The sequence below is a fragment of the Enterococcus sp. DIV0691 genome, from assembly GCF_051711145.1.
GTDB classification, from domain to species: domain Bacteria; phylum Bacillota; class Bacilli; order Lactobacillales; family Enterococcaceae; genus Enterococcus_B; species Enterococcus_B hirae.
Map to the genome: position 1 here is coordinate 1,649,556 of NZ_JBIOLY010000001.1, position 115,343 is coordinate 1,764,898.

Annotated in this window: 86 protein-coding genes and 1 other annotated feature (2 of these 87 cut by a window edge); of the genes, 12 read left to right on the forward strand and 74 right to left on the reverse strand. The window is 36.8% G+C overall.

Annotated features, from left to right (window positions below; genetic code table 11):
- From gatA to pcrA, 4 genes are all read right to left on the reverse strand, one after another.
- A protein-coding gene (gene gatA, locus IGJ11_RS07405) for an Asp-tRNA(Asn)/Glu-tRNA(Gln) amidotransferase subunit GatA (protein ID WP_207431998.1) crosses the window boundary here: on the reverse strand, nt 1-556 show its 5' end (the start). The gene continues 917 nt to the left of window position 1, outside the view; the window shows 556 of its 1,473 coding nt (coding positions 1-556); the start codon lies at nt 554-556; the stop codon falls past the left edge of the window.
- Entirely contained in the window at nt 556-861 is a 306-nt protein-coding gene (gatC, locus tag IGJ11_RS07410; RefSeq protein WP_010718983.1) for an Asp-tRNA(Asn)/Glu-tRNA(Gln) amidotransferase subunit GatC, read from the reverse strand. The genes gatA and gatC overlap by 1 nt, the downstream gene beginning before the upstream one ends.
- 108 nt (nt 862-969) lie before the next feature.
- The gene (gene ligA, locus IGJ11_RS07415) at nt 970-3,000 is read right to left on the reverse strand and encodes an NAD-dependent DNA ligase LigA (protein WP_207431997.1); all 2,031 of its coding nucleotides are present in this window, start codon (nt 2,998-3,000) and stop codon (nt 970-972) included.
- Between the two features lie 16 nt (nt 3,001-3,016).
- Nucleotides 3,017-5,254, reverse strand: coding sequence for a DNA helicase PcrA (gene pcrA, locus IGJ11_RS07420; RefSeq protein WP_207431995.1), 2,238 nt, complete (start codon nt 5,252-5,254; stop codon nt 3,017-3,019).
- 230 nt (nt 5,255-5,484) lie between these two features.
- On the opposite strand from pcrA, the gene IGJ11_RS07425 reads away from it, so the two are divergent.
- The gene (locus tag IGJ11_RS07425; protein ID WP_207431993.1) at nt 5,485-7,044 is read left to right on the forward strand and encodes a ClC family H(+)/Cl(-) exchange transporter; all 1,560 of its coding nucleotides are present in this window, start codon (nt 5,485-5,487) and stop codon (nt 7,042-7,044) included.
- Between the two features lie 109 nt (nt 7,045-7,153).
- Here the strand turns inward: IGJ11_RS07425 and IGJ11_RS07430 are convergent, their stop codons facing one another.
- The 8 genes from IGJ11_RS07430 to IGJ11_RS07465 form a co-directional block, all read right to left on the reverse strand.
- On the reverse strand, nt 7,154-7,393 hold the full coding sequence (locus IGJ11_RS07430) for a hypothetical protein (RefSeq protein ID WP_010718979.1): 240 nt from the start codon (nt 7,391-7,393) through the stop codon (nt 7,154-7,156).
- 28 nt (nt 7,394-7,421) lie between these two features.
- Entirely contained in the window at nt 7,422-8,030 is a 609-nt protein-coding gene (locus IGJ11_RS07435; RefSeq protein ID WP_010718978.1) for a hypothetical protein, read from the reverse strand.
- Between the two features lie 22 nt (nt 8,031-8,052).
- Nucleotides 8,053-8,577 (reverse strand): hypothetical protein, encoded by a 525-nt coding sequence (locus IGJ11_RS07440; RefSeq protein WP_010718977.1) that lies wholly within the window; start codon nt 8,575-8,577, stop codon nt 8,053-8,055.
- Nucleotides 8,578-8,589: 12 nt separating this feature from the next.
- Nucleotides 8,590-10,785 carry a hypothetical protein gene (locus IGJ11_RS07445; RefSeq protein WP_207431991.1) on the reverse strand — a complete coding sequence of 732 codons (2,196 nt, stop codon included), beginning with the start codon at nt 10,783-10,785 and terminating at the stop codon, nt 8,590-8,592.
- Nucleotides 10,786-11,050: 265 nt separating this feature from the next.
- The gene (locus IGJ11_RS07450) at nt 11,051-12,982 is read right to left on the reverse strand and encodes a PTS fructose transporter subunit IIABC (RefSeq protein WP_010737724.1); all 1,932 of its coding nucleotides are present in this window, start codon (nt 12,980-12,982) and stop codon (nt 11,051-11,053) included.
- Nucleotides 12,979-13,914: a 1-phosphofructokinase gene (pfkB, locus tag IGJ11_RS07455; RefSeq protein ID WP_010718974.1), complete on the reverse strand. Its 936-nt coding sequence runs from the start codon at nt 13,912-13,914 to the stop codon at nt 12,979-12,981. The genes IGJ11_RS07450 and pfkB overlap by 4 nt, the downstream gene beginning before the upstream one ends.
- The gene (locus IGJ11_RS07460; protein ID WP_207431989.1) at nt 13,911-14,666 is read right to left on the reverse strand and encodes a DeoR/GlpR family DNA-binding transcription regulator; all 756 of its coding nucleotides are present in this window, start codon (nt 14,664-14,666) and stop codon (nt 13,911-13,913) included. Before IGJ11_RS07460 ends, pfkB begins: the two co-directional genes overlap by 4 nt.
- A gap of 360 nt (nt 14,667-15,026) precedes the next feature.
- Nucleotides 15,027-16,331, reverse strand: a complete 1,305-nt coding sequence (locus tag IGJ11_RS07465; RefSeq protein WP_251849229.1) for a hypothetical protein — start codon at nt 16,329-16,331, stop codon at nt 15,027-15,029.
- A 159-nt stretch (nt 16,332-16,490) separates the two neighbouring features.
- Between IGJ11_RS07465 and IGJ11_RS07470 the strand changes: the two genes are divergently transcribed.
- Complete coding sequence (locus IGJ11_RS07470; protein WP_010737727.1) at nt 16,491-16,640, forward strand: SPJ_0845 family protein; 150 nt, start codon at nt 16,491-16,493, stop codon at nt 16,638-16,640.
- Between the two features lie 60 nt (nt 16,641-16,700).
- Here IGJ11_RS07470 and yihA read toward each other — a convergent pair whose 3' ends face one another.
- The 7 genes from yihA to IGJ11_RS07505 form a co-directional block, all read right to left on the reverse strand.
- On the reverse strand, nt 16,701-17,288 hold the full coding sequence (yihA, locus tag IGJ11_RS07475; RefSeq protein WP_010718969.1) for a ribosome biogenesis GTP-binding protein YihA/YsxC: 588 nt from the start codon (nt 17,286-17,288) through the stop codon (nt 16,701-16,703).
- Between the two features lie 436 nt (nt 17,289-17,724).
- A complete protein-coding gene (gene clpX, locus IGJ11_RS07480; RefSeq protein WP_010718968.1) occupies nt 17,725-18,975 on the reverse strand; it encodes an ATP-dependent Clp protease ATP-binding subunit ClpX in 1,251 nt (416 codons plus the stop codon).
- 179 nt (nt 18,976-19,154) lie between these two features.
- Nucleotides 19,155-20,441, reverse strand: coding sequence for a trigger factor (gene tig, locus IGJ11_RS07485; protein ID WP_010718967.1), 1,287 nt, complete (start codon nt 20,439-20,441; stop codon nt 19,155-19,157).
- A gap of 146 nt (nt 20,442-20,587) precedes the next feature.
- Nucleotides 20,588-21,529, reverse strand: a complete 942-nt coding sequence (locus IGJ11_RS07490; protein WP_010718966.1) for a hypothetical protein — start codon at nt 21,527-21,529, stop codon at nt 20,588-20,590.
- A 114-nt stretch (nt 21,530-21,643) separates the two neighbouring features.
- Complete coding sequence (locus tag IGJ11_RS07495; RefSeq protein ID WP_207431985.1) at nt 21,644-22,297, reverse strand: RDD family protein; 654 nt, start codon at nt 22,295-22,297, stop codon at nt 21,644-21,646.
- A gap of 2 nt (nt 22,298-22,299) precedes the next feature.
- Nucleotides 22,300-23,328, reverse strand: a complete 1,029-nt coding sequence (gene sppA / locus IGJ11_RS07500) for a signal peptide peptidase SppA (protein WP_010718964.1) — start codon at nt 23,326-23,328, stop codon at nt 22,300-22,302.
- A 12-nt stretch (nt 23,329-23,340) separates the two neighbouring features.
- Nucleotides 23,341-23,631 carry a hypothetical protein gene (locus IGJ11_RS07505; protein ID WP_010737730.1) on the reverse strand — a complete coding sequence of 97 codons (291 nt, stop codon included), beginning with the start codon at nt 23,629-23,631 and terminating at the stop codon, nt 23,341-23,343.
- A gap of 398 nt (nt 23,632-24,029) precedes the next feature.
- Between IGJ11_RS07505 and glmS the strand changes: the two genes are divergently transcribed.
- Nucleotides 24,030-25,838, forward strand: coding sequence for a glutamine--fructose-6-phosphate transaminase (isomerizing) (gene glmS, locus IGJ11_RS07510; protein ID WP_207431983.1), 1,809 nt, complete (start codon nt 24,030-24,032; stop codon nt 25,836-25,838).
- Between the two features lie 170 nt (nt 25,839-26,008).
- On the opposite strand, the gene IGJ11_RS07515 is transcribed toward glmS, so the two are convergent.
- The 5 genes from IGJ11_RS07515 to nifJ form a co-directional block, all read right to left on the reverse strand.
- The gene (locus IGJ11_RS07515; protein ID WP_207431981.1) at nt 26,009-28,246 is read right to left on the reverse strand and encodes a fibronectin type III domain-containing protein; all 2,238 of its coding nucleotides are present in this window, start codon (nt 28,244-28,246) and stop codon (nt 26,009-26,011) included.
- Nucleotides 28,247-28,539: 293 nt separating this feature from the next.
- Nucleotides 28,540-29,898, reverse strand: coding sequence for a phosphoglucosamine mutase (gene glmM / locus IGJ11_RS07520; RefSeq protein WP_010718960.1), 1,359 nt, complete (start codon nt 29,896-29,898; stop codon nt 28,540-28,542).
- Nucleotides 29,899-29,921: 23 nt separating this feature from the next.
- Nucleotides 29,922-31,079 (reverse strand): CdaR family protein, encoded by a 1,158-nt coding sequence (locus IGJ11_RS07525; protein ID WP_010718959.1) that lies wholly within the window; start codon nt 31,077-31,079, stop codon nt 29,922-29,924.
- A complete protein-coding gene (gene cdaA / locus IGJ11_RS07530; RefSeq protein ID WP_010737735.1) occupies nt 31,076-31,963 on the reverse strand; it encodes a diadenylate cyclase CdaA in 888 nt (295 codons plus the stop codon). The genes IGJ11_RS07525 and cdaA overlap by 4 nt, the downstream gene beginning before the upstream one ends.
- Nucleotides 31,964-32,150: 187 nt before the next feature.
- Nucleotides 32,151-35,819 (reverse strand): pyruvate:ferredoxin (flavodoxin) oxidoreductase, encoded by a 3,669-nt coding sequence (gene nifJ / locus IGJ11_RS07535; protein ID WP_207431979.1) that lies wholly within the window; start codon nt 35,817-35,819, stop codon nt 32,151-32,153.
- 175 nt (nt 35,820-35,994) lie between these two features.
- On the opposite strand from nifJ, the gene IGJ11_RS07540 reads away from it, so the two are divergent.
- Nucleotides 35,995-36,513, forward strand: coding sequence for a thioredoxin domain-containing protein (locus tag IGJ11_RS07540; RefSeq protein WP_034698266.1), 519 nt, complete (start codon nt 35,995-35,997; stop codon nt 36,511-36,513).
- A gap of 197 nt (nt 36,514-36,710) precedes the next feature.
- Here the strand turns inward: IGJ11_RS07540 and IGJ11_RS07545 are convergent, their stop codons facing one another.
- From IGJ11_RS07545 to uvrB, 9 genes are all read right to left on the reverse strand, one after another.
- The gene (locus IGJ11_RS07545; protein ID WP_063627222.1) at nt 36,711-38,630 is read right to left on the reverse strand and encodes a hypothetical protein; all 1,920 of its coding nucleotides are present in this window, start codon (nt 38,628-38,630) and stop codon (nt 36,711-36,713) included.
- A gap of 301 nt (nt 38,631-38,931) precedes the next feature.
- Complete coding sequence (locus IGJ11_RS07550) at nt 38,932-42,120, reverse strand: hypothetical protein (RefSeq protein WP_207431978.1); 3,189 nt, start codon at nt 42,118-42,120, stop codon at nt 38,932-38,934.
- Between the two features lie 178 nt (nt 42,121-42,298).
- Nucleotides 42,299-43,234 carry a DNA-binding protein WhiA gene (gene whiA / locus IGJ11_RS07555; RefSeq protein ID WP_010718951.1) on the reverse strand — a complete coding sequence of 312 codons (936 nt, stop codon included), beginning with the start codon at nt 43,232-43,234 and terminating at the stop codon, nt 42,299-42,301.
- Between the two features lie 34 nt (nt 43,235-43,268).
- Complete coding sequence (locus IGJ11_RS07560; RefSeq protein WP_010718950.1) at nt 43,269-44,267, reverse strand: gluconeogenesis factor YvcK family protein; 999 nt, start codon at nt 44,265-44,267, stop codon at nt 43,269-43,271.
- On the reverse strand, nt 44,264-45,148 hold the full coding sequence (gene rapZ, locus IGJ11_RS07565) for an RNase adapter RapZ (protein ID WP_010718949.1): 885 nt from the start codon (nt 45,146-45,148) through the stop codon (nt 44,264-44,266). Before rapZ ends, IGJ11_RS07560 begins: the two co-directional genes overlap by 4 nt.
- Nucleotides 45,149-45,301: 153 nt before the next feature.
- A complete protein-coding gene (locus tag IGJ11_RS07570; RefSeq protein ID WP_010718948.1) occupies nt 45,302-46,021 on the reverse strand; it encodes an amino acid racemase in 720 nt (239 codons plus the stop codon).
- Nucleotides 46,022-46,024: 3 nt separating this feature from the next.
- Complete coding sequence (locus IGJ11_RS07575) at nt 46,025-47,290, reverse strand: D-aspartate ligase (RefSeq protein WP_010718947.1); 1,266 nt, start codon at nt 47,288-47,290, stop codon at nt 46,025-46,027.
- Nucleotides 47,291-47,527: 237 nt separating this feature from the next.
- Complete coding sequence (gene uvrA / locus IGJ11_RS07580; RefSeq protein ID WP_081127457.1) at nt 47,528-50,365, reverse strand: excinuclease ABC subunit UvrA; 2,838 nt, start codon at nt 50,363-50,365, stop codon at nt 47,528-47,530.
- Between the two features lie 9 nt (nt 50,366-50,374).
- Complete coding sequence (gene uvrB, locus IGJ11_RS07585; RefSeq protein ID WP_034698271.1) at nt 50,375-52,369, reverse strand: excinuclease ABC subunit UvrB; 1,995 nt, start codon at nt 52,367-52,369, stop codon at nt 50,375-50,377.
- A gap of 393 nt (nt 52,370-52,762) precedes the next feature.
- On the opposite strand from uvrB, the gene IGJ11_RS07590 reads away from it, so the two are divergent.
- Together IGJ11_RS07590 and IGJ11_RS07595 are read left to right on the forward strand one after the other, a co-directional pair.
- Nucleotides 52,763-54,259 carry an amino acid ABC transporter substrate-binding protein/permease gene (locus tag IGJ11_RS07590; RefSeq protein ID WP_207431974.1) on the forward strand — a complete coding sequence of 499 codons (1,497 nt, stop codon included), beginning with the start codon at nt 52,763-52,765 and terminating at the stop codon, nt 54,257-54,259.
- Between the two features lies 1 nt (nt 54,260).
- Nucleotides 54,261-54,998: an amino acid ABC transporter ATP-binding protein gene (locus IGJ11_RS07595; protein WP_010718943.1), complete on the forward strand. Its 738-nt coding sequence runs from the start codon at nt 54,261-54,263 to the stop codon at nt 54,996-54,998.
- A 269-nt stretch (nt 54,999-55,267) separates the two neighbouring features.
- On the opposite strand, the gene dnaJ is transcribed toward IGJ11_RS07595, so the two are convergent.
- From dnaJ to IGJ11_RS07630, 7 genes are all read right to left on the reverse strand, one after another.
- Nucleotides 55,268-56,434, reverse strand: a complete 1,167-nt coding sequence (gene dnaJ / locus IGJ11_RS07600) for a molecular chaperone DnaJ (RefSeq protein ID WP_010718942.1) — start codon at nt 56,432-56,434, stop codon at nt 55,268-55,270.
- Nucleotides 56,435-57,096: 662 nt separating this feature from the next.
- The gene (gene dnaK, locus IGJ11_RS07605; protein ID WP_010718941.1) at nt 57,097-58,929 is read right to left on the reverse strand and encodes a molecular chaperone DnaK; all 1,833 of its coding nucleotides are present in this window, start codon (nt 58,927-58,929) and stop codon (nt 57,097-57,099) included.
- 41 nt (nt 58,930-58,970) lie between these two features.
- On the reverse strand, nt 58,971-59,534 hold the full coding sequence (grpE, locus tag IGJ11_RS07610; protein WP_010718940.1) for a nucleotide exchange factor GrpE: 564 nt from the start codon (nt 59,532-59,534) through the stop codon (nt 58,971-58,973).
- Between the two features lie 45 nt (nt 59,535-59,579).
- Nucleotides 59,580-60,623 (reverse strand): heat-inducible transcriptional repressor HrcA, encoded by a 1,044-nt coding sequence (gene hrcA, locus IGJ11_RS07615; protein ID WP_010718939.1) that lies wholly within the window; start codon nt 60,621-60,623, stop codon nt 59,580-59,582.
- 246 nt (nt 60,624-60,869) lie between these two features.
- Complete coding sequence (gene hemW, locus IGJ11_RS07620; RefSeq protein ID WP_207431970.1) at nt 60,870-62,036, reverse strand: radical SAM family heme chaperone HemW; 1,167 nt, start codon at nt 62,034-62,036, stop codon at nt 60,870-60,872.
- 89 nt (nt 62,037-62,125) lie between these two features.
- Nucleotides 62,126-62,269 carry a tyrosine-type recombinase/integrase gene (locus IGJ11_RS07625; RefSeq protein ID WP_242697152.1) on the reverse strand — a complete coding sequence of 48 codons (144 nt, stop codon included), beginning with the start codon at nt 62,267-62,269 and terminating at the stop codon, nt 62,126-62,128.
- 251 nt (nt 62,270-62,520) lie between these two features.
- Nucleotides 62,521-64,014: a hypothetical protein gene (locus tag IGJ11_RS07630; protein ID WP_251849158.1), complete on the reverse strand. Its 1,494-nt coding sequence runs from the start codon at nt 64,012-64,014 to the stop codon at nt 62,521-62,523.
- A gap of 2,128 nt (nt 64,015-66,142) precedes the next feature.
- Between IGJ11_RS07630 and IGJ11_RS07635 the strand changes: the two genes are divergently transcribed.
- Nucleotides 66,143-66,289: a putative holin-like toxin gene (locus IGJ11_RS07635; protein WP_081186522.1), complete on the forward strand. Its 147-nt coding sequence runs from the start codon at nt 66,143-66,145 to the stop codon at nt 66,287-66,289.
- A gap of 236 nt (nt 66,290-66,525) precedes the next feature.
- On the opposite strand, the gene IGJ11_RS07640 is transcribed toward IGJ11_RS07635, so the two are convergent.
- From IGJ11_RS07640 to IGJ11_RS07660, 5 genes are all read right to left on the reverse strand, one after another.
- Nucleotides 66,526-66,717: a hypothetical protein gene (locus IGJ11_RS07640; RefSeq protein ID WP_010718919.1), complete on the reverse strand. Its 192-nt coding sequence runs from the start codon at nt 66,715-66,717 to the stop codon at nt 66,526-66,528.
- A gap of 595 nt (nt 66,718-67,312) precedes the next feature.
- Complete coding sequence (locus IGJ11_RS07645; protein ID WP_237558412.1) at nt 67,313-68,008, reverse strand: hypothetical protein; 696 nt, start codon at nt 68,006-68,008, stop codon at nt 67,313-67,315.
- 227 nt (nt 68,009-68,235) lie between these two features.
- Nucleotides 68,236-68,988, reverse strand: a complete 753-nt coding sequence (locus IGJ11_RS07650) for a restriction endonuclease (RefSeq protein WP_207431964.1) — start codon at nt 68,986-68,988, stop codon at nt 68,236-68,238.
- Nucleotides 68,989-69,746: 758 nt separating this feature from the next.
- Nucleotides 69,747-71,117: an MFS transporter gene (locus tag IGJ11_RS07655; protein WP_207431962.1), complete on the reverse strand. Its 1,371-nt coding sequence runs from the start codon at nt 71,115-71,117 to the stop codon at nt 69,747-69,749.
- Between the two features lie 167 nt (nt 71,118-71,284).
- The gene (locus tag IGJ11_RS07660) at nt 71,285-71,815 is read right to left on the reverse strand and encodes a PadR family transcriptional regulator (protein WP_063627230.1); all 531 of its coding nucleotides are present in this window, start codon (nt 71,813-71,815) and stop codon (nt 71,285-71,287) included.
- A gap of 274 nt (nt 71,816-72,089) precedes the next feature.
- Between IGJ11_RS07660 and IGJ11_RS07665 the strand changes: the two genes are divergently transcribed.
- Nucleotides 72,090-72,467 (forward strand): YccF domain-containing protein, encoded by a 378-nt coding sequence (locus IGJ11_RS07665; protein ID WP_010718913.1) that lies wholly within the window; start codon nt 72,090-72,092, stop codon nt 72,465-72,467.
- A gap of 175 nt (nt 72,468-72,642) precedes the next feature.
- On the opposite strand, the gene IGJ11_RS07670 is transcribed toward IGJ11_RS07665, so the two are convergent.
- The 10 genes from IGJ11_RS07670 to IGJ11_RS07715 form a co-directional block, all read right to left on the reverse strand.
- Nucleotides 72,643-73,701 (reverse strand): family 20 glycosylhydrolase, encoded by a 1,059-nt coding sequence (locus tag IGJ11_RS07670; protein ID WP_251849160.1) that lies wholly within the window; start codon nt 73,699-73,701, stop codon nt 72,643-72,645.
- Between the two features lie 17 nt (nt 73,702-73,718).
- Nucleotides 73,719-75,071: an alpha-L-fucosidase gene (locus IGJ11_RS07675; protein ID WP_207431958.1), complete on the reverse strand. Its 1,353-nt coding sequence runs from the start codon at nt 75,069-75,071 to the stop codon at nt 73,719-73,721.
- On the reverse strand, nt 75,040-77,277 hold the full coding sequence (locus IGJ11_RS07680; RefSeq protein ID WP_207431957.1) for a glycoside hydrolase family 3 N-terminal domain-containing protein: 2,238 nt from the start codon (nt 77,275-77,277) through the stop codon (nt 75,040-75,042). Before IGJ11_RS07680 ends, IGJ11_RS07675 begins: the two co-directional genes overlap by 32 nt.
- Entirely contained in the window at nt 77,270-80,344 is a 3,075-nt protein-coding gene (locus IGJ11_RS07685; protein ID WP_438772474.1) for an alpha-mannosidase, read from the reverse strand. Before IGJ11_RS07685 ends, IGJ11_RS07680 begins: the two co-directional genes overlap by 8 nt.
- A gap of 72 nt (nt 80,345-80,416) precedes the next feature.
- Nucleotides 80,417-81,856 (reverse strand): ABC transporter substrate-binding protein, encoded by a 1,440-nt coding sequence (locus IGJ11_RS07690; RefSeq protein ID WP_207431953.1) that lies wholly within the window; start codon nt 81,854-81,856, stop codon nt 80,417-80,419.
- Between the two features lie 16 nt (nt 81,857-81,872).
- Nucleotides 81,873-82,790 (reverse strand): carbohydrate ABC transporter permease, encoded by a 918-nt coding sequence (locus tag IGJ11_RS07695; RefSeq protein ID WP_010737756.1) that lies wholly within the window; start codon nt 82,788-82,790, stop codon nt 81,873-81,875.
- 13 nt (nt 82,791-82,803) lie between these two features.
- Complete coding sequence (locus IGJ11_RS07700; RefSeq protein ID WP_063627236.1) at nt 82,804-83,772, reverse strand: ABC transporter permease; 969 nt, start codon at nt 83,770-83,772, stop codon at nt 82,804-82,806.
- A 226-nt stretch (nt 83,773-83,998) separates the two neighbouring features.
- Nucleotides 83,999-85,516: a response regulator transcription factor gene (locus IGJ11_RS07705; RefSeq protein ID WP_010737757.1), complete on the reverse strand. Its 1,518-nt coding sequence runs from the start codon at nt 85,514-85,516 to the stop codon at nt 83,999-84,001.
- The gene (locus tag IGJ11_RS07710) at nt 85,513-87,165 is read right to left on the reverse strand and encodes a sensor histidine kinase (protein ID WP_438772476.1); all 1,653 of its coding nucleotides are present in this window, start codon (nt 87,163-87,165) and stop codon (nt 85,513-85,515) included. Before IGJ11_RS07710 ends, IGJ11_RS07705 begins: the two co-directional genes overlap by 4 nt.
- 61 nt (nt 87,166-87,226) lie before the next feature.
- Nucleotides 87,227-87,910, reverse strand: coding sequence for a hypothetical protein (locus IGJ11_RS07715; RefSeq protein WP_207431948.1), 684 nt, complete (start codon nt 87,908-87,910; stop codon nt 87,227-87,229).
- A 409-nt stretch (nt 87,911-88,319) separates the two neighbouring features.
- Here IGJ11_RS07715 and IGJ11_RS07720 point away from each other — a divergent pair, with 409 nt between their 5' ends.
- A complete protein-coding gene (locus tag IGJ11_RS07720; protein WP_192924244.1) occupies nt 88,320-89,084 on the forward strand; it encodes a LytTR family transcriptional regulator DNA-binding domain-containing protein in 765 nt (254 codons plus the stop codon).
- A 59-nt stretch (nt 89,085-89,143) separates the two neighbouring features.
- Here IGJ11_RS07720 and IGJ11_RS07725 read toward each other — a convergent pair whose 3' ends face one another.
- The 6 genes from IGJ11_RS07725 to IGJ11_RS07750 form a co-directional block, all read right to left on the reverse strand.
- Nucleotides 89,144-90,406, reverse strand: coding sequence for a sensor histidine kinase (locus tag IGJ11_RS07725; protein WP_063627240.1), 1,263 nt, complete (start codon nt 90,404-90,406; stop codon nt 89,144-89,146).
- A 504-nt stretch (nt 90,407-90,910) separates the two neighbouring features.
- Nucleotides 90,911-92,668, reverse strand: a complete 1,758-nt coding sequence (locus IGJ11_RS07730; protein WP_207431946.1) for a hypothetical protein — start codon at nt 92,666-92,668, stop codon at nt 90,911-90,913.
- Between the two features lie 8 nt (nt 92,669-92,676).
- On the reverse strand, nt 92,677-93,717 hold the full coding sequence (locus tag IGJ11_RS07735) for a DUF916 and DUF3324 domain-containing protein (protein ID WP_096708956.1): 1,041 nt from the start codon (nt 93,715-93,717) through the stop codon (nt 92,677-92,679).
- A complete protein-coding gene (locus IGJ11_RS07740) occupies nt 93,714-94,424 on the reverse strand; it encodes a WxL domain-containing protein (protein ID WP_010737764.1) in 711 nt (236 codons plus the stop codon). Before IGJ11_RS07740 ends, IGJ11_RS07735 begins: the two co-directional genes overlap by 4 nt.
- Before the next feature lie 17 nt (nt 94,425-94,441).
- Nucleotides 94,442-95,110, reverse strand: a complete 669-nt coding sequence (locus tag IGJ11_RS07745) for a WxL domain-containing protein (RefSeq protein ID WP_010718897.1) — start codon at nt 95,108-95,110, stop codon at nt 94,442-94,444.
- Entirely contained in the window at nt 95,076-95,417 is a 342-nt protein-coding gene (locus tag IGJ11_RS07750) for an LPXTG cell wall anchor domain-containing protein (protein WP_010737766.1), read from the reverse strand. Before IGJ11_RS07750 ends, IGJ11_RS07745 begins: the two co-directional genes overlap by 35 nt.
- Nucleotides 95,418-95,925: 508 nt before the next feature.
- Nucleotides 95,926-96,164 (forward strand) — a binding site (T-box leader).
- A gap of 133 nt (nt 96,165-96,297) precedes the next feature.
- On the opposite strand from IGJ11_RS07750, the gene brnQ reads away from it, so the two are divergent.
- A complete protein-coding gene (gene brnQ / locus IGJ11_RS07755; RefSeq protein ID WP_207431944.1) occupies nt 96,298-97,656 on the forward strand; it encodes a branched-chain amino acid transport system II carrier protein in 1,359 nt (452 codons plus the stop codon).
- A gap of 135 nt (nt 97,657-97,791) precedes the next feature.
- Here the strand turns inward: brnQ and IGJ11_RS07760 are convergent, their stop codons facing one another.
- Entirely contained in the window at nt 97,792-98,067 is a 276-nt protein-coding gene (locus tag IGJ11_RS07760) for a hypothetical protein (protein WP_010737768.1), read from the reverse strand.
- Between the two features lie 14 nt (nt 98,068-98,081).
- Nucleotides 98,082-99,299, reverse strand: coding sequence for a radical SAM/SPASM domain-containing protein (locus tag IGJ11_RS07765; RefSeq protein WP_207431942.1), 1,218 nt, complete (start codon nt 99,297-99,299; stop codon nt 98,082-98,084).
- A 788-nt stretch (nt 99,300-100,087) separates the two neighbouring features.
- Here IGJ11_RS07765 and IGJ11_RS07770 point away from each other — a divergent pair.
- The gene (locus tag IGJ11_RS07770; protein WP_010718891.1) at nt 100,088-100,543 is read left to right on the forward strand and encodes a helix-turn-helix domain-containing protein; all 456 of its coding nucleotides are present in this window, start codon (nt 100,088-100,090) and stop codon (nt 100,541-100,543) included.
- Between the two features lie 362 nt (nt 100,544-100,905).
- On the opposite strand, the gene IGJ11_RS07775 is transcribed toward IGJ11_RS07770, so the two are convergent.
- The 11 genes from IGJ11_RS07775 to IGJ11_RS07825 form a co-directional block, all read right to left on the reverse strand.
- The gene (locus IGJ11_RS07775) at nt 100,906-101,691 is read right to left on the reverse strand and encodes a glucose-1-dehydrogenase (RefSeq protein WP_010737770.1); all 786 of its coding nucleotides are present in this window, start codon (nt 101,689-101,691) and stop codon (nt 100,906-100,908) included.
- A 199-nt stretch (nt 101,692-101,890) separates the two neighbouring features.
- Nucleotides 101,891-102,826 (reverse strand): riboflavin biosynthesis protein RibF, encoded by a 936-nt coding sequence (gene ribF, locus IGJ11_RS07780; protein WP_096710217.1) that lies wholly within the window; start codon nt 102,824-102,826, stop codon nt 101,891-101,893.
- 2 nt (nt 102,827-102,828) lie between these two features.
- Nucleotides 102,829-103,752 carry a tRNA pseudouridine(55) synthase TruB gene (gene truB, locus IGJ11_RS07785; RefSeq protein WP_010718888.1) on the reverse strand — a complete coding sequence of 308 codons (924 nt, stop codon included), beginning with the start codon at nt 103,750-103,752 and terminating at the stop codon, nt 102,829-102,831.
- Nucleotides 103,753-104,414: 662 nt separating this feature from the next.
- Nucleotides 104,415-104,762, reverse strand: coding sequence for a 30S ribosome-binding factor RbfA (gene rbfA, locus IGJ11_RS07790; RefSeq protein WP_010718887.1), 348 nt, complete (start codon nt 104,760-104,762; stop codon nt 104,415-104,417).
- 19 nt (nt 104,763-104,781) lie between these two features.
- Nucleotides 104,782-107,136 (reverse strand): translation initiation factor IF-2, encoded by a 2,355-nt coding sequence (gene infB, locus IGJ11_RS07795; protein WP_207431940.1) that lies wholly within the window; start codon nt 107,134-107,136, stop codon nt 104,782-104,784.
- A 12-nt stretch (nt 107,137-107,148) separates the two neighbouring features.
- Nucleotides 107,149-107,460, reverse strand: coding sequence for a YlxQ-related RNA-binding protein (locus IGJ11_RS07800; RefSeq protein WP_010718885.1), 312 nt, complete (start codon nt 107,458-107,460; stop codon nt 107,149-107,151).
- Nucleotides 107,457-107,750 carry an RNase P modulator RnpM gene (rnpM, locus tag IGJ11_RS07805; RefSeq protein ID WP_010718884.1) on the reverse strand — a complete coding sequence of 98 codons (294 nt, stop codon included), beginning with the start codon at nt 107,748-107,750 and terminating at the stop codon, nt 107,457-107,459. The genes IGJ11_RS07800 and rnpM overlap by 4 nt, the downstream gene beginning before the upstream one ends.
- Before the next feature lie 23 nt (nt 107,751-107,773).
- Nucleotides 107,774-108,961 (reverse strand): transcription termination factor NusA, encoded by a 1,188-nt coding sequence (nusA, locus tag IGJ11_RS07810; RefSeq protein ID WP_096708951.1) that lies wholly within the window; start codon nt 108,959-108,961, stop codon nt 107,774-107,776.
- A gap of 21 nt (nt 108,962-108,982) precedes the next feature.
- Entirely contained in the window at nt 108,983-109,456 is a 474-nt protein-coding gene (rimP, locus tag IGJ11_RS07815; RefSeq protein ID WP_010718882.1) for a ribosome maturation factor RimP, read from the reverse strand.
- Between the two features lie 143 nt (nt 109,457-109,599).
- Complete coding sequence (locus tag IGJ11_RS07820; RefSeq protein WP_207431938.1) at nt 109,600-113,952, reverse strand: PolC-type DNA polymerase III; 4,353 nt, start codon at nt 113,950-113,952, stop codon at nt 109,600-109,602.
- Nucleotides 113,953-114,102: 150 nt separating this feature from the next.
- Nucleotides 114,103-114,468 (reverse strand): winged helix-turn-helix transcriptional regulator, encoded by a 366-nt coding sequence (locus IGJ11_RS07825; RefSeq protein ID WP_010737776.1) that lies wholly within the window; start codon nt 114,466-114,468, stop codon nt 114,103-114,105.
- Nucleotides 114,469-114,599: 131 nt separating this feature from the next.
- Here IGJ11_RS07825 and IGJ11_RS07830 point away from each other — a divergent pair, with 131 nt between their 5' ends.
- A protein-coding gene (locus tag IGJ11_RS07830) for an aldo/keto reductase (RefSeq protein ID WP_438772478.1) crosses the window boundary here: on the forward strand, nt 114,600-115,343 show its 5' portion. It continues 99 nt past the right edge of the window; the window shows 744 of its 843 coding nt (coding positions 1-744); it begins with the start codon at nt 114,600-114,602; its stop codon lies beyond the right edge, outside the window.

Here is a 115,343-nt window from a genome sequence, read left to right on the forward strand (position 1 = left end):
CATTAAATGAAGCTGGTTGGCGAATACTTCCGCCTGTATCACTACCTAAGGAAACTGGGATTTGTCCAGCAGCGACTGCAGCAGCCGAACCACCAGAAGAACCACCAGGAACTTTCGAATGGTCCCAAGCATTTTTTGTTTTCTTAAAGTAAGAAGTTTCTGTACTTCCTCCCATCGCAAACTCATCCATGTTCAATTTACCAACTGGAATCATATCTGCTTGATACACTTTGTCCATGACAGTAGCATCATAGATAGGATCAAAATTATAAAGAATTTTGGAAGCTGCAGTCGTCAACAGATCTTTGGTAACGATATTGTCTTTGATCCCAATTGGAATCCCAGCTAAGACATTATTTTCGTCAATTCCTTTTTCATCTAACGCTTTGGCTTGTGCCAGAGCTTTTTCTTCATTCAATGTAATAAAAGCTTCAATCTCTGGCTCAGTTTCTTTGATTCGCTCAAAGGTTGCTCTTGTTAAATCTTGTGCAGTGATTTCTTTAGAAACCAGTAATGCGTGCAATTCTTCTAAAGAAAGATCATATAGTTTTGTCATTATGCGCCAGCCTCCCCATTGTCAATAATTGCTGGCACTTTGATAAAGCCATCTTCTTTTTCTGGTACATTTCTCAATAATTCATCACGATCCCAACCAGCACTTGCTCGGTCTTGTCGCATAACGTTCACTGTTTCAACCACATTTGATGTAAATGGAACACCTTCTGTATCAACTTCCTCAAGCATTTCCACCATATCAATGATTTTCCCTAATTGATCAGTAAAACTTGCAAGTTCTTCATCTGCGAACGCAAGTTTTGCTAATTTGGCAACGTGTTTTACTTGTTCTTCACTGATCGCCATACTACCCCTTCTTTCTAAACGAGTTAAAAACTTTGCTCTCTATTTTAACATAAGTGATTCCCATCTGAAATTGTTTCTTGAAATTTGTCTGAAAAAAATCAGATTTTCTTAATTAAAATGACTGTCAGCTAATGCTTCTGCCATTTTTTCTTCTGACCATACGTCGATTCCTAGTTCTTGTGCTTTGGTCAGCTTACTACCAGCGTCTTCGCCTGCAACCACGATATCGGTTTTCTTAGACACACTGCCAGTAACCTTACCTCCAAGATTTTCAATGGTTTCTTTTGCTTCTTCACGCGTAAAACGAGTCAATTTCCCTGTTAAAACCACTGTTTTTTCTTTAAAAGGTGATTCGATCGTTTCGATCTGTGAAGAACGAATCCCTTTATACTCAAAGTTGACACCTGCTTGTTTTAGTTCGGACATCAAGTCATGGACCTCTTCATTACTGAAATAAGTCACTACGCTATCAGCAATTGTATCGCCGATCGTGTCTAGCGCAATGATCGATTCAAAGTCACTTTTACTTAATGTTTCCAGATCGCCAAAATGCTCTGCTAATATCTTCGCTGCCTTGGAGCCGACGTGGCGAATCCCTAAGCCAAATATCAATCTTTCGACCGAATTATCCTTACTATCGTGGATCGCTGTCAGTATATTATTGGCTGATTTTTCTTTGATTTTATCTAACGTCAGCAATTCCTCTTCCGTTAGCTTGTAAAGATCAGCCACATCTGTAACTAGTTGTTTATCATACATCTGTGCCAATACTCTTGGTCCTAGGCCATCGATATTCATGGCGTTACGTGAAACAAAATGATTCAATCCTTCTTTGATTTGTGCTGGACACTTCGGATTGATACAACGAAGTGCAACCTCTTCATCAAGATGAACTAATTCACTATGACAGATCGGACAATGTGTTGGTAAAACATAAGGTTCGCTATCAGCAGGTCGTTGATCCAACACGACTTGTGCTACTTCAGGGATAATATCTCCTGCTTTGTAGATACGAACAATATCGTGCAACCTTATATCTTTTAACTTGATGTAATCACCGTTATGCAGACTTGCTCGACTAACTGTCGTCCCAGCCACTCGTACCGGAGTCATAATCGCTGTAGGTGTCACAACACCAGTCCGCCCAACCGTCCATTCGATTTCTGCGATCTTCGTTTCTACTTCTTCCGGTGGGAATTTATACGCTGTTGCCCAACGAGGTGCTTTGACAGTAAAACCTAATTGGTCCTGTAAAGAAAATTCATTCACTTTGATGACGATTCCATCAATTTCATAGGTTAAGTCCATTCGTTTTTCATGGTATTCTTCAATAAATGACCAAACTTCATCAATCGAATGACACAAACGCTTTTCGTGATTCGTATGGAAACCGATCTGTTCTAATTCTTCTAAAGCATCATATTGGGTTGTCGCTTTCATCGGTCCAAAATCCGCTACCGTATATAAAAAAGTATCCAAATTACGTTTTGCAGTAATTTTAGAGTCCAGTTGTCTCAGTGATCCTGCAGCTGCATTTCGAGGATTTGCAAAAATATCTTTTCCTTCTGCTTCTCTTGCTTGATTTAATTGCACAAATGATTTTTTGGGCATAAAACATTCGCCGCGGACTTCGATACTGATAGCATCTTTCAACTTCAATGGGACAGAACGAACTGTTTTTAGATTTTCTGTGATATTTTCGCCAACCGTCCCATCTCCTCTTGTTGCACCACGAACAAATTCGCCATTTTCATAGCGCAAGGAAACCGATAAACCATCAATTTTTAACTCACAGCAGTAATCAACAGGGCGACCAATCGCTTTTTGGACACGTTGATCAAAGGCAAAGAGTTCGTCTTTGCTAAATACGTCATTCAAACTATAAAGCGGAATATCATGAGTCACTTTTTCAAACCCACTGAGAACTTTCCCCCCTACTCGCTGAGTTGGTGAATCCGAAGTGATTAAATCAGGATATTGCTCTTCAATTGCTACTAATTCAGCATATTCTTGATCATAAACATAATCTTCGACAGTTGGTTTATCTTCAACATAATATTCTCTGGACCAACGATTTAACCGAGATCGTAGTTCTTCTGCTCGTTTTGCAGCTTCATCAATTGTCATTTCATGTTCCATCGTTTATCCCCCCTGTTTAAACTTTTTCAATTGGCGCAAATGCTGCTAACAACCGTTTCACACCTTGACTAGGAAATGCCACGTCCAATTCTAAATCTTTGGCAGTACCATTTACCCTTACCACTGTTCCGATCCCCCATTTTTTATGGTTGACTTTATCGCCTGCTTTCCAGCTATTGCTTTCTCCACCAGTTGCTGTTTTTGAAGAAACAACAGTTGTTACTGGTTGTTTGTAGGCTGGTTTAGCTGCTCTGCTCGTAAAAGGACTCGTTTGTTTTGGCGTTGGCCGCATGCCTTGGACTTCTAATAATTCTTGATCGATTTCTTCTACAAAGCGAGAAGGTCGATTATATTGTGTCCTGCCATATAAGGTACGGGAAAAAGCATTGGTCAGGTAGAGTGCTTCTTCTGCTCTCGTGATCCCGACATAAGCAAGTCTTCGTTCTTCTTCCAATTCGCTTTCTTCCATCAAGGCTCGTGACAATGGGAAAACTCCTTCTTCCAAACCAATCAGAAAGACGACTGGAAATTCAAGACCTTTTGCGGCATGCAAAGTCATCAATGTCACTTGGGTAGTTTCTTCTTCTAAATTATCGATGTCAGAAACTAAGGCCAAGTCATTTAAAAATACAGTTAATTTTTCTTCTGGTGCATCCGCATTTTCTTCATTTTGTTTTTCAAATTGTTTATCAAATTCTTGAGTAACGGTTAAAAATTCTTCCAAGTTTTCGATTCTTGCTTGTGATTCTAAAGTATTTTGAATTTTTAAGTCCTCTAGATACCCACTACGTTCTAAGATTTCTTTTGTCAGTTCGGTCACTGTTAGATAGGGAACCATTTGTGTGACGTCATTGATCATATCGCCAAAAACTGCTAATTGTTGACCGGCTTTTCCACCAATGTTAGTTAAATCAACATTTTGCGCCGCTTCAAGGAGTGGCCATTGGTGGATCGTCGCAAAACTTCTTAATTTCTCGATTGAGCCAGGTCCGATCCCGCGTTTAGGCGAATTAACGATCCGTTCAAAACTGATTGAGTCTTGAGGATTCGCAATCACATTCAAATACGCTAAAATATCCTTAATTTCTTTACGGTCGTAGAACTTATGTCCGCCCACCATTTTATAAGGAATATTCGCTTTTAGTAAGGTTTCTTCCATCACACGAGACTGAGCATTAGTTCGATACAAAATCGCAAAGTCGCCATAATTCCGTTGATTTTCACGAATTTGCTCTTGCATACGATCCACAATGAAACGTGTTTCATCTCGCTCGTTATCTGCACGGTAGTAAGTGATTTTATTTCCTTCCCGGTTTTCTGTCCAAAGATTTTTCGGCTTTCGATTGCTATTATTTTCGATCACTTGGTTGGCAGCACTTAAAATTGTTTTAGTCGAACGGTAGTTTTGCTCTAATAAAATGACTGTGGCATTCGGATAATCTTTTTCAAAATCCAAAATATTTTGCATATCAGCGCCACGCCAACCGTAAATACTTTGATCAGCATCCCCCACAACACATAAATTTTGGAATCTTTGGGCGAGTAGATTAACTAAAGTATATTGTGCATGGTTCGTGTCTTGGTATTCATCCACATGGATGTAATGGAATTTATTTTGATAATAAGTCAAAGAATCAGGATGCTCTTCAAATAACCGAATGGTATTCATAATCAAGTCATCAAAATCCATACATTGGTTATATTGTAATTCTTTTTGATAAGCTACATAACACTTAGCTGCAATTTCTTCATAGTAACTTCCTTGCAATTTGGCAAACTCCTGAGGGTTTTGCAAGTTGTTTTTTGCTTGTGAAATCGTTCCAAGTATACTTCTGGGATCGTATTTTTTCGGATCAATATTCAATTCTTTTAAGATACGTTTCATTAAAGACAACTGTTCAGAAGAATCGATAATAGTAAAATTTCGGTTGTAACCGATAAAATCGACATCTCTTCTTAAGATACGCACACACATGGAATGGAAAGTCGACACCCAAACATCTTCGCCACCATATTCTAAAATGGCATTTACCCGCTCCTTCATCTCTTTAGCGGCTTTATTGGTAAAAGTAATCGCTAGGATGTTCCACGGATTTACTTCCTTTTCTTCAATCAAATAAGCAATTCGGTGGGTCAAGACCCTCGTTTTCCCACTACCTGCACCGGCCATCAATAATAGTGGTCCCTCGGTATGAAGAACCGCTTCTTTTTGTCGAGGATTCATCCCATTCAATAATTCACTTTTGGATGACATTTACAACATCCTTTCTTTTATCAATCCGTTTAATTATAGCATTTCCCCAGCTTTCATTAAAGCATATATTATCTATGAATAGGGTAGTAATAACCGCAATCTGATCACTGCAAGCGAAATGAAAATTTGTTTGCAAAGCGATAAATTTGCAATGAAAAAAAATTTCTTTTCTTTTCCTCTTGTAAAAAAGAAAAAATCACGCTAAATTAAATTGAAACGAGGGATTAGCAATGAAAGCAAAAACATTATTTAAACATGTCGACAAAACGCAACTATATTATATTTTAAAAGGGGTCTTAGTTGGGTTGCTCACTGGCGGTATCGTTAGCATTTTTCGCCTGGCGATTGAGAAATTTGGTGAATTGACCGAACAAGTTTACCTTCATAGTCAACAAGAACCTTTATATTTAGCATTTATCTTAGCAGCTTCAATTATTATTGCTATTTTTGTGGGATTTCTTATCAAAAGCGATCCCGATATTAAAGGAAGCGGCATTCCCCAAGTTGAAGGACAATTACAAGGAGAATTAACAGTCTCATGGTTTTCTGTTCTATGGAAAAAATTTATTGGAGGCGTGTTATCGGTTGGTTCCGGTTTATTCTTAGGTCGAGAAGGTCCATCAATCCAGTTAGGCGCAGTGGTGGGTGAAGGAACAAGCCAATTATTAAACAGCTCTTCAGCTGAAAAGAAAATTCTTATCTCTAGCGGAGCGAGTGCGGGATTAGCAGCAGCATTTAATGCACCGATTGCTGGGTTATTATTTGTTTTAGAAGAAATCCATCATTCTTTCTCTCCATTAGTTTGGCTGACATCCTTTACATCAGCGATCACTGCTAATTTTGTGTCACTTTATTTTTTCGGTTTGAAACCTGTATTGTCTCTAGGAAAAATTCCGTCTTTACCGTTAAAATATTATGGTTTTTTAATTATTCTAGGTATTATTCTCGGTGTGCTAGGGTATATTTATCAGATCGTTTTGCTTAGCTTACCAAAATTTTATCGAAAGCTGCCAATTCCTGCACACTTTCACGGAATCGTTCCTTTTCTTTTAGTTTTGCCGATTGGCTATTTTTGGCCAACAATCCTAGGGGGCGGAAACCAGATCATCATCACTTCAGGACATGCCTTTTACCCATTAAAATTGATTGCAGGTCTATTTATCTTACGGTTTTTCTTTTCTATGGTTTCATATGGCGCCAGTTTACCGGGCGGGATTTTTTTACCAATCCTAACTTTAGGTGCGCTGATTGGAGCATTTTATGGAGGGGCTTTAGTGAACTTAGTTGGTATGAATCCGATTTATGTCAAAGACTTTCTCGTGATTGCGATGGCAGGTTACTTTACAGCAATCGGAAAAGCCCCGTTGACTGCAATTATCTTAGTAACGGAGATGGTCGGTTCTTTGAATCATTTGATGCCTTTAGGTGTCGTTTCACTCTTCGCTTACGTTAGCAATGATTTATTAGGAGGCAATCCGATTTACGAATCTTTACTCGAGCGATTGATTCAACAAGAAAAACAACCAATATTAGTCGGCAAAACAACCTTTGATTTTCCAATCACTGCGGAAAGTACATTGGATGGACGAATGGTCAGAGATTTCAATTGGCCAAAACATATGTTACTCGTTTCCATTATTAGAGGAAATAAAGAGATTTTAACTCATGGGGATACAATCATGAATGTTGGCGACATTTTAGTCATCTTAACCGATGAACGTCATCTTTCAAGCGTACGGAAAACGATTGTTGCTCGCTCTTCGATTTTAACGACGAAACAAGCCTTTTAGACAATAAAAATTTGCTCTTACGATTAGCCAGTATGCTAGTGGTAAGAGCAAATTTTTATTTTATAGGGAAATACAACCAGTATCTTTATCTTTAAATAAACTTTTCATCTTATTCTCTTTCTTTATTTCCCCAAAAATACTTCACTGTAATTGTTACTCCTACAAGGAATATTCCCAAGAAACTAATCATTAAACTGTCTGTGTCCGTTGTTTTGGGGAAGGTACTCATCGTTTTTACTTCTGTTTTAATCACATAACCTGGTTTTTGAGCCCCTGCACTTTCTTGCTGGTCATTTGGCAGTTCGGCATCAATTCCAAGTGATCCTTTTACGTCAAGTGTTGCCTTCATATTATCCCTTCTAACTTTTTTAATCAGTTTAAGGCGCTGCTGTCCAAGATACAGCATCTAATTGCAACGTCAAATTGAACGTTGGTGTACTCTTGGTTGCTGTGGTAGAAGATACTGTTCCAGCATAGTTGAAGGTGGTCGAAAAAGCATTATTTGCGGTACCATTTGCAGTTAGTTTTCCTTCATTGTTTGCTAATGTAAAGAGTTTGACTGGTGTCGTCGCAAAATCTGTGAGTGTTCCTGCGGCGATCAAGGAAGTGTTCGTTGCTGCTGGAGAAACAAGATTTAGACTAGAAATTTCTGTGATACTTTCGGCATTTGTTTGCGCGAAATCTGCAATGGATACATCAACTGGACGTCCCGATTTATTTTCAATATTATAGGTTGGAGATTCAATATCATTTCGCCCGCTTACGTTATAGAATATGGTCGCTGTATCTAATGTCACATTGATCCAATTGTCATGACTTTCCTCAATCGCTTCTTCTGGATCTGTGTTATCTAATCCAATCGTACCATTGATTTGAATATCGGCTTGGTCAACACCAATCACGTCTTCCGCTTGAACCATTGCAGGCGCAACAAATCCAACAAAACTCCCACTAAACAACATACTTACAAGTACTTTTTTCATCATATCAATAAACCCCTTTTATTTTTTATTCAACTGTTAATGTAACTCCTGCAGCCACTTGACCTTTTTTTTCGTTGGTGTCTGGGTCATACAAACTAAATAAAGCAACTGATGGATACTCCCCCTTTTCTAATGCCTGTTCCAACGTGACATTTTTTATTTCATACCCGGGCTGAATCGCACCGGAAGTATAAACAAGTTGATTGTTCTTTTTTTCTCTAATTTCTACATTGATCGGATAGCCATTTTCACTGGGATTTTTTATCATCAATTCGCCGCTCCCTGTTTGTCGATCGATTTTCGCTTCAGGTGAGATAACTAAATTGAATTTGCTTTTATCTACTGCAACCTGCGCGATTTTTTTCTTTTCAGAGTCAGAGATTTTTTGGGCATCTTTCCCAGCGGGTAAAAATTCGCCACTAACAATAGTAACGGGCTCTGGTTTTGCTTGAAGATAATAGCGGTACACTAGCCAGCCACTTAGCAACAACAATAATCCTAGTAGAATGAGTAGTACCTGTTTTTGTTTTTTCCGTTTTGTTTCTTCCATTGCTTTTCTCCTTTATTCTTTAGCTGATAGTTGATAAGTAAAGGCATAACTAGGATAATATTTTTGTAAAATGTTTCCTGAAAATTCTCCAGCTAAATAAAGTTCAATTGGTTCTGTTAAAAAAGGGGCAATTTCCAATCTGTCCACATTATTTTGCCCGACAACCAACGGTCCCATCGTTGTCCCATCAGTGGCAACAAGATTAAGAATCAACTCGTTATGATTTCCGCCAGAAAATTGATTGACTAGCACAACTGATGAATCAGCTGTAAGATCTTGAACCGTGCCAATCGTAAAATCAATGGGATAGTTACTCGAACTAATGATTGGTTTGGTCGAAGATGCCGTGTCGAATGCACCTTCTGTTTTCGATTCAAATATCATTTCTAAAGGTACTTCCACACTTAATGGACTTTTGACTACTTCCACCTGTTGTTCTACCCAAAGGCTTTCAGTTAAATAGGCTTGAAGTTCGGGATCATCGTTGACGGCACCAGCTATTTTTGTATAGACAAAATAAGTTCCAGCTGGTAGTTTTTCTTTTGTCCATGTCATTCCCGCGGTTTCTTCGACTGCGATCATCCCATCTGTATTTTCATCAGCAAGCTCAACTTGTTGTTGTGCTTCCTCAGTCGTTAAATCGGTTTCACTCCAAAGTTGTTTCGTACTTAATTTAAACGTCGTTGCCTTTCCTATCCGACTGGCTGGCTCATAAGCATTGATCGTAGTGTCTAATTGACTTTGTCCGACCGCTACACTCGGCTGTGCTTTCCAATCGGTAATATTGATTTTTTTTTGATAGATTGCTTGTTTTAGAGCTGTATTTGTAAAGTAACTGTCATTTAATGTAGCTGTACCAGCTCCTACTACTTCCTTTTTTTGTAAACTTTGATCAGTTGCTAAATAGCTAAATTGATAGCCTCCTATTTCTCCTGCTACTCCATCGATCCGGTTAAATGTCATATTTCTAGCAAACAAGCCGTTGGTATTAGAAGTATTTTGAAAACGAACAAAATCGGGCTCATCCGCATTCATTACAACATTTCCATTTGAATTGAATCTGCCTTGGCTGATCATTGAAGTTTGTGAATTAGCGCCAAAATTGATTTCTGCTGCTTGACCATTCGTAAAATTCATTGGCTTGTTACCTGTTTGTTCATACAAAAATTCAGCATTTTGACCAATCGTAAAAATTAATCCTGTCCCATCATAAGAAAAATAATCTTTGCTTGATGTCAATTGCACATTCGCATTTTCTTCAAGAGTGACTCGTATTTTCCGATCACCCGATCCGCCAGAAGCTGAACCATAAAACAAAGCGAGATTCGTACTCGTTTGGTGGTTGATAATCGTCGTCGAATCTTTCGCAAATGTAATGTTGTTTCCTTCCATGAACTCTTCGCTGTTTGCTCCTGCTTCACTGACAAATTCATTTTTCCCCTCAAAGGTGAAGGTGGATTCTGTATGCCAAGCTAGAAGTGGTTGCGCCCCGGTCTTGCCATAATAATTGACGTTTTCAAAAACCGCGTCAAATGAGAGGACAGATAAACTTCCAGCCCCTAAGATCCCGTAGTAAGATTGGTTGCCATAGATAACGCCATTTTCATCAGTTAGTGTCGCGCTTCCAAAATTCATGTTTTTCAATTTGATTCTTAATCCACTAATCTTCACTCGATAGCCAGTATTCGAAGCGGTTGAGTTGGAAGCGTTGGTATATAGCATATGATGATTTTGACCATCGATCTCGACATTTTTATAAAACTCAAAAACATCCGCATCTGTATACACGATGTCTGCTGTCAAAGCAACATAATAGGTTCCCGAACCTGAATCATTATTGATCTCACTCATTACCCTAATTAATTCATCTGCTGTTGCTGCAGTATAAGGACTTTCTAATGTTCCTTCTCCAACCAAAGGACTAATTGCACCAATTTCGTCGGACAGTTCAGCGTTTTCTGCTAACACTTGTTTTGTTTCTTCGCTGCTTGTTGATGCTTCGGTGACTTGATTATTGACATCTTCATGGGATTCTTCCGTAGTTGTCTCAAAGGAAACGGAGTACTCATCACTTGTGCTCGTTTGCACATTGTCATGGAGATTTACACTATTCTCAGAATTTTCTTGTGCATCAAAGTCATTGACTGGGACAATACTAGCACAAAGAATAAAGAGCGATAAAACAACCCATTTTGTACTTTTTTTCATATTCCCCTCCTCTATAACCATTCTTTTTTTATATAAAAGCGCTTTTGATTAACATTAGATTACAAAAAAATGATACTATACACATTTATATCCGTCAATAAATAACTAATTTCTAATCACAAATCCTATATTTATGCATCTATTGATCAATTTCGCTTTCCATTTTTTAATTTTCAAAAAATTTGCATTTAATCTCACAAAAAAAACTTCTTACGAAAATTATTGTTAAATTCCGTAAGAAGGTCTCATATTTATAAATTGAAAATTATGCTGTTGTTACTGTTGGTGATTTTCTTAGTAAACCATAAATCACACCAGAAACGATTGCACCAATAGCGATGAATGCTAAGTACAAGACTGGATGACTTAACAAGAATACAACGAAAATCCCACCATGAGGAGCAAGTAATTTGATACCGAAAGCACCAACTAAACCACCTGTTAAAGCAGAGCCAATAATGAAACTTGGAATGGCGCGGATCGGATCAGCTGCTGCAAATGGGATCGATCCTTCTGTTACAAAGGACAAGCCCATCACAATATTCGTTAGACCAGCATCTTGATCTGTTTTACTAAATTTATTTTTGAATAAACGAGTAGCAACAAAAATTGCTAATGGTGGAACCATCCCACCAGCCATAACAGAAGCCATCACGACACTACCGCCAGTCGCAACAGTTGTTGCTAGCGTAGCTGTACCGAAAACATAAGCCGCTTTATTAATTGGTCCACCTAAGTCAGCAGCCATCATTCCTGCAAGTAAAGCTCCAAGTAACGCAGCGTTTGAACCGCTCATGCTTGTTAAAAATCCGTTTAATGCATCATTGATTGCTTTCATCGGTACATTAACCAACAACATCAAGAAACCGGTAATCAACAACCCAAACACGGGATAAAAGAGAATCGTTTTGATTCCGTCTAATGATTTAGGTAATTTCTTGAAGAGTTTACGCAAGAACACAATGACATATCCAGCTAAGAAACCGCCGATCAAAGCCCCTAAGAAGCCTGCACCGCCAGTATTAGCTAATGCACCAGCAGCAAAACCAACAATCAAACCAGGGCGATCCCCGATACTTGAAGCAATAAATCCAGCAAGAACTGGTAACATGAAACCAAAAGCAGCTTGACCGATTTGGTTGAACCAGCTGGCAATTTGATTATAATTCCCAAGGTTTGCAAGCTGATCTTGTGGTACACCCATAAATTGGTCTACCATGAAAGAAAGAGCAATCGCAATCCCACCGCCAATAACAAACGGCAGCATATGAGAAACACCATTCATCAAATCTTTATAGATTCGTTGACCGACGGTTCCTTCTGCATTTCCTTCATCAGAACCAGTATCTTTCCCTTGTCCATGATAAACTGGTGCAGTACCGCTTAAAGCAAGATTGATCAGTTCTTCTGGTTTACGAATCCCGTCGCTCACCGGACGATTGACAAGTTCTTTCCCATCAAAACGATCCATGGCAACTTTTTTATCTGCTGCTACGATTACACCATCTGCACGAGCGATGTCTTCAGCTGTCAATAAGTTTTTAACGCCTTCTGATCCGTTTGTTTCAACTTTGATCTCTACGCCCATTTCTTTCGCTTTTTTCTTCAAAGCATCTTCCGCCATATAAGTGTGGGCAATTCCTGTTGGACAAGCGGTTACTGCAATAACAAACTTGCTCTTAGGATCAACGGTTGCAGCTTCAGCTTGTTTTGCCTGTTCTGCTTTTTCTTCCGCAGCTTTTTGATCTTCCGCTGTTTGGAATAATTCTTGTACAGCTTCTGGTGAATCTGCTTCTTTTAATTTTGCAACAAAATCTGGATCCACTAAAAGGCGGGATAAGGCAGCTAACGCTTGTAAGTGTGTATCATTTGCGCCTTCTGGAGCTGCGATCATAAAGAATAGGTAAGTCGGCTGACCATCTAATGCCTCATAATCGACCCCTTTGTTACTTTTAGCAAATAGTACGGTTGCTTCTTTTACTGCTGCATTTTTTGCATGAGGCATCGCAATGCCGTCACCTAGTCCGGTAGAAGTTTGCGCTTCTCGTGCTAAAATCCCCTCTTTATAGGTTTCAATATCTGAGATTCTTCCGGCAGCAAACATTTTTTGGACCATTTCATCAATTGCGCCTTTTTTATCAGTTGCTTGTAGGTCCATGATCATTGCATCTTTGATCATTAAATCTTTGATATTCATGATAATCCTCCTGAAAACGAATCTATTTTTGTTATCTCAACTTCTGGTAACAGTTCATCAATCAATGCTCTAGAAGCTAAATCATCAGAAAATGCTGTCGCACTTCCACAAGCGACTCCCCATTTAAATGCTTCCACTGGATCTTGATTTTTGCTATAAGCACCAATAAATCCTGCAATCATCGAATCTCCTGCACCAACCGAGTTTTTTAACGGGCGAACTAATACGTTTGATCGGTAAGCACCTTCATTAGTAAATAACAAGGCACCATCTCCCGCCATTGATATCAAGACATTTTGTGCCCCTTCAGCTAATAGTTTCTTACCATATGGCAAAATCTCTTCCACACGATCAAAGTGTGTCTGATATAATTCGGCTAATTCATGGTTATTAGGTTTGATCAACAATGGTCTTTTAGCAAGAGAATTTTTTAGATCATCCCCAGTTGTATCAATCACAAAGTCTGCTTCTTTTTCACGAATGATCTCAATCAATTCTTGATAGAACCCTTTTCTTAAGCTGGCAGGAGTACTACCAGATAAGACAACGATGTCCCCTTTGTTCACAACACTTAGCGCTTGCTTGAATGATTGGATTTCTTCATCTGAGATCGTTGGGCCTAAACCATTGATCTCCGTTTCAGAATCAGATTTTAATTTGATATTGATCCGAGTATCTGATTGAACTGTTGTAAAAGAAGTTTGGATTGTTTCTTTTTCCAACCACTCTGCGATAAAGTTTCCTGTAAAGCCTCCTAAAAAACCAAGGGCTGTCGAATCAGAGTCAATTCTTTTCAAAATTCGAGAAACATTGATCCCTTTTCCGCCAGGAACTTTAAAGTCTTCTTTCATTCGATTCAATTCCCCGATTTTTAACCCATCGACACGTACGATAAAGTCAATCGACGGATTTAATGTTACTGTATAAATCATTGTATAGCTGCCTCCTTGATAGTTGTCCGTTCCCGATAATCGGTAACAAATTCCAATGGACAACGTTCGGTTACGATCGTGGCTGCTTCTAAAGGTGCCACAGAAGTGAAACTAAGCTTGTTGAACTTAGAATGATCAATCAGGACGAAACTTTCTTCCGCATTTGCCATTGCTAGACGTTTCACGGCTGCTTCTTCCGGATCTGGCGTTGTAAATCCACGGTTCAAGTCAACACCGTTCATTCCCATAAACACTTTATTAAAATAGAAATTTTTTAACTGGCTGATTGTACTATTTCCTAGTACAGCATTTGTTGATAATTTAACTTGTCCACCTAATATGATGGTGGGAAGTTGCAAATCAACCAAACTAGCTGCATGTTTCACTGAATTAGTTACTACCGTTACCTTTTTCTCTTGCAAATATGGGATCATTTCTAACGTCGTGGACCCAGCATCTAAATAAATAACGTCATCGTCATTGATTAATTGAGCTGCTAATCGAGCAATTGTTTGCTTTTCATGAACGTTTTTGAGCGTTTTTTCACTCATATTCTGTTCAAACCCTAAAAGTTGCCCTTTTTTCGCGCCACCATGGATTCTTTCTAACAGACCATCATTCTCCAGCTCTTGCAAATCACGTCTAATCGTTGATTCAGAAGCGTTTAGAAGTGTTACTAAATCTTGAGATTTCACTATTTTATTTTGTTCTAACAAGTGTAGTATTTTTTGTCTGCGCTCTTCTGTAAGCATTTCCACGATCACCTCACGACATATAGTAGCATAATTCTTTTTATTAATCAATAAAAATCATTCAAAAACATTCACAGACAATCTAAAACATTCAAAAAAAGAGTCTGAACTTTCAACTGGTCCAGACTCTTGATTGGTTGTAAAGAAGTACGAACGGTATTCGCTGTACGATTCTTCCACAACCTTTTATATGCTTTATTTTCTATGCACTAAATAATAGTACCTTCCTAATCCAATGAACATAATGATAAAGCCCAAAATTGATCGTACAGGGATGTTGGGAAGAAAGAACATCAAAAAAGCTACAAATGCTGTAGGTAACATGACCCGATAATATAAGTGTTTATCCATGTGATCACCTCAAATTTTTTGTAATGTCGCAAATTTGTTTAACTTTGGATAATCATAGATTTCTACTCTAAGATGATTTACACCTTTTTTCACGTCAAAGCTTAAACGTCCTCGTCTTTTTCTTATTCGCTTAAACTGAATATCTGATAGTTTTTCGCGAATTTCATTCAATGGGAGCTGTGTCAAATTTTCAGTAGGTACGTATAATCGTAAAGTAACTAAATATTCTTGATATTTTTCATCGTCAACTGCGATCTCTAAGTATTCTCTTATATAGTAGCAATAAGCTTCGATCCCATCATCTAAAGAAATACGGGGATCAATCACTTTGTAAAACATCATCTGCGCCCGCTGCTCATCTACCCAAGGAAAATAAGCTTGTGTATTCAACCGCCCTCTTACTCGCTTTTCGTGGTATTCATCATTGACAAAATTATAACTTCGAGTAACGAAGAACGTCGCATCCTTTTTCTGAGTCGGTTGCATTCTTTCATTTTGGTATTGAACAGATTGAATACTTTGATCGGTATAAGCATACTCAATGTATGGAGGTTTCAAAAGCCCAACGCCATTGTCCCAAGAAAGATGATCAAATCCCAATTGGTCGCGATAATAGGTCTGAAAATGTCGATTCGTTTCCTCGGCCCATTTGAAAGGGTCACGATATAATTGAATACAGATCACACCATTTTGTTTCTCTTTTACAAATTCCACTTGTTGGACATCTAAAAATACTTGTTTCGGAATGATGCGATAGTAGTAAGAGCTGTAATACATTTCCCAACAAGAAGTAAAGCATAATCCCTCATGAGATAGATCGTAACCAGGCAATTGATTACAATCAATCACAACCGCTCCCGATCGTTCTCTCATCTTTGGCAACTTATCAATAGCTTCTTGTGTTTCAAACTTCAACCGTTCTTCAATTTCTTTAATATTATGATACTTAAATTCATTGTATGAACGTAAGTAAGCAAATACGCCATTTTTATCCATTTTAAGCTGGATATAATCTCTGATCACCGATTCATGTTGTAAGAAAATATTCTTCTCCAAAATATTCTTAATGATCAATTGTTGACCATCAAAATGAAAACGACACTCATTCGTTTCATTTTTTACAGTCAGCCAACCAAATGCGAACTGAGATTCCTGCATTGCTTCCTTTTTAAAGGTTGTCCATTCAAATATTCGTGCTGTCTGACGAGAAGTCTGAAAAAATGAGGGACTAAACATCATCCGAATAAAAAAGAACCAATCTTCCAATTCATTTTCTCTTTGACTTTGATTCAAATCGGTTAATTGAATCGTCATTAATAATTGTTGTTCTTCCACTCTGCTCTCACTCCTTTCAAAGTGTTTTATAATTAAATTATAACCAAGCATAAGAAAAAACTAAAATTTAACGACTTCCAATTATTTTAGTAACTATCCATGGTAGAATAGAAACAAATAATCAAAGAGGTGAATAATTTGGGGCTTAAATTTGAACGTACAGATAATCTTGATAAATTATTTGAATCCTTTGCTGTTGATCCAGAAAAAACAGTTGCTTCAAAAGAAGAAATCGATCGCTTTTTGAAACCAAAAAATGACGAAAAAAAAGAACAGACAAAAAAATAGAAAAAAACTAGTAGCAAGCGAATGTTCTCCTCTTTGAGTCCTTCGTCTGCTACTAGTTTTTTATTCTGAAATTGCTTCTTCAATTGCCTGCCAAGCTTCTTCTTTTCCTTGCTTTGTGACAGAAGAAAATAAAATAAACTGATCATTATTATCAAAATCCAACGCTTTTTTGATTTCACTTTCATGCTTGTTCCATTTTCCTCGTGGTATCTTATCCGCTTTAGTCGCTACGACAATCACTGGAATATCGTAATATTTCAAAAATTCATACATCTGGATATCTTCTTGGGAAGGTTTGTGACGTAAATCGACTAAAGAAACGACTGCTCGCAACTGCTCTCTGGTCGTAATATATGTTTCGATCATTTTACCCCATTTTGCACGTTCAGTCTTTGATACTTTGGCATAACCATAACCAGGGACATCGACAAAGTGTAACGCATTTTCAATCAAATAAAAATTCAATGTTTGGGTCTTACCTGGTTTTCCCGAAGTGCGAGCTAAATTCTTTCGGTCAATCAACGTATTGATAAAAGAAGACTTTCCGACATTTGAACGCCCTGCTAAAGCAATTTCTGGTAAATCAGATTCTGGGTATTGTTTTGGTGCAACTGCACTAATCACTATTTCTGCTTGATGTACTTTCATAAAATCTCTCCTAAAAAAGGTCGTTGAAGAAGAAATGAACTCTATCGAGATGAGAGAAGATTGTTTAATATCACTTTATTAAACAATCTCTGATAAACGAAGAGTCGCTTCTTAAACGCCGTGTAACAGGTTGCGAGAAGCATGAATTGATTCGTTCTTTAAAGAAAAAAATCTCGAAACAGCTTCTCATGTTTTGAGGTTTTTTGATTTCATTCTAAGATTCAACGATCGAAAAACTGCAGTTGATTGCGGAAAGTACGTTTTTACATAAACGAAAGTCATCTTCCCTATTTGTCGATTTTGAGTAATCACAACGTTGAATCGCCTGCTGTCAATAGAATGCCTTAATCATTAATCAATAGTTTCGATAAAAAGACAAAGCTGCCGCAAAAGCAATAACTAACTTTCACGACAGCACTCCAGCTTCTATCTGCTTTTATCCCGCTTTTTTCTCAGAATCTTTATAAACGACAGTCGGTTCTCCTGTTAATTCAGCAGCTTCTTTCGTAATGATCACTTTTTCGATATTCTCATTAGATGGGATGTCAAACATAATATCCATCATGATTTCTTCGATGATCGAACGTAGTCCACGTGCCCCAGTATTTCGGGCAATTGCTTTTTCAGCGATTGCTGTTAATGCCTCTGGTTCAAATTCTAATTCCGTATTATCCAAAGCAAGTAATTTTTGGTATTGTTTGACCAAAGCATTCTTTGGCTCTGTCAAAATACGCACAAGATCTTCTGTCGTTAATTTTTCAAGTGCTGCCATTACTGGTAAACGACCAATAAATTCAGGAATCAAACCAAATTTCAATAGATCTTCTGGAATGATTTCTTGCATGACACTTTCGCCATCTGCTAATTTTTGATTTTTAGTCCCGAAACCGATTGTCTTTTCTCCTAGACGATTTTTAACAATTGTTTCAATCCCATCAAACGCACCACCTACAATAAACAAAACATTTGTCGTATCGATTTGGATAAATTCTTGATGAGGATGTTTCCGACCGCCTTGAGGGGGAACGCTGGCAACTGTCCCTTCTAAAATCTTCAATAAGGCTTGTTGGACACCTTCACCTGAAACATCTCGAGTAATTGAAACATTCTCGCTTTTACGAGCAATTTTATCGATTTCGTCAATGTAGATGATCCCTTTTTCAGCTCGTTCCACATTGTAATCAGCTGATTGCAATAATTTCAATAGGATGTTTTCGACGTCTTCCCCAACATAACCAGCTTCAGTTAAACTGGTTGCATCAGCGATCGCAAAAGGTACATTTAACGTTTTAGCTAATGTTTGTGCCAAGAAAGTTTTCCCTGATCCAGTAGGACCGATCAGACAGATATTACTTTTTTGCAGTTCAACATCATCTGCATCTTCTTGGGATTGTTGATTAACACGCTTATAGTGATTGTATACTGCTACAGCTAATGAACGTTTTGCACGATCTTGACCAATCACATAATTATTTAAGACTTCCAAAATTTCTAATGGTTTTGGTACTTCTGTGAATTCACGTACCGCTTCTTCATAAAATTCTTCATCAATGATTTCTTTGCATAGGTCAATACATTCATTACAGATGTAGACCCCTGGACCAGCCACGATTTTTTTTACTTCTTCTTGTGTTTTCCCGCAAAAAGAACAACGTACGGTCTCATTGCCACTTGGATTATCATACATGGTCTTCACCCCTTAACTTGCATCATAAATGCAAGAAACTATCACAGACTTTACAGTCTTTTACTATCATACCATAATTCAAAAAAAAGCAAAAGCACTAAACAAGAACCAAAAATCGAAAATATGCAAAAAGAGGAAACCTCTCAGTTTCCTCTTTGATAAAATGCAATAAAAGATGATTATTTTGCTTCAGTAGCAGTTCCAGTAATCAAATCGATTGCTTTTTTCATTGTCACATCATGTTCCAACATATCTTCTGTTAACACTCGTTTGATTTGTTCGATTGGCATGTTGTATGTCTCAGATAATTCTTGGATTTCAGCGTTGATTTCTTCTTCTGTTGCTGCTAGTCCTTCTGCTTTAGCGATAGCTTCGATTACAAGATTTGTTTTTGTGCGTACTTCTGCTTCGCCTTCAAATTGTTTGTGCAAGTCTTCTTCTGTAGAACCAGTTAATTGGTAGTACATGTCAGGAGAGATTCCTTGACGTTGCATGTTGTTCAAAAATTCATCCATTGAACGGTGTACTTCATCGTGAACCATCACGTGTGGTAGATCAACGATTTCTGCATTTTCAACAGCTAAGCGGATTGCAGCTTCATCTTTTGCGTCTTCTGCTTCTTTTTCTTTTGCTTCTGTCAATTCTTTTAGATATTTTTCTTTCAATTCTGCTAATGTAGAAACTTCATCATCTACATCTTTTGCAAATTCGTCATCTAATTCAGGTACTTCTTTAGCTTTTACTTCATGAACCGTTACTTTGAACACTGCTTCTTTACCAGCAAGGTCTTCTGCTTGATAGTCTTCTGGGAAAGTAACTGTTACATCTAAGCTTTCACCTGATTTTTTACCGATCAATTGATCTTCAAAGCCAGGAATGAATGAACCAGAGCCTAGTTCTAGTGAATAGTTTTCACCTTTTCCGCCATCGAATGCTTCGCCATCAACAAAGCCTTCAAAGTCAATCACTACAGTATCGCCATTTTCTGCTGGAGCATCTTCTTTGATTACTAATTCTGCTTGAGCTTCTTGTTCACGTTTGATACGTTCTTCCACATCCGCTTCAGTAACTTCACGGTCTTGTTTTTCAACAACTAAATCTTTATATTGACCTAATTTCACTTCAGGTTTAACTGTTACTTCAGCAGTGATCACCCAATCTTGCCCTTTTTCCATGCTTTCAACATCGATTTGAGGTTGTGATACAGGTTCGATACCTGCTTCTTTAACTGCTGCTTCATAGCTTTCAGGTAAGACAGCATTCAATGCGTCTTCATAAAGAGCTTCTTCTCCGTACATACGGTTGAATACTTGGCGTGAAACTTTCCCTTTACGGAACCCTGGTACGTTCAAGTTTCCTTTAACTTTATTAAACGCAGCTGTCAATCCTTTTTGAATTTCATCTTGCGCAATCGTAAATTTTAAAACACCATCGTTTGTGCCTTTTTTTTCAAATGTTGCAGTCATTTAGTTCCCTCCGAGTTTAGAAAATTCATTTTATACATCAAAAACGTTTCATGCATACCCTTAAATAGTACACTAACCCTTTCAAATTGTAAACATATTGAATGGTTAGAATCCACGTTTTTCATGACTTTTTTATCTGATAAGTGTCAACGGTCACTTTGAAAGAGTAGCATTTCCCTTAAAATATTTCCCCTTTTTTCTAGGAAATCTGCTTCCTCTGCTTCTGTTTGTCTATTATTATAGTTTGGATCATACATGCTAAGTGTATCAGCAAACCATTTTTTAGGATCACCGACATATGTATCATAAACAGGATAAAGAAGAGCGGATTGCATCATAAATTCTTCTTTTAGCACTGTACTAAGATAGGCATCTTGATCTTCATAAGCTTCTGCTAATCGCATTAACTGTTCATAAGCCTTTTGCTTTTCTGGTTTTGGTAATGTTGCAGGTATGACTTCTATAAACGTCTGATCCATCGTTAAATAAACAACTGGCTGGTGTTTCTTCACTTGCACGAGTGACTCTAACATTTTTGCTCGCACTAATAAGTGGATCTCTGGTAAGATAATCATTTTTTTGATTGTTTGTACCAATTCATGATAAGGCAACTCTTCAATCTCAGACACAACCAAAAGTTGTTCTGCAGGTGGCATTGTCGGCATTTTTTCAACACTAAGATGAATCTTACGTATTTTTTGACGGTCATTTTGACTCGTGAAATTTTCTGCTTGTTGGATCTTCTCTACCATGAGTTGCTCAAATAAATCAGAAAAATCATAGCTGGCAATTAACTTGCGAGCATAAAGATAATCTTTTGTTTGGATCAGCAGATCAAAATAAAAAGCTGCCACTTTTTCATCTGTCAGGTAGTCATTTTCATAAGGAAACGCCTGATTCAGCGCTTCTTTTTTTTCATCTAGCTCAACTAAGCAAAGGACAAGTAGACGATTCGCCTCAAATGTTCCTTTAAGCTCCAATGCTCGTTGTAAAAATGTCTTTGCTTGTAAATATTGATGATCAGCTAATGCTTGTTGCGCTAGACGCATAAGATTTTCGTATTTATCAGGAAAATCAATCGGCTCCAATGTTCGTTCTCCCTTCGACTCTTTGCCAGTAAAATCATGAATAAAACTATAGTATCAAACATAAAAAAACATGACAATCTTTTTTAGATTGCCATGTTGAAAAAATAAAATGAATCAAGCATTAATTTCTCGATTAAAGGCTTTGACTAGATTTAGCGTGACTACACTCGTATTTGAAAAATAATCACCAATATGCTGTTTTCTTTGATTAAAGATTGTCGGTAAATAGCCAACAAAAAGTAATGGGAATTTCAAAATGAACCGACAAGCGCCTTCTCTCACCAGCACTGTTGTCCAACTCAAATCTGATTCATTAAAGCAAATCACACGAATCCCAAAAATCATTTTTCCTATTGTTTGTCCATGGTTTAATTTCGTGAATAAAATAAAATAACTAAGGTAAATCAGCAAAGCAGCAAAACCATAAATACTTAAATAAGAATCGGATACTTTTAACCAGTCTAAATTAGCCGCTAATCCAATGGTCAAACGTGTGATTGAACCAATACATATAAGATCCACTATAAAAGCAAGAAATCTTATCCAAAACCCTGCATAAAAATATTTAGGAAAGTCATTTACTTTAATAGTTTCCTCTTTTTCTTTGGTATACTGTTGCCATTGTTGTTGCTTTACTTTAATTTCACTTTCAGATAGTGGTTTTTCTTTAAAAGATTGCAGTACTTTTTGAGAAAAGCTCGGATCTGGCCCTACAGCAGGACGATCTGCCTTGTTATGTGAAGTTAAATCTTCTGGTTGCTTCGTCATGCTTACTCACCTCCGTAATAATACATTGCCTTTGGTGATTGAACGGTTCCTTGATTTTCTAAGAAAGACAAGATTTGACTTGTTTCAGAAGCTTTTAGGCCTTGAAGCTGAGCAAGTTTCGAACCGAACCATGTGTTTGCAAAACCAGTAGTATTCGTTTCATATTCTACTAACTGAGCGTTTTCTAAATGTTGCTCACTTCTCATTGCTTTTAACGCGTCTTGTGGATACCCAATTTCATCCACTAATCCGACTGCTTTCGCCTGTTCTCCATCATAAATACGACCATCCGCAATTTTTCGGACTTCTTCTTCTGATTGATTTCGTCCAGTACTGACTACTTTGACAAATCGATTGTAGGCATTATCGATATAAGTTTGTAAGACTTTTTGATCTTCTGGCGTTTGTGGTCTAGTACTTGAACCCATATCTTTCAATGCACCACTTTTTACCGTCGTATCCTCGATCCCTAATTTTTCTAAAAGTCCAGAATAATTAAGACCTGACATGATGACACCAATGGACCCAGTGACTGTTTCCTCTGTTGCATAGATTTTATCTGCTTGGGCTGAGATATAATATCCGCCACTAGCAGCTGTATTTTTCATACTGACATACATTGGAATATTTCGTTCATTTCGGATATCACTGATTGTCTTAGCTATTTCTGCACTTTCATAAACACCACCACCAGGAGAATTGACTTCTAACATCATCCCTTTGATCGTTTTATCTTCTTTTATAGCATTTAATTGCTCCATAAACTTAGCGTGATTGTATCCTTCTGTTGCAAACAAACCTGATGTTCCATCACTAGTGATCGTCCCATCAACAGTCAATTTTACGATTTTTTCTGAACTATCTCCTTCTTCCAGAACCGTGGGCGATAACTCATTAGTGCCATATAATAAGCTATTCAAACCACTCATTTGCTTTTCTTCTTTTGAATTTGACGTCAGGCTAGATGATACCAACGAAACAACCAATAAGCCTGCCGCAATCAACACTGCTATCCAACGCTTTTTATTCATACTCTCCCTCGCTTAATATAAATTTTTGATAACGATCACTGTTTCTTTTTCTCCAGTTGCATTCATTTTTTCTGCTTTTTCGACTAATGTAAATCCATTGAACTTCTCTTTTGTCCACTCATCTTCTACTACGAATTGTTGCGCTTCTCCAATAGTCAACGCATCAGGCGCAATTTCTTGGATACTATCCCAACCAGTATCTAAAAAGATTTTGGTTTCATCATCCACTGTATTTACTTTTTCAAGTTCGGCCAACTGTTTTTTTAGCATGCCTAATGTCAAGACTGCGATATTTGATGCCATTTTTCATCCTCCTTCTTTTACTTACTCTCATATTGTACCGAAGTCTGCAAAAAGATGATAGTCAAAACTTCATTTCGACCCTCCCGCCACAACCATATAGACCAATTTTATTTCTTCTCTTTTTTATTGACAAACGTCACACAACAACGTTATCATTTAAGAAGTTTCCAGAAAAATACAAAAAGGAGTTTATATATACCATTCTCATTTTAAGGAATAGCGCCTGGTCTGTAGTTACAGATGACGAGGAAAGGGTTTATCGAAATATTCGGCGGATGACCCTAGGGACTGCACTCTATAGGATCGATCAAAACCTATCTGTGAAGATAGAACAAAAATCGATTCCAGCAGCTGGAAACTTTCATAATGATTATATTATAGAAAGTAGGATGTTTTTTATGTGTGGAATTGTCGGAATGATTGGATTAGAAAACGTAACACCAGGATTGATCAATGGTTTAGAAAAATTAGAATATCGGGGATACGATTCGGCTGGAATCTTTGTTGCGAATCATGAAAATGATTTTTTGGTCAAAGCACAAGGTAGAATTCAGAACCTAAAGGATAAGCTAACAAACGAAACAGCGGGAACAATCGGAATCGGTCACACTCGTTGGGCAACTCATGGCGAACCTTCTCAAAAAAATGCGCACCCTCACACTTCTCAAAGCGGACGTTTTGTTCTTGTCCATAACGGTGTAATTGAAAACTTTGCTGAACTAAAAAATGATTATTTAGAAACGGATCAATTTTCAGGGGAAACGGATACTGAGATCATTGCTCATCTTATTGAATTTTTTGCAAATGAAGGACTGGATACAAAATCTGCCTTTGTCAAAACACTTCAATTAATCAAAGGTTCTTATGCTTTCGCATTAATTGATCGTACTCTGCCAGATCAAATTTTTGTCGCTAAAAACAAAAGCCCTCTCTTAATTGGTCTGGGAGACGGATTCAATGTTATCGCCAGCGATGCAATGGCTATGCTGGCTTATACGAAAGAATTTGTTGAAATTGAAGATGGCGAATTAGTGATCGTCACTAAAAATGAGATTTCAATCGAAACGATCTCAGGTCAACCAGTTGAACGAAATTCTTTTGAAGCACAAATTGATGCAGCTGATATTGAAAAGGGCACTTATCCTTACTACATGTTGAAAGAAATCGATGAACAACCGATCGTTATGCGAAAGATTGCCCAAACTTACGTGAACCATGAGAATGAAGTACTGATGGACAAACAACTTTTAGAAACAGCTAAAAACAGTGACCGTATCTACATTGTTGCTTGTGGAACGAGTTACCATGCTGGCTTAGTTGGAAAACCTATTTTAGAACAATTAACCCGTATTCCTGTGGAAGTCCACCTTGCAAGTGAATTTGGTTATAATTTGCCTTTACTTTCAGAGAAACCATTTTTTATTTTCTTAAGCCAAAGTGGAGAAACAGCAGACAGTCGACAAGTACTCGTGAAAATGAATGAATTGAATTACCCATCATTGACAATCACTAATGTACCTGGCTCTACTTTATCAAGGGAAGCTTCTTACACTCTTTTACTACATGCTGGACCTGAAATCGCCGTGGCTTCAACAAAAGCTTATACTGCTCAAATCGCTGTTTTAGCTGCACTTGCTAAAGGAATTGGTCATGAAAAAAATCTTTCTTCAGCTAGAGAATTCGATCTAACGCACGAGCTTAGTATCGTAGCGAATGGCATGGAAGAACTAATTTCTCAAAAGGACTACTTACAGGAGTTAGCAGCTGACTATCTAATGGATGCAAGAAACGCTTTTTATATTGGACGTGGAACAGATTATGCTGTCTCTTTAGAGGCTGCATTGAAGTTAAAAGAAATCAGTTATATCCAAGCAGAAGGTTTCGCAGCTGGGGAATTAAAACATGGTACGATCGCGCTGATTGAAACGAACACACCGGTTATCGGGATGATCAGCGAAGAGATAACAGGTGCACACACGAGAGGAAATCTAAAAGAAGTGGAAAGTCGTGGAGCAAAAACATTGGTCATGGCTACAAAAGGCTTAGATCGATCAGATGACCAATTAGTATTGCCTGTTGTTCATCCTTTACTTACTTCATTAATCACAGTGATCCCTACACAATTGATTGCCTACTATGCGACCTTGCTAAGAGGTCTTGATGTTGATAAACCGAGAAATTTGGCAAAATCTGTGACTGTTGAATAGAACAATTGCCTCAAAAATAAATCTAATATGAATTATCATGAAAAAAGCCAAAAAACAATGAAATTTAATTTTCATTGCCTTTTTGGCTTTTTTGTGTAGTCATCAATCAGTTCGAAAATGACTTTTTATTGTTTTAACCTATTTTGCATCGAGTCCCCCATCTAAAGGAGCTAAGCATTAGTTCCGGGCTGTTTTGCTTGATGGCTCTTTTTTTGTCTCCTGTAAGATAACAGGATTGTTACACTCACTATGGTTAGCCCCAGTAGTTGTAGCAATGGACTAACTTTATTACCCGTAGCTGGTAACTGTTTACTCACCTTTTTAGCAGTATTCTTATTCACTTTTGCTTCCTCTTTTCCTTTATTAATTGCTCCATTATTTATTGTTTCGGTTTCTTTTGCCACAGGTGGTTTTTCCGTTGATTCTTTTACTATCTCTTCCTCTAAAGGAGGAACCGTCTCATGTTTTTTGCTTGTCTGCACAATAATTTTATTACTTTCTTCCGAGAGATTCCCTTCTTTGTTTTTCGATTTAACTACATAAGAATATTTCGTATTTTCCTGTAAATCTTTATCAGTATATAGTGAGGTTTCCCTCGCTACTTCTCCTACCAATACATTGTTTCGATAAACTTGATAGCTCATGATTTCCTTCGATTCATTAGGTGCGTCCCACATTAAAGCCACTTCATGTTCTGTGACACGGGCTGATCTCAGTTTAGTAGGGGGCAACGGGCGACTCACCTCAATTGTCATTTTCGTTCTTGCTTTCACTGCATTACTTGCTTCTGATAGATTACCAGCTTGATCAACCGCTCTGATTTTATAGGTATAAGTGGTAGCCTCCATCAATCCTGTGTCTATGTAAGTTAAGTCCGTACCAGAAAGTGTTTGGACTAACTGATCGTCTCGATAGACATGATAACCAGTGACACCCACATCATCGATTGCTGCTTCCCACGACAAGCTGACACTGTTAGTTGTTACATCATCGATTCGTAAATTCAAAGGTGGCGTAGGAGGAGTCAGATCTTCTGCTGATTTTGTCCTAGCCGTTACCGCATTACTTGCTTCTGATAGATTCCCTGATTGATCAACAGCTTTGACTATATAGGTATAGGTGGTATCTTCCATCAAGCCTGTATCTATGTAGGTTAAATCCATACCAGTTAGCGTTTGGACCAACTGATCATCTCGATAAACGTTATAACTAGCTACATCAACATTATCGATTGCTTCTTGCCATGACAAGCTGACACTGTTAGTTGTTACATCATCGATTCGCAAGTTCAAAGGAGCTGCAGGAGGAAGAATTTCTTCTGTTTGTTTTGTCTTAGCTGTTACTGTATTACTCATTTCTGATATGTTTCCTGCCTGATCAACTGCTCTCACTTGATATGTATACATCGTATCTTCCATTAATCCTATATCCGTGTATGCTACTTCCTCCGCACCAATCACTCCTTGAATTAACTGATTGTCTCGATAAATGATATAACCGATTACGTCAATGCTATCTGTCGCTGATTCCCACGATAAGCTGACACTATCAGTTGTTACACTAGTGACTTTTAAATTCAAAGGCACTGCAGGTGGGCTGCTACTCGCCAATTTTGTCCTAGCCGTCACTGCATTACTCGCTACTGATACATTCCCCGCTTGATCAACTGCTCTTACTTCATACGTATAGGTAGTATCTTCCGTTAATCCATTGTCGGTATAGGCGAGGTCTGCACCGGTGACTGTTTGAATCAGTTGGTTGTCTCGATAAACCAAATAACCCATTACGCCTACGTTGTCTGTTGCAGCTTCCCAAGACAAGCTAACACTATCACTTGAAACGTCGTTGACTTTCAGATTTTTAGGATTGGTAGGAGCTTCCAAATCTAATGCAGTGGCTTGAACGTTATCAAAATATGCTGTCCCGTTTCCACTAGACGCAAAACGGATAATATATGTATTTTCACCTTCCGGAGTCGTAAAGCTAAATTCATGTTGTTTCCAAGCATCATTATAATGTCTCTCATCCTTCAACGAAATAAACCCTTCCCCATGATTAAGCGTGCCAAATTCCACAATTGCTGGAAACGAAGGGTCTCCGATCACATAATAAGTGAATTGATAGGTCGTTTTCGGTTTTAACTGAACATATTGCAGGATATTCTCTCCATTTGATGCCATTACATAATGATTGCCACTTTCATCTGTCACAAGTGCAGGATTGTTACTTCCAGGATTGGAAACGATCCAGTGATTCAACCCATCATTAAATTCACCATTTTTTATAATCACCTCTTCTGCTAGTTGATAAGAGGGTGCATAAGATGGATCAACCGCTACTACAATGACCGGTTTTACAAATAGAAAAACAATCATCATCAATCGAATCAGTTTTTTGAAAATTTTCATATTTACCTCCTCTAAATTAGTTGTTTCGCAAGTTAGTTTAATCTATTCAGAGATAAAAAAAGCCCTTTTTTTTCGTATAATTAGAAATTAAAGTTCTATCTTAACAACTTTTAACGGAGAATATTCTAAACCCAACGCTAATTTTATACAAAAAAGTAGTTATCTTGGAACAAGCATTTGACAGCAACCCAAATTTGTTTTCCTACGGACAAAAAAACTGTTATTCACAAAAACAAGAAAACATTTTTGTAAATAACAGTCGATTACTATTAAAATGAGAAAAATTTTAGTTCTTATTCTTCAAGTCCGATCTCTTCTCGAACAACTGCAGCAATCTTATCCACGTAATATGCTACTTTTTCATCCGTTGGCGCTTCAGCCATGACACGTAATAATGGTTCAGTTCCAGAAGGACGAACTAAAATTCTTCCTTCACCAGCCATCTCAGCCTCAGTTTCTTCAATCACTTTTTTGATCGCTGGAACTTCCATTGCACCATTTTTGTTGCTTACTCGGATATTTACTAATTTTTGTGGGTAGATCGTCACTTCGCTCGCTAACTCGGATAATTTCTTCCCAGTTTGCTTCATGATATTCAGTAATTGGATTCCTGATAGCATTCCATCACCTGTAGTATTAAAGTCAAGGAAGACCATATGACCAGATTGTTCTCCACCAAAATTATAATCATTTTTTCGCATTTCTTCTACAACATAGCGGTCACCAACCTGAGTAACTACGTCCTTCAAGCCAATTTCTTCCACCGCTTTATGGAATCCTAGATTACTCATGACCGTTGTAACGATCGTATCTTTTTTCAAACGATTTTTCTTTGAAAGGTATTTCGCACAAATGAACATGATTTTATCACCATCAACGATGTTCCCAAGTTCGTCCACTGCAATAATTCGATCCCCATCACCATCAAATGCTAAACCGGCATCGGCGCCTTTTTCAACAACCATTTCAGCTAACTTTTCAGGGTGTGTTGAACCAACACCATCGTTAATATTTAAGCCATTAGGGCTGGTACCCATCGTATAAAAATCTGTTTCTAAGTCTGCGAATAAACGGTTGACAGAAGTTGCTGTCGCCCCATTTGCCGCATCGACACAAACGGTTAGGCCTGATAGATCCCCATTGATCGTTTGCACTAAGAATTGAGAATATTTTAATAAGCCTTCTGGAAATTCTTCTACTGTTCCTAATCCCTCTGCTGAAGGACGTGGCAATTCGTCCACTTCGGCATCAAGCAATGCTTCAATTTCTAATTCTTGTTCATCCACTAATTTAAACCCATCAGCACCAAAAAATTTGATTCCATTATCTTGTGCAGGATTATGTGAAGCAGAAATCATCACGCCGGCATTGGCTTTTTGCAATCTTGTTAAATAAGCAACTCCTGGTGTGGAAATGACGCCAAGTTGAAATACTTCAATACCAACTGATAACAAACCAGAAATTAAGGCTTCTTCTAGCATTTGCCCAGAGATTCTGGTATCACGCCCAACTAAAACCCGTGGACGTTTCCCTTCTGTTTCATGTTGGCTTAATACATATCCGCCACATCTACCTAACTTAAACGCTAATTCTGGTGTCAATTCTTTATTGGCTTCGCCACGGACACCATCCGTTCCAAAATATTTACCCATAATTGTAAATTTGCTCCTTTAACTTAATTTTCCGAAGAATACGTTTGACTCTCTTGTGTACTTTGCATAGTGGATTCACTCGAATCTGTACTTTCAGAAGTTTGCTTGCTTTCTGTCTGGACACTAGAAAGTGACGTGCTCGATGTAGTCGACTTTGTCGTTGACGTTGTTGAGTCATTCCTTTTAGTCGAACTTTGATTTTTATCGACTGAAGAATCACTAGTTGTCGATTCCAGCACTGGTGTTATCTCAACTTTAACCGATTTAGGCGAGACGCTCATTCCTTGTTCAACAGGAATCTGAATCGTCCTAGTCGTTCGATGAGTAATTCCTGATATGTCGATTGGCACAGCGATACTATCCCCTATTTGAGCAAGTTGTTCCGTCGTCCCTGTGACTTCAGCCTCTAATTCGGAAAACTTGAAATTATAGTTCTTAATTCCTTCGCCTTTTGTCCCTTGTTGAATACCATATAGGCTAACCGTTTTTTTCGGTTTGATTGCATCTGACGTGACGTTGACTTGCACTGGATCAGAAACAATACTCAACGGCTCACCAGCTGAATTTAACGCTTGTACAGATACATTACTATTCACACCATCGTCCGTTATCATTGACGGGTTGACTTTTGCAACCACTTGATGAATTTCCGCTAAAGTCTTATCTCCAGTGGTGATCGTGACCTTCGTCGGATCGACGGTTGTTTCAGTTAAATTATAACCAGAAGGCGTCGTCTCTGTTGGCAGAATAGCCTTAACTTCAAAGTCTTTGGTCACTTTCTTTTCAATTGTAACCGTGATCGTTTCCGGTTGCAACTTAGCGGTGACAGCGCTGCTTAGATTTTTGATTTTCAATGGCACTTCGTGGGTTCCTTCACCTAGATGTGCTAAGTCTGCGGTGACCCTAAAGGTACGGGTGTCTTCATTTGCCTCAGCCATCAACTGGATACGATTCGCACTAGCCAATTTGACAGTAGTAGTGTTTTCGTAACCATGGATATAATACTTATCGGTATCATATAAAAGTTGGATCGAAACATCAGAAGCTGTCTGCGAATAGGACTCGTTTCCAGATAATGTGTTTTGCATCGTTTGACCATTCGCATTGAAATAAAGAATGATACTAAACAATAACGCAACAAACCCATACAGAATACTCGTACGCTTTTCTTTTGAGATCATTTCCGATCCCCTCCCTTAGTCATTGCGTCCAAGAAAGATTGAAGCCCATTCTTTTTGTTTTTATTTTTTTCTTCTACAATTAGTTGTTTTCGTAAGATCGATAAATACTCTTCTTGCGATAACCCTGGTATCAATTGATTGTCTAAAGTGATACTTACATCTCCTGTTTCTTCCGAGACCACGATAGTTATTGCATCGCTGACCTCACTGATACCGACAGCAGCTCGGTGACGTGTTCCAAATTCTTTTGGAATCAACATACTTTCTGATAAAGGTAAATAGGCACTGGCAACTGCAATTTTTCCATTTTTGACAATAACTGCCCCGTCATGCAGCGGCGTATTGGGGATAAAGATATTAATGAGTAACTCACCAGTAATATCTGCATCCAATGCGATGCCTGTCTCAATATACTCATCTAAACCAGTATGACGCTCGATCGTAATCAGAGCACCAATCTTACGTTTCGACATATATTGAATAGCTTTATCAAAGGATAGGATCATCTTCTCGTCTTCTTGTTGCTCGCTTTTCGTTTGTTTGAATAACGAACTTCTTCCCAGATGTTCTAACCCACGACGAATCTCTGGTTGGAAGATGACGATTGCTGCAATCACACCATAAGTTATGACTTGATTCATCAGCCATGACAGCGTGTGTAGCCCAATCAACTCAGCCGCAATTCGAATCACGATAAAGATGGCAACGCCTTTGAGCAATTGGATCGCTTTCGTCCCTCTTAGTAGCTGGATCAGTTTGTAAACCAAATACCATACGACTAAAATATCCAGTATGTTTACCAAAAAATTCAGAGAAAATAAGTCACCGGAAAACATTTGTTGCCAATACTCTAAATTAAAAAGTTCCCCGATTTGAAATGACATAAAAAGCCTCTCTTCTCTTTTGAGATTTCCCTTTAAGTATATCATATGTTTGGAAATATGAGACGATTCTGGCTACTTTTTTCAAGAAAATTACATAAATTATTCGATCGATTTTTCCGCCCTTTAAATTGTTTGCTTATCATTTACCGAATGAGATAGTTGGATCAATGAACAAAACATCAAAACATCATTTTCGACGTGCTGCACGTTCTGCTCTTTTAGCAGCTCTTCTGGCTGCTGCTTCATCATCGATCTTACGTTCTTTTTTTCTCTTTTTCGTTTCGACTTCCTCTTCTTTTACAATCGGATCAGACGGTTCTAGTTTTTCTTTAATTTTATCAAGCTGTCCAGTGAGTGAAGCATAATTGTAAAAACGAGTTTTTGCATCTAGAACCGTTTTTTCAAACAATTTTTCAGCTAATTGAGGGTTGGCACTTTCTAGTGAAGAAAACCGGACTTGCTTACGCATAAAATCGCCCATTGTTGAAAAGTCTGGTTTTTTGTAATCCAAAATCATCGGAACCTTCCCTTTTTCAATTAAACTTGGATTATAACGATAGAGGGACCAATAGCCTGATGAAACAGCTTCTTTGGCTTCTTTAATCGATTCTTTCATGCCCCCCAACAGACCATGGGTGATACAAGGCGTATACGCAATGATTAGTGATGGCCCTGGGTATTTCTCTGCTTCTTCAAACGCCTTGATTGTTTGCATTTGATTGGCACCAGAAGCAATTTGAGCGACATAGACGTTCCCATAAGTCATTGCCATCATTCCTAAATCTTTCTTCGACGCATATTTCCCACTTGCGGAGAATTTTGCAATAGCTGACGTTGGCGTTGCTTTAGAGGTTTGCCCCCCAGTATTAGAATAAACTTCATTATCCAATACTAGGATATTCACATCTGCCCCACTAGCCAATACATGATCGATACCACCAAAGCCAATATCATAAGCCCAACCATCTCCGCCAATAATCCATTGACTGTTTTTGACAAAAATATCTTTGTGCTCAAGAATGGATTCCAATTCTGGGACTTGCTGTACTTCCGCTACCATCGCAGCCTGAAGTTTAGCTGCTCGTTGTTGTGTTCCTTCGCTATCGAATAAATGGTTGAGCCAATCCTCCATCAACAGTCGAAGCGCACTCGATACTTTTGGCATGATTTCACGAACAGATTGCGCCAAAGCTTCACGACGGGTTTGAGCAGCTAGTAACATACCATAGCCAAATTCAGCATTATCTTCTAATAAGGAATTAGACCAAGCTGGACCTTGCCCACAAGCATTCGTTGTGAACGGTGATGCTGGCGAAGCTCCTCCCCATATTGAAGAACAGCCGGTTGCATTAGCGATCATCATTCGGTCTCCGAACATTTGGGTCAAAAGTTTCACATATGGCGTTTCACCGCAACCAGAGCAAGCACCTGAAAATTCAAGCAACGGTTGGTTAAATTGGGTAGCCATTACCGTATTTTTTCCTTTCATAGGGTTTTCTTTCTGTCTCAATGTCATTGCAAACGCCCAATTGACCGCTTGTTCTTTTTGTTCCTCGTAAGGTTTCATCACTAACGCTTTTCCTTTGGCTGGACAAGCCTCCACACATAATCCACATCCTGTACAGTCCTCCACGGAAACTTGGATACGATATTTTAACCCGTCAGGTCCTCTCATATCACGAACGATAAATCCTTCAGGCGCTTCAGTCAGCTCTTCTTCATCAGCTAAGAATGGGCGGATGGCTGCGTGCGGACATACAAATGCGCACTCATTGCACATCGTACAACGGTCACTGATCCATTCAGGGACTTCTAGGGCTACACCTCGTTTTTCCAGCGCTGCTGTTCCTAATGGCATCTCGCCAGTTGTCATCTGGTTGGCTACTAAAGTACCTACTGACAGTTGATTTCCTTCTTGAGCATTGATCGGCGTAAAAATCTCTTTTACGTAACGTGATGTTGTCTCTTCTTTTTTGCTAGGTAGTTCTAATGATCGCCAATGTTTGGGGATTTCAACTCTATGGAGAAGTTCAAGGGTATGATCAATCGCTTGGTTATTTTTTTCTACGATTTTCATTGATTTATGACCATAGCTTTTAAGCACTTCTTCTTTCAAGAGCGGAATCACTTCTTCAATAGGAATAATGTTTGCTAATTTGAAAAAAGCCGTTTGCATGGCAGTGTTAATACGACGACCTAATCCAACTTCTTGAGCAATTTTCATCGCATTGATCGTATAAAATTGAATCTCATTTTCTGCCAAATATTTTTTTAGACGAAGAGGCAGATGCGTTTCTAACTGCTCATCTGTCCATAAAGTATTCAATAAAAATGTGCCACCTTTTTTCAACCCTTTAACTAAATCATAGCTGTGCAAGTAAGCAGGCGTATGACAAGCGACAAAATCAGCATGTTCAACTAAATAAGTAGAACGAATTGGCGTGTTTCCAAAACGGAGATGGGAAATCGTCAATCCACCTGATTTTTTTGAATCATAGTAAAAATAGCCTTGGGCGTATTTGTCTGTATGATCACCAATGATTTTAATAGCAGATTTATTTGCACCGACTGTCCCGTCAGAACCAAAACCCCAAAACTTAGCTTGGTAAGTTTCAGCATCCGTTAAATCCAATGTTGGTCTTGGTGCCAAAGAATGATAGGTAACATCATCCACTATCCCGATTGTAAATCGTTTTTTCATTTGTTCATCTTTTTGCAACTCGTCAAAAACGCTGATGATTTGATCTGGTGTCACATCTTTTGATCCTAATCCATACCGCCCACCAATTATTTTAGGACAGATTGTTGCATCATAAAGTGCACTTTGAACATCTAGCAGTAATGGTTCCCCACCAGCTCCTGGTTCTTTGCTTCGATCTAATACGGCAATTGACTGTGTAGTTTTAGGAAGTTTTTGCAACAATGTTTCAATTGGGAATGGGCGATAAAGATGGATATTTAAGAAACCGACTTTCCGGCCATTTCTATTCAAATAATCGACTGTCTGCTCAATCGTTTGCGCTACCGACCCCATCGAAATGATGACTTCTGTCGCGTCGGCAGCACCATGATAAGTGACTAAATCATAGGAAGTTCCACGTAATTCATTGATTGCTTGCATGTATTTTTGTACGATGCGAGGTAATTGTTCGTAATACGAATTGATCGTTTCTCTTTGCTGAAAATGAATATCTGGATTTTGATTCGTTCCACTAACAGTTGGGTGGTTAGGGTTCATCGCTCTGTTTCTAAACGCAGCAAGTTTCTCTTGATTGATTAACGATGCTAACTCGTCATATTCTAGTACTTCAATTTTTTGGATTTCATGGCTCGTACGAAAACCATCAAAAAAATTCAAGAATGGCAGCTCTGCTTCAATCGAAGCCAAATGTGCTACGGGTGCTAAGTCCATAACTTCTTGCACACTACTTTCTGCAAACATCGCAAATCCAGTCGATCGAGCAGCCATGACATCCCCATGATCCCCAAAGATATTTAACGCATTCGTCGTGACTGCACGACTTGCGACATGAAATACGCTTGGTAGTAATTCACCAGCGATTTTATACATATTGGGTATCATCAACAACAATCCTTGAGAAGCTGTATAAGTCGTTGTCAGCGCTCCTGTTTTGAGCGAACCATGCACAACACCAGCCGCTCCTGCTTCAGATTGCATTTCAACCACTTTAACTGGTTGTCCAAAAAGATTTTTCTTCCCACTAGCAGACCATTGATCCACTAATTCTGCCATCGTTGAGCTGGGCGTAATGGGATAGATTGCAGCTAATTCTGTAAAAGCATAAGAAATATAAGCGGCAGCTGTATTTCCGTCCATTGTTTTCATTTTTCGCATTTGTCATCATCCTTGTTCAAATTCTCTCAAATATCCCACCTATTATAACGCAAAAGCTCCTGAAAACCTACCTATTCTGTAAAAGTACTCACATGAGAAGATACATGCTTTATTAAACAAAAAACTAGTCTTTTTCCTGAAAAATGCTTAAAATGAATCTAAGAGGTGATTATACATGGATATATCTATCATTAAAGCAGATAAAACAAATACCGAAACTGGCATTCATTATGGAAACTTAGATGCTCCTAAGAAAATGGCAGAGTTTATCAATCTGGCTTGCCCTTATTGCCGTCAATGGTTCAACGAATCTTATGAATTACTCGAAGAAGCTGTAAGTAAAGGTCGTTTGCAACGGGTGATCAAACTTTTTGATAAAGAAAAAGAAAGTTTGCAACGTGGGAATGTGATGCATCATCATATTGATACGTCAGACGGTCAAGTAGCTTTACGAGAAATCAAAAAAGTATTTGATTCGCAGGATGATTGGAAAAATCTTAGTCTAGCAGAAGTAGCAGATTATGCTCAAAATAAGTTAGGTCTAACTTACCAAGAAGAATCTCCTGCCTCTCAAGCAATTATAGCTGAGGCGAATGCTGCCAATATCCGTTTTGTTCCAACTGTTATTTTGGAAGAGCATATTTTTGATGAATCGATCAAAAAAGAAGAGCTAATTGACTACATTAACGAGTAATAATCCTGACTATCACATGTACTTGTAATCATTATTGATCAGGATTGACACTATCGTTCCGACCCTAACAAGACCCAAAGAACCTCAAAATAGCCTAGCCTATTTTTAAGGTCCTTGGGTCATTTTTGATTGAGCGACTATCCAGATCTTAATTTAGAAAAAGATAAAAAAACGGATTGATACACCATCTATCTATCCTAAGACCTTTCGTTGACAAAGCTTCGTAAACTAGCTTGGACACGTGGGTTATTTAGATGCTGTTGCCATTTCTGTTCGATGACATTTTGTACTTTTTCAACGGCACGAGTTGTAGTCGATGAAAAACTTTTTGGCTGTGACAATATGGGTGAGTCTACCCGTGCTTTTTTCAGACTTAGGTCCAGGGCGCCAGGATCCGATTCTGAATTTCTTCTCTTCCTCTCTCCTTCTGATTTCATTTCTTGACTCTTTTCATATTTTCCTTTCACTTGGTCTGAGCTATTTGATCTAAGCTCGATTTGATCAAAACGGCTGGTTAATTCATCCATAGATATTGGTTGTAGTGGTTGGTGACTCGTGCTTTGGTACAACGAATTGTTTTTAACTAGAGATAACACTTCATCTTTATGGATAAACCGCAGTTTTCCATCGGAATTAGGAACGGAATAATAAGAAAATTCTGTCGCAATCTCGTTAACTGTCCTCCCTTTCTTTTCTTCATTTCGGATGTAATCACATATTATTTCTTGGACCTCTTCTGGTGATAAATTATATTGATATGAAATTACTCCTATATTTTGATTCTCCTTATACTCACTAACAATGATTTCACGCAATGGATCTAATCTATTCGTTTTAGTGTAGATTTGATGAAACTGGTTTGTTGATTCAGCCATAGATATTGGTTTTGGTGGTTGGATCGTGCCTTCTTGTATCAGATTTTTCTTAACTTCAGAGATTGCTTTCTCAATGATAGGTGGTTCTGGGGTGTTTAATTCTGGTTGAGATTCGTTCTGAATTTTATTCACTATCTCTTGAACGGCTTCTTCGTTTATCTTTAGCGTACATGCAATTTCATTAATGGATACATTTTTTTCAATTGCTCCCTCTACATATATCTTATAAATTTGAGCCAACGTGCAGCCATTTCTTTCCGCAATTCCTTGAATTTTTTGGTTCTTTAATATATTGTTTTTAATATACTGATATGGAAATGTTTTTATTTCAGTTTGAGTTAAACAAAGCTGGTTACTTATTTCTTGTCTAGATATTCCCCTAATTGAATGATCTATAATAAATTTAGCCATTCGATGTTTCACCATTGATAGATCCGTTTCCTGTTCAGTTGCAATCTTCCCAATTTTCATACCTATTTTTCTTTTCTTGACAAGATCATCGAAACTTAATCTTTCCCTCTTTTTTGTTTTTTTTCTTAACAACACGGTATTTGTTTTTTTAATGCTTTTTTTTGCATCTCCCACTAATTTGTTATTTTTTTCAACTTTTTGGAAAACCTCAAGTATCCTTGGATATCCATCTAAACTCACAGGTAATATTCTATTTAATTCTTCCCTTGTATACCCTTGATCATGAATTTTTCTTATTGCATAATCCTCTATTATCGTTTTAGTTTTTTCTACAGAAATATCCAAGCTTTCAGAGATCTTCATTATATTTTCCTTTTTTTTAAGCTTGTGAACGACTAATTTTTCTATCACGTAATCTTCTGAACAACCAATCATCTCAGGAATGAGTCGGATATTACCATTCCTTCGAAAATTATTTATGATGAATGCATGTTTTTTTCCCATTATACTATTTGAACTTTTATGTAGTCTTTCAGCTATCTGAGGTACCGAAAAACCTTGGTATATGCTACGTGCGATTTCTAAATTAAGTATCCTATAAGCAGTTGGTCTACTAATCTTTAATCGCTTAGTAAGTTCTTTTACACTTACTTTATTTTCAAGTCCATGAATGAACTCTCTATGGATTTTATTCATTTGCTCCTTATTGCGGCGTTTCCGAAACGTTAGTTTTTTCGGGCTAACCTTAGGAAGGCGTTTCATATGAATCTCTTGTTTCTCTGTATCTTTTTTTTGTTTTTTCTTTCTTTTATTATTAACCTTATTTTCCATAGTAATTATTCTCCTTTGTTTTTAGTAGCAATAACCGTTATCAATGGGACTTGCTACTTACTTTTTAACATATTAAAGGACACTGATTAGAACTTTTTTTAGAAATATAATAAAAAAAGATTCTGAAACGAATACTTGTCCCAAAATCTTCCGATCTCTATACTTTTGATGTTAGCGAAACTTATCGATAACTGTATGAGTTACTTCTGATCAAATCATTATTGAACTGTTAAGAGTGACTCAAAAACATCACTCGCCCGTGCGCCATTTTTCTTTAAGTTTTTTCATTAATAAAACTTCATCAACGAGCTTGAACATGGGAATTAACAAGATGCTGTTGTCTTCTCTCATTATTGATATCTTGCGCTTGTTTAGTGACATGAGAAATAGTCGATGAAAAATTTTTCAATTGTGGCCACTGTTTATTTAATGGACTTGGCTGTGAAACCATGGACGAGTCCAACCGTACTTTTTTCAGACTTAGGTCCAGGGCGCCAGGATTCGATTCTGAATTCCTTCTCTTCCGCTCTCCTTCTGATTTCATTTCTTGACTCTTTTCATATTTTCCTTTCACTTGATCTGAGCTATTTGATCTAAGCTCGATTTGATCAAAACGTCTGGTTAATTCATCCATAGATATTGGTTGTAGTGGTTGGTGACTCGTGCTTTGGTACAACGGATTGTTTTTAACTAGAGATAACACTTCATCTTTATGGATAAACCGTAGTTTTCCATCGGAATTAGGAACGGAATAAAAAGAAAATTCTGTCGCAATCTCGTTAACTGTCCTCCCTTTCTTTTCTTCATTTCGGATGTAATCACATATTATTTCTTGGACCTCTTCTGGTGATAAATTATATTGATATGAAATTACTCCTATATTTTGATTCTCCTTATATTCACTAACAATGATTTCACGCAATGGATCTATTCTATTCGATTTAGTGTAGATTTGATGAAACTGGTTTGTTGATTCAGCCATAGATATTGGTTTTGGTGGTTGGATCGTGCCTTCTTGTATCAGATTTTTCTTAACTTCAGAGACCTTTCCAGATTGATGGATAAATAACACTTGTCCATCGCCTGTATGAATGGTAGAAAAATATAACTCTGCCGCAACCTCATTAATCCGTCTCCCCTTCTTTCCTTTATTTACTATGTATTCGCTTATTATATTTTGTACCACTTCTAGCGGTACATTATATTTAGCTGAAATCATTTTTATATTTTTTTTCTTTTTATACTCACTAATAATAGATTTACCCAATAGATCTAAGCTATTTGGTTCAGGGTCGGTTTGATGAAACTGGTTTGTTGATTCAGCTATAGATATTGGTTTTGGTGGTTGGATCGTGCCTTCTTGTATCAGATTTTTCTTAACTTCAGAGATTGCTTTCTCAATGATAGGTGGTTCTGGGGTGTTTAATTCTGGTTGAGATTCGTTCTGAATTTTATTCACTATCTCTTGAACGGCTTCTTCGTTTATCTTTAGCGTACATGCAATTTCATTAATGGATACTCCTTTTGCAACTCCCCCCTCTACATATATCTTATAAATTTGAGCCAACGTGCAGCCATTTCTTTCCGCAATTCTTTGAATTTGATGGTACATTGCTATATAATCTCTAATATATTGATATGGAAGTACTTTTATGTCAGTTTGAGTTAAACAAAGCTGGTTACCTATTTCTTCTTTAGACATTCCCTTAATTGAATGTTGTATAATAAATTCAGCCATTCGATGTCTCACCATTTCCGAAGTCCAGTCCAATTCGGTTGCAATATCACCAATTTTTATCCCTTTTCTTAGTTTCTTGACAAGCTCTTCGAAGCTTAGTTGTTCAAGTACCCTTTCTGGTTGTGTTTTTAATAATAAGGTATTTGTGTTTTTACTTTCTCCCTCTAACTTATTATTTTTTTCAACTTTTTTGAAAGTCTCAAGTATCCTCGGATATCCATCTAAACTCACAGGTAATATACTATTTAATTCTTTCCGTGTATATCCTTGATGAATCTTTTTTATTGCATAATCCTCTATTATCGTTTTAGTTTTTTCTACCGAAATATTCAAGCTTTCAGAGATATTCTTTATGTTTTCCTTTATTTTTAGCTTGTGAACGACTAATTTTTCCATCACATAATCTTCTGAACAACCAATATTCTCAGCAATGAGAGGGATATCACTATGCCTTTTAAAACTATTTTGGATAAATGCATGTTTTTTTCCCATTATACTACTTGAACTTTTATGTAGTCTTTCAGCTATCTGAGGTACCGAAAAACCTTGGTATATGCTACGTGCGATTTCTAAATTAAGTATCCTATAAGCAGTTGGTCTACTAATCTTTAGTTGCTCGATAAGTTCTTCATGACTTATTTTATTTTCAAGTCCTTGAATGAACTCTACTCGTATTTTCTTCATTTCCTCCTTATTGTGGCGTTTTAGAAACGCTAATTTTTTTGAACTATCTTTATTGGGGCGCATCTTATGAATGGATTTTTTCATTTCAAGTGCGCCTTCGATATACATTAATTGAATCTGATCGAACGTAGAACTGTTTAACCAAGCAATATGTTGCATTGTATTAGCCTTTAACTCTACTGTAAGATAGTTGTATACATTTTTTTTCATTTGAGCTGTTGTTAACCAAAGATAGGTAGAAATGTGTTGTTTAGGGGTTCCCTTACTCGATTCACTGATAATAAATTGCGCTATTATCATTCGAATTGTTTTATGACTTCTATTCAACTCTTGTGCAATTTCCTCAATATTTTTATCTTTCTTTCTTTGGATAGCAATATAATTAATTAGATATTTATTTAATTCATTTGATGTTATTTCTTCTAACTTGTCTTTTCTATTTTCTTTGTAAAAATTAATTATTTCATTTTGTCTCCTACTTTCTACTCCTTTTTCTCCTGATTCGTTTTCCTTTTTAACTTCAAGGTAGATATTATGGACTCGTGGATTCTCAGCCAAATTAAGATACAACATTTTATTCAATTCTTCCAGTGTGTATTCTTCCTCACAGATTTTTCGTATTGCATAATTTTCTATTATCTTTTTAGTTTCTCCTAATGAAATAGAAACACTCTTAGTAATATCCTCGATATTTTCCATTTTTTTCAGCTTTTGAATAATTATTTTTTCAAGAACATACGCCTTCGTACCACCTATCTGCTGAGAAATGGAGTCAATCCTAGAGGAAGGTGGAATCTCAGAAATGGAATTATTACTAGAGGAATCCGAAAAACGTCTTAGAATATAGTTGTGTTTGTTTCTGTGAATTTCCTCAACGGGCTTGTGAAATCGTTCAGCTATTTCAAGTTCCGTAAATCCTTGACTTAGTTTACATGCGATTTCAAGCAATTTGATTTCAACCACTGTTTTACGGGATATCTTCAAGCTATCTGCAATTTCTTCATCTGTTTTTCCTTGTTCATAACCTTGAACAACCTTGGCTCTCAGTATTTTATTCAGATATTTCATGACACTATTCTCCTTTGTTTTTAGTAGCAATAACCGTTATCAATGGGACTTGCTACTTACTTTTTAACATATTAAAGGACACTGATTAGAACTTTTTTTGGAAATATAATAAAAAAGATTCTGAGACAAATACTTGTCCCAAAATCTTCATTAATTAAAAAATTAAAAATTTTTTCACTTAACTTGCTTCTTCGCGCAACTTTTCTGCAAATTCATTAATCTTTCTGATTCGATGATTGATTCCGGATTTAGAGATCGCTCCTGATGGAATCATTTCTCCTAGCTCTTTTAAACTGACTTCTGGGTGCTTTAATCTCAATTCTGCAATTTCTTGCAATTTTTCTGGTAGTGCAGTTAATCCAACTCTACTTTCAATCAATTCAATATTTTCGATTTGTTTTGCTGCAGCATCAATCGTTTTATTCAGATTAGCTGTCTCACAATTGACAAGTCGGTTGACTGAGTTTCGCATATCACGTACGATACGGACATCTTCAAAGCGCAACATCGAATTCGTCGCACCAATTAAGGTTAAAAAGTCAGCAATTTTCTCTGCGCCTTTTAAATATGAAATATAGCCGTTTCGACGTTCCAATGTTCGAGCATGAAGACCATAATAATTTAACATATCACAAATGTCTTGATTATGTTGTTCATAAATGGAAAAAATTTCTAAATGGTAACGACTAGTTTCAGGGTTATTGACTGAACCAGACGCCATGAATGCTCCTCTTAGATAGGATCGCATTTTTTGTGCATTTCCTAAAATTTCATCAGATACATGCCCATTGAACATCATTCCGTCCATGATATCTAGATCCATCAGTACATTTTTCGTTCCTTGTTTCAAACGAACGATATAGACATTATTCTTTTTCAATTTCATTTTTTTTCGAACGAGTAACTCGCTTCGGACATTATAATGATCTTTTAAAAGAGAATAGATCCGTCTAGCGATAGCTGCATTTTCTGTTTGAACGTTTAGGATAAATTGTTGATTCACAATCCCTAAAGATCCATTCATTCGCAAAAGTGCAGCTAATTCCGCCTTTGCATGTTCGCGGTGAACTTCAAGTCCAGTAAGTTCTTTTTTGACATCTGCCGCAAATGACACCCTATTCTCCTCCTTTCTTTTAGTAACCTACCGTTTAATATTTGGAACCAAAAACCAAACGAAATAGCTCTTCCACAACTTTTTCACCATCATGGAAGACACCTCCATTTTTTAATTCTAAAAAGTCAGTCGAAATCACTCGACAACCTTCATTCCGTAATCCATGAAAATCATGGGTTACTTGTACGAGGTATTCATCGTAAATTTCGGGATCCATATAACCTGCTGGTACTTTTTCTGTGTTAACTAAAACAGTATCAATAAATGGTCGTTTCAAATGTTCATGCAACACCCGAATATGATCAGCATCTGTAAAATGTTCTGTTTCACCTTTTTGTGTCATGATATTACAAATATACACCACTTCGGCTTCTGTTTTAGCTACTGCTTCTCCAATTTCTTGGATGACCAAATTAGGTAAAATGCTAGTAAACAAACTACCCGGTCCTAAAACGACCATATCTGCCTCCATAATGGCAGAAACAACTTTTCGTGCTGGTTTGGCTTCGCTATCATCCGTGGTATTTCGCACATAGACATGATCAATCGTTTTTCGATCGACCGCAATTTTTGATTCCCCCACCGCAGTAGTACCATCTTTAAAAACTGCATGGAGTGTTAATGGTGTTTCAGAAGAAGGATAGATATGACCGTCCACATGCATCATCTTAGATAGGAGTTGTACTGCTTCGTATGTACTTCCTCTCATTTCTGCGACAGCGGCAATGATCAAATTACCGATCGTATGATTGGCTAAAAATTGATCTTCTTTTTTAAAACGATACTGAAAGATATCTTCATAAAATTGTGGCATATCCGACAATGAAACCAACACATTCCTCAAATCGCCAGGGGGCGCCATCGCAATTGATTCTCTGATTGCACCGCTACTGCCCCCGTCATCTGCGACAGTTACGATCGCTGTAATATCAGCCCCTTGGTTACGCAAGCTTTTTAAAATAACCGGTAAGCCTGTGCCACCCCCAACGACAACGATTTTGGGCTTTCTTATACGGTAAGTTTTCATCTTCACGAGCGATTCACCGTCTCTTTCCGTTTATCTTTGTCACGGTGAGTCACATTGACTTTATAATTTTCTTTCAAAGCACCTGATAAACGTTCTGTTAACGCAACTGAACGGTGTTGCCCTCCGGTACAGCCAATAGCAATCGTCAAGCTGCTTTTACCTTCTTTGATATATCCTGGTAAAACCGTCTGTAATAAATCTAAAAACTTATTATAAAACAGCTCAGTTTCATCAAATGACATCACATAGTCATAAACTGGTTGATCTTTTCCTGTCAAAGGTCTTAATTCAGGAATATAGTGGGGATTTGGTAAAAAGCGTACATCCATCACGATATCTGAATCAATTGGCAAGCCATATTTGAATCCAAAGGAAACAAATTCGATTCGAAAGCCTTGATCGCCTTTGGTCTTAAACGTTTGATTGATTTTTTCCCTTAACTGACGTGGTGTTAAAGTCGTCGTGTCTATAATGACCGAGGCCTGCATCTTTAGATCATTCAATATCGCACGTTCTTTACGAATTCCTTCCGTGACTAAACCGTTCATTGCCATTGGATGGGTACGTCTTGTTTCCTTGTATCGTGCGACTAATTCTTCATCGGATGCATCTAAAAATAAAATCGACGTATCGATAAAATCCGTATTCTCAATTTCGACTAACATATTTTGGATTTCTTCAAAAAACGAGCGTGAACGCAAGTCTACCACTAATGCCATTTTCGTCACTTTACCCGATTCTTTGATCAATTCCCAAAACTTTGGAATTAGATTTGGTGGCATATTATCAATACAGAAATACCCCATATCTTCAAAACTTTGAATAGCGACCGTCTTCCCAGCGCCACTCATCCCTGTGATGATTACTAGTTGTAAATTATCAGCCATATCAAACGGCCCCCTCTCATATCTCTTCCTAAAATTATATCACTTCCGGGCGTATCATTACCAGTTAAACATTCTTAAAAATGAAGTTGTCGATAAAAATAGGGACAAATACCACTGTAGGTATCCGCCCCTAATCTTTGCTCATAAAAGTTTTCAACTTGATATGGTAGCTTGTCGGTGTTGTAAGGCACGGGCGATCGTTTGATCAGCTAAGATTGACTGTGCGTCAATGACGGGATATTCATTTTCCCCTACATACTCTTGCATCAACGATAATTCTGTACAGCCTAAAATAATTTTTTCGCAATCAAATCGCGCCACCGCTTCTGCCAAAATTTCGTAGTATAGTTCTTTGTTTAAATAATCTGATTCTTTGATATCATGATAAATCAAATGGTTGATTTTCGCCTGAAGTTGAGCATCAGGAATGACAGCCTCAAAGCCTAGCTGTCTCACTTCCTTTTCATAAATTCCAGCTTTCATGCTACCTTCCGTACCCAGGATGGCTACTTTACCAGTTGTATTTTGTCTGACAAGCTCATTTGCCGCTTCTCGTGGCATATGAAGAATCGGAATCTCAGTGGCTGCTTGAAGTTCATCAAAGAAATAATGAGCTGTATTACACGTTAAAACGATAAAATTTGGTTTGAGTAAATTTTGTTTTTCAACATCATCTAGTAGGTAAGGCATTGGGCTTTCTTGTTCCCTATCTAAAATATAAGCCGTTCGATCAGGAACTGTCGCATGATTAAATAATACATAATTTAAATATTCCTGATCTTTTGAGGCTTTGGTTCGATGATTGATTAGACGGACAAAACTCTCTGTGGCCATCGTTCCCATTCCGCCCAAAATACTAAAAAAGTTTTCCATGAATCAACCTTCTTTCACATGAAAGTATTTTTTAAATCGAGGAATGTAATTTCTAAACATATACTTCATCAATAACCAGCGTTTGAGCGAACGATCTTTCTCATAAAAAACAGTCGTTCCATAACGATTTTCTTTAATCATTTTTTCTGCAACTTTTTTGTCTTCATTTGCTTTTGCATAAGTTAAAAAGACCTTGTTAGGTACACCCATCCATAATTTTGCTTGATCCGATTGGCTCGTCCCATAGGTAGTCCCTGTGAATGGAACTTCAAATACACGGTCTTCTGTCACAAATTTTGCTAAATTCAAGCCATTAAGAGTGACAAAGAAACTGCTTCTTCCCTGACGAAGGTTGATTTCAAAAAGTTTGTATTCACCATCTCTTGGATCGTATTTCATATCAAAATTCGCAAAACCAGTATAGGAAATATCTTCTAAAAATCGTTTAATCGTTTGATAGATCTTTTCATTATAATCTGGCATGATCACCACATAATTACCAATCGAAGCTGGTGTTGGATCTTCTAGTAACGGGTGACCTAAACACATCATTCTTACTTGATGGTTTTCATCGACATAAGCATTTAACACACGCATATTACTATCATCCCCAGGAATGAAATCTTGGACGATCATTTCACTTGTATAACCTGCTTCGTAAATACGACCTAAGATCAAGTCAAATTCTTCACGATTATCGATAATAAACGCTTTTTTTCGACCTTCAAATTGGACAGATAAGTATTCCACGCTGTTTGCCGGCTTTAATGCCACTGGAAAGTCAAATGGTAACTCTTGATTCAAATGCCCATCAACTAACATTTCTTTTCTAACAATCAACGTTTTGGGATAAGGTAACTGGTATTCCTCGCAAACTTCATAAAAACTAACCTTATTAATCAGACGTTTAAATAACGAATAATCGATGTAAGGACAAATAAAATACTTTGAGAGTTCTTCTTTATGCTGTGAAATCAGTTCTGCATAGCCATCTCCACATGCGATCAAGAGATACTTCTTCGTTTGATCTGAATATTTCTCTCTTGCTAAACGTAACATGGACTCAATAAAGACCGGATCTTTATCAAAGCCAGGAATTACGTCAACTTTGACGATTTTGCTATAGCGAGTTGGTGCCAACTGATTTGATGCATACGCCTGGCAAACTTTGCCATACGCTTCATGAAATGAACGTGCCATTCCATAGACATTCATGTCGCTACCCAATAAAATAGGAATAAATTCTTCGTTTACATTACTGTTCATCATTATCTCTCACTTACTCATAATCTCTAGTTTTCTTTTTCAACTACACAAGGAATATCATACCATAAAGAAAAAAGCAATCAAAGGAATCTCCTCCGATTGCTCAATTCTTTTTTGAACGGATTGAACTTATAGGAAGTTTTTATCTATACCAATTAGTGTAGAAAGAACTACCATGTTTCGTATTTTAGTCTATACTAGTCAATAAAACAAGAATAGATACTTGATTTTAATTTTTTTTTAACTATCCAGTTGGTTTTCACCATTCATGATTTTTTTTAAGTATCGACCAGTATAACTCTCTTTCACCTCAATGATTTCTTCAGGTGTACCAGTGGCTAAAATCGTACCGCCACCTTCCCCGCCTTCTGGTCCAAGATCAATAATATGATCAGCGGTTTTAATAACATCAAGGTTATGCTCGATCACTAATACCGTATTCCCTGCATCTACTAAACGTTGCAAGACATCAAGTAGCCGGGCAATATCATCTGTATGCAAACCAGTCGTTGGTTCATCCAAAATATAAAAGTTCTTACCATTCGCTATTTTGTGTAATTCACTAGCGAGTTTCATCCGCTGTGCTTCCCCACCAGATAATGTTGTAGCTGGTTGCCCCATCGTAACGTAGCCTAGACCAACATCGACAATGGTTTGAAGTTTTCGATGAATCTTAGGGATTGGTTGGAAAAATTCAACGGCATCTTCAACCGTCATTTCTAAAATATCTGCAATACTTTTTCCTTTATAATGAACTTCTAGCGTTTCAGAATTATATCGCTTCCCATGACAAACTTCACAAGGAACGTAAACATCAGGTAGAAAGTGCATTTCAATCTTAATAATTCCATCGCCTCGGCAGGCTTCACAACGTCCACCTTTAACGTTGAAACTAAAACGGCCTTTTTTATACCCACGCATTTTAGCTTCATTTGTTTGTGCAAATAAATCTCTAATATCATCAAATACACTAGTATATGTCGCAGGATTGCTTCGTGGTGTGCGCCCAATCGGACTTTGATCGATATCAATGATTTTTTCAATACTTTCATATCCGGAAATTGATTTGAATTTACCAGGTTTTGCTGAATTACGGTTGATTTTTTGTGCAAGAGCTCGTTTTAGGATACTATTGACCAATGTACTCTTACCTGAACCAGACACACCAGTTACCGCAACAAATTCTCCTAAAGGAAATTCCACTGAAATATTTTTCAAATTATTTTCCGTTGCCCCAGTGATTTTGATGGCTTTTCCATTCCCTTTTCGGCGTTCAGTTGGAACTGGGATACTCTTTTTACCGGATAGATATTGTCCAGTCAAAGAATCTTCATCAGCAGCAACTTCCGCTGGCGTGCCAGCTGAAACGATTTCTCCTCCTTGATGCCCCGCACCAGGGCCCACATCAATCAAATAATCTGCCGCACGCATCGTATCTTCATCATGCTCGACCACGACTAATGTATTCCCTAGATCACGCATTTTCTTCAATGAACCGATCAACCGATCGTTATCTCGTTGGTGGAGTCCGATAGAAGGCTCATCTAAAATATAAAGAACCCCTGAGAGATTCGAACCAATTTGAGTGGCCAAACGGATCCGCTGTGCTTCTCCTCCTGAAAGAGTTCCTGATGCACGACTCAGCGTTAAATAATCGAGACCAACATTTTCTAAAAATGAAAGTCGATCATTCACTTCTTTTAAAATCGGTTTAGCTATTACTTTTTCTTGGTCTGAAAGGGTCAAATTTGAAAAGAAGTTGACCGCTTTTTGGATAGACAACTCGTTCGTTTGTCCAATATTCGTCCCATTGATTTGAACGGATAAAGCTTGAGGATTCAAACGATACCCATGACAAGTTTGACAAGTCAATTCAGTCATATATTGTCTCATTTGCTCTCTTGTGAAATCACTGTTTGTATCATGGTACCGACGCTTAATGTTTTTCAATACCCCTTCAAAAGTTGTTTCAACATCACGAACACCACCGAAATCATTCTCATAGTGGAAATGGAACAGCTCGTCTGTCCCATTGAGCACGATTTCTTGATGTTCAAGTGGCAACTCTTCAAAAGGCGTCTCCATATCAATCCCATAACTTTCACAGGCTTGAGCCAGCATCTGTGGATAGTATTGTGAACTGATTGGATTCCAAGGGACGATAGCTCCTTGACTCAACGTCTTCGTACGATCAGGTATCACTAAATCTTGGTCCACTTCTAATTTGACACCAAGACCATCACAATCAGGACAAGCACCAAATGGCGCATTGAAAGAAAACAGTCTTGGTTCCAATTCACCAACAGTAAAGCCACAATAAGGACAAGCGTAATGCTCGCTAAACAGCATTTCCTCTTCTCCTATGACATCAATCAAAACATAGCCTTCTGCTAAACGCAAGGCAGCTTCGATTGAATCAAACAAACGTGAACGGATTCCTTCTTTTATGATGACACGGTCTATAACAATTGCGATATCGTGCTTTTTATTTTTTTCTAATTCTGGTACTTCACTTAAGTCATAGATTTCTCCATCCACTCGAACACGTACGTATCCTTCTTTTTGAATACGTTCAAAAACTTTTTTATGTTGGCCTTTTTTCTTGACAATGATCGGCGCAAGAACTTGAATTTTAGTTCGTTCAGGTAATTCTAAAACTTTATCAGCCATTTGATCAATAGATTGGCTGGTGATCTCAATGTGATCATTCGGACAGATAGGATGCCCCACACGTGCAAACAGCAATCGGAGATAATCATTGATTTCTGTGACAGTTCCTACTGTTGAACGAGGGTTTTTACTAGTTGTTTTTTGATCAATTGAAATTGCTGGACTTAGCCCATCAATACTATCAACATCTGGTTTATCCATTTGCCCTAAAAATTGCCGTGCATAAGCAGAAAGACTTTCGACATATCTTCTTTGTCCTTCTGCATATAATGTATCGAATGCTAACGAACTTTTCCCAGAACCAGATAATCCAGTGACCACCACAAATTTATCTCGCGGAATTGTCACATTGATGTTTTTTAAATTGTGGGCTCTTGCACCATGGATAATTATTTTATCATTTGCCATATAATCCCCCTACTCTGACGCCTTTAATTCAAGAATCATATCCCGTACATTTGCGGCTGTCTCGAAATCTAATGCTTTAGCAGCATCTTTCATTTCTTTTTCTAATTTCATTAATAATGTAGCTTTTTCTTCTCTTGTCATTTCTTCATAGGATACTTGAACCGTTTCTTTTGCATCATCTTCGGATTCTTTCGTGATGGAAATCAAATCACGGATCTCTTTGATGATCGTTTTCGGCACGATACCATGCTCTTGATTATATTGTTCTTGGATACTACGTCGTCTAGCAGTTTCATCGATAGCCTTGCGCATCGAATCAGTCACTTTGTCCGCATACATAATCACTTTTCCTTCTGCATTCCGTGCTGCACGTCCAATCGTCTGTACTAAAGAACGTTCGCTCCGTAAAAAGCCTTCTTTATCTGCATCCAAAATCGCTACTAGCGAAACTTCCGGTACATCAAGTCCTTCACGTAACAAGTTGATTCCTACAAGTACATCGAATTCACCTAAACGAAGATCACGAATGATTTCGGTACGCTCTAATGTTTTGATATCACTATGCAGATATTTTACTTTGATTCCTAATTCTTTAAAATAATCAGTCAAATCTTCAGACATTTTCTTTGTCAATGTAGTTACAAACACGCGCTGATCTTTTTCAACTCGTTCATTGATTTCTCCTACCAGATCATCAATTTGCCCCATGATCGGCCGCACTTCGATGATTGGATCTAGTAACCCAGTTGGTCGGATGATCTGTTGAATCACTGTATCCGTTTGTTCATACTCATATGGACCAGGCGTAGCAGATACATAAACGATTTGATTCACGTGCTTTTCAAACTCTTCTAATCGTAACGGACGATTGTCTAATGCCGATGGTAAACGAAAACCATAATCGACTAACATCTGTTTTCTTGCGCGGTCACCATTGTACATTCCCCGAATTTGCGGCATTGTCACATGCGATTCATCAATAATCATTAATGAATCTTCGGGAAAGAAATCAAGTAACGTGTATGGTGGCTCGCCTTCTTTTCGTCCATCCATGTGTCGCGAATAATTTTCGATCCCAGATGTATAACCCATTTCTAACATCATTTCAATATCATAGTTCGTTCGTTGTTCTAGCCGTTGAGCCTCTAACAATTTATTCTCATTCCGCAAAACTGTCAAACGTTGTTCCAGTTCCGCTTTGATATTTGCAACCGCATGTTCCATGTGTTCATCATTTGTAACAAAGTGAGTCGCTGGAAATATCGCCACATGCTCAGTTTCTCCCAAGACCTCACCAGTCAACGCATTGACTTCACGAATCCTTTCGACCTCATCACCAAAAAATTCAACACGCAACGCACGTTCATCCCGACTGGCTGGGAAAATCTCCACAACGTCCCCACGTACTCGAAAACGACCACGTTGAAAATCAATATCGTTGCGCTCAAATTGGATACTAACTAAATCACGAATCAATTGATTACGATCAAGCTCAGCTCCTTGTCTAATTGAAACGACTTGTTTTTGATACTCAAAAGGTGAACCTAAACCAAAGATGCAAGAAACAGAAGCAATCACGATCACGTCATTTCGTTCTAATAACGAACTGGTTGCCGAATGTCGTAATTTATCAATTTCATCATTGACACTAGAATCCTTTTCAATATAAGTATCACTTGAAGGGACATAAGCTTCAGGTTGATAATAATCGTAATAAGATACAAAATATTCAACTGCATTATTGGGGAAAAATTCTTTGAACTCCCCATATAATTGTCCAGCTAATGTTTTATTGTGGGCAATAATCAATGTTGGCTTATTCACTTTTTCAATCAAATTCGAAACGGTGTACGTCTTCCCTGTACCAGTTGCTCCTAAAAGTATCTGAGCTTTTTTTCCACCAACTACCCCATCAACTAACTGTGTAATGGCTTCGGGTTGATCTCCTGCTGGTTGATATTTTGACACCAACTCAAAGTGTCGGGAGGTATCTCTTTCTATCATATTTCATCCTCCTTTTCATTCTTTCCTCTTCATTTTACGACCACAAAAAAGAAAAGGAAAGCAAAGGCATTCCTTGTTGATTTATTATACCACACCGAACATACTTTCGCTACTTTTGAGTTTTTTCTTTTCTACTATATTATAATTATATAAATTCATACATGTATTAAGTAGTAAATTAGGCAGCAAAATTATATATCAATAATGTCCCTTAAGTAATTATTTATCTTACGGCAGATTCCTCTCTACATTCATTATGTTACATTTTATAACATAGATTGTTACAAAATGACATTTTTTTTATTTTTTTCAGCAACTCAGCTTGTATCTATTATTAGTTTTCGCATATAATAGGAAAATATGAAAAGTTATTGAAATTTTAGGAGGTTAATTATGAAAAAAAAGCATTTGCTTCATACGATTATTTTCATAATGACAGGACTTGTCACATTTGCGCTTAGCAATCCTGTACAAGCTGACGATAAAACTACTGCTGACTCAAGTACGAGCGAGACGATGCAAAAAATAGAACCTAAGAAAGAGACGTATGTCATTGCCAGCGATTCAGCTTTTGCACCTTTCGAGTTTCAAAACGCTGAAGGCAAATACGAGGGAATTGATGTTGGATTAATGGAGGCAATCTCCAAACTGCAAGGATTTAACCTACGTATGGATTATCGTGGTTTCTCTGCTGCGCTACAAGCGTTAGAATCTGGTCAAGCAGATGGAATGATCGCAGGAATGACTGTGACCGATGAACGAAAAAAAAGCTATGATTTCTCAGATCCTTATTTTGAAAGCGGGATTCAAATCGCTGTCAAAAAAGGAGACAATTCAATCAAGTCCTATGAAGACCTAAAAGGAAAAACAGTAGGTGCCAAAGTTGGAACTGAAAGTGCTGATTTTTTAAATGCCCACGAAGACCAGTACGGCTATACCATCAAGTACTTCGATTCTGCAGATCAGTTATATGACGGATTGAGAGTTGGCGCAATTGACGCCATGATGGACGACTACCCTGTTATCGGCTATGCAATTAAAAACAATCAACAATTAGAAACACCGATTGCTAAAGAATCTGGTGGTAAATACGCTTTTGCTGTGAAAAAAGGCCAAAATCCTGAACTATTACAAATGTTCAACGAAGGTCTAAAAGAATTAAAACGAACTGGCGAATACGATAAAATCATCAACAAATATATCTCAACAGATAATACGCCTACTAAAGACAGCAAAGATGAATCTACACTAACTGGTCTATTACAAAACAACTACAAAGTTTTACTAAAAGGTTTATGGCAAACGATCTTATTAACTTTAATTTCATTCGCCTTGGCATTAGTTGTTGGTGTTATCTTTGGTTTATTCAGCGTAGCGCCAATCAGAGCCCTACGAACAATTGCAAGTATTTATGTCGATGTCATCCGCGGTATTCCAATGATGGTTCTTGCATTCTTCATCTTCTTTGGATTACCAGGTATCGTCGGATTTACTATTCCCGACTTCATTGCCGGGATTATCACACTAACTTTGAACGCCAGCGCTTATATCGCAGAAATCGTTCGTGGTGGGATCAAAGCTGTGCCAGTTGGTCAAATGGAAGCTTCTCGCAGTTTAGGACTTTCATATAATCGAACCATGCAAAAAATCATCTTACCACAAGCAATCAAGATCATGTTGCCATCTTTCGTGAACCAATTCGTTATCTCATTGAAAGATACAACAATCATCTCAGCGATCGGTGTGGTAGAGTTACTGCAAACTGGTAAAATTATCGTTGCACGTACGACACAAAGTACGTACGTCTATCTAATTATTGCTATCATGTATTTGATCCTCATTACTATTCTGACAAAATTAGCAAAAGTTTTAGAAAAGAAGGTGAAATAAGATGGCTGAAAAAATTCTAGTTGAACATCTTGTAAAAAAATACGGTGAAAATACCGTTTTAAATGATATCAATGTTTCAATCAACGAAGGTGACGTTGTTTGTATCATCGGTCCTTCCGGTTCAGGAAAAAGTACCTTCCTACGTTGTTTAAACCGTTTAGAAGAGCCTTCAGACGGCGAAATCATCATTGATGGGGCCCACTTAATGGACAAAAACACCGATATCAATTTGGTAAGACAACACATTGGAATGGTATTCCAACATTTTAATCTATTCCCACATCTTTCAGTGCTAGAAAACATTACATTAGCACCTATGGATTTGAAAAAAGAATCAAAAGAAGCCGCTGAAAAGAAAGCAATCAAATTGCTACAAACCGTCGGCCTTGAAGATAAAAAAGACATGTATCCAGAAATGCTTTCTGGTGGACAAAAACAACGGGTCGCTATCGCTCGTGCTCTAGCGATGAATCCTGATATCATGCTCTTCGACGAACCAACTTCTGCACTAGACCCGGAAATGGTCGGAGATGTCTTGAACGTCATGAAAAAATTAGCTAAGCAAGGGATGACGATGGTTATCGTTACACACGAAATGGGCTTTGCTAAAGAAGTTGCCAATCGTGTCATGTTTATTGATGGAGGGAATTTCCTAGAAGATGGCACACCACAACAAATCTTTGAAAATCCACAAAATGAACGAACAAAAGATTTTCTAGATAAAGTACTAGATATTTAACCTTAAGATGATGAAATTGTTAAAGACCGTTGCAAAAGGATGCCTATCCCTTGCAACGGTCTTTATTTTAAAAACATTTATAAAATTGACAAAAAAAACACTTACTTCCTTTTTGTCCTCTTCTTTCGTCCCTGCTTTAATTATTTGTTTGCCACTTTCTCCTGTCTAAATAAAAAAAGCAAATCAATAAGAGGCTGGCGATTCTCCAGCAATTAGATGTTGGTCTAACTGCCAGAGACACTAACTGAATTTATTGATTTGCTTTTCTTTTATTTTCTTTTCTTACCGCCAAAGGCATCTTTCACTTTATCAAAGAAGCCATCTTCTTGTTGTTCCTCTACTTTGATGCCGCCAGCTTCAGCAAAAGCACGCAATGCTTCACGTTGCTGTTCATTTAAGTTCTTCGGCGTGATCAACTTCACTTTCACATGTTGATCCCCAGTAGCTCCACCACGAAGTTTAGGCGCTCCTTTGCCACGTAAACGGAAATTCGTTCCTGTTTGCGTACCTGCCGGAATTTTAAGTTTGACATCTCCATGAACGGTTGGCACTTTTACTTCATCACCTAAAGCAGCTTGTACAAAACTCAATGGCAATTCGTAATAGATCTCTGAACCATCACGATCGAAAATATCACTTTCTTCCACACGGAATACAACATATAGATCACCAAATGGTCCGCCGTTTTCTCCAGCTTCACCTTGACCTGCCAGACGCATTTGTTGTCCTTCTTCTACACCTGCTGGTACATTCACCTTAACAGAATGTGCTTTCTTTTCATGACCAGAACCATGACAAGTTGGACAAGGATCTTTGATTTCTTTACCAGTACCATGACAAACGTCACAAGTTTGACGACTCATCACACGGCCAAGTGGCGTTTGACGTTCCACATTGATTGTCCCTGATCCATGACACTTATGACAAGTTGTTGGTTGCGTTCCAGGTTTCGCACCATTTCCATGGCAAGTATGACAAATTTCTTCTCGGTTATACTTGATTTCTTTTTCTACGCCAAAAATCGCTTCTTCAAAAGAAAGATCGATCGTATACTGTAAATCCGCACCCTGTCTTGGCGCATTAGGGTCTACCGTACGACCGCCACCGCCAAAGAATGAATCAAAGATATCTTCGAAGCCGCCAAAACCGCCACCCGAAAAGCCGCCAAAACCACCAAAGCCGCCACCGGCTCCACCAGCGCCATAGTTTGGATCGGTACCTGCGTGTCCATATTGATCATAAGCTGCCCGTTTTTGCGGGTCACTTAAAATTTCATAAGCTTCTGATACTTCTTTGAATTTTTCTTCTGCATCAGCTTCTTTATTGATATCTGGATGATATTTTTTTGATAGCTTTCGATAAGCTTTTTTAATTTCATCTTCAGAAGCTCCTTTCGAGAGCCCTAAGACTTCATAATAATCACGTTTTGTTGCCATAGGCTTTCCTCCTATTGGTTCTCATCATTTCCACGTCGCTTGTTATCATATCATACTTTTACGAAAACAAAAACTGCTACTTTCAAGTATTTAAAAAAGGAAGCTAGTTTAAGGCTCATACCTAAGTCAAGTTTTCCAAATTGAAGAAAGAATGTTCCTCAAATCTTATCTTATGACCAGATCGAACTACCTCAAAGCAACAGCTATTGTCCAAGAAATTCTCCCATTGTTCTTATGACTTCTGTTATTCAACAGGCATAATCATGCACATCAAATCTCCAAACAATAAGGTCTCTATTTTGCGCATCATTCTTGAAAGTGAACGCCTACTAACCTTTTAGACCACTCTAAATGTAGCACTATCGGAAAATAATCCGAAGAATCTCGAAAATATGAGAATCTATTTTCGCATTCTTCGGATTATTTCTTAGAGCTGATCTCTTTTGCTAAACCTTCTTTCAAGCATTGGCACTAAAAACGAATGGTAAAGTAAATTGTTGTATAAACTTCGATTCACTCGTCTTTTAGATCCTGCTTAATATTGTTTAACAACGTATTCAAAAAGTTGTATTGTATGATAACAGTCCCAGCTAGAGAAGGGGAAAACCTTCTCTACTGAAACTTGTCATTTCTACTAAACAGCTAACGATTATTTAATGAGATTATTTTTTGTCGTCTCCGTCGACTTCTTCAAAGTCAGCGTCTACTACATCATCTGCACCTGTTTGCGCTGCTTCTGGATTTTCTTGTGCTTGTTGTTGCGCAGCTTGTTCATACAATTTAACTGTCAAATTTTGCACGATTTCATTCAATGCATCACGTTTTGTTTTCATTTCTTCGATATTGTTTGCTTCAACAGCAGCTTTCAATTCATCGCGAGCTTCTTCCGCTTTTTTCACTTCTTCTGCGTCAACTTTACCTTCTAATTCTTTTAGTGTTTTGTCAACTGAGAATAGTAAAGCATCAATATCGTTACGTAAATCCACTTCTTCTTTACGTGCTTTATCTGCTTCTGCATTCGCTTCTGCATCTTTTACCATGCGTTCGATTTCATCATCAGTTAGACCTGAAGAAGATTTAATCGTGATTTTTTGTTCTTTTTGTGTACCTAGGTCTTTAGCAGAAACATTCACGATACCATTTTTATCAATGTCAAAAGTAACTTCGATTTGTGGCACACCACGTGGTGCTGCAGGAATATCTGTTAATTGGAATCTTCCTAACGTTTTGTTGTCAGCAGCCATCGGACGTTCACCTTGCAAGACATGGATATCTACAGCAGGTTGATTATCTGCAGCCGTTGAGAACACTTGTGATTTACTTGTAGGGATCGTTGTGTTTCGATCAATTAATTTAGTAAAGACGCCACCCATTGTTTCAATACCTAATGATAACGGAGTAACATCAAGTAACACAACGTCTTTGACATCACCTGTGATAACCCCACCTTGGATAGCAGCACCCATCGCTACTACTTCATCTGGGTTTACAGATTTGTTTGGTTCTTTTCCAGTTTCTTTTCTTACTGCTTCAACAACTGCAGGAATACGTGTTGAACCACCAACTAAGATAACTTCATCAATTTCAGATTGTGATAAACCAGCATCTTTCAAGGCTTGTCGTACTGGAATTTTTGTACGCTCTACTAAATCAGCGGTTAATTCATCAAATTTCGCACGAGTCAATGTCATTTCTAAGTGAAGAGGACCTGCTTCGCCAGCTGTGATGAACGGTAAGCTGATTTGTGTGCTTGATACTCCAGATAAATCTTTTTTCGCTTTTTCTGCAGCATCTTTCAAACGTTGCAATGCCATTTTATCTTGTGATAAATCAATGCCGTTTTCTTTTTTGAACTCAGCTACCATGTGATCAATGATTTTGTTATCAAAGTCATCCCCACCTAGATGGTTATCTCCAGCTGTTGATAGTACATCAAATACGCCATCACCTAATTCAAGGATAGATACGTCGAACGTACCACCACCAAGGTCAAATACTAGGATTTTTTCATCGCGGTCTGTTTTATCCAAGCCATAAGCAAGCGCTGCAGCAGTTGGTTCATTTACAATACGTTCAACTTCTAAGCCAGCAATTTTACCAGCATCTTTTGTTGCTTGACGTTGTGCATCATTGAAGTAAGCAGGCACAGTAATAACTGCTTTTTCAACTTTTTCACCTAGATAGTCTTCAGCGAATCCTTTGATATATTGAAGGATCATTGCAGAGATTTCTTGTGGTGTATATGATTTTCCTTCTACTTCTACTTTATAGCCTGGTTCACCGATATGGCGTTTGATCGATGAAATCGTATTTGGATTAGTTACTGCTTGACGTTTAGCAACTTCACCCACTTGAATTTCCCCATTTTTAAATGAGACAACAGAAGGAGTTGTACGGTTACCTTCTGGATTTGCAATAATTTTTGCTTCGTTTCCTTCTAAAACAGCTACTGCTGAATTGGTTGTACCTAAGTCAATACCGATAATTTTACTCATAATTAACGTCTCCTTATCTTAGTTAATTTTATATCATGACATTATTGCGCAACAATAACCATTGTTGGTCTTAATACGCGGTCATGTAATTTGTAACCTTCTTGTAGTACTTCGACGATTGTGTCAGCTGGAAGTTCCTCAGTCGCTGGCACGGTTTGTACAGCTTGATGGAGGTTCGGATCAAAAGCCTCTCCTTTTGCTGGGATTTTTTCGATTCCTTCTTCTTTAAGTGCTTGTTTCAAGCTTTCTAGTACCATTTCGACACCTTTTTTCAAACTTGCACCCTGATCATCAGCCACATCTGTAGCCAAAGCACGCTCTAAGTTATCAATTGAAGGTAATAATTTTTTAGCAAGATCTTGTGAACGATATTTTTGTAATTGTTCACGCTCATTTTTACTTCGATTTGCAATATTTGCAATCTCAGCTCGAGCACGTAAATATTTATCTTCCAACTCTTCCATTTCAGCCTTTAAATTTAAACGCTCAAATTCTTCAGCTTCTACGTCAGAGACACCTGAGTCTTCCGTCGCTTCCGTATCGATTTCCGTATCTTCTTGAATATCCGCTACGTCTTTTTCTAACTCTTCTTTTTTTTCTTTCACAAGACACACTCCTTTTCGTTAATCAGTCAGTGATTCGTTTTCATGCTAAGATCCAGTCAAATCAATTGATCGATAATAATCAGCAAGCTTGTTCGCTAATTCTTGACGATAGACATCTACCAGACCCAGCATTTTTGAATAAGGCATACTGGTTGGTCCTAACAAGGCTATTGTACCTCGACCGTGTCCAGCAATCTCGTAACTTGCTTGGATCATGCTCATATTTTGTAAAAGCTCATTTCCTAATTCAGATCCAATTTTGATGTGGATGTTACTATCCGTTGGGACGATCATTTGGGTTAATTCATAAGTATCTGTCATAAACGAAAACATCGATTTGAACTGCTCCAGATCTTGGTGGAGTTCATAATCTAGTAGATTCATTTGCCCACTTACATAAATTTTGTCTTCAAACGCATGTCCGAGTATCGTATCAAAAAGATTTGATATCCCTTCAGTTGTCTGAAAATATCTATGCAAAATCATTGGAATCTCTGTCCGCAATTTATGATAGACAGTCATCAATGGATCTCCCACCAATCGTTCATTGACAATGCGAACAATTTTTTCTAAATCTTGGCTTCCTAGATTTTCAGGAAGTGTAAAAACTTGGCTTTCTACATTTCCTTTATCGGTTACTACAATCGCAATCACTTGACGACTATTTAAAGGAACGATACGAAAACCAGTCAAACGGCGGTCTTTAATTTCTGGGCCTAACGAGAAGGTTGTGTAACTAGTCAGCTCGGATAAAATCTCAGCAGATTGTTGAATAATCTCGTTAATTTCATGAAATTCTTTGCTTAAAGACAGCCGAATCTGCTGCAGATCATCATTGGTTACACGAGCAGGTTTTAGCAAATGATCCACATAATGCCGATAACCTAATGCTGAAGGAATCCTTCCTGATGAAGAATGAGTTTTAAGTAACAACCCAGCATCTTCTAAGGCTTTCATGTCATTACGGATCGTTGCTGAGCTCGCCTTGACTCCATCTTCCATTAAGGTTTTGGAGCCGACGGGTATACCGCTACTCGTATAGTTTTGGATGATCAGACGTAAAATCTCACTTTGTCTTTGTGTTAACATCTTCTTCACCTCTCATTAGCACTCATATCTTCTAAGTGCTAACCCACTTACTAATATAGCAAGAAGCGCATAGTGTGTCAAGAAAAAGAACACCACTTTTAGCACTCTCATTTAACGAGTGCTAAAAGCGGCATTCTCTGATAAATACATTGATAGATCAACACTAAAGATAAATAGGTTTCTTAATACCTTCCATTATTTAATCGATCTATAAAGAAATTTAAAGGTTTTATTGACCTCTCACAACTATTTTTCAAGCAAGAAACGTTCAAATACTTCATTTCCTAGAAAAGTTCCTTTTGGCGTTAAATAAATTCGATCGGATTCATTGACCAATAATCCTTCTTTTTCTAAATCTGTCAAAACCTTTGAATAAAGCGATTCGATTGTTTGCTGATAACGTTCGTAAAAATGTCGTTTGGAAATTCCTATCTTTTTCCTTAACCCAAGAAACATTTCTTCCTCGATTTGATTTTCTCTTAAAAGTACTTCAGTTTCCAAAACAGGGAGTTCTCCTACTCTTAATGGACGTAAATAATGTTGAATCGGTCCCTTATTACGGTATCGTTTATTCCCAAGATATCCACTTGCACCTGCGCCAAAGCCGAAATAATGATCATTATTCCAATACATCAAATTGTGTTTTGATTCATGCCCCTCCAACCCAAAATTACTGATCTCATATTGATGACGTCCCTTTTTTTCCATTGCTTGTATGGTTTCTTCAAACATCCGCGTTTCGGTTTCTTGATCAGGCAGTTCTAAACGCCCTTGCCGCACCCAATTCATAAACATCGTTTTATTTTCTAAAATCAATGAATACAATGAATAATGGGGCAAATCAAGTGCAAGTGCTTGATTCAATGTCTCTCGATAGCCCTCTAACGTTTGTCCAGGTAACGCATAAATCAGATCAATACTCACATTCGTAAAGTTTTCTTCTTCTAAAAAACGCATTGTTTGGTAAACATCCTCTGCGGTATGTTTCCGCCCAATTTTTTTCAGCAACCGATTATCAAAAGTTTGCACCCCCATTGATAAACGATTCACTCCATAATTTTTCATGACCTGAAGCTTTTCTTTCGTTAGATCTCCAGGATTCGCTTCAACCGTAAATTCTTTTCCTTCTTTAAAAGGCAATATTTCCCTAGCGCCTGCTAACAAACGATCCAATTGCACTGCAGTCAAAGACGTAGGTGTCCCACCACCAACATACAGTGTTTCTAATTCTTTTACAGGATGTTGTTCAAGTGTGATTTCCATTTCTTTTAGAAGCATCTCGACATATTCATCTACGGGTTGACCTTCTAAAAATACTTTATTAAAGTCACAGTAATAACAGATATGCTCACAAAACGGGATATGGATATACGCAGAAACCTTTTGTTCTGCGGGATTGGTTGTTTCATTCATTAAACTAAATTCTCCTTACGTCGAAAAGTCGTACCTGTTTTCGACCACTCTTATAAAAGCATACTAACTGTATTTTCCAAACAAATCCACTAAAAAATCCAAGAATCGACTTCTTGGATTCGTTTTTCTTTGGTTGTATTGGTTACTTGGTTATAAATTTCTAAAGTTGTTTTCATGTTGGAATGACCCACTCGCTCCATGATCACTTTGATCGGAACGCCTGCTTCTGCCAATAAAGAGATATGAGTGTAATAGTAAAGACAGTAATGTTTATACAGTGACTAATCAAAAAAGACCAGGCACATGGTAATTCAACAAGCATCTCCTCAATTGCTGAACTTATTAGCTATTTCATTCTGTCTTTTATGTTGTATGTACGTTTTAAATCTAATTCTTTTAATCATTCTTTTCTTTAGGTTTATCCATTTGAAAAACTCTGCATCACTTGATACAACCTCTGGGGGTTTACACACTTTTTTATAGACTACCTTTCAAAAGTTGACTCTCGTTTAGTTCTTGAAAATTCTTTGTTATTTTTTATAGCAGTATTTGTTAGTTTTTCTGAAAGAGTAGGTTTCATTGACTGGTCTCTTTTATTTCTTCTGTTATTAGATTGTTCAAAGTTATTAATGAGTTTATTGTATTCATCAGTATACTTTGTTGCTAACGAGGGGCTTAATTTTCCTTCTTTTACAAGCAACTCTATACAATTTTTCTCATTAATTATTGCATATTGAATATTCGTTTTTTCACACTTTAATGTTGGAAGGATAATATTCTCAAAAATATTAAGATTTTTTTCTGTCTGCTGAATATCACTAGGAGACATTTTCTTATTCGAGCGTAACTGTAAATGGAACTCATTAATTTGTTCACGTAAATATTTTATATTTTTAGTTGCCATGTTGAAATTGTTTGAAAGATCTTCAAATCTTATTGCTATAGATTCTTCTTGTGGAGAAAGAGTAGGTAGCGCTGTTGTAGGTTTATTCGTTATTTCAGGCATACTTATCGTTGTTTTATAAGTGCTACCCAAATGGGTTCCTTTTGATTTTGTAGACTCTTGTGAAAAAATAGTAGGACTTTCTGTTTCAAGAGAATGCACAGCAGGGGTTCTCAGGTAGTTTATCTCATTTTTTAGGAATCTTGTTAGCTTTCTACAATTCGCTAAAAAACTATTGGCCTCCCTTTTTTTGTTTTTTAGATTGTCTAAGTCCATTATGTAACGAAACTCATATTCTTCTACTTCTGTTCTATTCTCTATTCCATCATTTTTTAAATATTTTTCAAGCGATTCCAACTTCTGTTCTGTCTTATTCACAAAAGTTTTTAAATCATTCCTCACAAGACGTAATTCTTTGCATAATTCTTCAGACTGCTCACGGTATGATTTTAATAGATTAATTTCTGCAGGTTTTTCAGTAATATATCCGTTTAAGAGTTTGATAAATTCTGACTCTTTTTCCACTAGTTGATAAATTGCTCCGTCATGAGCTTTTTGATCCTCGAGATGCTTTGAAAATTCTACATCAATTTCTTTTGATTGTTTAGATTTTTGAGCTGAATAGGGGTTTGGATCATCGACTTGCATTTCGTCTAATAGTCTTGAGGTTTGGTCAGTGTTCATCACATTATTGTGTTTCGAGTGTCGAACTTTGTGTGGATGAATGTCATCATTTTTTTTAGATTTTTTAGATTTTTTTTTATATATTTGAGCTGAATAGGGGTGTCTTGGATCATCTCTTTGCATTTCGTCTAGTAGTCTTGAGGTTTGGTCAGCGTTCATCCCATTGTTGTATTTCGAGTGTTGAACTTCGTGTGGATGAATGTCATCAGATAAAAAATTAATTCTACCCAAGTTTTCTACATACGGATTTCGTTCTAATTCCCTTCCTTGATTTTGGTGTCCTAAACTACGAGCTTCATTTGCTATGCTCGCCACACCAAGAGCTGCAGTAATCAGTTTACCTATTTTCATATAGTATCCATCTCCTTTTCATTTAATGCTTTTTACTTATCCTATGGAAAGTAAAAAGCTAGACAAAAAACACAACAACTATAAAATCTATGCCAAACAAAGAAAATGCTTTCTAGTCGTCGCAAATGTAGAGTACCACAACGACAATTTAATGCCATAAAAAGTTTCATTTGGATGTGAGACATTATCTTTAACACATTTTAATAGTCACAGTCATATCTACGTTTAAGATATGACCTTGTTCAAACCATTTTTATCCACATTAACTAATTTTTATTATTTACTGCTTATCCCATTAACTATGTACTTCATCATTTCTTTTGTTTTTTGGCCAACAATTGTTTAACCAATCAGCGATAATTCTGTTGTCTTTTTTTCATGATTTTATGTAACAATTTCTTTATTGCTTATGATTATAACGATGTTTTTTTAATGGCTTACGATTATTTCATATCCCCAAGCATTGAGAACAAGTATTACAATTCTCACATAAATAGGAAAACGATAAATAATAAATATGTTAATCAATTCAAAAATCACTAGTAATATTAAATATTGAACAAATAGCCATATTTTAGATAAATAATTCATATAAAACACCAGCCAATCAAGATTTCTTTACTTTATTGGCAGCGTACACTTATGATTACTCAACAATCAATATTCGAACCCCTTTTCATCCTGGTTGTTTATTTACACGAATAATCATTCTTTTACTTGTATGAATCGTAGTTCCGATAGAACCAGTAATAGCTTGAGCTATCCTAAACCTACATAATGTACAATCACTGCAAGCCCAACAGTTTTTGCAGTAGTCGCAACATAAGAGTTCAAATAAATATCTTTTGTTTCGTTATTGAAATTAAATACTTTATTTACCCTAGCCCTAAGTAGCTCTTTTCTTCTTTGTAATGCTATTTCGCTAGCAGTAAAAATTGTATATGGATCAATTCCTTATTGTTTCAAAATAGTGATTAAATCGTCAATATTTAAATTAAATAATTGCCTGAATCCTTCAGTAAGCTTTTATTCAGTAATAGTTCTGTCTATTGATTGATTCAACGAAATTTCTGTATTTTCATTAGCAAATACATTTGATCCTATCGAGATTGATGGAGTAATAGAGACAACCAAATCAGATGTAAGTAATACTAATTTTCATTTAAAAATATGTATCCTCCCAATTATTTTATTTGTCTTATATGACGATACAACTGTAAACTAATAACGATGTTATTAGTTTACCTCATCATAAAAAGCGTTTTTAAAGTCATAACTGTTTGAATTTTTTAAATAAAAGAACTAATTTTAGTCAGCCAGTTACAGTAATGAACAGATATGCTCACAAAACGGGATATGGATATACGCAGAAACCTTTTGTTCTGCGGGATTGGTTGTTTCATTGATTTTTGTTCCCCTTAATCTTATTTTATTTTGTTTCTTTCTTATGTTATAAAGCAACTTTAATTTTTCTTATTTGACTAAATAACTTTAACTTCCATCGATTCTAATATACTTACGTTTTCACGGATAAAAATTTTTGTTTTTCTCCTTTTTCTTGATCTTTTTTCAGTTCACAATCCCTCTTGGTTTCTTATTTTTAAGCAAAAAAATAGACCTAATTATACTTGAAATTTCAAGAAAATAACTAGGTCTATATGCTATATATAGTTGAGACAGCACAGTTTATATGGTGGCTAATCCCAATAGAAATGGGGTAAGGCCTATGTTGATTTGTAACTTGCTCCCTAGAAAGGATAAGCTTGTCTGTTTTTGAAGCGCTAATGTTTGTAATAGCTTTTGCAACTTTAGCTCTGACAACTAGCAATCACAAAAACGACAAAAAATAACCGCAATTTAAACTTAGCCAGTTTGAACGGTTATTTTTTGTAACTATTTTTAAACTGAGCCACCTTCTTAAACGGTGCTGTCAAAAGGGAACTGTTCGCGCAGTTCCTTTTTTCATCTTCATTATAGCATACGCTTATTCTGCTATTCAATTTTCAAAACAAAAGAACTGTTGTTTTTTATTTTCAAGGTAATAATAACAAATCCTATATGCTATAATCAGTTGTGACAGTAAAGTTTAATGACGGTGGCTATCTAATCTGAAAGTGAGGTGGTGCTTATGCACATAATCTCAAACTTTAGAGAAAGGAGACGCCTTTTGTCTGTGGAAGCAGCGTTAGGGCTAATGATCAGTTTTGGATCTTTGATCGCAACACTGATTTTTGGCATTCTAACCTTAGCCCACAAAAACGACAAAAAGAAGTAACCGTCACTTTAGCGAGAGATTGGTTACTCCTTTTTGAGATAACTATATAACTTGCCACCGTCTTTAGCGGTGCTGTCAAAAGGGAAGTGTTGACGCAGTTCCTTTTTTCATGTTTATTATAGCATACCCTTTCTCTTTTGTTCAATTGTTTCATTATTCATCATTTAATCTTTCATAAACTCATCATTTTTCACACTACAAAAACGCTTCTTACCCCGACACTTTATTTCAGTAAATTATTTCTTATTTTTCTTTACAACAACTATCTGCCCGATAATCAAAATCAACGTTACTCCAAAGCCGCTTCTTAGAAAGTCTCGATTCAGTAAATATTCGATAAAAATACCTATTAAACTGGCTACTAACGCCACAATGATAATACTAGCGTATGGATGGTTTTTCGTATACTTTTTCCAGTTTTTATACAAGAAAACTCACTCCTCTATATTATTCCGGCTATAGCTATTCCAGCATCATTATAGCTAGTTCTCGTAGGAAACCAGCCTAACCTTTTTTAATTCTATCTTATTTTCTTGAAAATGCTGTATTAAGCGCTGATTCTAAAGTTGCTCAACGTAAATCAGAGATAATCTTATAGTATTTTTTCATGATGTTCTACCATAGTTTTTTATAGTTAATGTTTTAAAAAACGTCTTATGATTATTTCATATCCCCACCCAATGAGCATAAGTATGCCTATTCGTAAATAAATAGGAAACTGATAAATAAGATATGTGTTAACTAATTCAAAAATGATTAATAAGATTAAAATAGAAATAAATGACCAACTTTTAGTGATATACTTCATCTAATATCCCTCTCTTTATGAATTTATTCCGCGCACTCTAGCCTTAGTCGTATTCCAGATATTTACTAATAAGTTGACCCCATATCATTGTGAGGATGAGTTTGAGCTTTAGATTGAATATAACCTATCTCTAAAATGACGGTTTTACTATTTTGGAACAGATTAGGTGCTGTTTATTTTTCTATTGATTGAGTGAGACACATAAATACCGATTTTCAACGTTTGGTCTTATTTATTTTGATTGTCTTCATATATTCTAATTCTTTTTTTACATGAACAAGCATATAATAATCTTCAACATAAAGGCTTTTTACTAATATAAATAAATTATTCGATTTAAAAATCCCAAAAATGAATGTCAGTGGAAAAAGACTGATTAGAAAAGTACTAAAATTTATACTGCCTTTCTCAAAAAAATTTTGGATAAGATAGATCGTGATAGGAAAACACAAAGCTACGATAAAGTTTTGGTAAATACTTAACATACTGGTTCCGTGGTTTTCTTTCTTTTTGATCAAGTATTCCACATCAAAAATCAATTGATTGATACTTCGTTCGTCGAGCATTCTTTCAGCTTTTCGTTTATATAAATAATTATGGTATTTTTTAGGACGACCATGCTTTGTTCGATATCTTTTATAGTAACAGAATAACAGAAACGCAGTCGCCACGATGAATTGGTAAAAGATTGTTTCAATATTATTATAAACATGAGGCTTCCCAGTTAAATATAAAAAACTACTACCCAAAATAACTAGAATAAATAACGTATTAATCCATAGGCTAAGAACATATAAAAACAGATAAAAGGGTTTGATTACCCACATGTTTCTGAATGAACTTGCTTCTCGATAGATATCCGTATAAAATTTCATTGCTTCAATTTGCTTTACTTTGAGTATTTTTGTCATTTATCCATTCTAGAGTCCTTTCTTAATCACTTGTTTGAACTGTTTATTCTTTCTATTGAAAAATTGACGGGGAATTATTCCCAAGTATGGCTGCATCACATATTTTTTGTGGATTTTTTAAACTATAACGCTGTCTTAGCGTCCATAGTATTGGCTAGCATTCAATCGAAGTATCACTGTATTAGTATATGTAGAGATTTTGGAAAAAGAATCGCTGACTAATGCAATCATTCCGTTGTGTTGAACTTTTCTGTATGAACACAATGTAAGGAACATGCTTTAAATAGATGGCCGGTTTTTCCATTCCGACAATTAATTATGATTCCTTCGCTACATTTGGGGCATATTTTTATACCCATTGGCAAAGAATTTAAAAGCTGAAATTTTAGCATCGTATCTGGTATGATTTGATTTAATAATTGTAATAACCCGTAGCGATCATACCACTCGATTTCTTTTGCTTTTTCATTTTGTTCAATTTCTTCATAGACCTGTTGATAAAAAAATGAAGTGGTGATAAACATTTTTTTATCCCAATTTTTATTTGAAATTCCTGAAAAATTAGTGATATCTTTACGTCCAATCAGTGTCGGTGTGGGTTTTGCGTTTAAGCGATTGGATTTTGCTTGTACCGCGATCCGCTTTTTTTCTTTCGTCAAAATTAAATCGACACCCCCATCTCCCACATACTTACGATGATCTTTGACATAACTTTTCTTCGTTATCTCAACCCCGTATCCTGCTAATCGGAAAGCTGCTGCTAAAAATTGCTCAAAATGTTCTCCTTGCCTCACTCGATCATCTTGGCTACTACCGAAATCTTTATCCATGTCACTTAAAAAGTCGATTACGATCTTCTCATCTTTCTTTTGCACAAAAGACGTTTTTCTTATTTCTAAGTATTGTTTGGAAACCACTTCTTGAGCGCTGCTTTCCAGTTGATTGGCTTCTTTGAATTTTTGTAAGAATTTAAAAACCATTATTTTCTCCTCTCGCTTATCGTTCTGACAATTACATTGTAAATCAATAACAAGAGTATTAATTTGTTATATAATAAAAATTTTTAAATAAATTTTATTAAAAGAATCAATCCGTTGATACTTCGCTTACTAGAACTATTGTGAAGATTACAGATTTTTTAGGCATTCTCGTTGATTATCATTGATTTGAACTATCGTTTACTGGGTATCATTCCTCTCCTATACTCAAAGAAACTTTATCAAAAAGGCTCGATTATATTTTAAGGAAAGCTAACTTGTGTCCGAGTCACACAAAGGATTTTTCCTATTTGGAAAGATCGAATTGTTACTTGTTCTTGTGTTGATCAAAAATTTAGATCTACAACAAACATCCGAAGAACCTCGAAAATAACTTACATCATTTTCAGGTTCTTCGGATGAACTTGGTTATAGTAGTGGATGGCTATCTTGCTTTGCAAGGTTTACTCTAAAAAATAACCATTCAGAGTTTTTAGCCAATTACTTAAAACAACTGCGTGTACTGACTCGCTAATCTATGATCCTTGATTTGCTTATTGGTAATAGAGTTGGCGTTTGTTTGAATCGAAGTGTCGTTATTCAACTTACTACCAACGTGGCTATTCGGTAAAACGCTACATAAACTAGCCCCTCGCTCAATCAAGTCAGCGAAGGACTAGTTTTTTAGTAGATTTTTGATTGTAAAGTACCCTTAGTTCAAATCTTTCTTCAATAAATCTACCTGTCTACTATATTTAGATTTATTTCTTCATTGTCGCTATGCCCATTGTTTGTGGGATTTTTAGGATTTCAATGATTGGCAGAAGCATTAGCGCCCCTAAAACAGCAAAGCCTAGGCTATAAGCCAGTGGGATCGACAGCTGGATTTCCAATAAATGAATCACCAACGTAATAAATGATACCCCTAATCCTTGAGCTAAAGATTGGACAACTGTATTCAATGTATTGGCGCTATTGCGTTCTTGTGGTGGAATTTCTGATAAACTTAATCCCATAAACGCTGTGAGTGCGAGCGAGCGTCCGATTCCTGAGGCAAAAGCTAGTAACATAATAATCGCTGGAAACGTGGTTGATTCAATGAAAACTAAACAGAAAGAACTACTCAAAATCATGAGGAATGACGCAATCAATGCCCCTTTGTAGTTAAGTGAGCGAATAATCGATGTCGTGAAGGGTTTGATCCCAATATTTCCAATAAAAATGAAAATAACATAACTTCCTGCAACGACTGCTGACCAATGAAAAATATTTTGTAAATAGATCGTCAACAAGTATGGCATCGCTCCGACAGATAACCAAAGGATTGCCCCACTGGTTTGGCCGATTCTAAAAGAAGTTTTTGATAGGGCTTTTAATGAAAATAAGGGTTGTTCGACTTTATTTAAATGTTGATATGTGAACAAAAGAAATATTATTCCACTCACGATACACACAATTCCTGCTATCTCAAATGAAAGACCGTCTCGTGAAGATAATTCTGCACCGACTACAAGTAAGGTGGATGCCGTTGCCATTTCCACAAAACCGAGCCAATCAAATTTATTTTTGATCAGGTCATGGTCTGACGGAATCAATGAATATCCTAGGATCAAGATCGACATACCGATTGGCAAATTGATCAAAAAAATCCAATGCCAAGTTAAATAGGTAATGATTGCTCCACCCATTATAGGAGCGATCGCAGGTGCGATTAATGCTGGCCAAACAAGATAACTCGTCATTTTTAATAGTTGGTCGACTGGCGTTTTTTCAAAAACGATCAATCGTGCAGTAGGTGTCATCAACGCTCCAGAGAAACCTTGCAACATTCGCATTCCTAAAAGAACCCCAAAACTAGGCGCAAGGGCGCTCCCTAATGAACTAATGGTAAATAGGAAAACAGCCAGAAGCCAGATTTTTTTCTTACCAAAATAATTGGCTAACCAGCCACTCATTGGGATAAAAATCGCCACTGTGACTAAATACGCACTGATTAAAAGTGAGATTTGTGACATATTTGTTGAAAAAGTGGTCGCCATTTTGGGTAAAGCTGTTGTAACAATCGTACCATCTAATATTTCCATAAATAAACTCATTGCCATTACTAAGGCAATTTTGATTTGTTGAGACATGCTCATTCCTCCATCTATCGCCCTTAATATATCTTTTAGATATATATATTTTTGTATAAAAGAGACTGTAACTAATAAAAAGTTACAGTATCGTTGCTTTTTTATGACGTTTTAAAATCGACCTGATGTTAAGAACTGTCACGCTTTGTTCTACACCATGATCATGCTTATTCTTCCACATAAGGCAGTTCTGATAGAAAATCTTCTGCCCACTGGATTGCTAACTGGGCTTTTCCAAGTAATAATTCTAACTTTTTAGTCGCATACCAATGATCAATTTTTTTTACTTCGTCTAGTTTTTTTAAATAGCCCTTGATTTCGTCAACCGTGATTTGTTTTTCACGTATGTAGACCATTAACAATTCTTTTTGTTCGTCTAATGAGAGATGTTGCATCGAATCGAGTTTGATTAAATAAATTTCTTCTGTATGAGCGCCACTGGGAACGTCTTGTTTCATTAATTCAAAAAATCGTTGACGTCCTTTATCAGTAATACTGGCAGTCTTTTGTGTACGGCCTTCTTCATTAACAGTAATAGTGACTAAGCCATTTTTTGCCAACTTGTCTAACAATGGGTATAAAACACCAAAACTGACTTTGCGATTTTTGCCTAAAGAAGCCTGCATTGCATTTCTTAAGTGATAACCATTTTGTGGTGATTCCATCAATTCTCCTAGAACAAACAGTTCATTCATCATGTTTCTTCCTCCTTATCTATCTTTTAGATACAAGAATGATATATCTAAAAGATGCATAAGTCAATCACTTTTCTTTATTAAGGTAATTAAGCAAACCCACTTTGCCATTCACATTCTTTCTTTTCTTAGTTCACCATTAAATAACTATTTTTATATATAATTAATATTAAAAAACATTTATTCAAAACAAAAAACACATAATTAAATAACTTTAATAAAGGAACTCTAAGAACCATTACATGGTATAATGGGAAAAAATTTAGTAGGTGTTAAAATGAGAATGTTAGGAAACTTGATTTGGTTTATTTTTGGAGGCTGTATCGGTGGGATTGGTTGGTTTTTAGCAGGAGTCATTTGGTGTATAACGATCATTGGTATTCCAATCGGGTTACAATGTTTTAAGCTGGCAACTCTTAGCTTTTTCCCATTTGGTAAAGAAGTGATTTATAGCGATAGTGGGACTTCTTTAATTATCAATATCATCTGGTTGATTATCAGTGGACTCCCATTAGCGATTGCCCACGTGATTAGTGGTCTTATACTCTATATTACGATCATTGGTATTCCATTTGGTAAACAGTCGTTTAAATTAGCTAAATTAGCGTTGATGCCTTTTGGTACGAGAATCGTTCTAACCAGATCTTATTATTGATTAGATAGTTAAGAACCTGGTAACAATTTCTAGATCTAATAAAGCCGAAGAATGTCAAAAAAGAAACAATTTTTGAAATCTTCGGCTTTTTTGTTTGGACAACTTTTAAGAAACACCAGGATCAATTATTGAAGACAACATCAACTATAGATTCACCTCTTTGATCACTGATTGTTCATATTGTTTCGTGCCAGATGATTTGCTGTTGTGCAGCTAATGGTTCTTTAATCATTGTTAAGACTTCCTCTTCAGTCAAAGCATCAGGGTAGTCACTCCAGATAGCAAAATAGGCACCTTGTACTTTTTTCATTTGTTCGTTTGTTAATCGTTGATTTTCAGGAAATTGATCAATCGTCCAGTTGTCTTGAATTTTTTGAGCTGTAGGATACTTATAACTGGCACCTTCTCCTAAAACAAAATAGAAAAATTGATCGTTGACATTGATCAATTGATGGTCACGAGTGAGAAATTCCCCCGCAGTCGCCATTGTTGCTTGATGTTTTGTCCAATACGTAATTTGAATAGAAGGTTTTAATTTACTTTTCATGAGCAGTCCTTTTTTATAGACACCATCATTCCAAATTCTAGCTTTTTTACCTAATGTTTCGACATAGTCTGCTAACTCATTGATGTAGTCGATGAAAACATCATACTGACGGGTTGGATCGTGGTATTTAGCGATTGCTTGTGCTTTTAGTGCCGGATATTTATCCAACTCTGAAAATTCAATGTATTCGTCAGCCCCTAAATGGAAATAATCGGAACGATGAAATAACTCTGCATATTCTTTTATCATCTTTTTGATCATGGCGACCGCATCTTTTTTGGTGATATCAAGGGCTCGATTAGTCGGAAAAATCAAAGAATCTTCGCCTTCTCGCTCCATTTGCCATTGTGGATAGATTGCCAACAACCGTTGCAAATGACCAGGACTATCAAACTCTGGAATCACAGAGATCCCCTTTTGCTCCGCATAATCAATCAAATCCGTCATTTCCTGTTTCGTCAAAAATTTCTCTGATGTGATTTCTGGAATTGTTTCGCATTCCAACCGAAATCCTTCATTATCAGAAAAGTGAAGTTGCAAAGCATTCATTTTCAATGAAGCCATGTAGTCTACAAGTTTTTTCAGAAAATCCATTGAATAAAATTTACGTCCAATATCTAAAATCACGCCACGCTCTTTTAAAGAAGGTGCTTTTGTAACAGATATTGGCTTGTTTGATTCATTCATCAAGTAGCATCCACTCCTTATTCTGCCATTAGTTGCCAACAACCAATGCCCTCTATCGTTTTTCCTGGTACTAAAGTTTCTGATCCCATTACCTGATTTTTTTCAGACAGTTCTTGAATGGTAAAGTTTCTATAATCCAATCCTACCTCAGACAGCAATAAAGATGAAGCGTTTTCTTTATAAAAAAAGTAATAATCGCCATTTTTCTGGGTCACATACCAGCCTTCAGGGGAATCAAACGGTACTGCTCTTGTCTCATAGATTCCTTCGCCATATTTTTCCAACCAATCGCCTAGTCTTTCTAAAATCGCTACCGCTTCTGTAGGTAACTCTCCATTTGGTTTAGGTCCGATTCCTAGTAGTAGATTTCCTCCTTTTGCAACGATCTGGACGAATGATAGAATAACTTCTGCTACTTCTTTATATTCATCATTTGGCCAATAGCCCCAATTTTTGGTTAATGGGATATTGCTTTCCCATACTTTGACTGGTGGTTGTTCAGGTATTTTTCTTTCTGGTGTCACATAGTTCTCATAGGCCCCGCCAATGGTTCGATCGACAATCAAGAGATCTGGCTGAGAATGCCTGACTTCACTCGCTATTCTTTCCATATCGAGTTGTTCATTGCCCTGATTCACCCAGCCTCCATCTAACCATAAGATATCAAGTTGGCCATAATTTTGGCTAATTTCAGTGAGTTGATTCGTAACAAACCGATCATATTTCTGCCAGACTTCAGGCAACTCTTTTGGGTCATAATTTGCGTATCGCCCAGTCGCTTCTCTTTCTGGCAACCAATAATAAGAGCTATGCCAATCTGGTTTTGAATAATAAGCACCTGTCGCTAGTCCTTCCTTTCTAAAAGCGGTGACAACTGCCTTAAAAATGTCTGCTTGAGACGCTTTATGGTAGGGACATGTCGCTGCAGTTACTTTATAATCCGAATACTTTGTATCATACATTGTAAAGCCGTCATGATGTTTTGTTGTAAAAATCATGTAGCGAAAACCAGCTTGTCGGCACAGCTTTGCCCACTTAGTTGGTTCAAACTTATAAGGATTGAAACTATGGATCAACCCCCAATAATCTTCTCGTAATTCGACCATGTTCGTGCGCCAAGGTATTTTTCTTGCCCAGCTGTCTTCTTGTGACAATTGCCAAGACTCTACAATACCGGGAATACTATACAGCCCCCAATGAAAGATCACTCCCAGTTTTTGATCTTGAAACCAATCGAGTTTTTTTTGGATATTAGCGGGGAACTCCTGGTAATGATCTGTTTCGCTTTGATGGTTTTCGACAATGTCTTTTCGCAGCTTACGGTCTTCGTTTTCCTGTTCAACTGCGGATACACCATGTGCTTTTTTCATGATCATCAACCTTTCTAAATAATTGAATACTTTGTTTAAAGGTAACTGTTTCAACTGTCAAATGAACTTCTCTTGGCAATACTTCTTTAAACGTTTCATCTAAATAGTATAACTGTTCTTTTGTTAGGATAATTTCAATCATTCGTTCTTCCAATGGGGTTAGATGTACTTTTTTAAATGCGAGCAATTCTTTTTCTCGTGGGGGAATAAAACCTTGTTGTTTTTTCCCGTAAATTTGAATCGTCTCTGCTCCACTATGATTACCTGTGTTTTTCAATCGACAAGAAACCTTAATCGAATGATCTTGATGATCGGTAAAGAGTACATCGGTCAATTCAAACGATGTATAGCTTAAGCCATAGCCAAAACGATAGATTGGCTTTTCAGGATAATCGGTATACGTTTCTTTAAATTGAGTATTTCGATAGTTATAATAAACGGGTAATTGACCTGAATGCTCGGGAATCGTAAACGCTAATCTACCATTCGGATTTTTCCCAAAAAGAACATTCGCGATCGCTTTTCCTCCGTATTGTCCTGGATAGCCAGCGAAAAGAATCGCTGAAACATATGGTTCAATTGCTGAGATACTATGAGGTCGACCTTCAATCAAAACGGCAATGACTGGTTTTCCATGTTTTGCTAATTCCTTGACTAGTTTAATTTGGCATTCCGGTAGTTCGATCGAGGCTAGGTCAATATTTTCCCCACTAGTCATTTCTTGTGATCCCTGTAATGCAGCGCCATTTTTAGCAAAAGCCGTTGAAAAATCTCTGGCACTGGACCCACCTAAAGTCACGACAATGACATCTGCATTTTCAGCTACTTGATTTGCTTCGTCTAGTCCTTGAGGTAGATCAGTTGTGATCTGACAGCCTTGAGCAAAAGCCAATTGGGTAGTTGAATTTGCCGTGTGCTCTTCGATCCCCTGCAATAGATTGCAACATGATGCTATTTTTTTAAAAGGCGTGTAATCACCTAATAGATGATAGATATTATTCGCATGAGGTCCTACAACTCCAATTTGATTTAATTTCTCTTTTTTCAAAGGTAATATATTGTCATTTTTCAACAATACTAGACTGTCTTCTGCCAAAGCTGTACACAACGTTTCTTTTTGTGCCGAAGTAAAAGAAACTTTCGATGAACTTTGGCTAGAGAAAAGACCTAATTCGCTTTTCAACTCAAGAATTCTTAAAACAGAACGATCAATCACTTCTTCACTTACCAGCCCAATAGCCACTGCTTGTTCTAGATAAGGAAACACCTCGTCCCATAAGCTAAGATCAACTCCACTAGAGATGGCTTTGGCTGCAGCCATTGATGGATCGCCACAAGTTTCTGCCACTCGATCTAATGCACAACCATCGGCCATGACGATTCCAGAAAACCCATATTCTTCTCGTAAAATTTCTTGTAACAAATGGGGATTCGTGTGACAAAATACACCATCAATATCGTTATACGCTGCCATACAGCCTTTTGCGCCAGCTTTAATTCCTGCTCGAATAGCGGGTAAATGGATTTCCCTTAACTCACGCTCTCCGATTGCCACTGGACCAGAATTATGTCCTCCCATGACGTTTCCTTGACCAGCCAAATGTTTTAACACAGCTTTAATTTTTTGTTCTTTTTGTAAACCAGTTACAGCTGCTTGGGTAAAGGCCGCTGTTAGATACGGATCTTCACTAAAACATTCTTCTGTTCTGCCCCAGCGTGGATCTCTTAATAGATCTAAAGTCGAAATCAGTCCAAGATGAGCCCCTTTTTCCTGTAACTCAGCAGCCACGACTTCTTGCAATTGTTGGTAAAGTTCTGGATTCCAACTACATCCCACTGAAAAATTCGTTGGCAAAGTGGTGGCTTCTAAGGCTTGATGCCCATGAGGACATTCTTCGGATAATAAGACCGGTATTTTTAAACGGGTCTCTTTTTTCATGTATTGTTGGATCATCTGACTGACTTCTTGTGCCTCACTGGTTGTTAATCCAGTCAGCTCATTTCTTTCAGACCAAGGATCGGCACGAAATACCCCATAAATGACACCGACCGTGCCATATTTTTTCACTTCATTTTTGAAATAGTCCGTCAAAAAAAGCTTTCCGTCTTTTTTTTCGTAGACTTGCCAGCCATACAATCGTTGATTCAATTGTCCAACTTTTTCTTTTAGTGTCATTTTTTGCAACAATTTTTGCAAATCACCCATCATTCTGCTCCTTTAATTGGATTTTGAAGGTATGGATCTCGTAAGGTTTGAACACCACAGTAACTTCATGATCATTATCTAAAGCGACCGTTTCAATTGGGTTTTCTAATAGATCGCAAATCTGCACATGTTGTATTGGCTGAGAAAACTTCAAGACCGTTGTTGTTTGGCGATTTTCAAATTCATAAGCCCGCATAATGATGGATCCATCCGTTTCAGCTTTCTTTAAGGTTTCCAGACAAATGTTTCGTTCTTGACAGTTCACCCACGAACCTTCTGGTAAAGTTTTCTGTTCTTGACGAACAGCCAAACAAGGGATATTTAATTGACGAGCTTTTTCTTGGGTCTTCGCTTCCTTCCACGTTTGAGCATGGCAATAAAGCGAGTAGGTGAACTGATGATTTCCTTGATCTGCTGTTTCATAAGGATCTGTGGCGGATTTGATCAATGAGACTCCTAAATGTTGGTATTGAGCATCAAAGCCATACTTTGAATCTGTCAATAATGAAATCCCATAGCCATCATCGGATAGATCGACCCATTTATGTCCACATACTTCAAACTTTGCTTTGTCCCACGAAGTATTTTTATGCGCCGGTCGTTGTAGATTGCCAAACTGGATATCATAAGTCGCTTGATAGGCATTAACAGGCACTGGAAACTCCGCTCGAAGGAGACTATGATTTTGCTGCCAATCAACCTTCGTTTCAAAATCGATTCGTGCTTTTCCGTGAATCAAATGGATGTATTGCGTAATGGTCGAATCATAAAACTTTCTAACAATTTTCAACGTATCCCTAATCGGACCTTGGTCAACAATTAATGCCTCTTGAATATCGGTGATGATTGTTGGTTTATTTTTATAGTAAAAGTCAATGTCCCATGCATCATAATTTAAAGGCAGATCTTCGTAAACCAGTAGTTCGTTCACTGCTTTCTTACCAGCGATTTCTCGTTGGTTCTTTTTATCGAATGCACTGATCATACGATAGTGTTCGTCGAATAAAAGACTAAAGTCTTGTGTCTCGTATTGCTTAGTTAAAGGAGTGGTTTCCGTTTTAGTCGTGACTTCACGATCTGATTTTACAATAGTGTAATAACTCCCACCGAGAGCAGGTAAATGATCGAATCGTCCTAAGAATTGTCCATCATACGTTTTTTGGCTGACAATCGACTGACCTTGATGTTCCAGACATTCTCCTGACTCCAGTGGTAATGGAACGATGACTTGTTCACTTACTCCGCTAGGGTTGAACAGATAAAGAAACTGTCCTGCATCGTGACTTGGCAACACTGTGTCAATTAATTGATTCATTTCAGTGAAAAGTTCGTGATAATCAATATCTGTCTGATCATAAACTTCTTTGATTCCGCTTCCTGGAAGAATATCATGGAATTGATTTAACAATAATTGTTTCCATGATTTTTCCAACATTTCAGCTGGATATTTTTCTCGGGCAAAGATACTATATAATTTTTCAACTGTCTGTAATAACATTTCACCAAATCGATTGTTGCGCTTGTTTTTCCCGATGGAGGTATACGTTCCTCGATGGTATTCAAAATACAGTTCTCCGAGCCACTCTTTTTCCTGATGTTTGGTCATTTTTTCTGAGAGTTCTTCAAAAAAATCAATCGCTGTGCTTTCAATGACTTGGGGCATACTTGGCAAACCTTTTTTCATGCGTTTCAACGTTTCCAACATGTCTCGTGTTGGTCCTCCGCCACCGTCTCCATAACCGTAAGCGATCAGAATACTGTCATTGACATCCTTATCTAAGTAGCGTTCCCAACTTCCTTTCACCGTATAAGGATCGAGTAGTCCATTGTAAGTCGTATAATAAGGTGTCGGGCTATAACCGTCACTGATTGTCGTAATAAAATGAGTTAGCGCTCGGCTACCATCTATTCCTTGCCAAAAAAAGCTGTCATAAGGGATCTGATTGAATTGATTCCAAGAAAGTTTTGTTGTCATGAAATAGGGCGTGTTTGTTTTTTTCAAAATTTGCGGTAAAGCTGCAGAATAGCCAAAAACATCTGGTAACCACAAAATTTGACTTTCTTGACCAAACTCTTCGCGTATAAATTGTTTCCCATAAAGAAATTGACGGACCAATGATTCACCTGAAGCAAGATTACAATCTGCTTCTACCCACATAGCCCCTTCTGGAATCCACTTGCCTGCAACAATTTTTTCTTTGATTTTCTCATATAGTTGCGGATAGGTATCTTTGATCAATTGATACATTTGTGGTTGACTCTGAATGAAAGTCAGTTCATCATATTCCTCCATTAATTTCAATACAGTCGAAAAACTACGTTCTCCCTTTTCAACCGCCTGCATCACTGTCCATAACCAAGCCAAATCGATATGTGTATGACCAACAACCAAGGCACGAGGAGCATTTTTTACTAAGCCTGTTTGATAAAATGCACGTTCTAAGTGTTCTTTTGCTTTCATTAATCCTTGATAATATTCTGAGCTATAAGGTTTATAAAAATTCAATTGATCAACTACTTGTCCTAATTCTCTTTCATAATAGATATAATTCGAGTCATGCTCGTTTAGCGATCGCCAACTATCCAATATCACGAACAAATCGTAATAGAGTTCATAAGTCAAAGGATCGATCAACCTTAGCTCAACCGTCAAAGGATATTTTTTTTCCTCCCGACCTGAAAAAACCTCGATTTGCAATGGAATCCGATCTCTTGAGGCATATTCTTTGGGTAACCGCAAAGTCCTATGGTTAACATCTAATCCTTGGATCAGCTGATCATCAAAATACACTTTTATTTGAGGGTTTGTCGTTGAATCCCATTCAGTTAGTGAAGAAAAGATTGCTAAATCGACTGTTTGATTTTGAAATTCATTTGGTAAACAGAGTTCTCCTGCAATTGTATAGTACTGATTTTTTTCGCCAAAATAAGCACCTCTTTCAAATTCTTTTGTCCCCGTTTCAGAATGAAAAACTAAATTCTCTACAGGTATCGCAGTTTTGATCATGTTCTTTTTTAACTCTATGATGATTCGTTGCACACGTTCAAATTCTAGTAATTTTTTCACACTATTCCTCTTTTCTAGTGAAAAGCCAGGAAACAACTAAAAAAATTGAGCTCCTGGCTTGTACTATCTGTATTATTTTTGTTCTTTTTTCCAACTATCATATTGTGTTTGCATTTCCGTGATAATTTCATCTAGTCCAGCCGCATTCATTTTTTTCTTCATATTATTCAAATTCTCTTGTGTTTCAACTGAGCCAGTGTTGATCAATGCTTTAAATTCTTCTTGTACGTTATTCAAAGCAGCAAGTTGCGTTGTCACAGCTTTCGTATCAAAGTTGAATCCAAGTGCTGGGGATGCTTCTGCTTGCTCATTATAAGATTTCAACACTTCCCATTCGTCTGTTGGCGCACCTTCTTGGTGATAAAGATTGAAGTAATTCCCAAACATATAAAATGGCATCGTATAATTACTATGAGCATCTAACCATTTGATTGTCTTCTCCCCAGTTTTTTCATAATGTATTCCTTCAATACCATAGGATAAGAGGTTCATCAATTTTTCGTCGGTATTCACAGCTTCTAATAGCTTCATCGCTTCTTTTGGATGTTTCGAGTTCGCACTGATCACCGTACCGCCACCCATTGCTGAAGCATTCGTCACAATTGAATCTACCATAGGCGTTACCACTACATCTTTTTTCACTTGGTCTTTGACTGTTGCTGTATCAAGTGGTCCCATCACGGTTGAAGTAACAAACCATTCTTTCCCAACAATATCGGTTTGTTTTGCCAGTGCTGCATCTTTATTCACATAGCCTTTTTTCATAAAATCTCTCACTTTTTCAACCCGTTCAACGTATGGTTTCTCAAAATAATAATTGACGATCTTCCCTTCATCTCCTTCAAGGTTGATCCCAACGGATGTTGATAATTCATCGAATTTATAAGGGTTTCGGTAACCTTCAGACATGTACCAAGGATTGATTCCTTCTTTTTCCTTGATCGTTTTGAGCCATGGTTCAAGTTCATCATAGGTTTTGATTGATTCGTACGGAACATCATATTTATCAACTAGTTCTTTATTGAAGACAAAATATTCCGTAGCAGCGATTTCTTTTTGCGCTGGTACCCCATATATTTTTCCATCAATGGTGGAACCTTTCCAAAAATTCTCGTAGATTTCAGCTTTTAATCCTTGGTTTTCATTATCAAGTAATTCTGTGATATCGTACAATGCGCCCTTTCGAGCATTGGTTAAATAATTAAATCCTCCTAGCCAAGAAGCAGTAAATGCGAGATCAAAGCTTTCTCCGGCATTGACCAGTGCGCTCATCTTTTGGTCATATTCACCCCAGTCAATTTGATTAAGAGACACTGTGACATTATATTTGTCCTTTGTATACTTATTGACCGCCTCATTCACTTTTGCCACATCTTTTTGTGGAATACCCGTTATGTACCAAGTAAGATCCACCGTACCAGACTCACTCGCATTACTGGTTTTGTTACTTGAACATCCTGTTAAAAGACCTCCTGCTAATAATGCAGCTCCTAGCAATACAAATTTTTTCATTATTTTTCCTCCTATACTATTCTTTCACTGCGCCAACAGTTAAACCACCAATAAAATATTTTTGAAAAAAAGGATATGCAATCAAGATCGGTAAAGTAGCTACTACTACCACCGCCATTTTGATCGTTTCAGTGGGTAAAGCACCGGTTTGGGTCATCCCCATTTTTCCAGCATTGTTTGCAATAAATTCAATATTATTCTCCATCTTCATCAACAAATACTGTAACGGTACCAATTGATTATTATCGGTATAAAGTAATGCTGAAAACCAATCATTCCAATAGCCTAAGGTTAAAAATAAGGCAATGGTTGCGATACCTGGTAACGATAACGGAAGTACGATTTTAAAATAAATCAACCACTCACTGGCACCATCGATATATGCTGATTCAATCAATGCTTCTGGGACAGACATTTGATAAAACGTTTTCAAAACCATGATTGAAAACGTGGACATACACAAAGGTAAAATCAATGCCCAGATAGAGTTCCTCAACCCTAAAACATTCACAACCACAATGTAATTACCAATCATCCCACCGCTAAACAACATGGGTATCAAAGAATACCTTGATAAAAACCCTCGATAAGCGTAAGTCTTTCGAGAAAGGGTATACGCAAAGGTCGACATTAAAAACACACCGATGACGGTCCCAATGATCGTAATGAAAATCGTTGTACCGAAAGCGGAAAAAATCGCTCCTTCTTCAAAAATTGCTTGAAAAGCTGCTAGGCTCCATTTTTCAGGTAGCAGTCGGTACCCGTTTCGTTGGATCGATTCTGAATCAGTAAAGGCGATAATACAAACTAAAATAAAAGGAACAGCAGTTAAAAAGGTCAATATCCCTAAACCCAGACTAATCAAAAGGTTATTTTTTTTACTGATTCGTCCAAATCGGTTCAAAGATTCACCTAGTGTTTTTTTTGCTTCCACTCTTTTTCCTCCCTTAAAAGATTCCTTGTGTTTTATCGATTTTTTTGACGATCATGTTGGTTCCTAACACTAAAAAGAAACCAACTACTGACTGCAACAGTCCACCAGCAGCCGATAAACCGATATCTCCCATAGACGACAATCCGCGATAGATATAAGTGTCAATGGTTTGTGTCACATTGATAAGCGCCCCTGAATCTTTTGGCACTTGATAAAACAATCCGAAGTCTGTCCGAAAGATCCCCCCTACTGCTAAAATCGTCAACATAATGATCACCGGTTTCAACATAGGAATCGTGACATACCAGATTTGTTGGAATTTTGTTGCTCCATCAAGATTAGCTGCTTCGTAATAAGATTTATCAAACCCGCATATTGCGGCTAAAAAAATAATCATATTGTAGCCCATCGTTTTCCACATTTGTACAACGACTAAAATATAAGGCCAATACTTTGCTTGCATATAAAATTGGATCGGCTCTTTCCCAATACTTATCAAAAACTGATTGATAAACCCATTTGTCGGGTCCAAAAATGCAAATACGATATAACTGACAACGACCATCGAAAGAAAGTAAGGAATAAACATGACACTTTGATACAATTTTGATAGTCGCTTACTGAAAATTTCATTTAACAATAATGCAAGGATCAATGGCACGATGATTCCCATAACAATGAACAGCACATTATAACCAACCGTGTTGCGAATAATCAGGCTAGCATTCCCACTTTTAAAAATAAATTCAAAGTTTTTAAAAGCGACCCAATCACTCTTCATAAAACTCTCAAAAAAATTACCACTTAATCGAAAATCTTTAAACGCCACTAAAATCGCAAAAAGTGGAAAATAGGAAAATATCGCAAACCAAATGATTCCTGGTAAAGAAAGGAAAAATAAAGGTCGGTTTTTTTTAAATGTTTTTAACACACGATTTTCCTGCTTCTTTTTGACAAATGTTGCTGCTAAATTTTCTTCCATCCTGTTCAACTCCTTATCTACGTTTATCATAAAGTAAATAAAGCGCTTTCTCAATTTGCGATTTTATAGATTTATTGGCAAAATTATAGACAATATTTTTTGTATGTAATAAAGACACAAAAAAGAAGAGTCTGGAATATCACTCTTCTCGAAAAATGATTCATGATTTCATTATTGGTTTTGCTACGCCTTTATTAGTCATAAAAAATGATAAAAGAATGATTTTTCATTTTAGGTTCAACGGCTCTCTTTCATTTTCGAACTTGCGTGCTTTATTGGGGGTTATTCCGTATTCTTTTTTATAATGACGATAAAATAAACTGATATCATCATATCCTAAGGCTTTTGCGATCACAGTAATTCTTTCCGTACTCTCTTTGATTCGCTGATTGGCTTCTCTCATACGAATTTTTTTATCATATTCACTAAAACTCATATTCAATTCTTTTAAAAAAAGCTGTCCAAGATAGGCTGGATTCATATGAAATCGCTCAGCTAATGATTTTAAAGAGTAGCGTTTCGTGAAATCCTGATTGACTAGATATAAGATTTGGTCAATCACTGGAGAATGACTTTTTGTGGTACAACTTATTTCAGTCAGTTTTGAACAGATCGTACCTATCTTTTTCTTAAAAACTGATTTGTCTGCTGTCTTTAATGCGTAGATCAATGGTTGTAACTCTTGATAAGCTTGTTCTTGTTTTTCCAGAGTAGCAATCCCTTTGTGAAGTGCGATCAGCAAGTAATGACATACTAACGACTGAATCGGATGGTCTTTCCATTGATCAATATTGGCAATAGCTAATTGTTGGAATGCTTCAATCGATTGGTTTTCAAGATAAGCTAAACTTTTAAAATAAATTTTCTGCGTTAGTTGGTATTCGTTGATCAATGTAGTTTTAGGAAATAGATCAATGACTAATGGGTTTTCCAAAATATTTTTACTTTCCATAAATGGTTCAATACTTCGATAAGAATGCGTGATCTCAATTAATGAATGGCAGCCACTACCGATGACCGCAAATAAATCAAATGTCTCACATAAATATTGAATACTTAACCGATAATGTTGTTCTTCTTTAGGAGAAAAAAACAAAAGAAGTTTATTCGGTTCCAATAAAAGGCTATAAGGTTGGACGAATAATACCGATAACTGCTCAGAAACACGTTCAAAAAGTTTATCATTATAAAAAGCACCTTCTAGGTAAGTGATGGTATAATTTTGCCAATCCGTGATTGGTTCAAGGATGTCCTGCCATTTTGCTAATTCCGTTGACGAAATTTCTTGATGCAGCAATTTCCGCAACAAATTGACACGAAACACATCAATCTGTTGATTGTTCTTCAAATGCTGAAAGAGTTTTTCTTCTTTTATTTCTCTTGTCAACTTCCCAAAAGTAGTGGCTAACTCAATAGGATCGACTGGTTTTAAAAGATAATCACTGCTTCCAATGAGAATGGCTTGTTTCAGATAACTAAAATCATCATAACTACTGATAAAGATGATTTTTATTTGTTTTTGTACACAACGTGCCTTTTTAGCAAGTGCCAATCCATCAATATCAGGCATTCTGATATCTGTTAATAAAATATCAATAGCTACCTCATTTAGGATTTTCAATGCTTCAATACCGGAAGTTGTTTTAAATGTCGTGAAATTTTTTGTGTTACCGGTTGTTTTTTTTAGCAGTTTCTCAATTCCTTCTGTGATTAACGGTTCATCATCAACTAGTAAAACATTCACACGATCTCCCCTCCTCTTTTTTTAGGCATGGTGATTTGAAATTTCACATAATCTTCTTGCGTAGTAAATGTTACGCCATACTGATGACCAAAGCGTTGTTTGATTCGATAATCTACCCCAAATAAGCCAGTAGAAGCAGTCATCTCCAGATCATGACTGTTTTGAGCAAGTTGTTTTTGGATTCTTTGTTTTTCTACTTTTGGAATTGGCTTTCCGTTATTTACTACTTCAATGTATAACCGATCATCCTTTTCAAAACAATGGATCTCGATGAAGTTATCTTGGCGTTGCGAATCAATCCCGTGATGAATAAAATTTTCGATGATTGGTTGGATCGTAAATTTCTCAATCAGCAAAGATTCAAGACTTGGATCACAAACGATATCATAAAATAGTGCATCTTCAAAACGTATTTCAAAAAGACTAAGATAAGCATCACAATATTCCAGTTCTTCCGCTAAACAAATGACATCTTTTCCCTTGATCAATTTACGGTATAATGTTGCAGCATTTAAGAGCATTCCTGCCACTGCGTGATCTTCATTTAGTTCTGCTTTCATTCGAATTGCTTCTAACGTATTGTAAAGAAAGTGTGGATTGATCTGAGACCGAATACTTTGGATCTGATAATCCTTTTGTTTAATCTTACTTTTATAAACTTGATGAATCTGGTCATTTAACTGATACGCTAATTCATCAATACTAGAAGAGATCAAAGAAATCGCATCATCACTTTTATAGTCGTCTGATTGAGCGAACTTTTCAGGGTCAAAATTCCCTGTTTTTACTTTGGTAATTTTTTGAGTTAGTTGAGAGAGTCTTCCCTCTATTTTTTGCAAATACTGAAATAGAAATGGGAAAAAACCTAAAAACACAAGGATGGCAAAAAAAGAGTAGACAGTATAGATCAAAGAATATTCTGTAAAAACATTGGCATACTTTGTCGTGGCTGTAACCACGTAATGTTCTGCTTGACGTTGGTCTAGAACATATTTTGATTTTATCTCCGGTGGAATAGAGTTGTTTTTGTAGAAAACTTGAATATTGCCGTTGTTTCTTAACACTTGATAATGAATCTTTTCAAATAATGGAGAAATATCATAATAAAAATAGACATCTGCTGCGTAACTTAAATCTGTTTCTTTATGTAATTCTTTGTGAAATCCAATCAGATTTCTATTCTTATTTATCTTAAAAATTTGCTTTTTTATCTTTTCGATATCGTTTGGGTCTGCTAGATGAAATTTATCCACTTTTTTCATCGTGGTTGTCTGATCTTTTTGAAAGACTACGCTACGTTTCGTTTGCGCATGATAAATAACTACAGTTGACAAATAATCATTCATTTTAAAGGACTGATTAACAAAATTTTGGGTTCCATTATACTTTGAACCGGCATGTTTCATGTAAGTAGTCGTTTTGTATTCATAGTATTCCGCGAGTGATAAATTAGTAATTTGCCTCAAATCTTCCAAATCAGGTTGTTCCGCATACAAAAGCGCCAACATATTATCTGTTGCATTTTTCATCATCATAATTTCTGTATAAAAATTTAAGTTGATTTCCTTTAGATTTTCATCTCTTTTTTGATGGAAAGAAACTGTGATGAGATAAATAATAAAGAATAACACTAATAAACTAACGCTCATCCACAACATGTAACGATTAAAAGCGTGTTTCAAAAGGTTATGTTTAATCCTCGTTATGCTTTTAGTCATTTCTCTGATCCAATCCCTTAATACTCGCTATCCGAGTTTGTAAAAATGGTGCATAAAAAGTTAAAAACAAGTAGCAGTAGCCACTAAAACCGACAAAAAAGAAGATAGCTGGCGAGCGTGGAAACAATAAAAGAACAAATAACAGATAGGCAATCGTAAAAAGCTGTAATTGCCATTTCTGGAAAGATAAAATCATCGCATTCAACAACGTTTTTAAAAAGGTGTTTTGGAAAAGGATCGTTTCCATGATAGCAAAAGGAAGGATCAACATCCCGTAGACCGCTAAAATAGCATAAATAATGACAAATATAGAAAAAATTGGAGAAAGTTCAACCATAAAAAAGAGAAATCCTATTGAAGCAATCAGACTGATGAGCAAATAGACAGGTAAACTATCCCAAGAACATGCCTTAGCGATGCTCCGCCAAAAAAATCGGAGATTGCTTTCCTGTTTCTTAATAATAAACTGATACAGCGATTCAAATAGTGCGATCAATGAAATAGCAAACAGAATCATAAAGAGACCCATTAAGATTAGATATAAAGTAACTCCTTGATAAATCATCAAATAAAGGTAACTAAACAGCGGTAAATTTACAACAATAAAAAAAAGATTGTTTATGATTACATAAATGATCTGTGATGCTACATCATATATTTTTTCTTCCCTTGTCATTTGAATACCCTCCCTAACCAATGTACTATTTTACGTATCTACCTTAACATAAAAGCGTTTTCTTGTAACGGCTATTTCAATTAATTTTTCTCTTTGCTCATTCTTTCTTTTCTTCATATGACCAACTAATATAGGATGTTCTTTCTTTTTGCGAACAAAACAGTACGCATTGATTCAACTTTTAAAAAAGGTATCCCAGCTTTTGTCTGTAGACTATTTCCAGATGATTTTTAGACTTCCAAAATAACCGTTTTCTCTCTGACTCTTTCGTTCAAATTTTACTTCAACATCTATATGTCCTTTCAATTATTTAAATATTAAATAAAAAAAGTCTAATAATTTATTCTTTTATTCTCTTTATCCACACATTGATTCTTGCTATACTAAGAACGATTGAAAGTTGGAGGTGATGTGTGTGAAAGTGTACTATATTGAAGATAATGTATTCCATCAAGAAGAATTTCGTAAACAATATAATCGTAGTGCTAATTTAGCAGCAATTTCGTTAACCATCCCCTTGCCTTCTCAATTAGAAAAATTCTATGCTGACCTTGATTTTATGCCTATCCAAGACTCAGATATTTTTATTGTTGATATTGAATTGAACCGTTTTCATTCTGGGATTGATTTTAGCAAAAAAATTCGTCAGAGAAATCATTCTTGTTACATCCTGTTTTTGACGAATGACACAACTAAAGGGATGGAGATTATCAATCAAAATATTCGAGCAGATAAATACTATAGTAAAAAAGACATCATGGAAGCTGTAAACGGCTTGGAAGAATTATTGTTCAACCATTCGAATTTGCAACAAGGACAAAGTAAACTCATTAAAATCGAATCACTTTCTAAAATCTATTTAATCGACCCTAAAGAAGTCAATTACTTAAGTAAAATCACAGGTTCTCGTTCGACTATTGAATTTTTCTGTCAAACAGAATTTTTTTTGATTCATGGAAAAATTGAAGAACTAAAACAAACGTTTCAAAACTTTCATTTTTTCAATGATTTGAAGAGTTACTCCATCAATCCAGCTAACATTAAATTAGTAGATAAAAAAAACAATGAAATTGTGTTTAAAAATGATGATACCTTGATCCTTAGCCGTCGAAGCATAAAAAAATTAGTGGATTTTATGGAACATCTGAAAAATGAAAATCATTTAGTTCATTAGTTCTATACGTACAACAAAAAGCCACTTGCCTATTCAGTAAATAGGCAAGTGGCTTTTTTTTAATGGACTGTTTCCTTTTTCAAAGTTAAGATACAGTAAAAACGTTGCTCTTGTTTATCATACTTTAAATTCAATGCAAGATTCTCATTCTCTTCTACGATTTTTTTGACACTGTATAACCCAATTCCCTTACTACTTTTCTGACTGGTTGTTCCTTTTTGAAACAATTCAGTTAGATTTTTTCCAGTGTTTTTGCTGGGATTACTAAATTCAAAATAAAAACAATCCCACAAATGTTCAACGATGATCGTGATTTCTTTTTTTTCTTTCGCCATCGTTTGATCATAATGAACAAACGCATTTTCGATAATATTTGTAAATAAGCGAATCATGTCATAGGAATTCATTGAAAGCTTGGGTATGATATGATTGACTTGGATTTTATAAGGTATCCCAAGCTCTTCTGCCCGCTTAACAAATTTGACAAAAACTCCTTGCAACAGTGGATCATAAATTTTTTGTAACTTCATGTGTAAAGCATCGTTGAGTTGCGTTTCAAAAAACTCTTTTTCTTCCCCTACGATGGCCTCTATTTCGTTATGAATTTGTTTATTCTGTACAAGATCTTCCATCACACTAACATAATTTTTATAATCATGACGAAATTCTTCTAGTTTTTGATAATATTCTTCATTTTTTTTCATGCTTTCCAAATAGATCTGATAGTATTCTTCCTTTTTTTCATTCAATAAAATCAAAAGCATAAGTAGTCCATAAAAGGAATTACTAGCAACTAAAATAAAAGAGGTTAAAAGGAAATCCAATGAATCCATCGAAAAAAGCAAATGATACCACAAAAGTGACATGAACATACATATAATCAAAAATGTCGAAAACAGACGATTTTTTTTATATGCGTATAGATAATTACTAATTCGAAACTTTTTATCTAATTCTTTCATTACAATTAGGATTGCCACTAAAAGCAAAATTTCTAGGATCGCATTCGCTAACAAGTCATAATTTTCTAAAAATCGTGGCACTTCAATTGTCAAAAAAACAGAAATACCGATAAAATTTACACAAAAAGTATTTAATAAAAAAACAATAAATAGATTTCTTGTTTCCTGAAAAATATATTTTCCATTATAAAAATAAAGTAAAACCAAAAATACTGGCGTCCATTCAATCAGCCATATATTAAGTAGCGTTAATCCCAAACGAATGAAGCAATCCATAAAAATCCTTTTTTTTGCAAATAAAATGAGACCTATCAGTGCAAAATTAAGATGAACCACTATAATATAAATAATCACTTCCATTAACCCATCCCCCTAAGCAAACCAGTTTATCATTTTCAAACATACCACTTTTTCATTAATTGGTGCCTCCCCTTTTGACAACCAATAACATTACTGTTATAAGATAACATGAATAATAAAAAATACTAGAAAAATCGCAAGCATATTTAGAATATTTGAAAAATTTAATTTTTATTTAACCACCTTAGAGCTTAACTGTAAAACTGAATCTCACGTTACCTTAACCTTCTCGATTAGATGGAAATCCAAGTTTCATTTATTCATCTTTTTTTAGTAGCATAGAACTATCCAAACTATTTCAATCAATGAACAGTCTTCTTTGATCAGCATTTGCACCATCCTTAATAAAACAATACAAAAAAATAAGCCAAAGATAGCTTAAATACAAAAAGTAATTTTGGCTATCTTTGGCTTATTTCGCTAATTTCAATATTAAAAATCTGGATTTCAATCATTTGAATATCCCTGTTAACCAGCTCCACTATATTTTATCAATAAAAGTAACTAAGGGGCATTGACAATTGTCCATTCCACCTGTGATGAATATTCCCCAGCATATCCACCGGGTTGAACATTTAGATAAAAATAGTTTTCTGAATTTTGTAGAATGCTGTAATTCCGGACATTATTATTAGTTGTTACTTCAGTCATAGGAAGTGTGATCGGATGTTCTTTTTCGATGACTTGTGCCGTATCACCATTTTGATAAAAAAGAGTGGCTGGTAATACTTGTTTACCATCTTTAAACTCTTCAGTTTGTGACACATTAAGTTTCCAATTAATCGGTTTTCCAGTTGTATCTTCTACTAAAAGATTGGCTGCCTGTGTCAAATTTGTTTGAATCGTATGACTAGCAACGGGGATTGACATGAAAGTCAGAAGATCTGGTACGTTTACAAATCTCACAACCCCCGCTTCTTTGATCACCTTAAATGTTTCAATATTTGATTGTTGTTGTTTTTCATTTTTAACATAAACTTCAAATTGATTTTCTCCTGCTGCTAAGTCTGCAAGTGTGAAATTCTTTGAAAAATCAACCATATTTCCAGGTTGTGTATTAGCAATCGAATCTGAATCATTCAGCTTTTTTTCAACACCATTTAACTTATAGTAAATATTGATCCACGAACCACTATCGGCTTTCCACTTGCCACTCAAGGTAAACCCTTGATCCCCCGGGTAAAGAACGAGCGTTTGATTAGCAAGATTATTTGCCAGTTCAATCGTAGGAGGTGAAGCAGGTTTGGTCATTCTTAAGACCGTTGAATCTTGTGCTGACTCACCATTACTTTTTTGAATCATCAAAGTCACATTATTCACTTCTGAAACTGATGGTAGCTGACTCAGGTCAACAGGTACACGAAATGTGCCATCACTCTTGAAGCAAGACAATAGTTCATCAGTGTTCATTATCATCCCATTGATTGTTAAGTAAGCTGTGAGATCGTCCAAAGGACCACTCCATTTACCTGTTAGCGTGATCTGCTCGGAATCTAATTCTAGATTTTTGCTCGTATCATCAAAAGATAAGGCTAACTTTTCTGATTGAAAGCTTGGCATTTCAGCAGATAAAAAATGAGTAAATCCAATATCTTTTTTCATACTATCCCAAACAGATGCACGCAAGACAAATTTATCCTTAGTGACTGCTTTTTCTGTGACTTTGGCACGATAGGTGATCGTTATTGAATCACCCTTTTTTTCCAATAATCGATAAACCGAGTAATTGTCACTATAAGGACCATCAGAGATACCGTCTGAAGCGAGCGGCAATATTTCTGTAATCCGCCCATCATAGGACTTGGAATCTCCAAATTCTGTATGTCCATAAAAGTTATAAGCCGTTATGATGTCATAGGCAACTTCCTTAGATGGAGCCATCAAATTTCCGTTACCTGTTACACCACCATGTTTATAAACAAGTTCGGGTTCTCCTAATAATTCCAACCCTTGCTCTTTATCAGGAAAAACCGTCACTAACGTTGATTGCTTATACTCTTCTTCAAGGTTTGTATCATCTTTTTTTTCTAAAACTGTTGTAACTGTTATCGTATCCCCAATCGCTGTATAATTTGGATTCCCATCTTTTACATAGGTGATTTTAGCATGGATATGTCCACCATAGATGTCAGCTTCTGATTGTCCATCAGGCCATGAATCCGCAACAACTGACTTAGTAGAGAAGGCTAGCTGAAAGAGACTGAACAAAGCAAAATAGGCGACTAGAAATAATAATTTTTTATTCACTCTTTGCTTTTTCATTTCTTTTCTCACCTACCTTTTTGCTGGAACAATTTATAACTTAAGAATGCAATGATCCCTAATAGCAAACTACCTATACCAATGATCATCGGCAAATAAGACACTTCTGCTTTTTCTTCTGTAATTGCTTCATCATTGATTTTTTTGGCATTGTCTGGTTTGATCGTAAATGTTTTTGCTAAATGCCATTTCTTTTGATTATTTTCTGTTGTCGCATCCACTGTTAACGTATAAGTTCCCGGATCGATTTTCTTCTTGTTGACACTGATCGGAAAGTCAAAGTTCGTATTGGGTGCGATCGACATATGATCTTTGTTTGCTGTATACAACACTTTTGATGAACCTTTTTTAGTGATCGTCGCTTCCGTATGAACTTGGCTGATGATCGTTGATGTAGGATTTTGTAAATGTGCAAAAATCGTTGCATACGAATTTTGTAACCCAGTTCTTGCAGAAATCAATTTCAAATCTGGTGAGACAGGTTTACTGTTGTTCCTAAGCTCAACCCCAATAACATAAGCATACTTATTTCGAATCGCTGTTCCAGAAACTTTTTCACTTTGGTTCTCTTTTTTCGTTACATGGATACCTCCTAAAAGAATCCCGTCAAATGATTCTTTTGGCATTTTCAATTGAAAATGAACGTCTTTTGCTTCTCCAGCTGGAATTGTTACTTCCTTTGCATCAGTGGTTAAGCAATCACTGACTTGGTATTTGGCAGAGGTATCCTTTTTAACTGTTCGTTGATTATAATCGATCACACCGTTTGTGTTGGTCGCTGCATTGTTGATCTCTATTTCAAAGACACTTTCTTTTTCTCCGACATTGGATAAATGAATGGATAGGTCGCGCGTTTCATTTGGTGCTTCAGTTAAATCAAAATAAGATACATCTTTATTTGTTTGTTCTTCAGGTATATTTGCACTTACACTATATGCAGATTCAGCTGAATCTGCATATGAGGTAAGCGAATTGACATCAAGGATTCCCCAAACTCCGATGATGCCTGTGACTAAACAAATAAAACGATGATGACGTTTATGCATCATTGTGCATCAGTTGGACCTGCAGTAAGGGTCCAAGTAATCGTTGCGGTATACTCTTTTGCTTGAGCAGAACCAGCAGGAACAGTCAATTGAACATTTGTATTGTTTCCTTCTTCTCCTTCAAATACATCTAACCAAGTGCCCTGACCATTCAGACTTTTTGCCGTCATAACTGGTTGAGCTTCATGATTGTTAAAAGTGAAATCAAAAGCATCAGGTTTGCCGCTGATGTTATCAGAAGTTGTTCGAGTATCTCCATTCGCAAATGATAGGATTGCTCCTTTTAATTCAGTGCTGTCAGCTGCTGAAAATTTTGAAGCAGTCGCAGTTAGTGACCAGCCACCAGCTACTCCTCGTTTATCTGTAATTTGAACAAATGGTTTTGCATTTGCTGCGACATAGACTTTTTTATTTTGTGAAATTTCTTGTGTACCAAAACTGATATTGGACACATAGTCAATTGAAAGTGGTCCTTGATCGCCAGTTCCATGATTGTTAGGGTCATCTGGATCTACTTCGTCTGGTTTGTCGATTGGATCATCTGGATTATCTGGATTCACTGGTTTATTGGAATGGGTATCATTCCCTTCGAATGTGATCTTTGCTGTTGAAGTTGCTGAATCACTCATTTCTTCTGCATAGATGGTCATACTCATGGTATTAATGGCTAACACACTTAATAATGTAGTTGCTAGAATATTTTTTTTCATGTTTCTTCTCCTTTAGATTAAGCTGGTGCGTCTGTTAATGTCCAAACAAGTGTGGCAGAATAAGTTCCTGCCAAGTTACCAGAAGGTACTTTTAATGAAACAGCTTCTGCTGACATCTGATCTTCCCAAGTCCCTAGACCGGTTGTTGCGGCAGCAAACATAATATTTTGCGCATCTTTATTTACTGTTACCGTTGCCGTTTCAGCTGCCGGAGATTGATTCTCTGTCACCGTTTTTGCTGTCCCTGCTGGCAAGCTTAGTTCAGCCCCAGCTAACGCAACACCATTTTCAGTATAAAATCCTGCTTTTTCACTATCATAGCTAACTTGTAAGTTCCAACCTGCACCATTTCCTCGTAGATCAGATATTTGTGTTTCAACAAATTCATCTGAATTCCCAGCTGTATAGTTTTTTGTTTCACTAGCGATTTTTTGTGTACCGAAGTCAATATTTGAGATATAGTCAATACGTAAAGCACCGGTGTTTCCTGTTGGAATATACGTACCTGGTACATCTGGTGGATCAATTGGATCCGTTGGTTCATCCGTTTCATCTTGTTTCTCTAACCCAACTTTAGCGATACTTGTGCCATGAGTATCATCGGCTATTTCTGCATAAACGGTTGTTGCTTTCGCACTAATAACGAATGTGCTAAATAGTGCGATTGTTAAAACTACTTTTTTCATTTTTTTCCTTCTTTCCTTTTCTCAGTAAGAGGAAACCTCCTGCTGCTGTTACAATGAGTCCACCACAGATCATCAAAGAACTACTCTGCTGATCAATTGTTTTTGGGAGCTTTCTTTGCATCATTCTTTTTGTCTGCCCGTCTTTCTCTTTTGCCAGATCTTCTGATGATGCATTTGAAGGATTTGGTACAAAGCGGATCCCCGCTGTGCTTTGTACAGATTCAGCGTAGACAATCATTGTTCGCGTATATGCCTCAATGGTCAAAAAAATAAGGAACAAAAAGAAAACAATCGTCATCTTTCTCATCCACTTACCCTCACCTTTCTCTTTACAGCAAATGTAACAAAACCTCCTTTTTTTAATCTTCGCTCAATTGGGTAAATCCTATTTTACTTATATTCATTCTAAAAAAAGGCGTTTGAAACCGTTTAACCTTGCAATTTTTGCTTTTTTTGTCTTAAAAGATGAATCGAACGACTGACTGATAACAAATCGGTGTGATAGATCAAATTTCAAAATTGTTGTAGAGACAGTCAAATAAATACTTTGCTAACAATAGTTGGCTGTTTCTAACAATCTCAAAGAATATTCCACCACATTTTTCAAGCCATTAAGTATTCGTTTCACTATTTATTATGTAGACACTTAACTACGCTTCTGTCCTTAACGAAGACTCTTACAGCAATAAAAATTGACCGTAATTAAGAAGAAAGAAAAAAATTAACGGTGAACGTTTCACCCAAATCTATTGACAGAAAATTCAATTTTTTACTTTTTTTGTCTTGACACTGTCCATCATTGCTTCTATAATGAACAAAAATCATTGATAGAGAGAGTAATGAATAATAAGCATTTTAGAGAGCGATTGGTTGGTGGAAAATCGTAGGTCTATTATTTGTGAAAGTAACTCTGGAGATGCACAAGTGACGTTAGAAGTTTGTGCCGGCGATCCCCGTTATCGGATAATGCGCTTCACTATTAGTGAGTCGCTAAGAGATTGTTTATTCATAAACAAAAAAAAACGGTGGTACCGCAATGTCAATTGCCCGTTGGAATAATTATTCCAACGGGCTTTTTGTGTTTTTCACCAAAGAAAGGAAAAGATTTATGCAAATTTTTAGACAAAGACGAGTCAGACGTTTAGCTTCATTTCATTTATGTTAACTAAACGATTAAGGAGTTATTTATGATGGAAAAATTATCAACAAAGAAATTATTTTTATTAGCTTCACTCATTTTCGGAATGCTTTTTGGAGCAGGTAACCTTATTTTCCCTGCTCATTTAGGTCAACTTGCAGGTAGTCATTGGTTATCTGCTGGGATTGGTTTTTTGATCTCCTCTACTTTATTACCTTTAGCTGCACTGATTGCCTTAAGTAAAACACGCTCAAGCGGGTTGTACGATTTTGCTAAACCAGTGGCTGCGTGGTATGGTACCTTATTTCTTATTATGAACCATATGGCCTTAGGACCTTTATTCGCCACTCCCAGAACTGCTGCATTAGGATATCAATTTAGTTTAGGAATGATTTTACCAGAAAAGTATACAACGATTGGCTTATTTATCTTTTCGGTTATTTTCTTTGGCTTAGCCTATTATTTATCAACTCGTGAATCAAATTTATTAAAAATTATTGGAAAATATTTAAACCCATTATTTTTAATTTTACTATTCGCTGTGTTTATTGTCGCTTTGATTCTTCCCTTAGGACCATTGAATGCCAAGCCTGTACTGGATTACCAACAAGCAGCAACTACCAACGGCTTTATCGAAGGATATAATACAATGGACGCATTAGCCTCATTAGCTTTTGGAATTACGATCATTCGTGCGCTTCAAGGAATGGGGATTCATGATGAAGATCAGATTGCCAAAAATACTGTAAAATCTGGTCTATTAACGATGGTTTTATGTGGTGGTATCTATTTAGGGATTATTGCATTAGGTACGATGTCTTTAAATCGCTTTGGTATCTCCGAAAACGGAGGGATTGCATTAACTCAAATCGTCCAATCCTATTTTGGTAAAGTGGGATTGATTTTTATGGCCTTGATGACGCTGTTAGCAGTTTTCACTTCTGCGATGGGATTGATTGCCTCATTTGCCCAAGATTTCTCTGTCCGCTTCCCTAAGATCGGCTATAAAGGATGGCTTCGAATCACTACATTACTTTCTTTTATTACCGCAAACTTTGGACTTGACACCATTATTGCTTGGACCATGCCATTTTTAATGATTCTTTATCCTCTTTCTATGGCAATGATCATCCCAGCACTTTGCTCTGCCTTTTTCCAAAATCGCAGAATCGTTTATCAATTGACGACAATCTTTACAGCCATACCTGCTTTATTTGATGGTATCAAAGCATTACCTATTCAAAATCATTTGACAACAAATTTAACCAATTGGTATGTTCATACAATTCCATTTGCTTCCAGTGGTGTTGGTTTTATCTTGCCAGCAATCAGTGGCTTTATCATAGGCGTACTGTATTGTTTAATTTTTAAACAAAGAACTGAGTTAGACCCTTCTCTATCTAATTGAGTCTTGTAACGGACAAAGAGAAGTTTTACCGAAATATGGCGCTTCATTTGATAACTTGAGTGAAGCCAGAAGAAAGAAGCAAAAAAGAACAATGTTGATTATCTTTTGATAAACGCATTGTTCTTTTGCTAGTTTTCATTGATTGACCTGATCTTGTAAGAGAATTTGATTGTTGATCAGATCTGAGATAAACTCTGTGATATATTTTTCTTTTTCTTCATTAGAATAGTCACCAGAATCAGCAAATCGTATTAATACTTTTTCTTTTACATGACTAAGTGCTACATTTGTTTTTAATAATTCAAATATATAGATCGATACTTCATTATCTAAAAGATAGATTTCATCATTCAAGGAAAGATAGAGGTCGTTCCCTAATTTCTCATAGGCCAATTCGCCGTTCAGTCTCACCTAATCACGCTCCTTCAGGTCATTTCTGTCTGTTTCCAGATACGATACATTTGATTTTTTATTAACTCTTGCAATAATTGACATTCAGAGCGATCCACTCCATGAATATCATTGGTATGATAATAATGTTGCGCACGACAACCACCACCGCATAAATAGCGAAAAGAACAAGTTTGACAACTAGATAAATGATGAATATTTTGAGATTCAAGCAATTCTATTTTTTTATGGTTATAAATATCAGCTAATTTGTTTTTTCTGATATTTCCTAATTTATAGTCATCTGTCTCCAATAATTTACATGCAAAAATATCCCCAACTGGATTGATAACGAACTCTCCCAAGCCCAAACCACAAGACTCTTTAATTGTAAATGGCTTTAAAAATGCAGATCGTTGAGCACTCTTTTCTTTGCACTCGATTTCTTTTCTTTCTTCAAAAGATAATGAAATATCTGCCATACTACCTCTTCCTAATTCGCTAAATCCACCTAATTTATAGGCGATTCCATTCTCTTTAAAAAACTCAATCGTTTGATCAACTGATTTTAGGTTATAGTTGGTAACGGTTGCATTAACGTAAATATTATGGAAACCGATATCTAAAAGATTACGGATACCTCTCATTGCTATTTCATAACAACCTCTACCACGGTTCTTGTCATTTTCTTCTTTATCAATCGAATCCAAGCTGATGGTCATTGATTCGCATCGATCTGCCAAGAATTGTGCATTCCTTTTTTTTCCAATCAAGGTTCCATTAGTGATCAAACCAACCGATAAGCCTAGTTGATAAGCATAATCGATATATTTTAAAGAATCATGATTCAGTCCTATTTCTCCACCAGTAAAAATGACTTTTTTTACACCACAGTCTTTTAATTGATCTAATAGTTGGAACCATTCAATAAAAGACAATTGATCCGGATAGTTCTTGGTCATATCTGCTTCTGCGTAACAATACACACATTTTAAATTACATTGATGTGTCAACGCCAAATAAGCGGTTTCAGGAATGGTGACTTCATTTTTTTTTACTTTTAATGGCTCATCTAATAGAAGCTGAAAGATTTTTAGTTTTTTTTGCGTAGACTCGGATAACGCTGAATACTTTCGTAGCTTCACCAACTCTAACTCTTCTTTAGAAATCACTAGCCAGCTGCTTCTTAGAACATTATGGAGAATCACTTCATCAAGAAAAGGATAAGCGTATAAATTTTCCTTGATTTTCATAGATCACTCACCTCTTTTATTAGCATCACAAACGAATAATAACATTTTGACTATATTAAATAGGAAAATAAAGTCGCCTTTTTAACAGGGGAGTTTTGTAGGGCAACTTTATTTTCCAATTAAAAATGGACATCGGAAGACTAGATTAAGAACCGTTACCAATCAATAACCCACAAGAACATGGGGACAAAACATTGCCAGAGATTTTTTTTAGTACAGGTTTCGTAAACATAACAAGTCTCCTTTCTGAACTTTTAGGAAAAAGCACGATAATATTCATTTTTTTTCCTAAATATAGTATAAACTTTGAATGAAAATATTGTCAATGACGGTTCGAGAGAAAAATTATTAAAACCTTAGTTATAAAATAAAAAAAATTAAACAATTTATGCGTTTCTTTTATATAACGCTAAAATTTCTAAGACACTTTGATTTGTTCTTCTGACTTATTTGATTGGATTCATTACTATCTATAAGTAAATTTGTTTTTATTTTATTTCATCACCTCAAATTTCCATAGTGATCATAAATTTTTATTAAGTTATTTTAAATAACGATTTTTTAAGTTTAAATTTGAAAAACACTGCTTTATCTGTTTATTTTATTCTAAACATAACGATTATTTAACGAACAAATCTATTTTTTTTATAAGAATTTTAGTATAATTACAATCTATAAAGTATATTTAATTCCTCATCAATCTGAAACTAACTTTTGGGTCATAAGAACTTTATTTTAATTCGATACCACGGTGTTTAAATAGTGGTTTAATTTTTAGGAGGGATATATTGAAAGGTTATTATTCAGTACAAGAATTAGCCGACCAACTTGGTGTGACAACTCGTTCAATTCGAAACTATCTGCACGAAGGGAAATTAAAGGGAACAAAAGTTGGAGGAAAATGGAAGTTTTCTGAACAAAATTTGTTTGATTTCCTTTACGGTGACAAGGAAAATCTAATGATCCAAAAAGATTATCAAGTGACGCTTGATGTCCCTGTCACATTAAAATTATCTCTTGTAACAGATGATTTTCACGAAATGGATGCCTTTAAAGAGCAACTTTTTAACTATCATTCAGAGGTTTATGCTAATAAAAATGATCGATTGATCCAATACACGCATTTCAAAGAAAATGAATATGATATCTTAATTGGTGGTAACTTTAATTATGTCACTAATTTCGGGTCATGGATCTATGAACAACTACAAAAACAAACATCCATTTCACTAAAAAAGAATTAGTTTTTTATTTTGAAAGAGAGACTGTGAAAGAAACGATCTGCTCTGATGACAATAAGCCTGAATTTTTTGAAACAGCTTCCCATGTTTCAAAAAATTCAGGCTTATTTCAAGAACTGGATGCATAAGCACCGTGTATAAGAGATTGCGAAAAGAGCGTTTGACCTGATTACTCGCCAAGTAAAAACTACGACGAGTAATCGTTGGAGCAAACAAGATAAAAATCTCGAAACAGCTCCCCCTGTTTTGTGGATTTTTGTCTTATTGCCGAAGGTCAGCTCTTTGAATGTCGTTTACTGTTTTTTTTAGATTCTAAATTTATTATTTCCCCTATTTCTTGTTTCTATTAATAATGCTAAGCAGCTTTAACCCTTCCCCCCTTGAAAGGATGGATATAGTTTCATGCCACCATCTACAAATAAAGTAATTCCTGTCACATAACTGGATTCATTAGAAGCGAGCCAAGCAGCAGCGGCGGCGACTTCCTCGGGTTTACCCACTCGTTCCATCGGTATCATGCTTTCTAGAATTTCTTTTTCTTTTGGATCTTCAAATTTTTCTGCATTAATCGGAGTTTTGATCGCCCCTGGTCCAATACTGTTGATTCGAATATTTTCTGGTGCGTACTCCATGGCTACTGTTTCTGTAAACAGCTTGACACCGCCTTTTGATGCTGCGTAATGAGCAAATGTCGGCCAAGGGATTTGTTCGTGAACGGAGGACATGTTGATAATATTACCTTTGATCTGATGAGTTTTAAAATAACTCAACGCTGTTTTTGTCCCTAAAAATACGCCTGTTAGGTTCACCTTTAACACTTTCTCCCAATCTTCTAATTCCAGCTCATGGGTTGGTTTTTGCGTTTCCATACCAGCATTATTGACCCAGATATCTAAACTTCCGAATGTTTCGATTGCTGCTTTGAGCAAACGATCCATCCCTTCTTCTGTACTGACATCCGCTTCGACAGCTACTGCTTTGCCACCATTTTTTTCGATCTCGGCTACTGCTTCTTGTGCCCCTTCTTCATCCGAATGATAGTTGACAACCACACACATTTTTTCTTTACCAAAGCGTTCACAGATTGCTTTACCGATCCCTTTTGATCCTCCAGTTACTACTGCCACCTTATTTGTTAGATCTTTATACATATACTTTCCACCCTTCTTTTTCACCTACTGCATACTTCCTGTATTAAGTGTACAATAGCACCCTGTCTTTTAGGCAAACGATACGCTTATTCGATCAATTTACTTTTTTCTATAATAAAAGAGTCAGCAAGCTACTTGCTGACTCGAATGATTTCACCAAAAAAGGCTTTTTTATTGTCTTCAGTTAAATTCAATACTTTTATTTAAAATAGTCCGCTGTCGCTTTTTCGTCTGCTTTCAGTTGTTCAATCAATGATTCAACGTTTGGAAATTTCACTTGGTTTCTCAAAAAATGATGCCAACGGACTTTTACATGCTCTCCATAGATATCTTGAGCAAAATTTAAAATATATAATTCAACGGTAAGTTCACGATCATCACCAAAGGTATCATTATGACCGATTGATCCCATTGCTTGATACCACGTTTCACCAACTTTGATCTCTGAAACATAGACACCTTCTTTTGGAAGATGAACAGTACTTTTAACTTTGATGTTAGCTGTTGGGAATCCTAGCAGGCGGCCACGAGCATCGCCATGGACTACCACCCCTTCGACCTCGTAAGCAGCCCCCAATAAACGTGTTACTTCATTTATTTCTCCTGCGTTTAATAATTCACGTATCCGTGTCGAACTAATCTTCTTGCCACTGTCTTCTTCTTTTGGTACAGTGATGACTTCAAATCGATTCTTTGCATAACTTGGTAAGTGCGCTACATCTGCAATTTCTTTAGGTCCGTAAGTGTAGTCAAAACCAGAAACAGCATATTTTGCATGAAGTCCTACGATATATTGATCGACAAATTCTTGTGGAGCTAAATGAGCAAACGATGACGTAAAATCGATTTCGTATAAATAATCAACACCTAATAAGGCCATTTTTTCTTCTTTTTGTTCCAGCGTAGTCAAATATTTTACTTGACTTGGATTTATTTTTTTGAAGACGATTGAAGGATGTTGGTTGAAAGTCATCAAAGCTAATTTCAATCCTTCTTTTTTAGCAATTTCTTTTCCCCGATTGATAACACGTTGATGACCTAGATGTACCCCGTCAAAAAAGCCTAAAACAAGTACAACGTCTTCTGGTGGGATCTGATCTGCTTGATAAGGATGTCTAATTTTGATAATTTTCATTTTTATACCTCATTCCTCAACACTTTGCTTGGTTTTAATTTATTTTTTTCTTTTGGATTTGGCTGGTAAATACTTACTACTTTGTCTTGGTAAAAAAGTGCGATCTCTTCTGTCGGCATTTCTGCTAAGTTAAATACCTGATAATCTAAGCGCATACCATTTTTAACTTTTTCCCAAACACGATCACTAATGTCTACTCTCTTAAAACGAGCAACACCAGCTTCTAGTGGCAATAAATGTTCTTCAAAGGTTCCTGCAAGCATATAATCTGCTACTTGCTGTAAAGTGATTGCCTGCTCCTTCTTCATTCCTCCACTAGCTGTTCGAGTTAGATCGGACATGTGAGCAGGATAGCCTAATTTTTTCCCAGTATCAACAGCAAGCGTTCGTACATAAGTCCCTTTCCCGCATACTACCTCAAAACGCCAAGATAGCAACCCCTTCTCTTGGTCCCAATGCACGTCACTTGTTCTTTCAAAACGTTCAATCTGCGCTTTACGCACGGGACGTGTAACTGTTTCATTGTTTCTGGCATACTCATAAAGACGTTTGCCGTTCACTTTGACAGCTGAATACATCGGTGGTATCTGAGTGATTTCCCCGATAAAACTTTTCATCGTTTCATCAATTTCTTCATCACTGATTAATCGATCAACTGTTTTACTTTCGACGACCTCACCAGATTTGTCTTCTGTCGTTGTACTAAATCCTAATGTAATCTCTCCTTGGTATACTTTTCCTGCATCGCTTAAATATTCGATAACTTTAGTCGCTTTTCCAAGGCAAATCGGTAACACACCATCAACATCAGGGTCTAACGTACCACCATGACCAATTTTTTTCATATGTAAGATTTTTCTTAATTTAAATACACAATCATGACTTGTCATGCCACGTTCTTTCCACAAAGGTAATAATCCGTCCATGTTTTTTCTCCCTATCCAATAAAATATCAACTTTGTCATTATAACACATCCCACAATAATGTGACGATTTTACCTTTTTTCGCTACGTTTTTATTATTTGGCAACAAACTTGTAATAAAACTTCACAAACCTGTAAATACAATTCATGTTATTCTCTTAGACAAAGGCAAGCTTGAATCCTTCATTTGCAGCCTTTGATTAAAACGAGTCGCAGCTTTTAAGGAATAAATGATCCTAGTCTTCCCCAAAACAAAAAACTGAGGATCATATACGAATCTCGAAAAGAGTCTGAAGTATAAATCTAACTCTTAATAAACGGTGTCCAAGAAGCCACTTCTTAAAAATAAGAGAGAATTTTTCAAAATAAGAAAAGCTATTTTAAAAGATTCTCTCTTATTCGTTTGGAGTTGACCGCTTCTTTCACAACCTGTCCGAGACACGTACAAATTGCTCATTTTTTTCTCATGTATTCTGTACAGTAAAATTACGGTACTGTGCGTTTGTCATTTTAAACTACTTGCATTGTGTAGTTTGAACTTTTTTTCTAAAAAATTAGATGATGGTGTAACTGCGGTATCTCTGCTTTATAAAAAGCTAAAACTAAAAAAACTACTAAAAAAGAGCTATAACCCCACTTCTTAAGGTTTATAGCTCTTTTTGTTTTAATCTTTATTTAAATTACGAAGCAACTCATCAATGTGGTTACCATACCCCACTGACTCATCTAATTCAAAAGTTAATTCAGGCGTTTTATAGATGCTTAAGTTGTGTCCTAATTCACGGCGAATCAGTCCACTTGCTTTTGCTAGGCCTTCCTGTGCTTTTTTCTTATCTGAAGCTAAGTCAGATAAAATACTATAATAGATGGTTGCTTGTTGTAGATCTCCCGTAACGTGGACATCAGTGATTGTCACGTTTTCTACACGAGGATCACGAACTTTTTTGCGTAAAATATCATTTACTTCTTTTAAAATTTCTTGACCGACTCGGCGGTCTCGATAGTTTGCCATATTGAGCGGCCTCCTAAAATTAATTTGTTTTGATTTCTTCCATAATGAAGCCTTCGATGACGTCATCGACTTTGATGTCATTAAATTTTTCGATCATTGCACCACATTCATAACCCATTTTAACTTCTTTTACATCGTCTTTGAAACGTTTCAAGCTAGCTAGTTGTCCTTCGTAAATAACGATACCATCGCGGATCACGCGAACGCCACTATCACGTCGAATGTATCCTTCTGTGACATAAGCCCCAGCGATCGTTCCAACTTTTGATACTTTGAATGTTTCTCGAACGATCATTTGACCAGTGATTTTTTCTTCAAACTCTGGATCTAGCATCCCTTTCATCGCTGTTTCGATTTCTTCGATTGCTTTATAAATGATTCGGTGTAAACGAATGTCCACTTCTTCATTATCCGCTTGAATTTTAGCTTGTGGTGTAGGACGAACATTGAACCCAATGATGATCGCATTACTTGCTGCTGCAAGGGTTACATCACTTTCATTGATGGCACCAACTGCAGAATGGACGATTTTCACACGTACGCCTTCTACATCGATCTTTTGCAATGAAGCAGCCAATGCTTCTGCAGAACCTTGTACATCAGCTTTAATGATAACATTTACTTCTTTTAATTCGCCTTCTTTTAAGCTTTCAAACAAGTTGTCCAATGTTACCCGACTAGTGATCGCACGATGTTCTAACAACGCACGTTTGGCACGTTCTTCACCGGCTGCACGAGCAGTTTTTTCATCTTCAAAGACAACAAAGCGGTCACCTGCTTGTGGCACATCGTTTAACCCAGTGATCTCAACTGGTGTTGCTGGTCCAGCAGATTTTTCACGACGACCTAAGTCGTTGACCATCACACGCACACGTCCATAGGTATTTCCTACTACAATTGGGTCACCTACGTTTAAAGTTCCTTGTTGAACAAGTAATGTTGTAACAGGTCCTTTTCCTTTGTCTAGACGTGCTTCAATTACTGTGCCAATTGCTCGTTGTTTAGGATCTGCTTTTAGATCCTCTACTTCCGCAACCAGCAAGATCATTTCTAGCAATTCGTCAATATTTTGACCAAATTTAGCAGAGATTTCAACGAAAATCGTTTCTCCACCCCAAGCTTCTGGAATCAATTCATATTCACTTAATTCTTGCATCACGTGTTGAGGATTTGCCCCTGGTTTATCAATCTTATTAACAGCAACGATAATTGGTACGCCAGCTGCTTTCGCATGGTTGATTGCTTCGACTGTTTGTGGCATAACACCGTCATCTGCTGCTACAACTAAGATCGTGATATCAGTGATACTTGCTCCTCGCGCACGCATACTTGTAAATGCAGCATGCCCAGGTGTGTCTAAGAATGTGATTGGTTTGCCATCGATATCGATTTGGTAGGCACCGATATGTTGTGTAATCCCACCAGCTTCGCCACTTGTTACTCGTGAATGACGTAATGTATCAAGTAATGTTGTTTTCCCGTGGTCGACGTGTCCCATGATTGTTACAACTGGTGGACGAGAAACCAATGTATCAGGATTTAATTCTTCTGGTTCAAAGAATTTGTCGATATCTGCGATATCTACTTGGATTTTTTCTTGTGGTTCCATCCCATAATCTGTTGCTAAGAGTTCAATCGTATCTTTATCTAGTGCTTGGTTTTGGTTGACCATTACGCCAAGCATAAATAATTTTTTGATGATCTCTGCTGGTTCACGATGGATTTTCTTCGCAATATCCGCAACGTTCATGCCTTCAGTATACTCTAATACTTCTGGTAACTCACGGAATTTACGTGGTGGTACAGCAGGTTTATTGGAAGTTTGTTGTTTTCCTTTTTTCCCTTTTTTGTTAAAACGATTGCGGTTGTTATTGTTAAATTTACCACGATTATTATTGTTGTTACGGTTTTGGTTACCACCTTGGTTTGATCCTTGGCGATTTTGGTTTCCGCCTTGTGTTGATCCTTGGCGGTTTTGATTGCCATTTTGTGTTGCTCCTTGACGGTTTTGGTTATTTCCGCCTCCATTATTACTTCGGTTTTGGTTTGTTGATTGGTTTTTTCCTTGATTCACTTGACCGCTCCCTTGACCGCGATCTTGATAGTTGCGGTTATTTTTTTGTTGTTTCGTTTTTGTTTCTTGTTTCTTTTGTTCATTCGGCTGGTTTGTGGCTGGCTTTTGGCTGGCTTGCTGTGCTGGTTTTTTATTCGTCTGTGGTTTTTTGAACGCTTGTTGCAACTTCTTTTCATCACCAGTTGTGATTGCTCCCATGTGATTCTTCACATTAATCCCAAGTTGCTGCGCCTTTTCCACAACGTCTTTACTAGGCTGATTTAATTCTTTTGCTAGTTCATAAATTCGTTTGTTGCTCATGCAATCACCTTCCTAACCTTCAATTAGCTCCTTGGTTTTCTTCGCAAAACCGTTATCTACGATTCCAAATACTTTGCGAGGCTTCCCAATCATCTGCGTGATTTCAGCTTCGGAAAATAGTTCAAAGCAAGGAACTTCATAATATGAACTCTTATCTTTCACTTTTTTCTTCGTATTCTCACTCGCATCATTTGCTACAAACACGATCTTTGCTTTCTGTTTACGAATGTCTGCAATGGTCAACTCCTCGCCGGTAATCAACTTACCAGCGCGCATCGCTAACCCAATGAGATTCATGGCTTTTTGCCGATTTCCTTCATTCATTTACCGAATAGCTCTTTTCGTGCTTTTTGATGGGTTACATAATCGAGTAACTCTTGGTAGAATTCATCTGTCAAAGTCGTTTCTAACGCCCGATCAAGAATCTTCTTATCCCAAGCTTGTTGTACTTCAGCTGGCTCAAGTGAGACATACGCACCACGGCCTGGCATTTTCCCAGTGGGATCAATCGATACTTCCCCTTCTTTGGAACGGGTAATTCGAATCATCTCTTTTTTGGGTTTCATTTCACCTGAAACCACAGATTTGCGTAAAGGAATCTTCCTTTGTTTCATCTCTTCGCCTCCTAAGCTAATTGTTAAGCATCTTGATCCGTATTTTCAACTGTTTCATCGTTGAAAGCAATCGTTTCATATTCATCATCTGTATAATCAGATTGAACGATCGCTTCATCATGAGCGACTTCTTCAGAAGCTTCTTCTTGATCTTGCGCTTGTTTTTCATAATATTCAGCCATATCTGATTCTGACTTGATATCGATTTTGTGATTTGTTAGTTTGGCAGCCAAACGTGCATTTTGTCCACGTTTACCAATCGCTAAGGATAATTGGTAATCTGGAACGACAACGGTACAAGCTTTAGGATTTTCTTCATCAAAAATCACATCGATCACTTGCGCTGGATTCAGAGCATTCGTGATAAATACCGCTGGATCTTCGTTCCACTCAACGATATCCATGTTTTCACCCTTTAATTCATTCACGATCGCTTGCACACGCTGGCCTTTTGGTCCAACACAAGTTCCAACTGCATCAATATTTTCATCATTTGAACGAACGGCTACTTTTGAGCGATCGCCCGCTTCTCTAGCAATGCTTACGATCTCAACGATCCCATCATAAACTTCTGGCACTTCTTGTTCGAATAAACGGCGTAATAGATCTGGATGGCTACGGCTAACGAAGACTTGTGGACCTTTTGACGTATTTTCTACACGAGAAACGTACACTTTGATACGATCATGCGGTTGATAAAATTCATTAGGCATTTGATCTTGTTTCGATAAAACAGCTTCGATCTTTCCAAGATTTACATAGATATATCGTTTATCTTGACGTTCAACGATACCTTGCATAATGTCTTTTTCATAAGCGCTGAACTCATTGTAAATGATGGTTCTTTCTGCTTCTCTGACACGTTGTAAAATAACTTGTTTTGCTGTTTGTGCAGCAATTCGTCCAAAGTCTTTTGGTGTCACTTCAAAACGGATGGTATCACCAATCTCATATGCCGGATTAATCAAAAGCGCATCTTTTAATGATACTTCTAATTGTGAATCCATTACTTCTTCAGTAACTTCTTTCACAGCATAGACGTGAATTTTCCCTTTCTTTTGATCAAATTCAACTTCAACATTTTGAGCTTGACCATAATGGCGTTTGTATGCAGAAACTAAAGCAGCTTCTAAAGCGTCGATCACGATTTCTTTTGAAATCCCTTTTTCAGCTTCTAATGCATCTAATGCGTTTAGCATTTCTTTACTCATTTTTCTGTTTCCTCTCCGTGATTAAAATTGGATCGCTAAGCGAGCTTTGGCAATATTTTTTCGGTCAAGAATTAATTCTTTTTCCCGTGTTTTTATGCGTATTTTCAATATCAGCTGTTCAGCATCAACTGATTGGAGAAATCCTTCATATTGTTTTTCTCCATCAACTGGTTGATAAAGAGAAACATGGATATATTCTCCAAGCGCTTTTTCGTAATCTTTCTCTTTTTTTAATGGGCGTTCTGCCCCTGGAGATGATACCTCTAGAAAATAAGCTTGTGGGATTGGGTCTGGATCTGCTGCATCAAGTTTTTCGCTAAGTTTTTCGCTAACCCATGCACATTCTTCGATATCGATTCCGCCATCTTTGTCAATGAATACTCGTAAGAACCAACTTTTGCCTTCCTTCACAAATTCTACTTCGACAAGTTCAAAATTTTGTTCCTCTAAAATCGGAGTCACCATTGCTGTGACTGTTTCAACGACGCTACTCAAAAAGTTCGCCTCCTTAAAATTGCTTCCGTAATTCCATTAAAAAGAGTGAGCGAAAATTCCGCTCACTCACAGTTAGTATCATTACCTATAAATAACTATACCATATTTCATTTAAAATGACAAGCTTCCACGCTAACCCTTGATTAGAACATATCAAACAAGGAAAGTTGGTTTTCATCTGGAAGGTCTTTCAATACCCCGTTGTCGTTCATATACTCAATCAACGTTTTAGAAACTTTTCCTCGTGTAGCAAGATCTTCTTTTGATAAGAATGGTCCATCTTTTCGTGCTTCAACGATTTGTTTTGCAACGTTTGTTCCTAAACTTGGGACAGCTCTAAATGGTGCGATCAATGTGTCTCCTTCGATCACGAAGTTCACGGCATCTGATTTATATAGATCGATCATGCCAAAATGGAAGCCTCTTTCCAACATTTCATTCGCTAATTCAAGGACGGTCAACTGATTTTTCTCTTTGACTGAGGCATCCAAACCTTTATCTGTGATTTCTTTCATCGCTTGTTTTACCGCATCTTTCCCTTTACACATAGCCACAAGATTAAAATCATCCGCTCGAACTGAGAAATAGGCACAATAGTATAAAATAGGGAAATAGACTTTAAAATAAGCTACACGTAAGGCCATCAAAACATAAGCCGCTGCATGGGCTTTTGGGAACATATATTTGATTTTAGAACAAGAATCAATGTACCAATCTGGAACATTGTTTTCTTTCATGGCGGATAGATAGGTTTCTCGTAATTCATCAGGGATCTTGTTCCATAGCCCTTTACGAACGGTTTCCATAATCTTAAAAGCCATCCCACTATCTAATCCAGCATGGATCAAGTAAACCATGATATCATCCCGACAACCAATTACTTCAGCCAAAGTTGCATCCCCACGTTTGATCAATTCTTCTGCATTGCCTAACCATACATCGGTCCCATGTGATAATCCGGAAATCTGTAAGAGTTCAGCAAAAGTCGTTGGATGTGTTTCTTCCAACATTCCCCGAACAAAGCGTGTCCCAAACTCTGGGATACCTAGTGTCCCTGTTTTAGAATAAATCTGTTCACTGGTAACGTTCAAGACATCTGGACCGGCAAAAATTCTCATTACTTCTGGATCGTCAGTTGGGATCGTTTGTGGATCGATTCCCGATAAATCCTGCAACATACGGATTACTGTCGGATCATCATGTCCCAGAATATCAAGCTTCAGTACATTATCATGGATAGAATGGAAATCAAAATGCGTTGTTTTCCATTCTGAATTTTGATCATCTGCTGGATATTGGATCGGTGTAAAATCATATACGTCCATGTAATCGGGAATAACGATGATCCCCCCTGGATGTTGTCCAGTCGTTCGCTTCACGCCTGTCGCACCTTTGGCTAATCGATCAACTTCAGCACTGCGAAATTGTAAATTATGATCTCGCTCATAACCTTTAACAAAGCCATAAGCTGTTTTATCGGCAACTGTACCGATTGTTCCTGCTCGATAAACATATTCTTCCCCAAACAAAACTTTCGTATAGTTGTGCGCTTCTGCTTGGTAATCACCTGAAAAGTTCAAATCGATATCTGGTACTTTGTCTCCATGGAACCCTAAGAACGTTTCAAAAGGAATATCATGGCCATCTTTATTTAATCGTGCGCCACATTTCGGACATTTTTTTTCAGGCATATCAAACCCCGAACCGTAAGTACCATCTTCAAAGAATTCTGAATACTGGCAATCAGGACAATAATAGTGAGGGGCTAATGGATTTACTTCAGTGATCCCAGTCATTGTCGCAACAAAACTAGAACCAACTGATCCACGCGAACCAACTAAATAACCATCTTCGTTACTTTTATGCACCAGTTTTTGCGCAATCAAATAGATCACAGAAAACCCATTCCCGTTGATCGAATTCAATTCTTTTTCTAATCGTTTTTCAATGATTTCTGGTAATGGATCACCGTACAACTGTTTAGCTCTGGTATAACTCAAATCAGAAATCTCTTCTTCAGATCCAGGAATTTTTGGCGTATACAAATCATCTTTCACCGGAATGACCTCTTCACAAAGGTCAGCAATCTTATTCGTATTGTCAACGACGATTTCTTTCGCTAGATCTTTTCCTAAAAAGTTAAAAGCAGTCAACATCTCATCTGTTGTTCTAAAATGCACATCAGGCAAACTATGTCGGTTCAACGGATTAGCCCCACCCATTGAATTAATCAAAATCTTCCGATAGATTGCATCTTCTTCATTAAGGTAATGAACATTCCCAGTAGCAACGACGATTTTGTCCAATGACTTTCCGATTTCAACTAGATTTTTGATGATTTCTTCTAAATCATGTTCATTTTTGACTAGTTCTTGCTCAAGCAATGGTGCATAGACCGCTTTTGGCATCACTTCAATATAATCATAAAATTTTGCTCGATTTCTAGCTTCTTCAATTCCTTTTTGCATCATTGCTTCGAAAATCTCACCTTTATCACAAGCAGAGCCAATGAAAAGATTCTCACGTAATTTCTTCAGTTGTGAACGAGGAATACGTGGGACACGTTCAAAATATTCCACATTCGACATCGAGATTAATTTGAATAAATCTTTTAATCCAGCTTGATTTTTCGCTAAGATCGTCACATGAAATGGCCTTGCTCGTTTATACGAATCGCCTTCTCCCACATGAGCATTGAGTTGATCATGGTAGAGCATCTCATGGTTTTCCATTGCTTCTTTAACGAAAATCCATGCTAAATGACCTGTCGCTTCAGCATCGTAAATCGCTCGGTGATGCTGTTCAAGACTGACACCAAATTTTTTAGATAACACACCTAGACCAAATCGTTTAAATTGAGGATACAGATATCTGGCTAATTCCAGCGTATCGATGACTGGATTCGTCGCCTCTGGGATCCCATATTTTGCATAACTTGTATTCAAGAATCCCATATCAAACGCGGCATTATGGGCGACCAGAATCGAATCTTTTGAAAACTCGAGAAACAGACGTAGGACTTCTTCTTCTGATTTAGATCCTCGTACCATTTCATCTGTGATCCCAGTTAGATCAATCGTTGTGCGGGAAAGTGGGTGTCCAGGATCAATAAATTCATCAAAGCTTTCAATGACATTCCCTTTATACATCTTGACCGCAGCTAATTCGATGATCGTATCATAAACAGCAGATAATCCAGTGGTTTCCACGTCAAATACGACATATGTTCCTTCATTCAAAGAAACATGTTCATCATTGTAAGCAATCGGCACACCATCATCTACAACATTGGCTTCAACCCCATAAAGAATTTTTACGCCTGCTTTTTTACCGGCACTATGCGCTTCAGGAAATGCTTGTGCCCCTCCATGATCCGTGATCGCAATCGCTTTGTGTCCCCATTTTCCAGCTTGAGCCACAAGGTCAGAGATACTATTGGTTGCATCCATCGTACTCATATTACTATGAACATGTAATTCCACTCGTTTCTCATCGTCAGGAGCATAGTCTTTACGAGGTGCATGCTTCACCTCAATGATATCTTGTGCATTCATCACCAGGTCTCGCACAAATGTATCTTCTTGGATACTTCCTCTAACTTTTAACCAGCTTCCTACGCTGATTGCATCAAAGATTTGTTCATCTTTTTCATTATTTGAAAATTTCTTAACAATAAAAGAAGAAGTATAATCGGTGATTTTTAACGTTAGGATCTTACGTTTTGAACGTAGCTCACGCACTTCTTTATCAAATACATAGCCTTCCAAGGTCACACGACGTTCTTCTTCAACGATATTGATCATTGGTATTGTCGGTTCATCTGCTGGAATATTACGACCTAACTGGATCGGTCCATCTAGTACAGGAAGTTGCTCTTTTCTTTCTTTTTTCTTTTGTTCATGGACAATCAAACTTTCCGCAGCTTGCTTCATGAACGCTTCTGCTTGTTCTTGCTTCCGCTCTTCAAACAGTTTTAGCACACGTTCTGCTTGTTCTTCATCAATTTCAGGTTCGATACGAAATTTAGGGAACCCGTAGCTGACAAACAGCGTTTCAACTAAAGGTAGATATTGTTGCTTTAAATAATTAATAGCGCCATTACTATCGACTGGCAAGACAATTTTCTGTTCCTTCAATATAGGGACTTGTGTTTTTAAAACTTGTTGAGCCAACGGCGTATCGCATTGTTGGCTTTCTAAAGCTTGTGCCCAATAATCTTGTAATAATTTTTCATCAAACTGCTGATCATCAGCTTTGATAGTTAATCTGATCTGTGCAATATCTTTAAATGCCAGTGTCAAATTTTGGAGCAATGATCGATAAAGCATGATCGGTAAAATTTGAGTAAAGTGTAGGGTAAACTCCCACAATCTTGATTTGCGGTGAACCACTACACGCTCCATTTCGCCAGCAGAGATTAGTGGATGATTTTTTTCCACTTCTTCTAGTTGGATTTGTTCCAACAATTTTTCAAATAACTCTCGTTTTTCTGACAAAACCATACGCCCTTTCTGACGAGGACAAATCAATGCTATTTCATTTGAACCTCTTCTTCTTTCAGTACTATTTAGTATACCCGTTTTTACATGGATTTACATTAAAAAAACGACAAAGAATTTTCTTTCTCGTTCTAAATCGTTGATTACTTAGCTAAATGAATCCTCACAACGTAAGCTGATTGGTACTCCTTGCTCTTGCAACGTAGTAACATGCAGTTCGCCCCAATCACATAACGCATCTAACACACTACTTAATGTTTGACCATATTCACTTAAGGAATAAACAACTTTTGGTGGAACCTGATGATATGAGGTTCGTACAACAATACCGTCTGCTTCTAATTCACGCAATTGTTGAGTCAACATCTTTTGGCTAAGATTAGGAATTTTTCGTTTTAAGTCGCTGGGACGAAGCGGACTGTGACGCAAGTTGCATAAAATAATCGGTTTCCATTTCCCACCGATAACATCCATCGTGGCTTCTACACCAATATTATACGTTTTTTCAATCATATTTCCCTCCTAAAATCCTTTTACTATCCAATAGTTACTTTTTAGACACTATAGCACAATAAAGTAGGTACTATCTATTAGAGCCTATCTAGTATACATTATATCTATTGAAAATTAAAGGAGGAGTATAGATGATCCATTCATTGAATGATCGAATCATGTTAAATAACCAAATAGAAATTCCAGGGATAGGACTTGGTGTCTTTCAAATCTCTGATACCCAAACTGCTGAAGTAGTCAAAGAAGGCATTGTAAAGGGCTATCGGTTGATTGATACTGCTCAAATATATGATAATGAAATTGGTACAGGAATCGGAATCAAAGAAGGGCTGAAAGCTGCTGGAATTTCTCGAGAAGAACTATTCGTAACCTCCAAAGTCTGGAACGATCATTTAACCTATGACGAAACGATCCAAGCTTTTGAAACCAGTTTAGCACGTCTAGGACTAGACTATCTAGATCTTTATTTAATCCATTGGCCTGGCGAAGATGCATTTTTAGAGTCATGGCGTGCTTTGGAACAATTATATCAAGCGGGGAAAATCAAAGCGATTGGTGTTAGCAATTTTCAAATCACTCATTTAGAAAAATTATTGACACATGCGAATGTCATTCCCGTTCTCAACCAAGTGGAACTACATCCAAAGTTATCTCAAATTGAACTACGCAATTTCTGCGCAAAACATGCAATAAAGATCCAAGCGTGGTCCCCTTTGATGCAAGGGAAACTATTGAATCACCCAACTATAGTAGAGATTGCTGAAGCGCATCATATTACTCCAGCCCAAGTAATCTTACGTTGGGATATCCAGCAAGACATCTTATTAGTGATCAAGTCAGTTAAGCCCGAACGAATGAAAAGTAATGCTGACATT

Bases quoted from the DNA above. Each gene is read 5' to 3' on its own strand.
- gatC (WP_010718983.1), bottom strand. From the start codon at position 861: ATGGCGATCAGTGAAGAACAAGTAAAACACGTTGCCAAATTAGCAAAA.
- ligA (WP_207431997.1), bottom strand. From the start codon at position 3,000: ATGGAACATGAAATGACAATTGATGAAGCTGCAAAACGAGCAGAAGAA.
- pcrA (WP_207431995.1), bottom strand. From the start codon at position 5,254: ATGTCATCCAAAAGTGAATTATTGAATGGGATGAATCCTCGACAAAAA.
- IGJ11_RS07425 (WP_207431993.1), top strand. From the start codon at position 5,485: ATGAAAGCAAAAACATTATTTAAACATGTCGACAAAACGCAACTATAT.
- IGJ11_RS07430 (WP_010718979.1), bottom strand. From the start codon at position 7,393: ATGAAGGCAACACTTGACGTAAAAGGATCACTTGGAATTGATGCCGAA.
- IGJ11_RS07435 (WP_010718978.1), bottom strand. From the start codon at position 8,030: ATGATGAAAAAAGTACTTGTAAGTATGTTGTTTAGTGGGAGTTTTGTT.
- IGJ11_RS07440 (WP_010718977.1), bottom strand. From the start codon at position 8,577: ATGGAAGAAACAAAACGGAAAAAACAAAAACAGGTACTACTCATTCTA.
- IGJ11_RS07445 (WP_207431991.1), bottom strand. From the start codon at position 10,785: ATGAAAAAAAGTACAAAATGGGTTGTTTTATCGCTCTTTATTCTTTGT.
- IGJ11_RS07450 (WP_010737724.1), bottom strand. From the start codon at position 12,982: ATGAATATCAAAGATTTAATGATCAAAGATGCAATGATCATGGACCTA.
- pfkB (WP_010718974.1), bottom strand. From the start codon at position 13,914: ATGATTTATACAGTAACATTAAATCCGTCGATTGACTTTATCGTACGT.
- IGJ11_RS07460 (WP_207431989.1), bottom strand. From the start codon at position 14,666: ATGCTTACAGAAGAGCGCAGACAAAAAATACTACACTTGTTAGAACAA.
- IGJ11_RS07465 (WP_251849229.1), bottom strand. From the start codon at position 16,331: ATGACGATTCAATTAACCGATTTGAATCAAAGTCAAAGAGAAAATGAA.
- yihA (WP_010718969.1), bottom strand. From the start codon at position 17,288: ATGAAAGTACATCAAGCAGAAATAGTGATTAGTGCAGTTGCACCAAAA.
- clpX (WP_010718968.1), bottom strand. From the start codon at position 18,975: ATGTATGATAATCCAAGTGGCAATGAGACCGTACGTTGTTCTTTTTGC.
- tig (WP_010718967.1), bottom strand. From the start codon at position 20,441: ATGACTGCAACATTTGAAAAAAAAGGCACAAACGATGGTGTTTTAAAA.
- IGJ11_RS07495 (WP_207431985.1), bottom strand. From the start codon at position 22,297: ATGACGAAGCAACCAGAAGATTTAACTTCACATAACAAGGCAGATCGT.
- sppA (WP_010718964.1), bottom strand. From the start codon at position 23,328: ATGAATAAAAAGCGTTGGATAGCAGTGTTGATTGCGGCAGGCTTATTG.
- IGJ11_RS07505 (WP_010737730.1), bottom strand. From the start codon at position 23,631: ATGGCATCAAATATCGCAGTCTTGACATTAGGCATGCTAAAAAAACAG.
- glmS (WP_207431983.1), top strand. From the start codon at position 24,030: ATGTGTGGAATTGTCGGAATGATTGGATTAGAAAACGTAACACCAGGA.
- IGJ11_RS07515 (WP_207431981.1), bottom strand. From the start codon at position 28,246: ATGAAAATTTTCAAAAAACTGATTCGATTGATGATGATTGTTTTTCTA.
- glmM (WP_010718960.1), bottom strand. From the start codon at position 29,898: ATGGGTAAATATTTTGGAACGGATGGTGTCCGTGGCGAAGCCAATAAA.
- IGJ11_RS07525 (WP_010718959.1), bottom strand. From the start codon at position 31,079: ATGATCTCAAAAGAAAAGCGTACGAGTATTCTGTATGGGTTTGTTGCG.
- cdaA (WP_010737735.1), bottom strand. From the start codon at position 31,963: ATGTCATTTCAAATCGGGGAACTTTTTAATTTAGAGTATTGGCAACAA.
- nifJ (WP_207431979.1), bottom strand. From the start codon at position 35,819: ATGCGAAAAATGAAAACAATGGACGGAAATACAGCTGCCGCTTATATT.
- IGJ11_RS07540 (WP_034698266.1), top strand. From the start codon at position 35,995: ATGGATATATCTATCATTAAAGCAGATAAAACAAATACCGAAACTGGC.
- IGJ11_RS07545 (WP_063627222.1), bottom strand. From the start codon at position 38,630: ATGGAAAATAAGGTTAATAATAAAAGAAAGAAAAAACAAAAAAAAGAT.
- IGJ11_RS07550 (WP_207431978.1), bottom strand. From the start codon at position 42,120: ATGAAATATCTGAATAAAATACTGAGAGCCAAGGTTGTTCAAGGTTAT.
- rapZ (WP_010718949.1), bottom strand. From the start codon at position 45,148: ATGGCTGATAATTTACAACTAGTAATCATCACAGGGATGAGTGGCGCT.
- IGJ11_RS07570 (WP_010718948.1), bottom strand. From the start codon at position 46,021: ATGGAAAACTTTTTTAGTATTTTGGGCGGAATGGGAACGATGGCCACA.
- IGJ11_RS07575 (WP_010718947.1), bottom strand. From the start codon at position 47,290: ATGATGAACAGTAATGTAAACGAAGAATTTATTCCTATTTTATTGGGT.
- uvrA (WP_081127457.1), bottom strand. From the start codon at position 50,365: ATGGCAAATGATAAAATAATTATCCATGGTGCAAGAGCCCACAATTTA.
- uvrB (WP_034698271.1), bottom strand. From the start codon at position 52,369: ATGATAGAAAGAGATACCTCCCGACACTTTGAGTTGGTGTCAAAATAT.
- IGJ11_RS07590 (WP_207431974.1), top strand. From the start codon at position 52,763: ATGAAAAAAAAGCATTTGCTTCATACGATTATTTTCATAATGACAGGA.
- IGJ11_RS07595 (WP_010718943.1), top strand. From the start codon at position 54,261: ATGGCTGAAAAAATTCTAGTTGAACATCTTGTAAAAAAATACGGTGAA.
- dnaJ (WP_010718942.1), bottom strand. From the start codon at position 56,434: ATGGCAACAAAACGTGATTATTATGAAGTCTTAGGGCTCTCGAAAGGA.
- dnaK (WP_010718941.1), bottom strand. From the start codon at position 58,929: ATGAGTAAAATTATCGGTATTGACTTAGGTACAACCAATTCAGCAGTA.
- hrcA (WP_010718939.1), bottom strand. From the start codon at position 60,623: ATGTTAACACAAAGACAAAGTGAGATTTTACGTCTGATCATCCAAAAC.
- hemW (WP_207431970.1), bottom strand. From the start codon at position 62,036: ATGAATGAAACAACCAATCCCGCAGAACAAAAGGTTTCTGCGTATATC.
- IGJ11_RS07630 (WP_251849158.1), bottom strand. From the start codon at position 64,014: ATGAAAATAGGTAAACTGATTACTGCAGCTCTTGGTGTGGCGAGCATA.
- IGJ11_RS07635 (WP_081186522.1), top strand. From the start codon at position 66,143: ATGCACATAATCTCAAACTTTAGAGAAAGGAGACGCCTTTTGTCTGTG.
- IGJ11_RS07645 (WP_237558412.1), bottom strand. From the start codon at position 68,008: ATGACAAAAATACTCAAAGTAAAGCAAATTGAAGCAATGAAATTTTAT.
- IGJ11_RS07650 (WP_207431964.1), bottom strand. From the start codon at position 68,988: ATGGTTTTTAAATTCTTACAAAAATTCAAAGAAGCCAATCAACTGGAA.
- IGJ11_RS07655 (WP_207431962.1), bottom strand. From the start codon at position 71,117: ATGTCTCAACAAATCAAAATTGCCTTAGTAATGGCAATGAGTTTATTT.
- IGJ11_RS07660 (WP_063627230.1), bottom strand. From the start codon at position 71,815: ATGATGAATGAACTGTTTGTTCTAGGAGAATTGATGGAATCACCACAA.
- IGJ11_RS07665 (WP_010718913.1), top strand. From the start codon at position 72,090: ATGAGAATGTTAGGAAACTTGATTTGGTTTATTTTTGGAGGCTGTATC.
- IGJ11_RS07670 (WP_251849160.1), bottom strand. From the start codon at position 73,701: ATGAATGAATCAAACAAGCCAATATCTGTTACAAAAGCACCTTCTTTA.
- IGJ11_RS07675 (WP_207431958.1), bottom strand. From the start codon at position 75,071: ATGAAAAAAGCACATGGTGTATCCGCAGTTGAACAGGAAAACGAAGAC.
- IGJ11_RS07680 (WP_207431957.1), bottom strand. From the start codon at position 77,277: ATGGGTGATTTGCAAAAATTGTTGCAAAAAATGACACTAAAAGAAAAA.
- IGJ11_RS07690 (WP_207431953.1), bottom strand. From the start codon at position 81,856: ATGAAAAAATTTGTATTGCTAGGAGCTGCATTATTAGCAGGAGGTCTT.
- IGJ11_RS07700 (WP_063627236.1), bottom strand. From the start codon at position 83,772: ATGGAAGAAAATTTAGCAGCAACATTTGTCAAAAAGAAGCAGGAAAAT.
- IGJ11_RS07710 (WP_438772476.1), bottom strand. From the start codon at position 87,165: ATGAGCGTTAGTTTATTAGTGTTATTCTTTATTATTTATCTCATCACA.
- IGJ11_RS07715 (WP_207431948.1), bottom strand. From the start codon at position 87,910: ATGACAAGGGAAGAAAAAATATATGATGTAGCATCACAGATCATTTAT.
- IGJ11_RS07720 (WP_192924244.1), top strand. From the start codon at position 88,320: ATGTGTGTGAAAGTGTACTATATTGAAGATAATGTATTCCATCAAGAA.
- IGJ11_RS07725 (WP_063627240.1), bottom strand. From the start codon at position 90,406: ATGGAAGTGATTATTTATATTATAGTGGTTCATCTTAATTTTGCACTG.
- IGJ11_RS07730 (WP_207431946.1), bottom strand. From the start codon at position 92,668: ATGAAAAAGCAAAGAGTGAATAAAAAATTATTATTTCTAGTCGCCTAT.
- IGJ11_RS07735 (WP_096708956.1), bottom strand. From the start codon at position 93,717: ATGATGCATAAACGTCATCATCGTTTTATTTGTTTAGTCACAGGCATC.
- IGJ11_RS07740 (WP_010737764.1), bottom strand. From the start codon at position 94,424: ATGAAAAAAAATATTCTAGCAACTACATTATTAAGTGTGTTAGCCATT.
- IGJ11_RS07745 (WP_010718897.1), bottom strand. From the start codon at position 95,110: ATGAAAAAAGTAGTTTTAACAATCGCACTATTTAGCACATTCGTTATT.
- IGJ11_RS07750 (WP_010737766.1), bottom strand. From the start codon at position 95,417: ATGAGAAAGATGACGATTGTTTTCTTTTTGTTCCTTATTTTTTTGACC.
- brnQ (WP_207431944.1), top strand. From the start codon at position 96,298: ATGATGGAAAAATTATCAACAAAGAAATTATTTTTATTAGCTTCACTC.
- IGJ11_RS07765 (WP_207431942.1), bottom strand. From the start codon at position 99,299: ATGAAAATCAAGGAAAATTTATACGCTTATCCTTTTCTTGATGAAGTG.
- IGJ11_RS07775 (WP_010737770.1), bottom strand. From the start codon at position 101,691: ATGTATAAAGATCTAACAAATAAGGTGGCAGTAGTAACTGGAGGATCA.
- ribF (WP_096710217.1), bottom strand. From the start codon at position 102,826: ATGAAAATTATCAAAATTAGACATCCTTATCAAGCAGATCAGATCCCA.
- truB (WP_010718888.1), bottom strand. From the start codon at position 103,752: ATGGACGGATTATTACCTTTGTGGAAAGAACGTGGCATGACAAGTCAT.
- rbfA (WP_010718887.1), bottom strand. From the start codon at position 104,762: ATGGCAAACTATCGAGACCGCCGAGTCGGTCAAGAAATTTTAAAAGAA.
- infB (WP_207431940.1), bottom strand. From the start codon at position 107,136: ATGAGCAACAAACGAATTTATGAACTAGCAAAAGAATTAAATCAGCCT.
- IGJ11_RS07800 (WP_010718885.1), bottom strand. From the start codon at position 107,460: ATGAATGAAGGAAATCGGCAAAAAGCCATGAATCTCATTGGGTTAGCG.
- rnpM (WP_010718884.1), bottom strand. From the start codon at position 107,750: ATGAAACAAAGGAAGATTCCTTTACGCAAATCTGTGGTTTCAGGTGAA.
- nusA (WP_096708951.1), bottom strand. From the start codon at position 108,961: ATGAGTAAAGAAATGCTAAACGCATTAGATGCATTAGAAGCTGAAAAA.
- IGJ11_RS07825 (WP_010737776.1), bottom strand. From the start codon at position 114,468: ATGATTGAAAAAACGTATAATATTGGTGTAGAAGCCACGATGGATGTT.